Source organism: Maridesulfovibrio spiralis (SeqCode) (genome assembly GCF_048571135.1).
Taxonomy (GTDB): Bacteria; Desulfobacterota; Desulfovibrionia; order Desulfovibrionales; family Desulfovibrionaceae; genus Maridesulfovibrio; species Maridesulfovibrio spiralis.
The window spans coordinates 2,252,501-2,367,843 of the sequence record NZ_CP182344.1 but is presented as its reverse complement, the minus strand read 5'-3'; the positions used below and the strand labels follow the sequence as shown (position 1 = coordinate 2,367,843).

99 protein-coding genes, 1 tRNA gene and 2 rRNA genes (2 of these 102 running past the window's edge) are annotated in these 115,343 nt (G+C 47.1%); 48 read left to right on the top strand and 54 right to left on the bottom strand.

The genetic code is table 11. The features are described 5' to 3' along the window. Window positions 1–799, top strand: partial view of an AraC family transcriptional regulator gene (locus ACNI29_RS10585; protein WP_419778346.1) — the 3' portion only. Its footprint begins 17 nt before the window's first position; 799 of the gene's 816 nt are visible here — the last part of the coding sequence; its start codon lies off the left edge, out of view; it ends in the stop codon at window positions 797–799. Here the strand turns inward: ACNI29_RS10585 and ACNI29_RS10580 are convergent. After that, complete coding sequence (locus tag ACNI29_RS10580; RefSeq protein ID WP_419778345.1) at window positions 796–1,188, bottom strand: bacteriohemerythrin; 393 nt, start codon at window positions 1,186–1,188, stop codon at window positions 796–798. The genes ACNI29_RS10585 and ACNI29_RS10580 overlap by 4 nt on opposite strands. Window positions 1,189–1,349: 161 nt before the next feature. Here ACNI29_RS10580 and ACNI29_RS10575 point away from each other — a divergent pair, with 161 nt between their 5' ends. The 3 genes from ACNI29_RS10575 to ACNI29_RS10565 all read left to right on the top strand — a co-directional run bounded on the left by ACNI29_RS10575 (window position 1,350) and on the right by ACNI29_RS10565 (window position 5,871). Further along, complete coding sequence (locus ACNI29_RS10575) at window positions 1,350–2,288, top strand: DMT family transporter (RefSeq protein ID WP_419778344.1); 939 nt, start codon at window positions 1,350–1,352, stop codon at window positions 2,286–2,288. Between the two features lie 219 nt (window positions 2,289–2,507). Next, complete coding sequence (locus ACNI29_RS10570) at window positions 2,508–3,488, top strand: BMP family lipoprotein (protein WP_419778343.1); 981 nt, start codon at window positions 2,508–2,510, stop codon at window positions 3,486–3,488. Between the two features lie 58 nt (window positions 3,489–3,546). Next, a complete protein-coding gene (locus tag ACNI29_RS10565) occupies window positions 3,547–5,871 on the top strand; it encodes an ATP-binding protein (protein ID WP_419778342.1) in 2,325 nt (774 codons plus the stop codon). 417 nt (window positions 5,872–6,288) lie between these two features. Here the strand turns inward: ACNI29_RS10565 and ACNI29_RS10560 are convergent, their stop codons facing one another. Next, window positions 6,289–6,621, bottom strand: a complete 333-nt coding sequence (locus ACNI29_RS10560; RefSeq protein WP_419778341.1) for a NirD/YgiW/YdeI family stress tolerance protein — start codon at window positions 6,619–6,621, stop codon at window positions 6,289–6,291. Window positions 6,622–7,222: 601 nt separating this feature from the next. Between ACNI29_RS10560 and ACNI29_RS10555 the strand changes: the two genes are divergently transcribed. Next, complete coding sequence (locus ACNI29_RS10555) at window positions 7,223–7,867, top strand: RluA family pseudouridine synthase (RefSeq protein WP_419778340.1); 645 nt, start codon at window positions 7,223–7,225, stop codon at window positions 7,865–7,867. A gap of 342 nt (window positions 7,868–8,209) precedes the next feature. Here ACNI29_RS10555 and ACNI29_RS10550 read toward each other — a convergent pair whose 3' ends face one another. The 3 genes from ACNI29_RS10550 to ACNI29_RS10540 are packed head-to-tail and all read right to left on the bottom strand — an operon-like array spanning window position 8,210 to window position 13,301. Then, the gene (locus ACNI29_RS10550) at window positions 8,210–10,537 is read right to left on the bottom strand and encodes an FAD-dependent oxidoreductase (RefSeq protein ID WP_419778339.1); all 2,328 of its coding nucleotides are present in this window, start codon (window positions 10,535–10,537) and stop codon (window positions 8,210–8,212) included. A 29-nt stretch (window positions 10,538–10,566) separates the two neighbouring features. Further along, window positions 10,567–12,201 (bottom strand): glutamate synthase-related protein, encoded by a 1,635-nt coding sequence (locus ACNI29_RS10545; protein WP_419778338.1) that lies wholly within the window; start codon window positions 12,199–12,201, stop codon window positions 10,567–10,569. Next, complete coding sequence (locus ACNI29_RS10540) at window positions 12,165–13,301, bottom strand: class II glutamine amidotransferase domain-containing protein (RefSeq protein WP_419778337.1); 1,137 nt, start codon at window positions 13,299–13,301, stop codon at window positions 12,165–12,167. Before ACNI29_RS10540 ends, ACNI29_RS10545 begins: the two co-directional genes overlap by 37 nt. An 884-nt stretch (window positions 13,302–14,185) precedes the next feature. On the opposite strand from ACNI29_RS10540, the gene ACNI29_RS10535 reads away from it, so the two are divergent. After that, window positions 14,186–14,485: a hypothetical protein gene (locus ACNI29_RS10535; protein ID WP_419778336.1), complete on the top strand. Its 300-nt coding sequence runs from the start codon at window positions 14,186–14,188 to the stop codon at window positions 14,483–14,485. Window positions 14,486–14,494: 9 nt separating this feature from the next. Here ACNI29_RS10535 and ACNI29_RS10530 read toward each other — a convergent pair whose 3' ends face one another. The 3 genes from ACNI29_RS10530 to ACNI29_RS10520 all read right to left on the bottom strand — a co-directional run bounded on the left by ACNI29_RS10530 (window position 14,495) and on the right by ACNI29_RS10520 (window position 17,122). After that, window positions 14,495–15,115, bottom strand: a complete 621-nt coding sequence (locus ACNI29_RS10530) for a TetR/AcrR family transcriptional regulator (RefSeq protein WP_419778335.1) — start codon at window positions 15,113–15,115, stop codon at window positions 14,495–14,497. Window positions 15,116–15,208: 93 nt separating this feature from the next. Beyond that, a complete protein-coding gene (locus ACNI29_RS10525; protein WP_419778334.1) occupies window positions 15,209–15,778 on the bottom strand; it encodes a class I SAM-dependent methyltransferase in 570 nt (189 codons plus the stop codon). Window positions 15,779–15,931: 153 nt separating this feature from the next. Further along, complete coding sequence (locus ACNI29_RS10520; protein ID WP_419778333.1) at window positions 15,932–17,122, bottom strand: HD-GYP domain-containing protein; 1,191 nt, start codon at window positions 17,120–17,122, stop codon at window positions 15,932–15,934. Window positions 17,123–17,520: 398 nt separating this feature from the next. Here ACNI29_RS10520 and greA point away from each other — a divergent pair, with 398 nt between their 5' ends. From greA to ACNI29_RS10495, 5 genes are all read left to right on the top strand, one after another. Beyond that, window positions 17,521–18,006, top strand: a complete 486-nt coding sequence (greA, locus tag ACNI29_RS10515; protein ID WP_419778332.1) for a transcription elongation factor GreA — start codon at window positions 17,521–17,523, stop codon at window positions 18,004–18,006. A 115-nt stretch (window positions 18,007–18,121) separates the two neighbouring features. Continuing rightward, window positions 18,122–18,880 carry a hypothetical protein gene (locus ACNI29_RS10510; protein WP_419782104.1) on the top strand — a complete coding sequence of 253 codons (759 nt, stop codon included), beginning with the start codon at window positions 18,122–18,124 and terminating at the stop codon, window positions 18,878–18,880. 78 nt (window positions 18,881–18,958) lie between these two features. Further along, window positions 18,959–19,393 carry an META domain-containing protein gene (locus ACNI29_RS10505; protein ID WP_419778331.1) on the top strand — a complete coding sequence of 145 codons (435 nt, stop codon included), beginning with the start codon at window positions 18,959–18,961 and terminating at the stop codon, window positions 19,391–19,393. 20 nt (window positions 19,394–19,413) lie between these two features. Then, window positions 19,414–20,601 (top strand): sensor histidine kinase, encoded by a 1,188-nt coding sequence (locus ACNI29_RS10500; protein WP_419778330.1) that lies wholly within the window; start codon window positions 19,414–19,416, stop codon window positions 20,599–20,601. Beyond that, a complete protein-coding gene (locus tag ACNI29_RS10495; RefSeq protein ID WP_419778329.1) occupies window positions 20,598–21,248 on the top strand; it encodes a phosphatase PAP2 family protein in 651 nt (216 codons plus the stop codon). The genes ACNI29_RS10500 and ACNI29_RS10495 overlap by 4 nt, the downstream gene beginning before the upstream one ends. Window positions 21,249–21,319: 71 nt before the next feature. Here the strand turns inward: ACNI29_RS10495 and ACNI29_RS10490 are convergent, their stop codons facing one another. The 8 genes from ACNI29_RS10490 to queF all read right to left on the bottom strand — a co-directional run bounded on the left by ACNI29_RS10490 (window position 21,320) and on the right by queF (window position 30,428). Next, a complete protein-coding gene (locus ACNI29_RS10490) occupies window positions 21,320–24,457 on the bottom strand; it encodes an efflux RND transporter permease subunit (protein WP_419778328.1) in 3,138 nt (1,045 codons plus the stop codon). A 59-nt stretch (window positions 24,458–24,516) separates the two neighbouring features. Beyond that, window positions 24,517–25,695 carry an efflux RND transporter periplasmic adaptor subunit gene (locus ACNI29_RS10485; protein ID WP_419778327.1) on the bottom strand — a complete coding sequence of 393 codons (1,179 nt, stop codon included), beginning with the start codon at window positions 25,693–25,695 and terminating at the stop codon, window positions 24,517–24,519. A 149-nt stretch (window positions 25,696–25,844) separates the two neighbouring features. Next, a complete protein-coding gene (locus ACNI29_RS10480; RefSeq protein ID WP_419778326.1) occupies window positions 25,845–26,147 on the bottom strand; it encodes a late competence development ComFB family protein in 303 nt (100 codons plus the stop codon). Window positions 26,148–26,325: 178 nt separating this feature from the next. Next, a complete protein-coding gene (locus ACNI29_RS10475) occupies window positions 26,326–27,564 on the bottom strand; it encodes a GGDEF domain-containing response regulator (RefSeq protein ID WP_419778325.1) in 1,239 nt (412 codons plus the stop codon). A 121-nt stretch (window positions 27,565–27,685) separates the two neighbouring features. Continuing rightward, a complete protein-coding gene (locus ACNI29_RS10470; protein ID WP_419778324.1) occupies window positions 27,686–28,102 on the bottom strand; it encodes a putative zinc-binding protein in 417 nt (138 codons plus the stop codon). A gap of 133 nt (window positions 28,103–28,235) precedes the next feature. Further along, on the bottom strand, window positions 28,236–29,372 hold the full coding sequence (locus tag ACNI29_RS10465) for a permease (RefSeq protein ID WP_419778323.1): 1,137 nt from the start codon (window positions 29,370–29,372) through the stop codon (window positions 28,236–28,238). An 88-nt stretch (window positions 29,373–29,460) separates the two neighbouring features. Next, entirely contained in the window at window positions 29,461–29,790 is a 330-nt protein-coding gene (locus ACNI29_RS10460) for an ArsR/SmtB family transcription factor (RefSeq protein WP_419778322.1), read from the bottom strand. Window positions 29,791–29,924: 134 nt separating this feature from the next. Beyond that, window positions 29,925–30,428 carry a preQ(1) synthase gene (gene queF / locus ACNI29_RS10455; protein WP_419778321.1) on the bottom strand — a complete coding sequence of 168 codons (504 nt, stop codon included), beginning with the start codon at window positions 30,426–30,428 and terminating at the stop codon, window positions 29,925–29,927. Window positions 30,429–30,684: 256 nt separating this feature from the next. On the opposite strand from queF, the gene ACNI29_RS10450 reads away from it, so the two are divergent. The 3 genes from ACNI29_RS10450 to ACNI29_RS10440 all read left to right on the top strand — a co-directional run bounded on the left by ACNI29_RS10450 (window position 30,685) and on the right by ACNI29_RS10440 (window position 35,196). Continuing rightward, window positions 30,685–31,323, top strand: coding sequence for a queuosine precursor transporter (locus ACNI29_RS10450; protein WP_419778320.1), 639 nt, complete (start codon window positions 30,685–30,687; stop codon window positions 31,321–31,323). 79 nt (window positions 31,324–31,402) lie between these two features. Beyond that, window positions 31,403–32,515: a substrate-binding domain-containing protein gene (locus ACNI29_RS10445; RefSeq protein ID WP_419778319.1), complete on the top strand. Its 1,113-nt coding sequence runs from the start codon at window positions 31,403–31,405 to the stop codon at window positions 32,513–32,515. Then, window positions 32,515–35,196, top strand: coding sequence for a LuxQ periplasmic sensor domain-containing protein (locus tag ACNI29_RS10440; protein ID WP_419778318.1), 2,682 nt, complete (start codon window positions 32,515–32,517; stop codon window positions 35,194–35,196). The genes ACNI29_RS10445 and ACNI29_RS10440 overlap by 1 nt, the downstream gene beginning before the upstream one ends. Here the strand turns inward: ACNI29_RS10440 and ACNI29_RS10435 are convergent. Further along, window positions 35,193–36,104 carry a diguanylate cyclase gene (locus ACNI29_RS10435; protein ID WP_419778317.1) on the bottom strand — a complete coding sequence of 304 codons (912 nt, stop codon included), beginning with the start codon at window positions 36,102–36,104 and terminating at the stop codon, window positions 35,193–35,195. The two genes, ACNI29_RS10440 and ACNI29_RS10435, sit on opposite strands and share 4 nt — an antisense overlap. A gap of 5 nt (window positions 36,105–36,109) precedes the next feature. Next, the gene (locus tag ACNI29_RS10430) at window positions 36,110–40,552 is read right to left on the bottom strand and encodes a response regulator (RefSeq protein WP_419778316.1); all 4,443 of its coding nucleotides are present in this window, start codon (window positions 40,550–40,552) and stop codon (window positions 36,110–36,112) included. Window positions 40,553–40,931: 379 nt separating this feature from the next. Between ACNI29_RS10430 and ACNI29_RS10425 the strand changes: the two genes are divergently transcribed. The 4 genes from ACNI29_RS10425 (at window position 40,932) to alr (ending at window position 47,068) form a co-directional block, all read left to right on the top strand. Further along, window positions 40,932–42,557, top strand: a complete 1,626-nt coding sequence (locus ACNI29_RS10425; RefSeq protein WP_419778315.1) for a sigma-54 interaction domain-containing protein — start codon at window positions 40,932–40,934, stop codon at window positions 42,555–42,557. A gap of 481 nt (window positions 42,558–43,038) precedes the next feature. After that, window positions 43,039–44,160, top strand: a complete 1,122-nt coding sequence (gene ald, locus ACNI29_RS10420) for an alanine dehydrogenase (protein ID WP_419778314.1) — start codon at window positions 43,039–43,041, stop codon at window positions 44,158–44,160. Between the two features lie 239 nt (window positions 44,161–44,399). Next, the gene (locus tag ACNI29_RS10415) at window positions 44,400–45,788 is read left to right on the top strand and encodes an alanine/glycine:cation symporter family protein (protein WP_419778313.1); all 1,389 of its coding nucleotides are present in this window, start codon (window positions 44,400–44,402) and stop codon (window positions 45,786–45,788) included. Between the two features lie 134 nt (window positions 45,789–45,922). Further along, window positions 45,923–47,068 carry an alanine racemase gene (gene alr / locus ACNI29_RS10410; protein ID WP_419778312.1) on the top strand — a complete coding sequence of 382 codons (1,146 nt, stop codon included), beginning with the start codon at window positions 45,923–45,925 and terminating at the stop codon, window positions 47,066–47,068. A 552-nt stretch (window positions 47,069–47,620) separates the two neighbouring features. Here the strand turns inward: alr and ACNI29_RS10405 are convergent. From ACNI29_RS10405 to ACNI29_RS10375, 7 genes are all read right to left on the bottom strand, one after another. Next, window positions 47,621–48,475: an ABC transporter permease gene (locus ACNI29_RS10405; RefSeq protein WP_419778311.1), complete on the bottom strand. Its 855-nt coding sequence runs from the start codon at window positions 48,473–48,475 to the stop codon at window positions 47,621–47,623. After that, window positions 48,472–49,326, bottom strand: coding sequence for an ABC transporter permease (locus ACNI29_RS10400; protein WP_419778310.1), 855 nt, complete (start codon window positions 49,324–49,326; stop codon window positions 48,472–48,474). Before ACNI29_RS10400 ends, ACNI29_RS10405 begins: the two co-directional genes overlap by 4 nt. Window position 49,327: 1 nt before the next feature. After that, the gene (locus tag ACNI29_RS10395; RefSeq protein WP_419778309.1) at window positions 49,328–50,410 is read right to left on the bottom strand and encodes an ABC transporter ATP-binding protein; all 1,083 of its coding nucleotides are present in this window, start codon (window positions 50,408–50,410) and stop codon (window positions 49,328–49,330) included. A gap of 82 nt (window positions 50,411–50,492) precedes the next feature. After that, a complete protein-coding gene (locus tag ACNI29_RS10390; protein ID WP_419778308.1) occupies window positions 50,493–51,551 on the bottom strand; it encodes an extracellular solute-binding protein in 1,059 nt (352 codons plus the stop codon). A gap of 255 nt (window positions 51,552–51,806) precedes the next feature. Next, window positions 51,807–51,902, bottom strand: a complete 96-nt coding sequence (locus tag ACNI29_RS10385; RefSeq protein WP_419778307.1) for a MetS family NSS transporter small subunit — start codon at window positions 51,900–51,902, stop codon at window positions 51,807–51,809. A 2-nt stretch (window positions 51,903–51,904) separates the two neighbouring features. Beyond that, entirely contained in the window at window positions 51,905–53,413 is a 1,509-nt protein-coding gene (locus ACNI29_RS10380) for a sodium-dependent transporter (RefSeq protein ID WP_419778306.1), read from the bottom strand. Window positions 53,414–53,773: 360 nt separating this feature from the next. After that, the gene (locus ACNI29_RS10375; protein ID WP_419778305.1) at window positions 53,774–54,016 is read right to left on the bottom strand and encodes a hypothetical protein; all 243 of its coding nucleotides are present in this window, start codon (window positions 54,014–54,016) and stop codon (window positions 53,774–53,776) included. A 602-nt stretch (window positions 54,017–54,618) separates the two neighbouring features. Between ACNI29_RS10375 and ACNI29_RS10370 the strand changes: the two genes are divergently transcribed. From ACNI29_RS10370 to ACNI29_RS10310, 13 genes are all read left to right on the top strand, one after another. Then, window positions 54,619–56,016 carry a sigma 54-interacting transcriptional regulator gene (locus ACNI29_RS10370; RefSeq protein ID WP_419778304.1) on the top strand — a complete coding sequence of 466 codons (1,398 nt, stop codon included), beginning with the start codon at window positions 54,619–54,621 and terminating at the stop codon, window positions 56,014–56,016. A 301-nt stretch (window positions 56,017–56,317) separates the two neighbouring features. Next, the gene (locus tag ACNI29_RS10365) at window positions 56,318–56,557 is read left to right on the top strand and encodes a hypothetical protein (RefSeq protein WP_419778303.1); all 240 of its coding nucleotides are present in this window, start codon (window positions 56,318–56,320) and stop codon (window positions 56,555–56,557) included. Between the two features lie 91 nt (window positions 56,558–56,648). Beyond that, window positions 56,649–57,197 (top strand): GNAT family N-acetyltransferase, encoded by a 549-nt coding sequence (locus tag ACNI29_RS10360; RefSeq protein ID WP_419778302.1) that lies wholly within the window; start codon window positions 56,649–56,651, stop codon window positions 57,195–57,197. A 17-nt stretch (window positions 57,198–57,214) separates the two neighbouring features. After that, the gene (locus ACNI29_RS10355) at window positions 57,215–57,487 is read left to right on the top strand and encodes a hypothetical protein (RefSeq protein WP_419778301.1); all 273 of its coding nucleotides are present in this window, start codon (window positions 57,215–57,217) and stop codon (window positions 57,485–57,487) included. Between the two features lie 110 nt (window positions 57,488–57,597). Continuing rightward, a complete protein-coding gene (locus ACNI29_RS10350; protein WP_419778300.1) occupies window positions 57,598–58,077 on the top strand; it encodes an ATP-dependent zinc protease family protein in 480 nt (159 codons plus the stop codon). After that, window positions 58,074–58,979, top strand: coding sequence for a 30S ribosomal protein S6--L-glutamate ligase (gene rimK / locus ACNI29_RS10345; protein WP_419778299.1), 906 nt, complete (start codon window positions 58,074–58,076; stop codon window positions 58,977–58,979). The genes ACNI29_RS10350 and rimK overlap by 4 nt, the downstream gene beginning before the upstream one ends. 148 nt (window positions 58,980–59,127) lie before the next feature. Beyond that, entirely contained in the window at window positions 59,128–60,615 is a 1,488-nt protein-coding gene (locus ACNI29_RS10340) for a GNAT family N-acetyltransferase (protein WP_419778298.1), read from the top strand. A gap of 17 nt (window positions 60,616–60,632) precedes the next feature. After that, window positions 60,633–61,757, top strand: coding sequence for a spermidine/putrescine ABC transporter ATP-binding protein PotA (gene potA / locus ACNI29_RS10335; protein WP_419782103.1), 1,125 nt, complete (start codon window positions 60,633–60,635; stop codon window positions 61,755–61,757). Continuing rightward, window positions 61,747–62,601, top strand: a complete 855-nt coding sequence (gene potB / locus ACNI29_RS10330; protein ID WP_419778297.1) for a spermidine/putrescine ABC transporter permease PotB — start codon at window positions 61,747–61,749, stop codon at window positions 62,599–62,601. The genes potA and potB overlap by 11 nt, the downstream gene beginning before the upstream one ends. Further along, window positions 62,598–63,365, top strand: a complete 768-nt coding sequence (gene potC, locus ACNI29_RS10325; RefSeq protein WP_419778296.1) for a spermidine/putrescine ABC transporter permease PotC — start codon at window positions 62,598–62,600, stop codon at window positions 63,363–63,365. Before potB ends, potC begins: the two co-directional genes overlap by 4 nt. Next, window positions 63,365–64,393 (top strand): extracellular solute-binding protein, encoded by a 1,029-nt coding sequence (locus ACNI29_RS10320; protein WP_419778295.1) that lies wholly within the window; start codon window positions 63,365–63,367, stop codon window positions 64,391–64,393. Before potC ends, ACNI29_RS10320 begins: the two co-directional genes overlap by 1 nt. A 245-nt stretch (window positions 64,394–64,638) precedes the next feature. Beyond that, the gene (locus ACNI29_RS10315) at window positions 64,639–64,851 is read left to right on the top strand and encodes a hypothetical protein (RefSeq protein WP_419778294.1); all 213 of its coding nucleotides are present in this window, start codon (window positions 64,639–64,641) and stop codon (window positions 64,849–64,851) included. A gap of 7 nt (window positions 64,852–64,858) precedes the next feature. After that, window positions 64,859–66,040 (top strand): lipopolysaccharide assembly protein LapA domain-containing protein, encoded by a 1,182-nt coding sequence (locus ACNI29_RS10310; protein WP_419778293.1) that lies wholly within the window; start codon window positions 64,859–64,861, stop codon window positions 66,038–66,040. Window positions 66,041–66,366: 326 nt separating this feature from the next. Here ACNI29_RS10310 and ablB read toward each other — a convergent pair whose 3' ends face one another. The 7 genes from ablB to ACNI29_RS10275 all read right to left on the bottom strand — a co-directional run bounded on the left by ablB (window position 66,367) and on the right by ACNI29_RS10275 (window position 73,345). After that, the gene (gene ablB, locus ACNI29_RS10305) at window positions 66,367–67,161 is read right to left on the bottom strand and encodes a putative beta-lysine N-acetyltransferase (RefSeq protein ID WP_419778292.1); all 795 of its coding nucleotides are present in this window, start codon (window positions 67,159–67,161) and stop codon (window positions 66,367–66,369) included. 34 nt (window positions 67,162–67,195) lie between these two features. Continuing rightward, on the bottom strand, window positions 67,196–68,509 hold the full coding sequence (gene kamA, locus ACNI29_RS10300; protein ID WP_419778291.1) for a lysine 2,3-aminomutase: 1,314 nt from the start codon (window positions 68,507–68,509) through the stop codon (window positions 67,196–67,198). Between the two features lie 16 nt (window positions 68,510–68,525). Continuing rightward, entirely contained in the window at window positions 68,526–69,257 is a 732-nt protein-coding gene (locus tag ACNI29_RS10295; protein ID WP_419778290.1) for an amino acid ABC transporter ATP-binding protein, read from the bottom strand. A 9-nt stretch (window positions 69,258–69,266) separates the two neighbouring features. Beyond that, complete coding sequence (locus tag ACNI29_RS10290) at window positions 69,267–69,923, bottom strand: amino acid ABC transporter permease (protein ID WP_419778289.1); 657 nt, start codon at window positions 69,921–69,923, stop codon at window positions 69,267–69,269. 53 nt (window positions 69,924–69,976) lie between these two features. Then, entirely contained in the window at window positions 69,977–70,762 is a 786-nt protein-coding gene (locus tag ACNI29_RS10285; RefSeq protein WP_419778288.1) for an ABC transporter substrate-binding protein, read from the bottom strand. 323 nt (window positions 70,763–71,085) lie between these two features. Continuing rightward, complete coding sequence (locus tag ACNI29_RS10280; protein ID WP_419778287.1) at window positions 71,086–72,303, bottom strand: LuxR C-terminal-related transcriptional regulator; 1,218 nt, start codon at window positions 72,301–72,303, stop codon at window positions 71,086–71,088. A 145-nt stretch (window positions 72,304–72,448) separates the two neighbouring features. Then, entirely contained in the window at window positions 72,449–73,345 is an 897-nt protein-coding gene (locus ACNI29_RS10275) for a YitT family protein (protein ID WP_419778286.1), read from the bottom strand. Window positions 73,346–73,855: 510 nt separating this feature from the next. Between ACNI29_RS10275 and ACNI29_RS10270 the strand changes: the two genes are divergently transcribed. Together ACNI29_RS10270 and ACNI29_RS10265 are read left to right on the top strand one after the other, a co-directional pair. Continuing rightward, on the top strand, window positions 73,856–74,221 hold the full coding sequence (locus ACNI29_RS10270; RefSeq protein ID WP_419778285.1) for a hypothetical protein: 366 nt from the start codon (window positions 73,856–73,858) through the stop codon (window positions 74,219–74,221). A 3-nt stretch (window positions 74,222–74,224) separates the two neighbouring features. After that, on the top strand, window positions 74,225–74,929 hold the full coding sequence (locus ACNI29_RS10265) for a KamA family radical SAM protein (RefSeq protein ID WP_419778284.1): 705 nt from the start codon (window positions 74,225–74,227) through the stop codon (window positions 74,927–74,929). Window positions 74,930–75,238: 309 nt separating this feature from the next. On the opposite strand, the gene ACNI29_RS10260 is transcribed toward ACNI29_RS10265, so the two are convergent. Beyond that, window positions 75,239–75,634: a DUF2391 family protein gene (locus ACNI29_RS10260; protein ID WP_419778283.1), complete on the bottom strand. Its 396-nt coding sequence runs from the start codon at window positions 75,632–75,634 to the stop codon at window positions 75,239–75,241. A gap of 166 nt (window positions 75,635–75,800) precedes the next feature. Further along, the gene (locus ACNI29_RS10255; protein ID WP_419782102.1) at window positions 75,801–76,055 is read right to left on the bottom strand and encodes a Fic family protein; all 255 of its coding nucleotides are present in this window, start codon (window positions 76,053–76,055) and stop codon (window positions 75,801–75,803) included. 384 nt (window positions 76,056–76,439) lie between these two features. Between ACNI29_RS10255 and ACNI29_RS10250 the strand changes: the two genes are divergently transcribed. Then, window positions 76,440–77,258: a tetratricopeptide repeat protein gene (locus ACNI29_RS10250; RefSeq protein ID WP_419778282.1), complete on the top strand. Its 819-nt coding sequence runs from the start codon at window positions 76,440–76,442 to the stop codon at window positions 77,256–77,258. A gap of 23 nt (window positions 77,259–77,281) precedes the next feature. Here the strand turns inward: ACNI29_RS10250 and ACNI29_RS10245 are convergent, their stop codons facing one another. Then, window positions 77,282–77,482, bottom strand: coding sequence for a hypothetical protein (locus ACNI29_RS10245; RefSeq protein WP_419778281.1), 201 nt, complete (start codon window positions 77,480–77,482; stop codon window positions 77,282–77,284). A gap of 373 nt (window positions 77,483–77,855) precedes the next feature. Here ACNI29_RS10245 and ACNI29_RS10240 point away from each other — a divergent pair, with 373 nt between their 5' ends. From ACNI29_RS10240 to ACNI29_RS10230, 3 genes are read left to right on the top strand one after another with little or no spacing between them, the layout of a single operon-like run. After that, entirely contained in the window at window positions 77,856–79,043 is a 1,188-nt protein-coding gene (locus tag ACNI29_RS10240; RefSeq protein WP_419778280.1) for a tyrosine-type recombinase/integrase, read from the top strand. A 58-nt stretch (window positions 79,044–79,101) separates the two neighbouring features. Further along, on the top strand, window positions 79,102–79,380 hold the full coding sequence (locus ACNI29_RS10235; RefSeq protein WP_136675751.1) for a type II toxin-antitoxin system RelE/ParE family toxin: 279 nt from the start codon (window positions 79,102–79,104) through the stop codon (window positions 79,378–79,380). Further along, window positions 79,380–79,676, top strand: coding sequence for a HigA family addiction module antitoxin (locus ACNI29_RS10230; RefSeq protein WP_419778279.1), 297 nt, complete (start codon window positions 79,380–79,382; stop codon window positions 79,674–79,676). The genes ACNI29_RS10235 and ACNI29_RS10230 overlap by 1 nt, the downstream gene beginning before the upstream one ends. Here the strand turns inward: ACNI29_RS10230 and ACNI29_RS10225 are convergent. From ACNI29_RS10225 to ACNI29_RS10185, 9 genes are all read right to left on the bottom strand, one after another. Beyond that, window positions 79,625–81,481 (bottom strand): hypothetical protein, encoded by a 1,857-nt coding sequence (locus tag ACNI29_RS10225; RefSeq protein WP_419778278.1) that lies wholly within the window; start codon window positions 81,479–81,481, stop codon window positions 79,625–79,627. The genes ACNI29_RS10230 and ACNI29_RS10225 overlap by 52 nt on opposite strands. 5 nt (window positions 81,482–81,486) lie before the next feature. Then, complete coding sequence (locus tag ACNI29_RS10220; protein ID WP_419778277.1) at window positions 81,487–83,976, bottom strand: DUF8727 domain-containing protein; 2,490 nt, start codon at window positions 83,974–83,976, stop codon at window positions 81,487–81,489. A 167-nt stretch (window positions 83,977–84,143) separates the two neighbouring features. After that, window positions 84,144–85,601: a relaxase/mobilization nuclease domain-containing protein gene (locus ACNI29_RS10215; RefSeq protein WP_419778276.1), complete on the bottom strand. Its 1,458-nt coding sequence runs from the start codon at window positions 85,599–85,601 to the stop codon at window positions 84,144–84,146. After that, window positions 85,592–85,891 carry a plasmid mobilization protein gene (locus ACNI29_RS10210; protein WP_419778275.1) on the bottom strand — a complete coding sequence of 100 codons (300 nt, stop codon included), beginning with the start codon at window positions 85,889–85,891 and terminating at the stop codon, window positions 85,592–85,594. Before ACNI29_RS10210 ends, ACNI29_RS10215 begins: the two co-directional genes overlap by 10 nt. Before the next feature lie 266 nt (window positions 85,892–86,157). Then, window positions 86,158–88,203 carry a bifunctional DNA primase/polymerase gene (locus ACNI29_RS10205; RefSeq protein WP_419778274.1) on the bottom strand — a complete coding sequence of 682 codons (2,046 nt, stop codon included), beginning with the start codon at window positions 88,201–88,203 and terminating at the stop codon, window positions 86,158–86,160. A gap of 5 nt (window positions 88,204–88,208) precedes the next feature. After that, window positions 88,209–88,448, bottom strand: coding sequence for a helix-turn-helix transcriptional regulator (locus ACNI29_RS10200; protein ID WP_136675768.1), 240 nt, complete (start codon window positions 88,446–88,448; stop codon window positions 88,209–88,211). 102 nt (window positions 88,449–88,550) lie between these two features. Then, entirely contained in the window at window positions 88,551–89,357 is an 807-nt protein-coding gene (locus ACNI29_RS10195; protein ID WP_419778273.1) for a hypothetical protein, read from the bottom strand. A gap of 9 nt (window positions 89,358–89,366) precedes the next feature. Continuing rightward, the gene (locus tag ACNI29_RS10190) at window positions 89,367–91,973 is read right to left on the bottom strand and encodes an AAA family ATPase (protein ID WP_419778272.1); all 2,607 of its coding nucleotides are present in this window, start codon (window positions 91,971–91,973) and stop codon (window positions 89,367–89,369) included. A gap of 224 nt (window positions 91,974–92,197) precedes the next feature. Then, a tRNA-Leu gene (locus ACNI29_RS10185) sits at window positions 92,198–92,284 on the bottom strand. Window positions 92,285–92,477: 193 nt separating this feature from the next. Here ACNI29_RS10185 and ACNI29_RS10180 point away from each other — a divergent pair. From ACNI29_RS10180 to ACNI29_RS10155, 6 genes are all read left to right on the top strand, one after another. After that, window positions 92,478–93,167 carry a DUF554 domain-containing protein gene (locus ACNI29_RS10180; protein WP_419778271.1) on the top strand — a complete coding sequence of 230 codons (690 nt, stop codon included), beginning with the start codon at window positions 92,478–92,480 and terminating at the stop codon, window positions 93,165–93,167. A gap of 69 nt (window positions 93,168–93,236) precedes the next feature. Beyond that, window positions 93,237–95,438 carry a SpoIIE family protein phosphatase gene (locus ACNI29_RS10175; protein ID WP_419778270.1) on the top strand — a complete coding sequence of 734 codons (2,202 nt, stop codon included), beginning with the start codon at window positions 93,237–93,239 and terminating at the stop codon, window positions 95,436–95,438. After that, the gene (locus ACNI29_RS10170) at window positions 95,435–96,289 is read left to right on the top strand and encodes a hypothetical protein (RefSeq protein ID WP_419778269.1); all 855 of its coding nucleotides are present in this window, start codon (window positions 95,435–95,437) and stop codon (window positions 96,287–96,289) included. Before ACNI29_RS10175 ends, ACNI29_RS10170 begins: the two co-directional genes overlap by 4 nt. Before the next feature lie 33 nt (window positions 96,290–96,322). After that, window positions 96,323–96,922: an LOG family protein gene (locus ACNI29_RS10165; RefSeq protein ID WP_419778268.1), complete on the top strand. Its 600-nt coding sequence runs from the start codon at window positions 96,323–96,325 to the stop codon at window positions 96,920–96,922. Window positions 96,923–97,105: 183 nt separating this feature from the next. Next, window positions 97,106–98,305 carry an ornithine--oxo-acid transaminase gene (rocD, locus tag ACNI29_RS10160; RefSeq protein WP_419778267.1) on the top strand — a complete coding sequence of 400 codons (1,200 nt, stop codon included), beginning with the start codon at window positions 97,106–97,108 and terminating at the stop codon, window positions 98,303–98,305. A gap of 4 nt (window positions 98,306–98,309) precedes the next feature. Then, on the top strand, window positions 98,310–98,816 hold the full coding sequence (locus ACNI29_RS10155; RefSeq protein ID WP_419778266.1) for a hypothetical protein: 507 nt from the start codon (window positions 98,310–98,312) through the stop codon (window positions 98,814–98,816). A gap of 37 nt (window positions 98,817–98,853) precedes the next feature. On the opposite strand, the gene ACNI29_RS10150 is transcribed toward ACNI29_RS10155, so the two are convergent. Beyond that, window positions 98,854–99,270, bottom strand: coding sequence for a secondary thiamine-phosphate synthase enzyme YjbQ (locus ACNI29_RS10150; RefSeq protein ID WP_419778265.1), 417 nt, complete (start codon window positions 99,268–99,270; stop codon window positions 98,854–98,856). 136 nt (window positions 99,271–99,406) lie between these two features. On the opposite strand from ACNI29_RS10150, the gene ACNI29_RS10145 reads away from it, so the two are divergent. After that, window positions 99,407–99,820, top strand: a complete 414-nt coding sequence (locus tag ACNI29_RS10145; protein ID WP_419778264.1) for a hypothetical protein — start codon at window positions 99,407–99,409, stop codon at window positions 99,818–99,820. 41 nt (window positions 99,821–99,861) lie between these two features. On the opposite strand, the gene ACNI29_RS10140 is transcribed toward ACNI29_RS10145, so the two are convergent. Beyond that, a complete protein-coding gene (locus ACNI29_RS10140) occupies window positions 99,862–102,039 on the bottom strand; it encodes a PAS domain S-box protein (protein WP_419778263.1) in 2,178 nt (725 codons plus the stop codon). Between the two features lie 103 nt (window positions 102,040–102,142). Continuing rightward, window positions 102,143–103,180: a DUF1786 domain-containing protein gene (locus ACNI29_RS10135; RefSeq protein ID WP_419778262.1), complete on the bottom strand. Its 1,038-nt coding sequence runs from the start codon at window positions 103,178–103,180 to the stop codon at window positions 102,143–102,145. A 98-nt stretch (window positions 103,181–103,278) separates the two neighbouring features. Between ACNI29_RS10135 and ACNI29_RS10130 the strand changes: the two genes are divergently transcribed. After that, the gene (locus tag ACNI29_RS10130) at window positions 103,279–104,106 is read left to right on the top strand and encodes an esterase/lipase family protein (protein WP_419778261.1); all 828 of its coding nucleotides are present in this window, start codon (window positions 103,279–103,281) and stop codon (window positions 104,104–104,106) included. A gap of 54 nt (window positions 104,107–104,160) precedes the next feature. On the opposite strand, the gene ACNI29_RS10125 is transcribed toward ACNI29_RS10130, so the two are convergent. Further along, complete coding sequence (locus ACNI29_RS10125; RefSeq protein ID WP_419778260.1) at window positions 104,161–105,750, bottom strand: HEAT repeat domain-containing protein; 1,590 nt, start codon at window positions 105,748–105,750, stop codon at window positions 104,161–104,163. Between the two features lie 27 nt (window positions 105,751–105,777). After that, window positions 105,778–106,236 carry a chemotaxis protein CheX gene (locus tag ACNI29_RS10120; RefSeq protein ID WP_419778259.1) on the bottom strand — a complete coding sequence of 153 codons (459 nt, stop codon included), beginning with the start codon at window positions 106,234–106,236 and terminating at the stop codon, window positions 105,778–105,780. Window positions 106,237–106,463: 227 nt separating this feature from the next. Here ACNI29_RS10120 and ACNI29_RS10115 point away from each other — a divergent pair, with 227 nt between their 5' ends. Both ACNI29_RS10115 and ACNI29_RS10110 read left to right on the top strand, forming a co-directional pair. Continuing rightward, window positions 106,464–107,705, top strand: a complete 1,242-nt coding sequence (locus tag ACNI29_RS10115; RefSeq protein ID WP_419778258.1) for a NupC/NupG family nucleoside CNT transporter — start codon at window positions 106,464–106,466, stop codon at window positions 107,703–107,705. A 19-nt stretch (window positions 107,706–107,724) separates the two neighbouring features. Next, the gene (locus ACNI29_RS10110; protein ID WP_419778257.1) at window positions 107,725–109,473 is read left to right on the top strand and encodes a chloride channel protein; all 1,749 of its coding nucleotides are present in this window, start codon (window positions 107,725–107,727) and stop codon (window positions 109,471–109,473) included. Window positions 109,474–109,489: 16 nt separating this feature from the next. Here the strand turns inward: ACNI29_RS10110 and ACNI29_RS10105 are convergent, their stop codons facing one another. Further along, window positions 109,490–109,669, bottom strand: coding sequence for a hypothetical protein (locus ACNI29_RS10105; RefSeq protein ID WP_419778256.1), 180 nt, complete (start codon window positions 109,667–109,669; stop codon window positions 109,490–109,492). 198 nt (window positions 109,670–109,867) lie between these two features. Here ACNI29_RS10105 and ACNI29_RS10100 point away from each other — a divergent pair, with 198 nt between their 5' ends. After that, window positions 109,868–110,932 (top strand): HD-GYP domain-containing protein, encoded by a 1,065-nt coding sequence (locus ACNI29_RS10100; RefSeq protein ID WP_419778255.1) that lies wholly within the window; start codon window positions 109,868–109,870, stop codon window positions 110,930–110,932. Window positions 110,933–110,982: 50 nt separating this feature from the next. Here the strand turns inward: ACNI29_RS10100 and ACNI29_RS10095 are convergent, their stop codons facing one another. The 4 genes from ACNI29_RS10095 to ACNI29_RS10080 all read right to left on the bottom strand — a co-directional run. Next, complete coding sequence (locus ACNI29_RS10095; protein WP_419778254.1) at window positions 110,983–111,942, bottom strand: AEC family transporter; 960 nt, start codon at window positions 111,940–111,942, stop codon at window positions 110,983–110,985. Window positions 111,943–111,982: 40 nt separating this feature from the next. After that, window positions 111,983–112,561 (bottom strand): pentapeptide repeat-containing protein, encoded by a 579-nt coding sequence (locus ACNI29_RS10090; protein WP_419778253.1) that lies wholly within the window; start codon window positions 112,559–112,561, stop codon window positions 111,983–111,985. Between the two features lie 182 nt (window positions 112,562–112,743). After that, window positions 112,744–112,858: ribosomal RNA gene (rrf, locus tag ACNI29_RS10085) — 5S ribosomal RNA — on the bottom strand. A gap of 99 nt (window positions 112,859–112,957) precedes the next feature. Continuing rightward, window positions 112,958–115,343 (bottom strand): 23S ribosomal RNA (locus ACNI29_RS10080); it runs 548 nt beyond the window's last position.

The window sequence follows — 115,343 nt, the reverse complement described above, 5'->3', positions numbered from 1 at the left end:
CAGATATCTGCGCCCCCCTGCAATAGAGGGGCTTGAGATTCAGGAAGTCATTGATTCCAACCATTCCTTCCCCAACCATACTCACGGATTTCATTCTGTCGGCGTTATGGAGGCAGGCGGCTGCTATTGCCGCCAGCCCGGTTCGGGAAGTTCTTTTGTGCGCGGAGGAGAAATCGCCCTATTCAATCCCGGGCTGGTTCACTCAGGAGTCATAACTGATTCAGACACCCGCATCACCTACAGGGTCTTCAGCTTTGACAATCAACTGTTTGAAAAAGCCCTTCGTGACTTGAATGAAAATGATGGACTGCCTGAATTCAGGTCCGTGGTGACGAAAGATAAATTAACCAGCGGAACCCTGACTGAACTGAACTACGCAGCATCCGGCCTTAAAAGCAGGCTGGCTGTTGATACCGCGCTGGCCCGTGCTGCGGCAGCTCTTTTGACCCGACACTGCGAAACGCAGTCGAAGGTCCCGAAAACAAAAGAACCTTTAGCCGTAAAAAAAGCCCGCGACTATCTCGGGGCAAATCTTTCTGAAAAAGTATCACTGGAAGAACTGGCGCAGGCGACCGGACTTTCCCGCTACCACCTGCTGCGTGTTTTCAGGGAAGCTACCGGACTCCCTCCACACAGCTACCATCTGCAACTGCGAATAGAGCACGCCAAAAAACTGCTCCGCTCCGGGATGCCTTTCGCTGAAACTGCCCTGCAAAGCGGTTTTTCCGACCAGAGCCACTTTACCAACACTTTCCGCCGCTACACAGGGGCAACTCCAACCCAATACACCAATATCTAAAGACTGCGGATATAATCCATGTACTTCTGGTCACTGGTAATAATGTGACCGACCAGCCAGTTATTCAAGAACTCCAGCATATCCTGAAACGGTACGTATTTGTTGAACACCGCATCCTGATACTCAACAACTTTATTGATAAATTCAGTATGCTCAGCAATATGCTTAGCCAGATCCGGGTAACCTTTCTCGCGCATGAGAGCTTCTTCCGCCCGAAAATGCTCCCGTGCATAGTTCCCCATGCGGCTGAGACAGGTATAGGCCGCCTCAGCGGCATCTTCCGCCTCGGCCTCAGCTAAATCATTAAGCATTGCAATCAGTGACTTATGTTGCTCATCAATCAACTCATCGCCAAGACTATAGCTGTCTTTCCATACAGCGAATGGCATATCTAAACTCCTTTTCCATTACCTCATCAAACAGTCATATCTTTGGCCTAACATTATAGGCAACAACACTCCAAGAACATTTTAGCCGAAAAATGAGAACAGCAATATTCTCCAAGACCATCAAAGTGCAAGCAGATACTTTCAAAACAAAGGAGATACCCATGAACCAGAATAATTCATCAAATTTTTTACCCGTACTGGCAATACTCGGTGCAGTGCTGCTTTGGGGCAGCTCTTTCGCTGCCATGAAACATCTTGTCGGTACTTTGAATCCGTGGGCCGTAATGTGGATGCGCGTCGGCTTTGCAACCCTGATCCTGACCCCGTTCATGCCCAAACTGGCCCGTCCGGTAAAAAACGGAAAAGACCGCGTGGCACTGGCAATTATGGCTCTGTTCATGCCCTGCCTGTATTTTCTTTTTGAATCATACGCCCTGACCTACACAACCGCCACGCAAGCCGGACTGATTTCAGCATCACTGCCGCTTATGGTTTCAGCCGGGGCAGGATTCTTTTTCAAGGAAAAAACGACTCCAGCCGGGTGGGCCGGACTGGCCCTGTCCATGGCCGGAGTTGCGGCCCTGACCATGAGTGGAAATCCTTCCGTAAACGCTGCCAACCCTGCCTTCGGAAACCTGCTGGAACTCTTCGCCATGATCTGCGCCGCAGGATATATGCTGTTGGTCAAAAGGCTTTCCGCCCACTACGGTCCTTGGACACTGACTGCGATCCAGAATGGAGCCGGGTGCATATTCTTTATTCCCGGTCTATATCTGATTCTCCGGGACGGACTCGGAACAAGCCCGCATGAAACGCTGCTGATGGCCGGCTACCTCGGAGTATTCGTAACACTTGGAGCTTTTGTGCTCTACAATCTGGGAATCAGCAGACTCCCGGCAGGCAAGGCCTCAGCCTTCATTAACCTTGTCCCGGCAATTGCGGCATTCTTCGGTTGGTTCCTGCTTGGCGAGACACTCAACCCTGTGCAGCTGACGGCCTCAGCGGTCATCTTTGCTGGAGTCGGGCTCGCCCAGTACGGCGGGAAACTCAACTTAAAAAAATCACCTCTGCTCAGAATAGCCCCGGACCAGAACAGTTAATCCGGCTAAATACAGCAGAATACACACCTATAAAAACAACGATCCCGGTTAAGCTAATGCTTTGCCGGGATTTTCGTATTGAAACCTTAAGGTTAAATTTGCCCCAAGAACCTTTAACAAAATGCGCTTTTATAGTAAGTTCATCTACATACTCAATAACTGGATAATATTCGGCGATTTTCTTTAAAAAATAAGATTTTTCATCAATTCGGGGAACACATGAAAAAATTAATCACCATAATTTTATTTCTGACTTTTACACTGGGAACTGCTTTTGCAGACCAGCCTGTTGTCGGTTTCGTAACCGGAGCGTCAGGCCTGGGAGACCTGTCATTCAATGACATGTCATACGGCGGAATCCGCAAGGCGCAGCAGGAATTCAATTTTAAACTGATTATCCTCGAGCCCGAACCAGATGGCGAATCGACAATTAAAGATTTCACAAACCTGATCCGGCAATCGGATGTTCTGATTTTGGTCGGAGCCCAACATGCGCAACTGGTTAAACAGACAGCACCCCATTTCCCTGACAAAAAATTCATCATCAGCGAAGTGCCTATCACTGGCATAGACAATGTATCCTCTGTTTTCTTCGAGCAGGGCGAAGGCTCTTTTCTGGCAGGTGCACTTGCGGCATTGACCAGTAAAACCGGGATAGTCGGTTTCATCGGCGGGACCCCTGTTCCACCGGTAATGAAATTCGAGCAGGGCTATACGGCCGGAGCTGAATATGCTGTGCCTAATATCAAGGTTAAAAAGGCCTACCTGAGCCCTTTAGGTGACTTCTCCGGATTCAACGCACCGGCCAAAGGCTACAACATTGCCATGAGCCAGTTCGGTAGCGGAGCGGATGTAATTTTTACTGTTGCCGGCTTGAGTGGTAATGGAGTAATCGAGGCAGCCCGCCGCAGCGATAAATTCGCAATCGGAGTAGATTCAGATCAGGATTCACTGGCTAAAGGCTTTGTTCTTACAAGCATGATAAAAAAGCTTGATGTAGCGGCGTACAACGAATTAAAAGCAGTTATGCAAAACAAGTTCACACCCGGACCAACAAGCTACGGGCTTAAGGAAAACGGGGTAGGACTTAGTAAAATGAAATATACCCGCGACAAAATTCCTGCTGAAATTCTGAAAAAAGTAAACGAAATCAGAGAAAAAATTATCCGCGGTGAAATTAAAGTAGAATACAAAGAATAATTATCTGAGATTAATACAGATTTGAGAAATTACCGAAAAGTTATGGTTAGCGACGAACATGAAAGACAGCTTACGGTTTAAAATTTCCATAGGCACCGGGCTGATCCTGCTGCTGTTTTTTTTCCTGCTGGGATATTACATTGTCGATTCCCAAAAAAGAATGCTGGAAAACAACCTGCATGAACACGGCAACCGAGTCGCATCCCTTGCTGCGCGCTCCTGTGCGGAGTATCTGCCCAGATTCAGTTTCTTCCTGATTGAAGACCTTGCCCTTTCTATTGAGCAGTCACAGCAGGTTGCTTTCTGCGAGATATACAACCGCGAAGGCAACCCGATTCTGCAATCCGGTAATATTGTATCCAAGGCACACACTTCCAAGAACAAACCCTCATACGGTGACGATGTCCTCATCGTTTCGCGTCCGATCATCAGCGGCAATGAAAATATCGGCCGGGTTGAAATCGGTATGCGGCTCGATAAAGTCCGCAAGGAAATCCACGAAAACACATACAGCCTGATTCTTCTTTTCAGCGCATGCATGCTCTGCACTATCATTGCTCTGGATGCCTTTTTCCAACGCATTATCATATCTCCGCTGGGCATACTGGCTAACAATACCAGAAAGATCGCCCGCCGAAAATTTGTTACCGTGGACGTGGGAACGCGCATGGATGAAATAGGAATTTTAGCCCTTAATTTCAACCACATGAGCCGCAACTTAGAGAGCCTCTATAAAAACCTTGAGGTCAATGTACAGGAACGAACCCATGAGCTGGAAACAGCTAACCGCAAACTGGTCAGGGCGATTGCAAAATCAGAAGCCATGGCAGTTGAAGCTGCGAAAGGAACAGTAGCAAAATCCCAATTTCTGGCCGCCATGAGCCATGAGATCCGAACCCCCATGAATGCTATCCTCGGTATGGCTGAAATTCTGGGGGAATCATCTCTGGACGACGAACAGCGAAGGTTTGTGGAAATCCTGCAGGAATCAGGAGAATCGCTGCTGCACCTGATCAATGAAATTCTCGACCTGAGTAAAATTGAAGCAGGTGAAATTCCATTTGAAAGCAAAACCCTCAACCTCGACAGACTGGTCGGTAAAGCATTTAAAGTCACTGCCCATGCCGGGCACGGAAAAGGACTGGAACTGGCATACAACATCAAAAGGGATGTCCCCGAGCACCTGATGGGTGATCCTACAAGGTTGCAACAGATTTTCGTTAACCTGATCGGTAACGCCATAAAATTTACAGAACGCGGCTTTGTTGTCGTTGAAGCTTCACTTAACCCGGTCCTGAATCAGGACGGCAACGGCAACACCCTGAATATCCATTTTGAAGTGAAAGACAGCGGCATTGGTATTGAAGAAGATAAATTGGAATCAATCTTTGACCGCTTCACTCAGGCCGACTCTTCCACCACCCGCAAATACGGCGGAACAGGACTCGGCCTTTCGATCTGCAAATCACTTTGCGAAGCTATGGGCGGGAAAATATGGCTCGAAAGCCGCAAAGGTTTCGGCACGACAGTACATCTGGACCTTCCCTTTGAACGGGACCCCCGCAGCTCGGTGGAAAGCTCTCCTCTGCGTGGTAAATCCGTCCTGATTATCAACGACCAGGACTACTCGCGACAGGCTCTGGCCATTCGCATGAGCACACGGACCAAACGCATCAGCAAAGCGCAAAGCATAGAAGAAGGCCGCAGTTTCATTGAAAGCAGCCTGAAATCGAACACTCCTTACGATCTTGTTCTCGTTCGCGGAGACATACACGGCTGGAGACGTCAAAAAACCCTTAATGAATTGCGCTCCATGAAGGTCGATGAAGATAAAATTATTATGATCACCACCGTGGGACAAGATCATATTGAAAACTTTACCGGTTGCGTTCTGCTTGCCCCTGTGGACATGCTTTCACTTGAGAATACGGCTAAAAAAGTACTGAACAGTACCCCGGAGCTACATCAGCCCCCGGTTCAGCCCTGCGGCAGAATCAGGCCTCTTGATATTCTTCTGGTTGAAGATAACAAAGCCAACTGCATGCTGGTCCAGCTGTTTTTCAAAGACCTGCCCCATACCCTCAAGGTAGCCCACAACGGTAAAGAAGGCTTGGAACAAAGTCAGGCAAACAAATTCGACCTGATCTTCATGGACATTGAGATGCCCATAATGGACGGTTACGAGTGCACCCGCAGGATTCGGTCATGGGAATCCCAAACCGAGATCAGACCAAGCATTATCGTTGCGCTGACCGCCCATGCACTGACTGAAGCGCGGGAGAAAATCCTTGAAGCAGGTTGCGACTCTTTCCTGACCAAGCCCATATCCAAAGACAAGATAATCAGCACCATTAATGAGCTGTGCAATCCATATTTCACTTAGCAGGACACCGTAAACGCCAACCAGCCACTCTCATTCTCCACCTGTATTTCCAGTAGAAGTATATCAACAGCCAGTATTCAAACAAAAGATGAACGCAAATGGCCTGTTCCTGAACGCGCAATCTTTTCATGTACGCCATTGCCAGAATTTTAGCATCTGCAGTTCCATACAAATAAAAACTGCAGCAGCGCCCTGCAGCCAAAGACAACAGATTCACCTGCAGAACAAACCCAACCCCAACGAAAAACAAAACCCCCGCAACCAAGCGTAAGCTTAGCTCCGGGGGCCTAAAAAACAGAAAGGCCGCGTCTTCAGACGCGGCTTTGAAAACTGCTGACAATTCAGATTCAAGAGAGTCGGATTAGCGACCTTTCTGGTTCGGAATATGTATTCCTGTGAGGTCCGTTCTAGCTGAAACTAGTTGATAACGGATATTTTCTGGGCTTCGATTCCGGCGAAGACGAGGTCCTGCTCGACCCTGCCTTCAATCTCTACTTCAGCATTTGCGTCAACGGGGAGGGATCCCGCTTTCGGGCTGAGGTCGATGATGATTTCACCGGTCTTGTCCTGAAATACGTATTTATTGTCGTTGATCTTTCTTACGATGTGGCCTTTTACTTTAGCCTTGGTATCAGCACCGGATACACGAGCTTCAGCAACGGTGGTTACGTCCTTGGATTTGAAGTCAAGGGTTTCAGAAGTTGCTGCAGCAGCCACAATCACCAGAAGTAAAAGAAAAAGTACGCTCATTTTTTTCATCTCTTATTACCCGTCCCACCCGAGGTGGAAGTTAAAGATTTGAAACCATATTTATGAAAATTATATTTTAACCTTTATGAAAACGTCCGGCTCTTTTTGTCCGGCCATTTTTTCTAGGAGGACCTGTTCTTGATCCGTTGATCAAGTAATAGACCCCTCTGTTTGATTATGCAATCAAAAAAATAAGCATATTGTGAAATTTTGTACAAAACACACCTTAACCCTTCATATTGTTTATAGATATTTTTTTCACAACCACCTTTTGGGCATATGGATAACAATTTACCATTCGTGCTACCTAGGATTAGCGTTCAATTGACACTGAATCTAGGTTCAATCGGACCATAATCATACCTTAAGAGTATAGAATAACATTATTCAACTGATAGGAGCGCACAACCATCTAATTTCATGTTATTTTTTAATCAAAAAGCAAGAACAGCACTAATTTTCAGCTAAAATTCATGTTGCAGCTCTGAAACTTCAGAAATGTTCACTTATGAAAACAATCGATATTTCCCGTAAAAACAAATTAATACCATCAGGAAATTTGATAGTTGATTTTTTGGCTTAAAAAAACGATTAAGTAGCCATGAGCAACTCAGAACTTCTTGATATCGTCTATGCGGACCGAAAAATAGTTGTGGTGAACAAACCCAGCGGATTGCTTTCCGTACCGGGACGCGGACCTGAAAACCAGGACTGCGTGGTCACAAGGGTGCAGAAGATGTTTCCCGAATGCCGCAAGTTCCCCACTGTGCATAGGCTGGATATGGACACGTCCGGCCTGTTGGTGCTGGGCCTCACTGCAAGGGCTGTGCGAGAGTTGGTGGAGCAATTCCAGAAGAGACTGGTAAAAAAACGCTACATCGCCCTGCTGGACGGCATAGTAAAAGGGGACAGCGGTGTTATTGAGATGGCTTTCCGTCTTGATCCGTATAACCGCCCCTATCAGGTCTACGATCCCATACACGGCAAGTTGGGTATCACCCACTGGCGCAAGCTGGGCATTGAAGACGGTAAGACACGGGTCGAATTCACCCCGCTTACCGGACGTACCCATCAATTACGAGTACATTCAGCACATCCGCAGGGACTAGGCTGTCCCATCGTCGGGGACCGCCTCTACGGATCAGGAACAGCACCCGGACAGCTTAAGCTTCACGCCGGATATCTCTGCTTCGAACACCCCAAGACCAAAGAAAAAATGGAATTCGAAATCGAACCTTTATTTTAAGAAATGCCTCCGGCGGCTGGGGAAGGGAAAACTTTTGCAAAAGTTTCCCCTTCCCCAGACCCCATCCCTTTCAAAACCTTTCAGTTTGCTTCGCTGCATAGGTTCAAATGACGTTCTTCGAATACAACTTTGGCGAAGCCCAATAAAAAGTTTTGGGATTCTCAAACCCTTTTCCCAAAAGGGTTTGAGGCCCCCGGCAGGGACCGCCGGTAGGCTTCCCCAGCCGCCGGAGACCAACAAAAACAATAAAAGCCCTGCTGAATTTCTTCAGCAGGGCTTTCATCTTAGAATCCATACAGGATCACCGGACCGCCCGGATCACCTATTCTTTAAGACTTTATATTATCCCATGGGGCTGTTTTCCACGAGATTCCAGATGCCGCAGGGGCAGACGTTAGCGCAGAATCCGCAGCCAATGCATTTATCAGCATCGCAGACCATTTCAAAATCCTTGCCCTCGCCTCCTTTGCGGGAGATAGCTGCCTGCGGGCAGACAGTTTCGCAAAGACCGCAATCACGACAGGAACCGCAGGAAGAACATTCCTGTGCACATTCCTGAACATCCTTGAAATTGGTGATACGCGGATCAAAATACTCAAGGGTCATACGCTTGTAATCGATGACATCCTTGGGTTCTGCGTGCGGACGCTTGCCGGTAAAGACTTCGTCGAGAGTCTCGGCTGTAGCGCGACCGTGACCAATTGCGTGGGTCAACAGGCCGGGACGAACAGCATCACCGATGGCGTAAACACCGGGTTCGGTGGTCTGGTAATCTTCGTTAACCACAATGTGACCGCGATCAAGGGCGATCGTATCGGGCAGGAACTCGATATCAGGGGTATCACCGATGGACATGATTACTGTGTCAGCCGGGATAACTTCGCCGGACTTGAGCACAACACCTTCTTCGGTAACTTCCTGAGTAAAGCAGGGGTAGCGGAATTTTGCGCCTACATGCTCAGCTTCTTCACGCTCCTTACCGAAAGCAGCAGGCTTCTGAATATCGATAAGCAGGATATCTTTTGCACCGAGACGGGCACATTCGGTAGCAACGTCGCAACCAACGTTACCAGCACCGATGATGACCACTTTCTCACCGACTTCAGCCTTGCCCTTCATGGCTTCCTTGAGGAAATCAAGAGCCGGGTTGATACGCTCATGACCGGGAATGGGAATGATGCGCGGCTTCTGAGCACCGATGGCGAGAACTACGGCATCGTTATTCTGCCTGAGTTCAGTAAAATCATCGGCGGTGAGCTTCTTCTGCATATGTACATGGGGAATAACCTTAGCAACACGCTCAAGCTCGGAATCCAGCACTTCCTTGGGAATACGGCTGGAAGGAATGGCGGAGGTGATTTTACCGCCGAGCTTATCAGACATGTCGTATACAACGGCTTCGTGACCCTTGCGGCGGATCTGCCATGCAACGGAGATGCCTGCGGGTCCACCACCGATAACCGCAACTTTCTTACCAGAAAGCGGAGGAAGTTCGGGAGCCGGGCTGTTCACACCCTCACGGCCGAGTTTAACAATATCAATTGACTGCAGGTCCCTTGCGCTTCGGGTACAACCTTCCATACAGAGGTTGGGACAGAGGTAACCGCAGACAGTAGCGGGGAAAGGAGTATATGCAAGGGCGAGGTCCACAGCTTCATCAACGAGGCCGTCACGGACCAGCTGCCAACGTTTCTGCACCGGCATTCCGGTAGGACATGCTGACTGGCAGGGAGCCTGATATTTGCGGTTTTCCCAGACCGGAACGAATCTACGCAGTTCACCGTGGGTGATCAGCGGAATGGGAGAACGGTCGAGGTCGGTCAGATCACCGATAAGGCCGCCCTGCCCCAGTTCACCGTCCCATACTTCGGAACGGAACTCGGACATGGAACGACGCTTGCGTCCGGTCTTCTCAAAAGGAGATTTGGCGCGGATGAGCTGCCATTCCTTGCGTTCGGTCAGGGAATCATAAACTTCTTCGCGGCCGATCTTGGCGAGGTTCTCTTTCAGGTTGCTGGTCAGCCATTCCCAATCCGCATCTGTGATGGGTTCGAGGATAGCATCTGCAGTGGAGAATTCACCGTGGGGTCCGCGTACGAAAATGCGTCCACCAACCATACCTACACAGGGACGGAAGGCGAGTACGTTTTCGGGGTTCTGTGCTTCGTGACCACAGACGACAGCAGTACCGCCGGCCATAAATTCAGCGAAGTAGTCACCAACGCCGCCGAGGATCCAGAGTTCAGGAGGATCGAAACGGGGGTTGGTTTTGGTCATGGTCATACCACGGGCACCGATGTCACCGTTAATGATAACTTTACCCTGTGCCATGGCGTTACATGCGCCGTTTGAAGCATTGCCGTGAACGATGATTTCAGCACCGGCGTTGAGCCAACCCACGTCATCGGAAACCGAACCGTAAACATTGATCACTGTGCCGGGAAAACCCTTTGAGCCGAGACGCTGTCCGGATGTGCCGATAACGTCGATATCGATGGGTTCTTCCTTGGAAATCCAGAGTCGTCCGCCAATACCATGCTGGCCCATGGCGTCTATTTCAAGCTTGCGGGCTCCGTCGGCGACCGCTTTCTGAATCCGCTCTTCAAGGATGCGGGATTCAATACGGGCGCCTTCTTCAAGACCGCTGATGCATATTTTTTCTGTTGCCATTTTAAATCTCCGTAAATCGTGAGCTGTTGTTAAACCACGTATTTGATGCCGAGTCTGTCAGCAGCATCACGGTCACTGATACCAAGCGCATCCGACATACCGATAGGCAGTGATGTGGAGCGGCCCAGAGGGGCGATAATCTTTTTGATTTCAGTGTCAAAGCTCAGATAGAAGTCAACAACCCTTTCGGCGACCTTTTCAGGATCAAGGCGACGGTAAAGTCTGGGGTCCTGAGAGGTGATACCCTTGGGACATACGCCGATGTTACAGACGTTGCAGCGGTCTTTTTCGGAACCGAGACAGCCTGCACCGGCCTGCATTACGTATTTACCGACCTGTACGGCACTTGCGCCGAGCATGATCAGTGCAGCTGCGTTGGCCGCGAGGTTGCCGGACTTACCGATACCGCCACCGGCGATGAGGGGCAGTTCGTTCTGCTTACCGGTAACAACCAGAGCGTTGTAGCAGTCGCGCAGGTTACTGGCGATGGGGTGTCCCATATGGTTCATGGAAACGTTGTATGCTGCACCGGTACCGCCGTCTTCACCGTCAATGGCCAGACCTGCGGCATAGGGGTTACGGGTCAGGTTGTTAAGAACCGCCAGTGAAGTGGAAGAGGCGGAAATCTTAGGATAAACCGGGACCCTGAATCCCCAGGCCATACTCATGGACTGGATCATCTTCGCTACAGACTCTTCAATGGAGTACTGAGTCTGGTGGGTCGGGGGGCTGGGCAGGCTGACGCGCTCGGGAACACCGCGAATTGCAGCGATGAGCTTGTTAACCTTGTACCACATCAGCAGGCCGCCATCACCGGGCTTTGCACCCTGACCGTATTTGATCTCGATGGCGCAGGGGTCGACCTTCATTTCAGGTATAGCGTGGATAATTTCATCCCAGCCGAAGTAACCGGACGCGATCTGGAGAATTACATATTTAAGAAAACGGGAGCGAAGCAGTCTGGGAGGACAGCCGCCTTCCCCGGTGCTGATACGCACAGGCATGTTCAGCTCTTCGTTCAGGTAGGCAACACCCATCTGTAAACCTTCCCACATGTTGGGAGACATAGCCCCGAAGGACATGCCGCCGATAACCAGCGGATAGATTTCGCGTACCGGGGGTTTCCAGCCGTGTTCCTGATAAGTCTTCAGACTTTCTTCCGGGGACTGCACGCGGCCAAGCAGGGTATTCAGCCTGAACTCATGACGTCCGGCATCAAGTGCGGGGTCGGTGAGCATGGAAATACGCATGAACTTGATCTGGTCCAGAAGGGATTCGCCGGAATTGCGGCGTCCACCACGGGTGCGGGGGTTACCGCCGCGATCATTGTGGAATTTCTGGGTGGTGGAACCTTCTTCGCGCTTAGGACCGATTGCATTGTTAGGACAGACCATGTTGCACATGGAGCAGCCAATGCAGGCGTAGGCCGGGTCGGTTTTCTGGCGGATGCCGTAAAAAACAGTATATTCGTTCTCGGCTTTTTTCAGCAGGCTGGCGGGAGTTTTGATCTCGCGCTTGCGGAATACACCGAGTTCAATAGCGTTGACCGGACAGACAGATGTGCAGCGACCGCACTGGGTACAGAGATTCTTGTCCCACTCGATCTGCCAGTTCAGGTCTTTTACGCCTAAAGTTGACGGGGTAATTGGTCTTTCTGTGAGCATGTCTCTATCTCCTTGCAGTCGGGTCCGACGATTACTGTATCGAGGTGCATGGGCTGGAAGTCTTTGGACTTGTCGCGGTCGGGAATGACAGCGTCGATTCCACAGACTTCGGACGAGAAGGCATAAATGCCGTCTTTACCGCCCACAATGCCGGGACGAAGCTTCTTGCGGTCCTGAACCATAAACATGGAACCGTCATCGAGGGTTCCGATAACGCAGTTGGGACCGTCGATGATCATCTTGCGGCAGGAACGCTTTATAGTCGCGAGGAATTCACGGTCCGGATGGTCGGCCATTTCATGATCCATGAGCGGGGTAATTATGTGCTTGTAGGCACGGATATCCAGCCCCAGACGCTTGGTGGTGTAATGGGCGATGTGGGTGAAAACTTCGGAATCGGACTGGTATCCCGAGTATCCGGTAACGTTTCTGGACTGCAAATATTCTTTAATGGGAATAAACGCGGTGTTCTCCCCGTTGGTCATGGAGGCTACGCCTTCTATAAAGAAGGGGTGGCAGGCGTAAAGGTTGATCGCGTAGTTGGTATTCTGCCTGCCCTGCGCCAGAATGCGGCGGGCATAGAGATTGCGGTTGGAGCCAAGCTGCAGCCATTCGCCGATCTCAAGGGGATCACCGACCTCTTTTACAATGATGGTGTCGGGCCAGAAAGAGAAAACCATGATATCGCCGTCTTCTTCACCCATCTTGCGCAGCTGGAGGCGCATTTCAACCAGCTTCTGCCCCTGCTGTGCAGGGGTAAGCTCATCCCAGCCTCTGGGAACTTTGTAAGCAATCGCTGCGTATGTACCGCGAACGGGGGTACCTTCCGGCGGTTCGGTCTCTGGCGTGTAAAGAATGCTGTACTGGGACTTGAAACCATGATCCATGGTGTATTGTTCCAGTTTGCGTAGGCCCGCTTCTGTAAAAATTCCGGAAAGGATGGGGCAACCCTGCAGTTCTTCTTCAAAACGACCGCCCAGACCCCTGAGACAGAGACCAACGCCGGAGCCGTCATGACCTTCTTTCATTGTATTAAGGGCATTGATGGCCAGCATGGGTGAAATCGGATCGCGACTTGTAAGCGCAAATAAACGGCACATATTGTCTGCTCACTCCATGATTATAAGGTTCAACAGATTCAGTTATCCGAGAGACTAATGTCCGGACTGCCCAGATTAAATTGAATTTTCGCCCGGACAGTTGACCTGTTTTTAGAAAAATATATCAGCCAATACGGCTCTAATCTAATTATATTTCGAAATAAGTAATGAGTGCCGGGGCAGACTTTTACATTTTGAGTTTTTCCACCTCTCAAAATTGGCACATCTTAATTTTCAGGACTCTGAAATTGAATCGAAATCAGGATAAAAAAGTTCGTTTTTTGAAGACTAGAGCGATTCAGGAATTTGACAATGGCAGAAAAAAACAATTTTGGCAAACAAAAATACGAAAATGAAGTTTTTAAATCATAATTGTCGTTCTACACGCGTCTCAACCACCCAAAAAAGAGCTAGAACAACGCTTCAAACTTGAAAACGCCAGCCAACAAAACATCTATAAACAGCTATGATAAATGAATATATGCCCACAGAGACAATCTTAACGCACACAATTATACTAAAGTGGAAATTCAAGACTAAAACATATTCACCTTTTGGCAAAAACCGACATTACCGTCTCAAAAGCATCCCTCTAAGCATTATTCTTTGCGTAATTATTAAGCTCTAAATCCAGAATAGAGAGATTTACACTAAATCATAGCATCGAAAATTATTTAGAAGCGACCAACACAACCTAGAAAATTTACAATTTTGACAAACAGCAGACACAGAACATGTATCAAGCTACAAATATGTAGCCGATAGCAAGCTCCAGTAGACCTGTTTTTCAAATGCCTGGAAAATACTTCCAACCGTCCACCTTGCCCTTTTTCAAACAAAAAAGTTATAACTAAAACGCAATCCATTAAATAAGGAGCATGCAGATGAACCGTGAAGACATAGAAAAAATATTTGAAGCCTACTTTGAGAAATACAAGAAAACCGAGGGAGATCGCACAGCATGGTCGGCGGTATGGCTGGAGACAACCAGTAAAGGTGTCCTGGAATTGAACATGACAAAATGCCCCAAGGGGACCACGTTCAAGATTTTCGTGAACAAAAGAAAAGAAGCACAGCTTTCAGGCTGGAATGCGTTTTTCGCAACCATGCCGGAAATAGCGGCAAAATATCCGGGTCTCTACGATGAACAGAAAATTTTCAGCGAGATGGAATTTGTAATCTAAAAGAGAAAACTATGAGGACCCAAACAGATACCCTTCAAGCATAATCACCATCTGGCAGACCAGACGGTCTTCACCAACATCTGAATCAAAAATTACGGCCTGATGAGAGACTTCTTCCACCACAAGATGAACAAGCTCGGCAGAGGCATCAAAATCGTCAACCTTGAGGTATTCTTTATGTGACAACAGAAATTCAAGCAGTTTTGCGCGAATTCTGCGGTCCCGCTCCCTTCCGATAGCCGAAATTTCTTCGTCAGTAGCCTCAAGGGCCATGACTTCACGGAAAAACATACGGTGACTTCGATGAGATTCAACCGAATAGACTCCAAGCAGGCGCAAAGCATCGCGCAAACTATTCCCTTCTTCCAGCTCCTTCCTGGCCTTCTCGAAAATATCGAAACTCATCCGGCCCTGAAGCATATTCATAACCTCGATGAAAATCACTTTTTTATTCTTGAAGTAGCGGTAAACAGAACCGGTAGCTACACCGGCGGCGGCAGCGATGTTTTTGGTATTGGCCCCCGCGTATCCCTTTTCGGAAAACACTGTCAGGGCCGCTTCCAAAATATCATTTCTGGTCACATCGGCGCGCTCCTGCACTGGCTCGAAGTTTCCATGCTTGCGAATCATCTTAGTCCCTTAGCAATTATGTTGCGCTTCGCGCTATTGAGAATGAAAAATCCCCTACACCTTTTAATGGTTATTAGAAATTTTTCCGTAATACTATTTATACAGATAAGCCCTGCGGGCCATGAATGACATTGGGAGAACCTCAACCGCAAAACCGATTTCACCTGCGACCATAAGCTCTTCCTCAAACAGTTCAGCCCTTACATGATTGCGCGGTTCAGTAAAGAAAAAACCTCCCCCCGAAACCAGCAACTCATAGATTTCCTGCAAAGTTTTGCGGCAGTCCGGGGTCTCGTGGATAACATTCCCGGCTACCACGAAATCAACTTTACCCGCATATCCGATACCATGCGTAGAGCATTGATGCGGCTTGATAATATCAGCCACCCCAGCTTTTCCGGCCCGTTTGACCGCAATATCAAGCATCTTCTGTTGTAAGTCTACAGCCACCACTTCTCCGCTCTCGCCTACCAGCTTGGCCGCCCCGATTGAATAATGTCCTAACCCGCAACCGAAATCCAAAACCTTCATCCCCGGTCGGACCCATTTTTCCAGTGCTTTATCGGCCGGGTCAATCATCCTGCGTAGCTTATTGTCAAACGTATACGCCACCCACCATGGGCAGACATGCATCCCTTCACTTTTTTGCTCTGCTGTTGTCATACTCTTGCTCCTGTGTTTTTAAAAAAATGAACCAAAGTTCAACTTAGGTCAACAATAAATTGAACTTTAGTTCATTTTATCAACAAAACAAAAAAAGCCGAAATCAGATCACTCTGATTCCGGCCCTAAAACAATGCAAGATAACACTCAAATCTAGACTAAAAACCTTGCCAACTGCTGCATATCTACCCCTAAAGAACGAGGGTCAGGCTGGCGCATGACCTTAAGGTCCTTCCCATCCTCATTATAGCTGGCAAGATCAACACATTCTGCAACTATGGGCTGCATTTTATCATTGAAAAGAATTTTAACCTTGGGATGCCTCGGCTTATCTTCATTAGTCTCCAGCACAATGGCGAACCTCATATCATCAAGCTGAACCAATGTGCCGGGGGGATAAACCCCCATAACCCTCACAAAACGATTCAAATACGCTGGATCGAAGTCAGTACCCTTCCATTTGTACATCTGACTCAAAGTCTTGGCCGGAGTTACCGCTTTCTTATAAACCCGCACACTGGTCAGCGCATCATAGACATCACTGATAGCGATGATACGCCCGAAGGGATGAATATCATTACCTTTGACGCCATACGGGTATCCACTTCCGTCAAAACGCTCATGGTGCTCAACAACCCCACGCAGCACAGACTTATCAAGTCCTTTTACATCACGAAGAACCTCAAGCCCCTTCAGCGAGTGACTTTTCATGGTCTCATACTCATCATCGGTGAGCTTGCCAGGCTTATTGAGAACTTCATTGGGAACACGCCCTTTGCCAACATCATGAAAGATAGCCGCGATCCCCAGAAGCTCAAGCTCCTTACGCTTTAGCCCCAGCGCTTTTCCCAAAAGCAGGGAATAAAGGTTTACGTTGATGCTGTGAGTGTATGTGTACTCGTCATATTTTTTAAGGAAGGCAAGAGTCAGTGCTGCAGGCTCATTACTGGTCAGGCTGTCAATCACTTCACCGACAATAGGTGCTGCTTCTTCGACCTCAACAGTCTTACCCTTTCTAACATCTTCGATAAATTTATGAGCATAATTCAAGGCTTCTTCATGCACACGACGCGCTTCGGGTAAAGCGTCAGCCATATTTCGAGCAGCTTCTTCAGCGTTTTTCGCTTTTTTGCCCCCGGAAGGAGCCATTTCGGGCAAAGCTTCTTCGGTCAGAATCTCAACGCGTTCCGTGTCCTCAGGAATATATTTGGCTATATCTTCTGCGGACTTCATATGTTTGCCTAACCCGACATGTGGATCGTTAAATGTCCCACATCCATAAGCGTGAACATACATTCCCGGCTTCACGTCTTTTTTACTTATGACTTTTACTTGTTTTGACACCTCAAAATCCCTCAAAAAATAAAATCTATTCTATGGAAGCCGAGCTTAGCCACAGAAAACAAATTTAAAAAGTACTAATTAAAATTTATTTTTTTTCAATAATGTTAGCTTTAAACCACGACAATTATAATCAACAACAAAGAACATTCTCTGACACATGATTTTAACGGCACTCTTTTTTAAGCTATTAACCAGCTGAAAATAAACAAAATAAATTTAATCTGCGAATCATAGCCCAAAAGCGACTTGACCTGATCACTAGGATGTTCTACCCAGAACTTTCAGCAAATGACTGGTTGCCATGCAACCTGCACCCTAAGCAGCTTCACTTCCGGATTGCATTTTCGGTAGTGGCTGCATTTTTATTGACAACGACGGAATTATTAGAGGTTTATGAAATGAGCAGTATCCCCATTTCAAAAGAAGGATTTGCAAAAATCAAAGAAGAGTTGGCTTCCCTTAAAAAGGAACGCCCCGAAGTAATCAAAGCAATTGCAGAAGCCCGCGAAGAAGGCGACCTGAAAGAAAACGGCGGCTACCACGCAGCACGTGAAAGACAGGGAATGCTTGAAGCTAAAATCAACTACATTGAATCCCGCATCCCGCAGTTCAATGTCGTAGACATGCAAACCCTCGGCGGTGAAAAAATCACCTTCGGCGCCACTGTCGAACTGGAAGACATTGAGACCGGCGACGAGAAAAAATACACCATCATGGGTCCGGATGAGAGTGACTTCAAAAAAGGAATCATCTCTATTGAATCCCCTGTTGGTCAAGCTCTACTCGGTAAAGAGGAAGGCGACGAGGTAGTTGTTAACGCCCCCAAAGGCAAGATCGAATACGGCATTGTCTCTGTAACTTTTAACGGACCTATTTCCCAGTAAAGCAGGTTTTCCGTCAGCCGGTAAAACAGGGCCACAGGTTCTGGATATAAATGTAATTTAGCGGGGATGTGCCGAGGCACATCCCCGTTTTTATAATCATCAGTGAGTGATCACAATGCACGGCAGGGAAATATTCCCAGAGAACATCTCCTGCTCCGGTTTTTGTGCCGGATGCGGAACTATGCACACCCTTGGACCAGGCAATACCCTGTTCCACTGCCGTATTTTGATGGAACAGCTGGATGATGCCGGACGAGCGGATTTCGATGTACCGGAATACGAATCCAACCCCGATTTTTCCACCGACTATCTTTTCGGGAAAGCAAGGGGCCAGATGTTCGGAATCATGACTTATCTCGACACTGACGGACAGGAGAAAACAGCCAAGGCCTTCTCAGGACAATATAACGGGTATTGGGAAATCCCCGGCTGGGTCCCTCCTGTAATCAACGCGGATGAATTCTACACCCTGACTACCGACACAGAGCAGGAAATAAAACAACTAGGCAGAGAGCTTGCAAAACATCCCAGCAAATCACCATTACACGTAGAACTCTCCACTAAGCGCAAGAAACTTTCCCAAAGCTTGATGCGTGAAATCCATTCAATCTACACCGTCCACAACTTTCGCGGCGAATCCAGCCCAATGCCTGACATTATCTACGGTTCAAAAGGCATTCCTACCGGGACCGGTGACTGCTGCGCCCCCAAACTACTCAACTTTGCCGCCCGTAAAGGCTATACTCCACTGGGGATCGCAGAATTTTTCTATGGCCTTGAAAACCGATCTGCCACCCGAAGCCATAAAATATTCTATCGTTCCTGCACTGATAAATGCGGTCTTATTCTCGGTTATATGCTTTGCGGCCTGTAGATTTTCAACACATTCAGGTAAATTAGCCTATCCTTGAGAGCAGGATACAAGTATACTGACGAAATGGAGGAATAGTTTATGAAATTCAATACGCTGAAACAGTTCTTATTGTTGGCTGTAATTGCCTGCGCAATACTCATCTCCACAGGTTGCGCACCCAAACAAAACCAATATCCTACTTACCCAAATCCCACTGAAACAAAATGGATTGCCGAAGATATCGACGGCACACCGATAGAGGGATTCGCCCATATCTGGATGCGGCTGGATAGTAATGGTAAAATATACGGCTCCGGCGGTTGCAACAGCTTCCGTGGGAACTATTCATACAGTAATGGGATTTTCAAAACCGGACCTCTGGCGATGACCCGCAAAAGCTGCTCCAAGGGGCTGAGTCTTCAGGAGTTCAAGTTTATGCAGGCGCTGGACAGGGTCAACTCCATGCAAAACAAGGATGGAATGCTTTACATGGAAGGACAAGGTAGTTCCCTGCTCTTCTATAAAGGGCGCTAAACGGAGAATCGGAAAACGGCATGACCGAAACATCATACTGTCACCAACCGCAAGTGGGCGATGAGCCTCTTTGCAGCCCGGCCATCATAGCTCAGCACGATAAAATCAAAGAAGAAGTTTCTTCCGGGTTGATTAATTCTGCTCCAAATCCGGCCATCATTCTCAACAAGGAGAGACGGATTGTCTTTTATAATAAAGCTCTGGAAAAGGCCGTTGGTGAGGACCGGGAGAGCATGATTCTGGGGCGTCGTCCCGGAGAGCTGCTGCATTGTTGCAATTCACGAAACAACTGGTGCGGGGATGCTCCCCCCTGTTCCCAATGCGGTGCTTTGATGGCCATTAAGTCTGCCATTGACGGAAAAGACTCACAGGAAGAATGTATGCTTCTGGCCGACATAGATGGCAAGGTCAAAGCATATACTTTCATGGTTAACGCCTCACCAATATCAATTAAAGAAGAGAAATATTATATTATCCACCTTACCGACATCTCCGGCCTTAAGCATAAAGAGATGATGGAGAAGGTCTTCCTGCATGATCTGTTGAATTCGGTTAACGGAATTGCCAACGCGGGAACCCTGATCAGGGAAGATGCAACCCCAAAAGAACAACAGGAACTGGCTGCCATGATAGTAGATCGTGCCCACTATCTTGCCAGCGAGATCAATGCACACCGCTTATTTATCTCTGCCGAGACAAAGCAGCTGGAAGTGCATAATGAGCCAGTGGCAATAGTCCAGCTTATTAATTCTATCTGCTTCTTCTATAAAGACAGCCTGCTTGCTAAAGAGAATAACATTTCCATCAAATGGGAAATAGACGAATTCAAACTGAATACTGACAAAAGAATTCTCCACCGGATTATTGAGAATCTGGTCAAGAACGCTTTTGAAGCTTCCCCGAAAAATGGAGAGGTAAAAGTTCTGGCCAACGAAGAAAACGGAAATGCTCTCATCACGGTCTCAAACATGGGTACCATTTCCATGACCGTGGCCCACCAGATTTTCAAAAGATCTTTCTCAACCAAAGGACCGGGCCGTGGACTTGGGACATACAGTGTAAAGATGTTCACCGAGAACTATCTCCGCGGAAGGGTCTGGTTTGACTCTTCACAGGAAGACGGGACCAATTTTTACATTGAATTACCCCTCTCCCCTAAAGGCGAGAGTCTTGCTACAGCCCCCTGCCCCAGAGGTCTACAAGCATGACAACATTTGACATCACAAACATGAACCGGAAACAGCTGGTTGCATACACAGTGGTAGGAGGCTTAGCAGCACTGTTCTTGATAATCCTGTTTTACCATTCACTGGACCTGCCTGTTGCTAAGTCCGCCCATACCCTGAAAGACTCATTTGCTGTTACCGCAGGTAAGCTGATCAGCGATATCGCCTCCAAACATGTCATTCAGACAATTTCTTTTTTTACCCTCATCCTTGGGATGATTGACTATCTGCTCAACGGTCTCCAGAACAGGACCCGGACCATGCTTCTGATTGCTTTTTCGACCATCACCGCAATGCTTATCGGCGACGAGCTGAAATGGTTTTTCGGACGCTGCCGCCCGCCTCTCTTTTTCGAATCAGAAACATACGGTTTCACATGGTTTTCAGGCAAATATCTCCAGAATTCATTCCCATCCGGGCATACCCTGCGTATTTTTTCCCTCGCCACAGCCATCTCCATAATCCTGCCCTGTAAAAAATACCTGCCGTTTATTGTTGCCCTGCTGGTCGGATGCAGCAGGGTTATCGTAAACAAGCATTATCCATCAGATGTAATCTTCGGCTGCTATATCGGTATGACCTGCGCCCTCTGGAGCTACTATTTTCTATACCGCAAGAACAACGAATAATATTTGACCCAAAAAAGAAAGCCCCCACCGGGAATTCCGGCGGGGGCTTTCTTGTGCATTTGAATTACGGCCTATTCTTCGTTCGATTCTGATTGCTCCGACACTTTATTTCTGTCCTTCAGCTTAACAAGAGCCACATAGAACAGCGGAACAAATAGTACGCCGAGAATTGTCGCGGCAATCATTCCGGAAAACACCGAAGTACCAAGGGCATGACGGCTGGCTGAACCAGCTCCCTTTGCGATTACCAGCGGAACAACTCCGAGAATAAATGCAAACGAAGTCATCAGGATCGGACGGAAACGCAGCTTTGCCGCCTGCACTGCTGCGTCCACAACAGAGGCTCCCTGCTCATATTTGGCCTTGGCAAATTCCACGATCAGGATAGCGTTTTTCGCTGCAAGACCGACAAGCATAATCAGGCCGATCTGGGCATAGACGTTGTTATCCAGCCCGCGCAGAAACTGACCGGAGATTGCCCCGAACACACCCAGCGGGACTGCAAAAACAATCGCCAACGGGATAATCCAACTTTCATACTGTGCGGCAAGCACGAGGAAAACCATCATTACCGCCAGCGCGAAGATTACAATAATTTCCCCGCCTGATTTTTTCTCCTGATAGGCAATGTTGGTCCAATCAAACCCATACCCCCTTGGCAGTGTGTCACGGGCAATCTGCTCCATGATCGCCATAGCCTGACCGGTACTGTATCCCGGCGCATTGGCAGCGGTAATTTCAATGGTTCTGAACAGGTTGTAACGCTGGATATACTCCGGCCCGAAAACCTTCTTCTGGGTCAGCAATGTGGAAAGGGGAATCATCTTCCCGGTATCCCCACGAACATAGAATTTCGAAACATCTTCGGGGCTGGTTCGGAACTGGGAGTCTGCCTGGGCCATAACCCGGTATGTTCGACCATACTTGTTGAAATCGTTAATATAATAACCGCCAAGAAAAGTCTGCATTGCAGTGAATATCTCATTAAGCGGGATGCCCAGCTTGCGAACCTTATCGCGGTCCACATCAACAAAAAGCTGGGGCACATTGGCGCTGAATGTGGAGAATATCCCGGTCAGTTCAGGCCTTTTGCGCAGCTCTGCCATGTAATCCTGAGCCGCCTGTGCCAGTTCATCAACTGTTCCTCCGGACCTGTCCTGCAATTCAAACTGCAGACCGCCAGTGGAACCGATTCCGTTAATGGGCGGCGGGTTAAAGCAGATAATCATCGCTTCTTGAATGCCTAATACTTTCCGCTGCACATCACCCAGAATCGCATTTACATGCAGCTTCGGATCAGTTCTCTCATCCCACGGGTCAAGGGAGGCAAAAAGTGTAGAGGTGTAAGAGGAGTATGCCCCGGTAATCAGGTTAAAACCGCCCAAAGCAAAGTATGTTTTCACACCGGGCTGATTTTTAAGAATATCTTCAACCTGCTTAACCACAGCGTCCGAACGCTCAAGGGAAGCACCTTCAGGCAACTGAACGTTGATCATGAAGTAACCCTGATCTTCGTTGGGAACGAATCCCGTGGGAACACTCTGAAACAAGGAGTATGTCCCGAGCATCAGAACCCCGAAGACACCGAGAGCGACAACCGACTTGCGGATGATAGCCCGGACACCGGAAGTATACCCGTCAGTAACCTTGCCGAAATACTTATTGAACTTTTTAAAAAACCAGCCCAGCGGCCCGCGCATTTCCTGTTGCGGACGCAGTAGCAGGGCCGACATAGCCGGAGAGAAAGTAAGTGCGTTAACAGACGAAATCGCCACCGATACCGCCAGAGTCAGCGCAAACTGTTTATAGAGCTGTCCGGTAATCCCACCCATGAAGGCCACGGGCACAAATACGGCGATAAGTACGACCGTGGTCGCCAGAATCGGCCCGGAAACCTCTTTCATGGCCTCCTTGGTAGCCGTCTTGGCATCCATTCCATCTTCATCAATCTTCGACTGTACCGCTTCGACGACAACAATAGCATCATCAACAACAATACCGATAGCCAGAACCATACCGAAGAGAGTCAGGGTGTTGATGGAGAATCCAAGCACCTGAAAGAATGCGAACGTACCGACCAGAGAAACCGGAACCGCGATCATGGGTACAATGGTCGCCCGCAGATTCTGGAGAAAAATAAATACAACAATAAACACCAGAGCCATTGCTTCATAAAGTGTCTGCAGAACCTCATCAATAGATGCGGAGACAAACAGGGTGGTATCGTATGGAATATCGTATTTCATCCCCGACGGGAAATCGAGAGAAAGGTTGTCCATGGTTTTGCGGACATTCTCCACAATATCAAGAGCATTCGCACCGGGGAGCTGGTAAACCAGCAGCATTGCGGAATCAATCTCATCCTGTCTGCCGAATGCGGAGTAAGATTTGGACCCCATTTCCACACGGGCGACATCGCGGATATGTACGGTACTGCCGTCCGGATTGGCTTTTACGATGATGTTACCGAATTCTGCAGGCTCACTGAGGCGTCCTTTAACCCGGACAGTGAGCTGAAACTGCTGACCGGAGGTAGCCGGAGGCTGGCCGACCTGCCCAGCCGGGGCCTGAAGGTTCTGCTCCTGCACTGCGGCGACGATGTCATCGGCAGTAATTGCCAGCCGGGCCATCTTATCCGGGTCCAGCCAGATACGCATGCCGTAATCCTGATCACCGAAAAGAGAAACACTACCGACACCGGGAATACGGGAAACCGCATCGAACAGGTTGATTTTAGCGTAGTTATTCAAGAAAAGCGCATCATAAGTTCCTTCCGGGGAAATCAGACTGATTACGCAGATCATGCTTGATGACTGTTTTTTTACACTGACACCGGACTTGGTAACTTCTGCAGGCAGCTGCGGAGTAGCAAGGCTGACCCTGTTCTGAACATCAACAGTTGCCAGTTCAAGATCGCGCCCCAGATCAAAGGTAACGTTGAGTACCATGCGTCCGTCATTGGAGCTGATGGAACTCATATAAAGCATATCCTGAGCACCGTTGACTTGCTCTTCAATTGGGGCCGCGACGGTTTCTTCCACAACGTCGGCACTTGCACCGTTGTACTGTGCCGCGATCTGGACCGTAGGCGGAGCGATTTCAGGATACTGGGCGATGGGCAGGGTAAAAATACTCAGCAAGCCCACAAGAGTAATAATGATAGAGATAACGGACGAGAAAATGGGTCTGTCGATAAAGAAATTGACCATGGTTGCTTCCTGCGAAAAATTATCTCCCCGCACAGGCGGGGAGATTTACTTTTAAGGTATTACTGTTTAGCTGTTTCGGGTTTGTCCTGAACGACCTGAGGATCGACCGGAGTTCCGGGACGGATCTTGTTCACACCGTCCGCAATAATCAGGACGCCGGGTTCGATTCCGCTTTTAACTACAGTATTCCGGTCATCCGAGTAATCAACAAGAATAGGCTTCTCAACCACGGTAGCATTAACGACAGTCAGCAGGGATTTGCGTCCCTGAACATCAAGCAAAGCCCTGGTCGGAACGACCAGCGCGTTTGGATATTGCTTAAGCACAACTACAACTTTGGCATACTGCCCGTCACGCAGGATTCTGTCAGGGTTGGGAAATTCAGCCCTGATACCCAGAGTACCGGTAGAAGAATCCACGGCCCGGTCGGCCATGCTGAATGTTCCAGTGTGTTCGTAAAAAGCGCCGTCAGCAAGGATAATCCGCAAGTTGCTGGGCTTGTCCGGCTTACCCTCTTTTTTAAGTGCCTCAATTTCGCGGATAGCGACAAGATACTCTTTTTCGGGGATGCTGAAATTCACATAAATAGGATCAACAGTTGAAACAGTAGCCAGTACAGAGGATTCTGCAGCAACCAGAGTTCCCGGCTCCACCTGTGTACGGCCGATGATTCCGTTCATTGGCGAAACAATTCTAGAGAATCCCAAATCAAGGGTAGCCTGCTCCACCTGCGCCTGCGCATTAGTCATATTAGCTTCAAGAACCTGTTTGTCGGTAATCTTGGAATCAAACTCCTCGCGGCTGACCGCCCCCTGATCAAAAAGGGCTTTAAAACGCTTATAATCCTTGCTGGCCTTGGCAAGGCTTGCCTTTGTGCTGGCCAGTTCGGCATTGGCCTTTTTCAAGGCCTCCTGATAAGGGCGAGGGTCAATAATAAAAAGGAGCTGACCCTCTTTTACAGCCTGACCTTCTGCAAAGGCTCTTTCTTTAATGTGCCCCTGCACACGGGCCTTAATATCTACTGTTTTCAAAGCCTGAATCTGAGCTACATACTCACCCATTACAGGGAAAGACTGCTCGGAAATCTTTATTACTTTAATTGGCATAGCCTGCTGGGCAGCCTTCTCTTTTTCATCGTCCCCCAAACATCCGCCCAACAAAAAAGAAATGGACAGCAAAACCAATAACAAAGCAACGGGAACCATCTTCCCGACACCTTTATGAAAAAGGAATTTCACGAACTTCTCCCTGAAAAAAATATTAACATGTTATGGAGCACTGAAAAAACAGCACTCCACACCCTATCCTTTATATTAATTAGCAATGTGACACTAACCGATTACCATTTCAAACAAAAGAATATTATTGCAGTTTTCATCCACAAACATCAGTGATGCAACCGCCCCTTGATGCGCTCAATGGCCTGCGGTATTTCAGCGGCTGCAAGTAACTTCAGCTTATCATACTCGGCCTTGAATTCTTTGCTGGGATAGGTTCGATCGGCAATGCTTGATGAATACAGGCTTGGAATGTTGTTTAAAACAACACAAGCAATATCAAACAGACATTTATCACACTGACAGAATTCAATTTCAGCTCTATCAATTAAAGCCACCAGTTCTTCATACACAACCTGCTCAGCAAGATTCACTATTTCACCGTTTTTGAAAAAATCATTCTTGGACAGCATATTTTCCCCCTGCGTTACAGCACAACGGCATTTATAAATACTCAAGTTTAGTATACCCCAGCAATAGAGTTATTCAAAGGCTATTTTAAAAAGAAAAAACCCGGCTGAAAGTAGCCGGGCAAAAGCACATCAATATGTTGAAACAAAAATTTAGCACGGGAACCGGACCGGGCAAACACTACTCAGCACAGAGTACCCTGTTACGCCCGGAAGTTTTAGCCGCATAAAGCTGCTCATCAGCGAGATTAAGCATCCCGGAAAGAGATTCACCCATATCCGTTGTGAAACCGATGGAGGCAGTAAATCTTATAACCTGCCCATGATACTCAATTACCAATTCTTCTACCTGCCTGCGGAAACCTTCAAGAAAATCGTGGAGATCCTCTGGAGCTAGTCCGTCAAAAACAACAGCAAACTCCTCTCCGCCGAAACGGGCCGCAAGTCCACGCTCGCCAACATAATCCGCAAGCATCTTAGCAAAAACCTTCAGGACTTCATCTCCGGCATCATGCCCGTATGTGTCGTTAACCTTTTTAAAATGGTCAATATCAATCATCGCTATGGAAAGCCCACGCCCCAGCTCGGCGAAACTTCCATACAGGGGCTCGGAATGTTCAAAGAAATATCGTCTGTTCCACAACCCGGTCAGAAAATCCTTATTGGCCCTGTCACGAGACTCGGCTATGAGCTCCAATGTCTCAAGGTTGGCGTTAACCCGGCAAAGGATCTCCTCAACACTGGCACTTTTATGGATGAAGTCGTTGGCTCCCGTCTTCAGAAAAAAAGGGGCTGTTCGGGATTTTGAATCGGAAGAAAGAACGATAATGCTGAGCTCATCCATAGGACGCAGTGTGCGCAGGTGCGCCGTAAGTTGAACACCGTCCATCTCAGGCATGGCATAATCAGTGAGCACAAGCTTAACATCAGTATTGCTGTAGAAAACTTTGCTAGCTTCCTGACCATCTGAGGCCTGCAGTACAGTGAGTCCCTGCTTTTCCAGAATACTGGAAAGCCATGAACGGACAGCCTTTGAATCATCAACCACCATGACTTTTAAATTCCGGTTCTTGAAAACACGGCGTACAATACGGACAATGTAGTCAATATGCTCACTTTTCTTGATCACATAATCCACAATATTCTTCTTGGACAACTCATCCAGAACAGTCTCATTAAGGGTCGAAGTTACTGCTATCGCGGGGATATTATTTTCAATCAACAGATCAACCCCCTTCCCTGCAGGCACTCCCTCAAGCACGATACTGCTCAATCCAACAAAATAATCCTGCTCAGCGATAAACTTTTCCGCTTCATCATACGAATGGGCCAGATCGCAGGAAAAACCTGCTTTTTCCAAGTGTCGTTGCAGAAACGAGGCCGTGACTTTACTGGAATCCAAAATCAAGACTTTATTCACACCAAACTCCGAACAAAATTGTAGGATAGACAAAGATAGATAAAAAAATGGGCAAGATACATCTTGCCCTTAGAATGAACCGAACACAACGCTTAATCTATTATTATTAACACAAATAACATTATTCACGCACGCATGTATCGCAGCCGCAGACTGCATACTTGGAGTTGGCCCGCTGCTGGCCGAAAAGCAGCTTGATCTTCTTGCGCAGTTCATCAAGCATTTCTGGATCAACATCTGTAACCGGGCATTCTACACCCATTTGGGTCAGGCAGAAATTATGCACCGGGTCAATGCCCATCTTCCGCAGCACTATCTGCGAACAGCCCTTTTCACAACCGTCAATGACGATCAGGTCACGGACCTTACCCGCTTCATCAAGGCATTTATCCAGCCCTGCGCCAACCCCGGCAAGACAAACCATCTTTGCAAATCCGCTTCTATTCAATTCCACCGCGAGAGAGTTGGCCGCCTGCCCGGAACCCGAACCGCCTGAACAGCTGACAACCATAAAACCGGTTTCATATTCTTCACTCATTCAGCAGAACCTCCTGAGATAAACGTTCACTTCAACAATAGCATAATTACGACTTTAGAAAAACGGCAAAATAAGAAAAGCAGCCTCATCTCCTACCGGAGGTGAGGCTGCCTGAATTGTGTACTGTTTTATTTTAGATGATCATGTTGAAAAGATAACCGACTATCAGGATACCGCAGGCGACCACCCCGACAAATACGGCAATGAGTTTAGGCTTGAGTACTTTACGCAGGATAACCATTTCAGGGAATGAAAGGGCAATAACACTCATCATGAAAGCCAATACGGTACCGAGAGCTGCTCCCTTGCCCAGCAGTGCGTCAACAATGGGAATAACTCCGGCTGCGTTGGTGTACATGGGAATTCCCAGCAGAACAGAAGCAGGAACAGCCCACCAAACGCCTTTACCCATAATCGAAACCATCATGTCTTCTGGAACATAGCCGTGGATGGCAGCCCCAGCTCCGATACCGAGCACAACGTACAGCCAGACCTTGCCGACGATGTCTTTAACCGAATCAACACCGAAAACTACGCGATCTTCCATGGTCATGTCGGACTGAGGGCCGTTATTCTGGGCACTGGCCAGCTTGACCCAGCCTTCAACATGCTTTTCCATGCCCAGCCGGCCGATAATCCAGCCGGCCACAATAGCGATGGAAATACCGGTAATAAAATAGAGGGCCGCAACCTTCCACCCCATCAAACCGTAAAGCAGAACCAACGCAACTTCATTGACCATGGGGGCTGAAATCAAAAAGGAAAAGGTAACCCCAAGCGGAACTTCTCCGGCAACAAAGCCGATGAAAAGCGGTACAGCTGAGCAGGAACAAAAAGGAGTCACTACGCCGAGAAGAGCAGCAAGCACGTTACCGTAAGACTCACGTTTACCGGCCAGAACCTTGCGGGTCCACTCCACAGTGACATAGGAACGGACGATACCGATGCCGAAAACAACCAGAACCAGCAGCATCAAAACCTTGGGGGTATCGTAAATGAAGAACTGTATCGCTTCCCCAAAATGACTGCCCGGAGTCAGCCCGAACAACTCAAAAGCCGCATACTTGGAAAAAGGCAGCAGCTGTGAATAAATTGCATACCACAGCACAAGTCCGACTCCCATTACCGCCCACAAAGCATTTCCAGTTATGGGCAAAGAGGGTTCCTTCGGTCCCTCTACCGCTGCTTCGGGTTCCGGGGTCATACCCATAGGCTCTAGAGGTTTAGGTTTCTCTGAACAAGCACATGGTTTAATGTTTAATTCTTCCATCGTCTCTCTCCGTTCTTTATATTTTGCCAAATACGAAAACTTAAACTCAAAAAAGAACAGCTACAACAAAGCCGCAGCTGCTCTCACCTTACAATTTTTTAATAGAGCTTGCGGCGTAGGCTTTAGCCTGTTCCTCAAACTTAACAGCGAAAAAATTCTCCAGACAACGCAAAAATCCGGGTACACAATCCATATTCAGACTGTAGTATACATTAGTGCCCCGCTTGTTGTCTTTGAGCACCCCGGCATCCTTGAGCAGGGACAAATGCTTGGAAACGGTTGAAATATCCCTTCCAACAATGGGCACAATATCGCAGACACAAAGCTCACCTTCGCAAAGGGCCTCGACAATGGCCAGCCTGCTGGGATGACCCAGAGCCTTAAATACCTTTGATTTTGTCTCGATAGTTGCTGCCATTCTTTACGCCTCCAAACTTTGCTGTTTGGCAAAATATAAAAATTTATCCAAGCCTGTCAAGTTGCTGCTGCTATTTTTTTGTCAATCTGTTATCGATAAGCTCATTAACAAACTGTTATTGCACGTAAATAAAACTAGGCAGAATGTCTACCGGATTCCATCTTCCAGTCGCGGACAATTTCGCGAACCTCTTCATACTTAGTGCTTTCTTTCTTGTAATGCTCGGCAAAAACATGCAGTGCAGTTCCGCCACGGGGTGAAAAAATACCCTTCACCCTCATCCAAAGCGGGGAAAGACGTCCCGTGAAGTGATCAAGAATATTGTTGGTGATGGTTTCCATGAAAGATTGATGGTTGCGATAAGAGCCCATATAAAGCTTGAAACTCTTGGATTCCACACAGAGTTCATCCGGGATGTACTCCACTATAATGTTAGCAAAATCCGGCTGCCCGGTTACAGGGCAAAGCGAAGTATACTCTGGAAATTCAATACTGATGATGTAGGGTCTGCCGGGGAAATTATTGGGAAAAGTCTCAAGAATTTCAGGGTTAGGACTATCATAATTGTATTCAGTAGCCCCTGCCTGACCGAGTGAGACAAGGGATTCGGTCTTGTCCTGACTTTTGGTTGTTTTCATTTTTTAATCTTCTCCATAGATAAACAGTCTAATCTGAAAAGTTCCTCAAACGGTCCACAGCACTTAACAGCTTGCCCGGCAAAAGCAAGCCTGCCATTCCACCATTTCGGTTTTGACTTTTAGGCCGATTACTGGCAACCCTCCATCTTGAACTTTTGCCCCGGAGCGGAACTGCCGAGGCGCGGGACTTTCTCCCTTTTGCCCGTTCCGGGTGGATTCCGCTTCAGAGAATAAACATCCAACACAAGGGAATCCAATGCTCTCTTCAACCTTTGAACGCAAAGCGTTCACTCTTCTCACGAGCCTTTTCATCGGCTCGCTGGTCATGGCCGCGGTTGTATCTTCCAAGATTATCAACATCTTCGGCTTTTACGCCCCCGCAGGGGTTCTTGCGTACTCCGTTACCTTTATTGTCTCCGATATCATCAGTGAGATATGGGGAAAGGAACGGGCCAATGAAGTTATTCATTGCGGATTCATCGCCCTGCTCACCGCCATCGCCCTTTCGTGGGCTGCGCTCTACTGGACCCCGGCCCCGTTCTGGCATGGTCAGGAAGGATTTGCCAGCGTACTGGCAAGCACTCCACGCATTGTTATGGCTTCTTTGCTGGCCTATCTTGTCAGCCAGACCAATGACGTGCGGATCTTCCACCTGCTGCGCAGGATGACCGGAGGCAAACACCTCTGGCTGCGCAACAACCTCTCAACAATCGTATCCCAGCTGATTGACTCCACTATTTTCGTAACTGTAGCATTTTACGGAGTAATGCCTGTCACCGAAATCATTATCGGGCAATGGGTTGCCAAGGTTGCCATCGCCTTTCTCGATACCCCGCTGGTTTACGCTGGAGTATCCCTGCTCAGGCAGCGAACACCGCTTAGCGCAACATCATAATCCATAAGTTACATTTAGCTGCGATTCTGATATGCTGTCTCCATATTTCCTTTGTAAAAACTGAAATATGGAGACAGTTATGAAAATACAATCAATCCTGCATCTGATAGCCGTCCTTGCCGTCCTTTTCTGTGCCCAGCCAGCTTCTGCCGAAAAATACTACACTCTTGATGAATACATAGAAAACCATCCGGAAGAAAAAATCCGGGAAGACAGCTTCAAAAAAATAGTCCGCCGGAACACTGTCAAACAGTACCACAACCTGACCCAACCCAAAATAGCCTTCATCTATCCGGGCGGTCAGATTTCAGATTACTGGCGGCGGAGCAGAGAATCGTTCAAGAACAGACTTCTCCAATACGGTGTTAAGCCTGAGATCATAAATTTCCCCATTCCACCCTCCGCATCAACAGCCGAACATGCTGTAATCTTCCGCAAAGCAGTAAAAACAGAACCGGATTTCCTGATCTTTACTTTTGATACCAGACGCCACCAGCGAATGATTGAGCCAGTACTGATAAGCGGAAAACCTAAAATAATCCTCCAGAACATCACTACTCCCTTGAAAGCATGGGATAACAAACAGCCCTTTATGTACGTCGGCTTCGACCACGCTACCGGGGCCAAAACCCTTGCCCGCTATTTCGCCGACAAAACCGGAAAACAAGGCAACTATGCAGTTCTTCTTCCCGAACCGGGTTATCTCAATGATGTCCGTGGCAAAACATTTATTTCATACATGGACAACAACACTTCACTGGACCTTACTTCACTGTTCCAGACCGGTATCAACAAAGAGAAAGCACGTAAGGCAACCATAAGTATCACTGAAAAACACCCTGATATTAAATTTATTTACGCCTGCTCCACCGACATAGCCCTCGGTGCCAGCGAAGCCCTGAAATCAGCCGGGTTACAAGGGAAAATCCTACTCAACGGCTGGGGAGGCGGATCGCCTGAAATCGAAGCAATAAAAAACGGAGAACTGGATGTAACGATAATGCGCATAAATGACGATAACGGAGTAGCCATGGCAGACGCTATCGTTCTTGATATGCTTGGAAAAAAATCACAACTCCCACTTGTCTTTTCCGGCAGGTTTGAAATACTGGTAAAAGGAATCTCGGAAAAAAGGTTGCAGAAACTGCAACAGGAGAGTTTCCGTTATTCCGGTAAACCAAAGGACAACTGATGAAACGACTTTTCAAGGAACCACCGGGACTCACAACACAATTATTCACCCCAATGCTGGCATTGGTGGTGGTCATGGGGATATTCATATTCGCGTGGTCTTTCTACCTGTCCAAAACAACCCTTGAAAACGAACTTTCCATCGACAATGAAAAGACAGAAAGTATTGTTTCTCTTGCGCTGAACAACACTCTTGAAGACATTAAAGACGACCTCATCGAGATGACCCTTGATTCAAATTTCAAGGAGGCGATCTCTAATAATGACGGCAGTCATCTTGACCAGAAAATGTATGAGTTCATGAACTCCAAACAGGGCTACCTGCTGGACGTTATGACCGTTTACCGTGAAGGCCAAAAATGGGTCGAAGCTGGGATTATTGAACTGCCCATCGTACAACTACGCAATAAATTCAAAAATACCATGAGCACATCCCCGGCATGGGGATACCTTTCATTTCGTTCCCTGAAGAACATCAGAACCATGCTGGTTTGCGCCGTCCCCATCTTCAATCAACAGACAGGGGAAGTTTCCGGAATTCTCTATGGCGGTATAGACCTCAACTCCAATGTCTCATTCATAGATCGCTTAAAAAGCGCATCATCAGCCATCAACGGCGCTTTGATCAGCAGACACCGGCTTATCATCAGCACATCCAATCCCGCCAAGCCTGAAATGAAAAAGCTAATTGACTGGACCATCAATATCAAACCGGGAGAATTCAAAATTGATGAAGAGCTGATATATTCAACCATTCAGCTGCTCCCTGAACAGGCGGACAGCCCCTTATTATTCAGTTTTTCAAGGCTAAATCCTGCTTTTCAATCTCTGAAGAAAAACTACATGCAGAATCTGGGTATCCTGCTCTCGCTGGCTGCCTTGCTGGCAATCATCACCGCATGGGGACTACAGAAAAAGATTCTCAAGGCGTTGAACATGCTTACCGACTATGCCCAGAATGTCACCTCTGGAGAGCGAAACACTAAATTTGTGCCCGGACAGGTAAAGGAATTCAACCAGCTTGGCCTGATGATGGAAGAAATGGTTTCAATGCTGGCAGAAAACAGTGCATATATTTCCAAACTTTTTTCCTCGGCCAAAGCTCCGATCCTAAACTGCGACATCAACGGGAACATCATGGACATGAACCCTGCCGCAGCGAATCTGACCGGGCAGACAGAAGGCTTGGGAGCAAATAAATCACTGACCTCCCTGTTCCACAATGATTACCACATAAAGATTACCGAGGCCCTGCAACAGGCGATACAGGGAGACCTTACTCCGGTTCTGGAACTTCCAGTTCATTCCGGAGAGGATAGAATCAAATTCTTCATCTGGACTTTCTCCCCGGTAAGAATGAACCCGGACCGCGAGCCTGACTTCATCCTTCTGCAAGGGCTTGATGTCACGGAAAACAGAGAGGCTGTAAAAAAAGCCAACGAAAGCGAAGAAAGACTGCGCCAGATAATTGATCTTCTGCCGCAGGAAATTTTTGCCAATGATCTTGAAGGTAAATTCCTGCTGGTCAACAGCATAAAAGCAAAAAAAATGGGTGTGCCTGCCGAGGACATTACCGGCAAATTCCTACCTGAAATAATTAAGAATCCGGTAGAGGTCACCCGGATCATGGAAGATGACCGTCTGGTGATCGAGCGGAACGAGAAACTGCTGACCGAAGAAAGCTTCCGGGATGAAAACCGCGACACCCATTGGGTTGAAACCACCCGTGTTCCCTACATTTCCACGGACAATAACAATCCGGCCATCCTGACCATCTCCACGGATATTTCCCACATCAAAACAGTTGAACAGGAAATGAAATCCTTGAACCGGGAACTGGTGGAAAGGGTGACCATGCGGACAACGGAGCTTGAAAACGCCAACTCCGCCCTGCTCAAATCCATGGATGAACTGCGCCAGACCCAAGACAAGCTGGTGGAAACAGAAAAGATGGCATCTCTCGGGGAGCTGGTAGCCGGAGTTGCCCATGAAATCAACACCCCGCTGGGAATAAGTGTCACCAGCGCGTCGTATATGAAAGAAATGACCGAGAACCTACAGGAAAGTTTTGAATCAGGGACCATGAAAAGGTCGGATCTTGAAAAATTCCTAAACACCAGTGGAGAAGCATTCGAGAACATTATGAAAAACCTAGAGCGTTCAGCATCCCTGATCAGCAACTTCAAACAACTTGCAGTGGATCAGGAATCCGGCGATGTCCGCCAGGTAAATCTATATGAATACATAAACGGAATATTACTCTCACTAAAACCAAGATTCAAAGAATACAGGCATGAACTGAACGTGGACTGCCCCAAGGGTATGGAAGTCAACATCTCCCCGGGTTCATTGATGCAAGTCATAACCAACATAGTGAGCAATTCGCTGATACATGCTTTCCCGGACACCGAGAAAGGACAGATTACCATCACCGCAAGGCCCCAAAACAACGGTGTTGCCCTAACGTTTTCCGACAATGGCATCGGCATGGGATCAGAACAGGCCATGAAGGTCTTTGAGCCTTTCTACACCACAGCCAGAAGTTCCGGTAACACAGGACTGGGAATGCATCTGGTCTACAATCTGGTGACCCGGGCTCTGGGCGGTAACATAGAATGCAACAGCACTCCCGGTGAAGGAACTTCCTATAAAATATGGTTCCCGGAAGGGAAACAGGATTAAGTCAAATCGGTCCAGAGAACCATGTTCCGGCCCCTGCGCTTGGCCTCGTAAAGCATTGAATCTGCACCAACGGTAAGATCCTGCGCCTTTGAAAAAGTAGAAGGAATCACGGTAACACCGCCGAGACTGACAGTAAGCACGTTACTTACCGATGAAAACCCATGCTCGATCTCCAAATCTGCAATAATAAACCTGATCCGTTCAGCCAGATACCTGCCCCCGTCCGAATCGGTTTCGGGCAGTAAAAGGACAAATTCCTCTCCACCATAACGGGCCGCAACATCTGCGGGACGCTGCACCTCTGACTGTAAAACTCCGGCAACCTTTCGCAGAACTTCATCGCCAGCAGTATGACCGTAGTTGTCGTTGTACTGCTTGAAACAGTCTACATCGAGCATCGCCAGAGATATATTGTCCCCCGAACGGCTACAACGACGCCATTCCCTTTCAAGGGCCAGTTCAAAACTTCTGCGGTTGGGCATTTCGGTCAGACCGTCGAGGTTGGCCAATCCTTCCAGAAGAATTCGCTGGCGGGAAAGCGTAAGATGGTTCTTAACTCTCGCTTTGACTATGGGCGGGTGAAACGGTTTTCGGATATAATCCACAGCACCCATTTCCAACCCACGGGCTTCATCATGTTCGGAATCAAGGGCGGTAATGAAAATTACCGGAATAGACTTGGTTTCATCGTTGGATTTGATCTTGCGCAACACCTCATAGCCATCCATTTCCGGCATGAGAACATCCAGCAAAACAAGATCCGGAGGACTGTCTGAATTAATCCGGTCCAGAGCCTGATTACCATTTTTAGCCAGGACAACCTTATAATCCTGGCGCAACAGGTCCGAAAGGACATTGAGATTCAAACGTTCATCATCAACAATCAGGATCTTTGCTCTTTCTTCCATTTTTCCTACCTGTGTTCCAACGTAATACCCAGTTGCTCCGCAATCATCTCCAATACCGAGCGTCCGTCATCAAAATCGAAATTATCAATGTGTCGGGTCAATTCATCCAGTTGCTTTTCATATCTTTCAAGATTGAAATGAACCCGTAACTCATCCAACACATCTCCGCATTCAGCATCACCTTCACCGAGCATCATATACAATTTGCCAATGAGATTAAAACTTTTTTCTTTATTAAACACATACTCACGGCTTTGCTGATCCTTAACGGACTCAATCCCCTCCAGTCCTTCGAGGATCATTTCCAGTTCAACCACTAGGGCTTCCAACTCCCCGGCGGAGTTATCACCTCCTTCGCCGCGCAACTCTCCTTCAAGAGAACGGCAAAGTTCATAAAGTCTAGTCGCCCCTATATTTCCGGCAATCCCTTTAAGGGAATGAACTTTAATCAGAGCCTGCTCCGGGCCAGAAACTGATAAAACTTTTCCAAGTTCAGCCGGGAACCCAATAAATCCGTCCCTGAAACCCAGCAGAACTTTTAAGTAGCCCTCCCTATTTCCGCCGATATTACGCAGCCCGCGGGCAGTATTGATACCGGGCAAATCCACAGGCAGGAAATCATCATCTTCGTCGGTTTCCTGCTCCGGGGTGTAGACGAAAAGTTCTGTGTCCAGATATTTAGTCAGTGCTTTTCTTAACTCCTGCGTATTAATGGGCTTAGTCAAATGACCGTTCATCCCCGCTTCGAGACTCTTTCTCTTATCATCCGGCATAGCGTGGGCGGTCATGGCAAGGATAGGAATATTCCCGTAACGTCCATCCGAACGGATAATCTTTGTGGCTGTAAGTCCGTCCATCTCCGGCATCTGAATATCCATCAAAACCAGATTATAAACCTCGGTAGCCAAAGCATCCAAGGCTCTGCGCCCGTTCCCGACAACATCAACCTCCATGCCCATTCCTTCCAGTATACGGCGGGCAACCTGCTGATTCAATTCATTGTCTTCTACGACCAGAAGTCTGGGTGGTTTGCCTTTAAAATCCAGCTCACATTCTGTTCTTTCCAATTCATCAAGAGCTACAGAAACTCCCGGATAATTAAATTCATTACACAGGGCCTTATACATCGACAGCCGGGTCAACGGCCGGGAGACAAAGCCGTCCGCCCCCATAAAAGCGGCCTCACTACGAAATTCTTCATCCACATCCACAGGAACCATCAAAATAAGCGGCACATTTTCCATTCCAGCAGTTGTCTTGATCCGCCCAACAACATCAAGCACGGGCAGGTCATACAGTTTGGCAGACATAAAAATAAAATCGATCCCATCCAGTCCATTCGGCGCAGCCACCCTTTGAATCACACCGGCAGCTGAACTGTCCACAGCCACCCTGAAGCCCGCATTTTCCAATGTCGAACGCACAAACCCCCGGGCAAGCCTATTGCTCTCAACCACAAGGATTCCCACACCGTCCTTGACTCTGGGAAGATATGATCCGCTACCTTCATCAGCCTTCTTCAAGGGGACAGTAAAATAGAAAGAGCTTCCAACTCCGGGCTGACTTTCAACATTTACAGCTCCACCCATCAGCTCCACAAGTGAACGGGCAATAGCCAGCCCAAGCCCGGTTCCACCGTATTTACGGGTAGTAGATGCATCTGCCTGAGTAAAAGAATTGAATAATTGGGATATTTCAGAAGCACTTAACCCAATACCACTATCCTTGACCGTAAACCTGATCTGAGAATCATCTTTGCAACCGTTCTCACAACTAACAATCAGACTGACTCCGCCTGTTTCGGTAAATTTGACGGCGTTATTCACAAGATTGGTCAATACCTGTTCCAGCCGCAAGGGATCGCCATAAAGAGAGAAAGGAACATCCGGGTCAACGGAAAGGACATAATCAATCCCTTTAAGCTCTGCTTTAACTGCAACCATGTTGCAGATTTTCTCCAGCACCGTGTCCAGCTTAAACTCTACATTTTCAAGTATGAATTTTCCGGCCTCAATTTTGGAAAAGTCTAGGATATCACCGATAATGGAAAGCAGGGAATCGGCAGAAGACATTATCTTATCAAGGTTCTCCCGCTGGGCAGGTTCAAGATCGCCATTCTGCATCAGAGAACCGAACCCAAGGATACTGTTCATGGGGGTACGTATTTCATGACTCATGTTAGCCAAAAATTCTGATTTAGCACGGGTGGCCGCTTCGGCAGCAAGCCTCGCCCGGTTAAGCTCTTTTTCAACCTGCCTGCGCTCTGTAACATTACGCATACACTCAACAGCACCGACAATTTTACCGGCACGGTTGCGCAACGGCCCGGCTACACCCCAAAAATAAGCACCTTCCCCGTCAAAAGCCCTTGGGGTATATACCTCTCCATAAAGCACATTCCCACGGCGTTCCAATGATTCATACCTGTCGGTAAGCGGGTCCAGATCATCTCTCAGTGCAAAATCAATGAGAATAGGCCTGCGCTCGCCGTAAAAAGGTATCGCATATTCATAGTCACCTTTCCCGAGCATATCCTTCTTGCTCACCCCGGTGACATCTTCAACAGCCTTATTCCAGGCCTGAATAATTCCGGCACTATCGATAACAATAGTCGGGTCTGGCAGAAAATCAACAATATCATTCAGCCGCTGGTTGGTGTCCTCCAGCTCCTTCTTGGTCCTCCGGTTCTCGGTAACGTCGCTTAATGTGGCCTGCAAAAGAGGAATTCCGTCGATCTCCATCTTGCGGGCACGCACGCTTGCGAAAAAATTTTCACCATCCCTGCGCCTGCAAACAATATCAAAATCCATTCCTCCATCTTCTAAAGTCGTGCGTATCCAACTACTTAAAAGTGTGTCTACCGAAACTCCGGCAGGCTGATCCGGTGAAATAAGATGACTGGGATTTGTAGCCAGCAACTCCTCTTCGGATGAACAGCGAAACATTGAGACCGCTTCCGGGTTGGCACTGATCAAACGGTGATCAAGATCCATCAGCAGAATGGCATCACTGGCATTATCAAAAACAGCCCGGTATTTAATCTCCCTTTCCTTAAGGGCAAGAGTCTGCTCACGGCCTTTTTCCACAAGTGACAAACGCTCCAGCGCCAGCCCCACATAAGAAGAAAGAAACAGCAGAACCTCAAAATCCTTTTCATCAAGAATCCGCTTGGAATCATAGGACTGAACAACCATGACACCGACAACATCCCCCCACAGCTTAAGGGGAACTCCCAACCAGATTTCACATCCGGGTCCAATTAATTCATACTCACCCTCATCGCGCAACCCCAGACGGGTCCCCCTGTCGCCGAACAAAGGCTCCCCGGTTCGGATCACATAATCAGTCAGCCCGACCCCCATTTTCCTCGTAGATGGAGCAGATTCTTTCTCGTCCGAAAAGTACGGAAAGCTGATCATATCTGTTTCCCGGTCATACGCCGCAATATAGAAATTACGGGCATGCATGAGCTTATTAACCTGGCCCTGCACAATAGAGTAAAATTCATCAATACCTGAAACACGGGACACCGAAAGAGCTATTTCATAGAGGATATTGTGAACCTTCTCCATTCTGCGACGACGCGACACTTCCTTGTTCAATGATTCATTCAGCTTAAACAACTTGCGGTTCCAAAAAATAATCGTAGCCAACGCTAATAGAAGAACAGCAACGAGGAAAAGGACCTCTCTATAATCAGTAACCTGCTCATAACGAACGTCAAACCACTTATGACGTATCTCACGGTGTGCTTCATCATCAATGGCCGCCAGCGCTTTATTGATGATGGACACAACCTGCGGATATTCTGGAGAAACACCTATGCGATGCTCAAATTCATATTTAGTGGTTCCGGCAATTTTCAGATTCTTCAGCCCCAACCTGTTCATATTATCAACGACAACCGCCAGATGGCCCACAAAAGCATCAACCTTCCCCTTGGTCAGCAGCAACAGGCCTTCCTCCACATCCACACTTCCCACGAGCTCAATCCCGGGATAATTTTCCTCGAGATAATGATAACTGGTGTATGCTTGCCCTGCTGCAACCCTCTTATCTTTAAACTGCGAAAGATCACTTACAGATGCCTGACCACCAGCAGTAACTATAACTAATGGAAATGAGACATAAACATCTGAAAACAGAATATCCCGCCCGACCATTTCTTCAAGACTAAGTGCCGGGATAAGATCCAACTCATGCCGGGTATATTTATTCAGGACTTCAGCCCATGAGCGGCTGTTGATAAACTTGAATTTAAGACCGGACAGCTCGCTGATCATCGCCATATAGTCCGCAATAATTCCCCGAAAATGACCATCTTCATCAATAATGGATAGCGGCTCCCAGTCCACCTCACTGATGCGCAGAACAACCCCCTTACGGAGAAATTCCTTTTCATCATCAGTAAGCCCCAACCCGGGCAGCCCATCCTTTTGAACAGACATGGAAGGTTTTATAAATTCCTCGGCGCGGGAGTCAGGGGAACCTAAAAACAACAGAACGAACAAAACAAATAACAGGACGACCTTCTGCCGAAAAGAAGACTCAGACACCCTAACTGTATCGGAATATGAAATCACAGGTTCCCCATGAGGTACAGGTTACTACGTAAGCATGAGATTATCAGCTGCATGCCTAATGAACAAGGGGGCCCTCACTGCCCAAGAAACTCATGGTAACTGTACAAACCACTGGAACAAAAAAATCAGACCGATTCACCCGCAATTTCATCTATTTGCACAGTATGGTTCAAAAAGTTTCCATTTTTTATTTATTTTGAATAAAAAAGTGATTACTCTCATTCCAAACATAAGAGGAAGCCGTATGCCTGAAAACAAAAAGTATAAACTGCTGTTCAAGGACCGGATCGGGATTGTCTTTGATATCACCAAGCTGATGCTTGAACACAAGTTGAACATCATCAGCATGGAAGTGGAGCAAAAAGACGGTTTCGCCCGCATATCACTGGAGATAGAAGAAGGACACTCATATGAAACATCAGAAATACTCAACCTTTTCTCCTCACTTCCTGGAATAGACAGCCACTGCGAACTGAAAAGACTGCCTCAGGAGAAAAGGGAGAAATGGTTCCGTACTTTATTTGACGGCATGAGCGAGGGCATTGTCTCTGTCAACTCCAAAGGGATCATCAATACAGCCAACAGTGTCGCCTGCCATATTTTGAACACTCCCTACGAGAGTCTCGTGAACACCTATGTCGGTGAAATAACGCCAAAAAACAATCTACTCATGGAGTGCATGCAAAAACGCATTCCCGTAAACAGAAGAAAATCTGCGGTCACCAGCACCGGACGGGTTGATTTTTACGGATCAGCCAAACCGATTCATGATTCTCAGGGGGATTTTGTCGGCGCGGTTCTGCTCATGAAAGATCTGCAGGAAGTTAAGGCAATGGTCGACGCAGTGATGACTCCCATCGACTTCAAGTTCGATGACTTCATCGGCGAAAGCCCGGCCATCCAGAATCTGATAACCTTTGCCAAACGCATCGCAGAGCTGGATACAATTGTCTCCATCACCGGAGAAAGCGGCACAGGTAAAGAACTTTTCGCCCGGGCCATCCATTTTGAAAGCGGCCGCCCCGGCCCGTTTATCCCCATTAACTGTGCGGCCCTGCCCGAACAGCTTATCGAAAGCGAACTCTTTGGCTATATTGACGGAGCCTTCACCGGAGCCAAAAAAAAAGGCAAGCCCGGTTTATTTGAAGCAGCCCATAATGGGACTATTTTCCTTGATGAAATCGGCGATATGCCTCCCGGACCACAAGCCAAAATCCTGCGCGTTCTGCAGGAAGGCTGTGTGCGCCGCATCGGTGGGGTTGAAGAAATACCGGTGAATGCAAGAGTAATCACTGCAACCAACAAAAATCTTACCGACATGGTTGCTGCCGGGGATTTTCGCGAAGACCTTTTCTACCGCATCAATGTCCTTAACATCCAGATTCCACCCTTACGAGAAAGACACACCGACATCACGCTTATGGCTGGGATCTTCCTGAACCGCTTCAACCGCAAATTGGAAAAAAAAGAACAAACTATCAGCACCAGCGGACAACAAAAGCTACTCGCTTACAGCTGGCCGGGCAATGTGCGCGAACTGCAGAACGTTATCGAACGCGCCTCAATTTTCAGTAATTCCAATGAAATTTCAGCCGAATCAATACACATAAATGCCGACCAGCAAACGACCTGCGGCCAACAATGCAGAACGATTCCGTTTACAATCCAGCAAGGCACTTCGCTGAAAGATATGATCGGTAAATATGAAATGAAAATATTGCTCGATACCCTGAACACAACTCCGAGCATCCGCAAGGCTGCCGGTAAACTAGGAATATCACACACAGCCCTGCTCAAAAAGATTCAAAAACATCAGCTACGTAATAAAAACAAATCAGTTCCATGGGAACCAACAGATGCTGTCGTATAATCTTTTTTAGTCCAACAAATTCTTGTCCCCGCATCCATCCAAATGGATGTGGGGATTTTCTTTTTGGAATCTTTTATTACCACCTTTCATCCGTTTATTTTCGCCAACCAGCCTCCAATCCGGTACATTTTCACCCTATGGTAACTTATCATACCATTAACAACAAAACCACACAATTTCTGCCGCTTATCTCTTATTCAACCGCCTGAACGGAAACTTATCGGACCACCGCTCACAACACCAAAACTAACCCACATTGTTGAATTATTTTGTGAATATCTGCACAATCTTTAATTATTTTCTCTAAACATTCGTTTTTACGCGATTTAACATTGCGATAAATACGAAATTACGAAATTCCACCAACTTTGGCACACGGATTGCGATAGGGAAAACCAGCCAAGAGAGTTCAGACTCTTTTTTCAAAAAATACGCCCCGTTGTGATTGCGGGGGAAAACAAACAAATCAGGAGAGTTGGAAATGAAAGTTGGTATCTTGAAAGAAATCAAAGCTGAAGAGAACAGAGTTTCCATGACACCTTCCGGTGTTGAAGTCATGATTGCAAACGGTCACGAACTTTGGGTTGAAAAATCCGCCGGTATCGGCAGCGGTTTTTCCGACGAAGACTACATTGCAGCCGGTGCTAAGCTCATCGACACTCCCGCAGAAATCTATGCGGAATGCGAAATGGTCATGCACGTTAAAGAACCCCAGGCTTCTGAATACGACATGGTTCGTGAAGGCCAGATCGTTTTCACCTATTTCCACTTTGCTCCTGACGAGCCCCTGACCCGCGCATTCGTCAAAAACAAATCCATCGCTATTGCTTACGAAACAGTTGAAGGCGACAAAGGCGACCTGCCCCTCTTGACCCCCATGTCTGAAGTTGCCGGACGTATGTCCATTCAGGAAGGTGCTAAATACCTCGAACGCTACTTCGGTGGACGCGGCATGCTCATGGGTGGTGTAACCGGCGTTGCTCCTGCAAGCGTAGTCGTTATTGGCGGCGGTGTTGTAGGTACCAACGCAGCACTCATGGCCTGCGGTCTGGGCGCAAAAGTAACTATCCTCGACATGAACCTCGAAAGACTGAGCTACCTTTCCGACATCATGCCCAAGAACTGCTTCCCCATGATGAGCAGCCCCGCTCTGCTGCGTGAACTGGTTCAGGAAGCTGACGTTGTTGTCGGTGCAGTTCTGGTTGCCGGTGCAAAAGCACCTAAACTGGTTACCCGTGAAATGCTCAAATCCATGAAAAACGGTTCCGTAATCGTCGACGTCGCCATTGACCAGGGCGGTTGCTTCGAAACTTCCAAGCCCACCACCCACGGTGATCCCGTTTACGACGTAGAAGGTGTTATCCACTACTGCGTAGCAAACATGCCCGGTGCAGTGCCCATGACTTCCACCATGGCCCTGACAAACGCAACCCTGCCCTACGCTCTTGAAATCGCCAACAAAGGCTGGAAGAAAGCAGCTCAGGAAAGCAACGCAATCAAGACCGGTATCAACATGGTCGGCGGACAGGTTACCTACAAGGGCGTAGCTGACGCATTCAATCTCGAATACACCCCCGTTGAAGGCGTTCTGTACGACAACTAATAGTAAGAAAAATCTGCTGACAATTCAGATCAATAAGTAAAACCAGGAAGACTGCCTGAAGTGAAATAAGACAATCACATAAAAGCACTGGAGCCTTGCGCAGACGCTCTGCGCAAGCTTCAGTGCCTTCCTAAACCCCACAGGGAAATAGGTCCGGTCTGCTCACCGGAAACCTTACACCACAGCTGGAGTTTTTTTCGGCAGTCTGGGAGTAACCTGTAAACTTACAAGGGGATGATATGGAATTCTTGACCTTACTGGACGGACTGGTTGGAAAAGTAGGAGCCTTCGCATGGGGACCGCCCATGCTTGTCCTGCTCGTCGGAACAGGAATATGGCTGACTTTCTCTCTGCGCGGACTGCAGTTCAGAAAACTGTGGTACGCCCTCTACCTCGCCCTTATTAAACGCAAAGAAGACACTGACGAACCCGGCGACATCACTCACTTTCAGGCCCTGATGACCGCCCTCTCCGCAACAGTCGGTACCGGTAACATCGCAGGTGTAGCCACAGCTATCGCTGTCGGTGGCCCCGGCGCACTGTTCTGGATGTGGATCACCGGCCTCGTGGGCATGGCCACCAAATACGCGGAAGCAGTACTGGCTGTTAAATACCGCGTTGTCGACGAAAACGGCGAAATGAGCGGTGGTCCCATGTACTACATCTCCAAGGGCCTCAACATGCCTTGGCTCGGTACTCTCTTTGCTATCTTCGCTTCCATCGCATGTTTCGGCATCGGTAACATGGTTCAGTCCAACTCCGTTGCCGACGCTGTTGAAGCAACCTACGGCGTTTCCCCCTACATCACAGGCGGCCTGCTGATGGTCCTGACAGCTGCAGTTATCCTTGGCGGCATCAAAAAGATCGGTAAAGTTACCGGACTGCTCGTCCCCGTCATGATCGTTTTCTACATGGCCGGCGCAGCTTACATCATCATAGCTAATATATCTGCAGTTCCCGCAGCATTCGGCCTCATTTTCGAACAGGCTTTCAACCCCACTTCCGCAGTCGGCGGTTTTGCAGGCGCGACTGTAATGCTGGCCATCCGCATGGGTGTTGCCCGCGGGGTATTCTCCAACGAATCCGGTCTCGGTAGTGCTCCTATCGCAGCTGCTGCTGCACAGACCAAAGAGCCAGTAACCCAGGCTCTGGTTTCCATGACCCAGACCTTCATCGATACCCTGATCGTCTGCACCATGACCGGTCTCGTGCTGATCATTACCGGAGCATGGTCCAGCGGCGCCACCGGCGCGGAACTGACCACCGTAGCCTTTGCTGCAGGTATGACCGGCGGTGCACACATTGTTACCATCGGCCTGATCCTCTTCGCCTACTCCACCATCCTCGGCTGGTGTTACTACGGTGAAAAATCCATGGAATACCTGTTCGGTGTTAAGGCTATCCTGCCCTTCCGCCTCGTGTTCATCTGCTTCGTTGGTATCGGCGCCATCGCCAAGCTCAGCTTTGTATGGAACATCTCCGATACTTTCAACGGTCTCATGGCCATCCCCAACCTTATCGGTCTGCTTATGCTGACCCCGGTTGTTGTGGCAGAAACCAAGAAGTATTTTGAAAAACAACGCTCCACTAACGCAACTCCCTCCGCTGCTACTGAAACTAAAAAATAGTTTCATAGAAGCAAAAGAAATACGGACCCCACATAGACCTTCCTTCCGGGTGCTTACCACCACCCGGAAGGGGTCTGAATAATGTTTAACCTTCAAGCCGACTATTTCTGGCCGGCAGAAGAATGAGGTTGCCCATGCATAATCCAGCATCATTCGCCCCGGTCTGGGCTGAAGTAGACCTGAAGGCGATCGAACATAATTTCGGCGAGGTGCAACGGCTGCTCAAAGGTCAATCCAAAATCATGGCTGTAGTCAAAGCAGATGCTTACGGACACGGCCTCAGCAAAGTAGCGGCCTTGCTGGATGACGCCGGCGCGGAGTATTTCGCTGTAGCACGTCTTGATGAAGCAATCTGCATACGGAAGCAAGGCATTGAAAAACCGATTCTGATCCTTGGGTACACTCCCCCGGAGGCAGCGACCGAGTTATTTCGCCACAACATAACGCAGACTGTATTTTCAACGGACTACGCACTGCGGATCAATGAACAAGCTCGAGGCTGCGGAAAAATAAAAGTCCATATAAAAGTAGACACCGGAATGGGTCGTCTCGGACTGGTACATGAAACCATGGACGGCATGCTGCCGGAAAACATAGCAGTAATTCACCAGCTTCCCCATCTGGAAACAGAAGGTATTTTCACACATTTCGCGGCCAGCGATGAAGCGGACAAGACAAGCGCACTCAGCCAGTTGCGGCATTTTAAAAACATCATTGCAAATCTTGAACAAAAGGGCATCCACATCCCTATAAAACATGCGGCCAACAGCGCGGCGATCATAGATCTCCCGGAAACATATCTGGATATGGTCCGCCCCGGAATAATGCTTTACGGGCTGTACCCCTCGAACGGAGTGCACCAGCAGAACGCGGAACTGAGACCGGCCATGCAGGTCAAAGCGCGTATAGCGCAGGTAAAAGATGTCCCTGCAGGATTCAGGGTCAGCTACGGCCACACCTACACAACCCCCGTAGCCACAAAGCTGGCCACCATACCGCTAGGCTATGCTGACGGCTACAGGCGTCAGCTGTCATCAGCCGGAAAGGTGCTTGTTCATGGACAACAGGCCCATATTGTAGGCCGGGTATGCATGGATCAGAGTGTAATAGACGTCGGCACAATTAAAAATGTTGCTGCCGGTGATGAGGTGGTCATAATCGGACATCAGGGACAAGCGGAGCTTTCAGCGGAAAGACTGGCCTGTGAACTTGGAACCATCAATTATGAAATAGTTTCCACTCTCATGGCCAGAGTGACCAGAGTCTATAACGACATATAAATTTACAAAATTTCCGGAAGCATCCCTTAACTGCGCATTCCCTCACACTCAGTGCGCATTGTCCCGGTTACCACGCGGGACAAAGGTCTGACCGGAAAAAGCTATCCGGGTCCGGGAACTGATTCCAATCCGCATAACGGAACAGATCACGGACAACGGAAGCCCTTGGAAGTCCATTAAATTGGACATTGCCCGACGCAGAAATCAAACCCCGGTTTCTGCCGGACAACGACCTGTGACACCGCCGAAAACCAAGACTGACCCCAAAGCATGGCAACGGCGAATGGAGGTATTTATCAAGGCAGAAGTGTATATTACACCAGAACATTCCGGACGGTTCCATGGCTAGACGGAACCGCAACACCGGAATACAGCCGTTCAACTCTGGCGGCAAACGGGTTCTTAAGCTGAAAGATAAAACAGAGTAAATGGATTCTTACCCAAACAGAACTGTTTGGTATCATGGCTAAGGCGTGTATTAGTAAAGCCCGGTAACGGATTATCCGCTACCGGGCTATTTCATATACAGCAGTGCAGAAAATCTTACCTCCCCTACTCCTCTCGTTTAGAAAAGTAGAGATTACAAAGCGCCATCAAAGACGTTCCCACAATAAGCAATAAGGAAACGGCATTGATCACCGGGGTACTTCCGTCCCGGACCTGCAGGTAAAGATTAATGGGCAGTGTCGGCTCCGAACCGACTAGAAACAGGGTGGTGTTAAAGTTCTCAAAACTCATCAAAAAAGCTACCGCCCCGGCGCCGATGATAGCCGGACGCAGAAACTTCAAAGTAATATACCAGATAACCTCCAACTGGGTTGCGCCAAGATTCAGGGCCGCTTCTTCGAGAGAATGGTCGAACTTGCGCAACCTTGCCGAAACAACGAGGGTTACAAAAGTAGTAATGAATGAAAACTGTCCCAGTACTACCAGCCAGAAGCTGGGCCGAAACACTTCGAAATCCAACCCGAATGCCTCATCAAAATAGGTTCCGACAGTATTCGATGCCAGCAGCAGCGAGATACCGAGGATAACGCCGGGAATGACCAGCGGGGCCAGCATGAGAAAATAAAGCAATCCCTTGAAACGGAATTCTTCTTTTTCAAAGAGGAAGCTGGCGCAGGTTCCAACGATCACGCTCAGGATTGAAACGAAGAACGCAGTCTGGAAACTGGTCACAATGGACCGAAGATTCTGGTCATCATGAAAAATACCGATTCGCTCCGGTCCACTGGAAATAAACCAGTCCATCGTGAAGCCCTTCCACGGCAGGGAAGGAAAATTTGAATTATTAAAGGCCAACACGCAGGTCACAACCAGCGGGGCAAACAAAAACACAAAGTACAAAATAATGAAACAATTGAAAGACCAGTTGTAGGTCTTACTACGCGGCAGGGAACGGATCATGATGCCACCTCCCCTAATTTCTGGCGGGTCAGTTTAAGTCCGGCCCAGATAATCAAAGAGCTAAGGATCAGCAACAGAAAGCCGAAGGCCGAGCCCTGATTCCAGTTGAAGCTGGCAATAAACTGATTGTAAATCTGCTCTGTGAACCAGAGGGAATTCTTGCCGCCCATGAGGTTCGGAGTCAGGTAGTTCCCGAGCACAAGCATGAAAACCACAATGGAACCGGAGGTGATCCCCGGTTTGCAGTGCGGGATAATGATCGTTCGCCAGATAGTCCACTGCCCGGCCCCCAGATCATGGGCCGCTTCGATAAGGCTGTCGTCAAGGCTCTCCATCACCGAAACCAAAGGCACAACCATGAACAGCATAGAAGTATAAACCAGCCCCATAATCATGGTCGCATCGTTGTAAAGCATCTCAATTGGCTTATCGACAACACCCAGACTAAGCATAAAAAAGTTCAACACACCGGACTCGCGTAATAGAATCATCCAGCCGTAAATACGCACCAGCTCACTGACCCAGAATGGCAGCAGGAGCATAATCATAAGCGCTCCCTGCACACGCGCACGGGCCAGCTTGGCGATGTAAAAAGAGACCGGCATTGAGAGCAGGAACACAATGAAAGTGGTTACAATAGCATAGAGGCAGGTACGCACAAAGGTCAGCCAGTAGATAGGCTCATCAAAGAAATTAAAATAGTTTTGCAGAGTCCAGACCATGTCGCCATAATCGTTCTCGCCCCTGAAGCTCATGGTCAGCAGGTCGCAAAGCGGCAACACGATCAAAAGAAACAACCACAGGATTACCGGAGCGAAAAATATCCAGAAAACCATTCGTGAACGGGCCATATTACTCCTCCGCTCCAAAACAGATTCCGGAATCAGGATGCCAGCCCACAGCAATTTCATTACCCGGCTCGATGTGATCAAAACGGCGGTTCTGGGGCAGGCTGACGATCAGTTCATGGTCTTCCTTGGTCACAGTTAGCAAACGACTGTTGGCTCCGTCGAAGAGAATACTTTTTACAGTCACCTCAAAGACATTGAGTCCGCTGCGATCCTTGGGTTCAATCAGCATGGCTTCCGGGCGCAGGAAGAGATCTGCCCGTCCGTCACATGTACAATTACCGTGAGGCTTGGTCTGGAATGTGTAGCCTTCGTCGGTGACAATGCGGACTTTTTCGGCGTCACTTTCAACAACCTTTCCGCTCCATTTATTATTATCGCCTACAAACTGGGCCACAAAGGGAGTCGCGGGCTTGCCGTATAGTTCCTGAGGACTGCCCACCTGCTCGAAGCGGCCTTTATTCATCACCGCCACCCGGTCGGACATTACCAAAGCTTCGGACTGGTCATGAGTTATATATATAAATGTTGTCCCGACCTTGGCCTGCAATTTCTTAAGCTCCACCTTCATCTGTTCGCGCAGCTTCAGGTCCAGCGCACCAAGAGGTTCATCAAGCAGCAGAACCGAAGGTTCCAGCACCAGACAGCGGGCAATGGCTACACGCTGTTTCTGACCACCGGAAAGCTGGTTGATCTGTTTGCTTCCGTATCCGGGCAAACCGACCCGCTCAAGAATGGTTTCGATTTTCTTTTTAATCTCAACCTCTCCCACACCGTGCCTTTTAAGCCCGAAGGCGATATTCTCAGCAACATTCATCATGGGAAACAGGGCCAGATGCTGGAAAACCAGATTAACCGGACGCTTGTTGGGTGGAACTCCGAGCATGCTTCCACCCCGGATTTCAATATCCCCGGAAGTAGGCTCCTCAAACCCGGCAATCATGCGCAGCAGTGTAGTCTTGCCACAACCGGAAGGTCCGAGGATTGAAAAAAACGATCCGGCGGGAACATCAAAGGAAACACCATCCACGGCGGTGAAATCGCCGAACCTCTTCACCATATCGGAAACAGAAAGGTCATTAATCATGGAACATCGTCCGGGGTAGAAAATTTAGGAAAGGCGGAAGGTCCGAAGACCCTCCGCCGAGAGAATGTTTTTAACAAAAAGCTTAGTTGGCAGCCTTGATTTTATCGAGAGTCTTGCCTTCCATACTTTCAAGCTTGGCAGGAACCGGGGGATACCACTTGATGTTGTCGATAACTTCCTGAGGAAAAGAACGAGCAAAATTATCTGCCACAGCTTTATCGGTGAACTTCAAAGCATCTTTGGATGCGGTGGCGTATTTTTCTTTGGAAGAGAAATAGCCTGCGTTTTCAGGCTTCATGATAAAGTTGATCCACTTGTAAGCGGCATCAACGTTTTTAGCTTTAGCGGGGATTGCGAAGGTATCGATCCAACCGAGTGCTCCTTCTTTGGGAGCTTTGAAATCAATAGCTTTGTTGTCGGCATGGAGTTTCCATCCGCCGGCATCCCAAGCCATGGCAACAAAGACTTCACCGGAACGCATGGATTCGAGCAGGGAATCTCCGTTGGCCCAATAGTTCTTTACGATGGGTTTGGACTTGATCAGCGTATCAGCAATTTTATCAAGCATTGCTTTATAGGCCTTGGGATCATCATAGAGAGCGAAAGGATCATAGCCGAGGGCAAAACCCATGGCGATAAGAGTAGGTCTTTTCAAGCGGTAGCTGACGCGGCCTTTGTATTTGGGGTCGATCAATGCCTTGAAGGAATCTGCCTCGGGAGCCTTGTCGCTGTTGACGATCAGGCCGGAAGTTCCCCAGCAGAAAGGAGCAGCGTAGGACTTATCCTTAACAAGGGTATTGGCCTTAACGGCTGTGAGCATGGAAGGAATGAACAGACTGGAATCAAGCTTGGAATAATCCATGGCCTGATACAGCTTGAACTTAGCCTGAACAGAGGAAATACGGTCCTGAGAAGGCTGGGCAAGGTCAAATCCTGCACCACGGGTGGCCCGCAGCTTAGCGATCATTTCTTCGTTGTTGGAGAAAGTCACCTCAACCTTGATCCCGGTTTCCTTTTCAAAAGTATCAATCAGTTTCTGGGGGGCGTATCCTTTCCAGGTTAACAGTTTCAGGGTCTCCGCCTGAGCGGTTCCGGCCAGCGCAAATACAGTCAACAAAACAAATACGAGAATCCTTTTCATGACACACTCCATGTTTATGTAACAAACAAGCTATAAATTATGCACGTTGTTACAGGCACATACAAACTCTAACACCACCACTTCGTCACAAAACAGCAACGTTCACGTTACAGTTATTAATAGATTCAAATCAAGATTTTTAATTTTTTACGCATAGTGAAAACGATTTGCGCGATTCCGAAAAGTATCTCACCAAAAGAAAAGCCCTCCCGCATAAACGCAGGAGGGCTTAATCATTCTAATTACAGCCGATGCTTACTGGTTTTTGAAAGCAATACGGAAGCAGAGAGAAGCTCCGCCCCAGGTAATGCCCAGTCCGAAAAGCATCATAACAAATGCTCCGAATTCCATAACTAGCTCCTTTTCATGAAACTTCTGTTGATACCGCTTATGTTGGCAAATCCCTGTCCGCTTCGTGCGCAGACAAGGCCGAAAATCAGGCAGATCACAAGTGTAGACCAGCCGAAAGCAACGGTTGCAGTAGTTGAATAGCCGCCGTAGTTGTTGGAAAGGTCGCCAATGAAGTTGGAAACCAGCATAAAACCGAGCATGGCGGGAACTACGAAGCGCAGGCTGTTCAGCCAGAGTGCACCGACTTTGATTTCAGAGGTCATGTTCACATGGTTGCGCAGATCATCAAGACGACAGAACCAGGCGATGAAAATGATTTCAATGAAACCACCCATGAGGATACCGAAGTTGTTGATAAAGTGGTCCACAATATCAAGCAGGAGCAAGCCGCCACCGGTGGTGAATGCGATGCTGACCAGAAAGCCGAGCGCGCAGAAAATGGTAGCTGCCACTTTACGGGAAAGGGCCATCTTGTCGATAAGTGCTGAAACAACGACCTCTGCCAGAGAGATCATGGAAGAAAGTCCCGCAACAGTCAGTGCGAGGAAGAACAGGGTTCCGAAAAATGCCGGAGCAGGCATCAGGTTGATGGCTGTGGGCAGGGTGATAAAGGCCAGTCCAACACCGGACCCGGCAACTTCGCTGACCGGAACTCCCTGCTGATGGGCCATGTAGCCGAGCACGCTGAAGATCATGATCCCGGAAATGATACTGAATCCGCAGTTGATGAATACGGTCATGCAGGCGTTGTTATTGATGTCGGAATCTTTCGGCAGGTAGCTGGCATAGGAGAGCATGATCGCAAATCCGATGGACAGGCTGTAAAAAATCTGCCCGAAAGCATCCGCCCATACCTTGCCGTCGCTGAGAGCATTAAAATCAGGCTTGAAAAGCCAATCCAAACCGTCAATAGCACCGGGCAGCATCAGTCCGCGACCAATGAAAATGAAGACCAGCAGGAAGAGCAGGGGCATGAAAATCTTGCTGACCCGCTCAATACCACTTTTAACCCCGGTAAATACAGCTGCGAAAGTCATCAACCATGCAGCCCCGGTTGCGGCCAGAATTGAAGTCTGAACCCCGCCCATGTTCATGGGGGAATCGGTCAGACCGAGAAATTCACCGAAAAAGAAGTCCTTAGGCGCGTCTGTCCAGCCCTGATTGAAAGCCAACAGGAAATAATTGATGGCCCAAGCCACAACAACCACGTAGTAGGTGGTAATTATGAAGGAAACCATGACCTGCCACCAACCGAGCCATTCCCATTTCTTGGAAATGGAGGAAAATACTTTCGGTGCGGAACCTTTGAATTTCTGCCCCAGACCGAACTCAAGAATCATGAACGGCACACCGGCAGCCAGCATGGCCACAAAATAAGGGATTAGAAACGCGCCGCCGCCATTCTCATAAACCATGTACGGAAAACGCCAGATGTTTCCCAATCCGATTGCGGAACCAACCGCAGCCATGATGAACCCGGTACGCGAGCCCCATGTTTCTCTTTTTTGCATGTGCTGTAACTCCTTAAAGCCGATTCCACGACAGCAAGCGAAACCGGCATAAATAAATGAATACGAATCTCCCCGGCGGGCAATCCTTCCTGCATAATAAGGGCTGCAAAAATAATAAGATAAGCTTTCAGCCTGACCTCCCGGACAGAAGATACTGCGGCACAGACGTTTCGACGTTTTTAACGGGGAAAAGGAATGTTTTGGACAGACTGAGGAGAGCTGAGCGCCCTTTGGGAGCTTTTGATAGTCCAGTTAGCAGATATGGTCAATAAAAAGACCATAATTTACGTATTCGAGAAAATTGACGACTTTTAACTTGTTTCTTATTAAATTTTATACATGTTGCGTCATGAATGGTTTTTACTTTTTTTTCAAATCCATATTCATTTCTAAATCAATAAAAAAATCAGCGTCACACAATTTAGCTGCACCACAGAGAACACCAAGAACCAGCCAGACTGAACCCAACGTATAACACTCAGCCTTGAATGCAGAATAGATGCCCACCGCGCCAATTCCCCACACAGGTGAAGAAAGCACCAGATAGGTAAGTATTGCGATTGATTTAATTTGCGTTTTTGTTCTTTTTGATGACTCTTTCAATTACCCACCTCCAACAATCAAATTTAATTATACAATCCATACAAATCATTCTGCTTATGATTTGACAATAGCGGCTGACAGACAAAAAGCGAGGGATGCATCATAATGCAACAACCCTCGCTCCTAAATATTTACTTCAGGAAGTGAAAACACCCCAAGCTGACATTTAATAATTTAATTAAATAACATCCACAGGGATAAATCCCTTACCGCCCAGCAAATTACCTGAATATCTATACCCTCCCAATGCATCTTATCCACGCAACACCATCAATGGTATGCACATTTGCGGACTGATGCCATGATTCGGGCGAGTGAGTTTACTTATATTTCTTATGGGAAGATGAAAAAACATGCTCCAATGAAGCTACGTGGATCTAATTTTTGAATTAGAGAAGTCTAGCTAAATTTCGTACCGACATATGTTCAAGTTTAATCTCCTTGATTTTGCATTATTTTTCGAGGAGATGAAAAATTATTTTTTATTTTAATTAATTATCCGCTTCTTTACATAAGCAAATCTTGCTATCGTTAATTCCCTCAACTTTCTGATTGTGCTCAACCCAACATAGCCTTAAATACTCCACAAGGAGTTGTAACCTATGAGAAAGATGCTAGTGATAACCCGTGATGGGAACAGGTCGGAAGAAATCGGAGATCAAATCGACCAGATTGAAGAAATCCTGACCGAAACGTCCACTGAATCATCCAGCCCGGAAAATGACCGGGAAGTGGATACTCTTTTCGTAGACGTTGAGTCGCTGCAAAATAAAAGCAAATCCATGACCAAGGCCCTTGATGACCTTTGGAAACATTACCCTTCCGCTTCCATCGTCGTCATGGCAAATGAAGAGCAGACAAAAGAAGCTGTTGATGCGGTAAAAGCCGGAGCTTTCGACTACCTGACCCATCCCATTGAGAAAGAAGAACTTGGGTTGGTCATGGAAAAAGTCCGCGAATCCGATGTGCTCCAATCTGAGTTGGATTATCTCAGGGGACAGTTCTGGAATGAAGATTCGCTGGAGTACGTGGATACCCGCAGTAAATCCATGCGCGATGTCTTCGCCAAAATCAGGCAGGTAGCAGGAACCCGCACAACGGTTTTACTGACAGGTGAAACCGGAACCGGAAAAAGCCTCATTGCCAAGCTCATCCACGCCCACAGCAATCGCAAGGAGATGCCCTTCATCAGCGTTCACTGCGGGGCGATCCCTGACACACTAGTGGAAAGCGAACTATTCGGTCATGAAAAAGGGGCATTTACCGGGGCCATCCGCCGTAAGCTGGGTAAATTCGAACTGGCCCATGAAGGCACAATTTTTCTTGATGAAATCGGTACTGTCAGCCAGTCGGTACAAGTCAAGCTTCTCAACGCTATTCAAGAACGCATCATCCAGCGTGTCGGCGGCGAGAATGACCTTTGCGTTGACGTACGCATCATTGCCGCGACCAATGAAGATATGGGCCAGCTTTGCGAAGAAGGTAAATTCCGGCGCGACCTCTTTTACAGGCTGAATGTTTTCCCCATTCGAATTCCACCATTGAGAGAACGGCGCGAAGATATCCCCCGGCTCTCCGAAGGCTTCATCAGACAGTTTAACGGGCTGCTGAACACCGAAATTAAGGGCATCCACCCGCAAGTGCTGGATACCCTGCTCGAATATGACTGGCCCGGAAACGTGCGCGAACTGGAAAACGTCATTGAGCGGGCCTGTATTCTGGAAACCGGCGACATCCTCCAGCCGGAAAGTTTTCCGCCTGACCTGATGGATGTACAGGGCGAAGTAGTCACGTCTCCGGTTAAAACCAGTCTTCCTCTCAAGGAAGCCCGCCAGATAACCATAGACAAGTTTGAGAAACAATACCTTTCCAGCCTGCTTGAGCAGTGCAACGGTGTGATCAAAACCACTGCGGAAAAGGCAGGTATAACGACCCGTCAACTAAGCAAACTGATGAATCGCCACGGCCTCAAAAGGACCGACTTTAAAAACAGGAAGTAATAATTCTCACACCACATTCAATCGGAACTAAAAGTTCTTATTTATTTTTAAGCACCTAGAATAAAAAACAAAAATATCAAAAAAATAAAACCCAGTCTTGTTCAATCAAGGCTGGGTTTTGGCTTTTAAGTTCACTTAAAAGCACAATAAGAACCAACAGTTCCTATCACACTCACTTCTATCACAGTTAAAACGAATAATTTTAAGCCTTTACAAACTTGGCATCCCTCGTGCTTTAGCGCTTCCACTAAAAATGGCGCGAGGATTCATGAAAAATTCATCAACATCAGAACAAGACATCATGACCACCGTTAGAGGAATGGTCCTGCCCGCACAATGGAATGACCGTTTTGAAGTGACCGGTATTCTAGTTGCGTGCCGTGATGAGAGGGAGCTGCGTGTGGAGAATTTGGAATGTTTCCCGGCTTTGCGAACCCTTTCTCAGCAGGAAGCCGTATTCACTGGCTTGATTCAAGAGAAGGATGGCGTGGAATCCATTCTACTGAAAAGTTTCACACCAATTGTAAAGGTCGAGGAGTGACGGGAGAATCACGCCACCGGAAGCATGCAGCAACTGTCTGACGCGCTCGCCCCCTCATGCAGGTTAAAACCGACAACAAAGGAACAGAGAGATGACTTCACAGGAAGACCCATCTGTCAAAACACAAGAGGTTAAAATCTCTTCGTGGATCACACCGGACGATGTTGAAATAATTTTAAACATGATTGCGGCAAGCGGACTCTTTTCATCTTCAGAAATGGATTCCGCTGAATCTCTGGCTTGGGACAGCGCATACGGAAACGGAAGTGAACCTGATATTTTTCTCAAAGCAACCATAGAAGATGCCGGGCGGGAAGCAATAATCGGCTTCCTCTGTTTCGGCCCCATTCCTTATTGGCCGGGGAACTATGAATTGTATGCTCTTGCCGTGGAACCCGAATTCCAGCGACTTGGAATTGGCTCCGCCTTACTGACTGAAATGAATAAGCTGATCGCAAACCAAAGCGGCAGCAGCATCTTTCTGGAAACCAAGACAGACAGATCCTATGAAACAGCACGTCTTTTCTGCGAAGCAAACAATTTCAGTCCTGAACTTCGTTTCATCAAACAATTTATCCCGGAAAACGGGGGAATCGTTTACCGCTGCGACCTGAGTTCAGATGTTGAAGCTTTCTACTAAAAACTGCTGAGGGAAAAATGGGATCAGATATTTATCAGGATACTTTATACGGCCAGCTTGTGCCTTCAGGATGGGACAATGAAACAGTATCCGAACTAGTGCTACTTGTGGACGGCGAAGAAGAATTCTGCATTGAAAAAGACGAATTCAGTAAACTTCTTACCAATTACATCGACAGATGGATCACAGTACAGGCTGTGGTGACTGAAACGGACGATGACATGAGCATAAAAATACTTGGCTACAACCTTGAAAACGAGATGCAATACGGAACCGACGATGCTTGGTAACAAATACATCGCTCAACATTTGATATACGATTTTACCACTGAAAGAAGCCATTCTTTCAGGTCTACCTGTTTTTCAGGATATTCTTCAGATACGACCTAAGGATTTGGAAATGACAACTCATAAGCAACCTAAAATGATCATCGGGTGGCGGGAATGGGTCTCGCTACCCGATTTTTGCGTTCCGGGAATAAAAGTGAAGGTCGACAGCGGTGCTGCAACCTCGGCCATTCACGCTTTCGATATTGAGCCCTTTGATAAAGACGGGGTTCCTTTCGTCAGATTCAACATTCATCCCCTTCAGGGCAGACACGACATCTCCATGCCCTGTGAAGCAAAACTGGTTGACCGCCGCATGGTGAAAAACTCCGGCGGCAAATCGCAGAACAGATATGTCATCGAAACCACCCTGAGTCTTGCGGGGTGTAAGTGGACAATCGACCTGACTCTGACCAACCGGGACCAGATGAAATTCCGCATGTTGCTGGGCAGATCAGCCATGCGCGGCAGGCTAATTGTAGACCCGCAACTTTCATATCAGGCAGGCAAACACAACTCTTCAACCTTCTATCCCCCTTTGTTTATAAAATGAAAATAGCAATTCTATCTCGAAAAGCCTCCTTGTACTCCACCAACAGCTTAGTGGAAGCAGGCAAAGCGGCAGGACACGAAATATGCGTAATAAATCCTTTACGCTGTTACATGAACATCGCTTCCCACAACCCGACCATCCACTATAAAGGGGAAGATCTTTCTGGCGTTGATGCGGTCATTCCGCGTATCGGTGCATCCATCACCTTTTACGGCACAGCCGTAGTCCGCCAGTTCGAAATGATGGGAACATACTGCCTCAACGAATCCGTTGCTATCACTCGTTCACGGGACAAACTGCGCTCCATGCAGCTCCTCTCCCGCAAAGGAATCGGCCTTCCGGTAACGGGTTTTGCCAACTCCACCAAATTCACTGACGACCTGATTGAAATGGTCGGCGGTGCTCCGCTGGTTGTTAAACTTCTGGAGGGAACGCAGGGCATCGGCGTTGTTCTGGCTGAGAACAATCAGGCAGCCAAAAGTGTTATCGAAGCTTTTCAGGGAGTTAAAGCAGACATTCTGGTTCAGGAATATATCAAGGATGCAAAAGGCAGCGACATTCGTTGCTTCGTCATTGGAGGCAAAGTTGTGGCTTCCATGCAGCGGCAGGCTCCTGCAGGAGAATTCCGTTCCAACCTGCACCGGGGCGGAAGCGCTTCCACTGTAAAAATTACTCCTGAAGAGCGCTCTACAGCAGTCAGGGCAGCTAAAATCATGGGCCTCAACGTCTGCGGCGTAGACCTGCTCAGGACTAACCACGGTCCGGTAGTCATGGAAGTAAACTCATCTCCCGGATTGGAAGGAATTGAGCAGGTAACAGGAAAAAATATTGCCGGGAAGGTCATAGAATTTATCGAGAAGAACGCTAAACCGGGCAGCAACAAGACCCGCGGGAAGGGATAGGAGCACGTTGTCCTGGTAGGCGGAATTGTTTGTGTCAAATATGGTAAACAATTATGCTGTTAACGCATCAAGATGCACGCGCTGCATGCGCCAATTGATACTCAGCACTTTTTGAAAAATCCATAATGATCAATCACAGGCAGAAAACATGAAAAAAACAGAGCAACTTACCCTGCAGTTACCCGCTAACCCGGAGTACATTCCAATTGCCACTTTCAGTGCCAAAAGATGTGCCGAAAGCGTAGGATTTCCTGACGGAGATATCGGCAGAATCAGCCTTGCTATGGAAGAGGCTTTCGCCCATGCGCTTGAATTCGGGTACGGCGGTGACGCAGAAACATTACAAATCAGCATCTTCCGCACCGCTTTGGGTATAAGTCTGGCAATTAAATTTCATGGCCTTCCCTTGAAGATTGATCAATTGCCAAAATATGATCCCTCACGGGCCATGGCGCATGGTGATGTGACAGGCATAAGTCTCATGCTCATCGAAAAAATGCTGGACAGGACTTCTTTTTCCACCGATTCCGGCGGATATAGAAAAGTTTCAATGGAAAAATTTCTGCCTGCAAAGATTGTCGAAGAAACAAACATCCCCCAAAGGTCCAAAACAAGCAGCAGCTTGGAATGCACGCTCCGCCTTGCTAGGCCGGAAGATGCTGAACCCATTTCCCGTCTCGCGTTTCAATCCCACGGTAATGTCTTGTTCAGTGAACATATCTATTACCCGGAACGCGTTTGTGAAATGATTTCCGAAGAAGAAATGGTCTCAGTCGTTTTTGAAACCAACGACACGCATGAAGTGGTTGCCCATGGAGCATTACTCAAAAGCGCACCCGGAGCACAAGTTGAAGAGCTGACTTTTGGAATAGTCAGTCCGAAATTCAGGTCGCAGGGCGGGGCAACAGCCATGGCTGATTTTTTGGAAAAGAATGCCGTGGATCGTGGGGTCTACGCTATCGAAGTATTCGCCGTCACCAGCCATGTCCATTCGCAACGCTCGGTTCTCAGCAACAATTTTATGGAAAGCGGACTGCTTGTGGATACCAGTCCGGCATCCCATTCATGGGGAGATCATAAAGATGACAAGATGCGGATCGGCAATGTCATTTACACAAAACGTCTTAAGGAATTCGAAGTAAAAGAGCTGCATATTCCTGAGCAGCATAAACAAATTGTTGAGCGCATATATGCGGCACACAGCCTTAAGATAAAAATCGACTATACCCCAGACAAAGAACCGGAACTTGAAGAGGTTACAAAGCTCTGGAGTACGACGGACTTTGTGGAAGGCTGGTCCATGATAGGCATTGAATCATACGGAAAAGACGTATTGGCCCAAGTCTCAGACAGGCTCCGACATGCCTGTTCTCAGGGAATCAGCGCGATCCAAATGGCTCTTCCACTGGAAGACCCTGCAACCCCGATGATGGCAGGCAGATTTGAAGAGATGGGCTTTTTCTTTGCCGGGGTATGCCCTGTCCATGATTGCCATGAGAACCTTATTCTCCAATACATAAACGAACCATTTACCGACTACGAATCGATACACGTACACTCTGATCTTGCGCATGAGATAAAACAATATGTCATGGCCTGCGATCCACGAAGTAGCGACCAAGGCCCGCCCAAGTAACCACTAGCCCTAAAAAGATTGTGAAAACAAAACCTGTAATATCTATATCTAGTGCCAGCAAATCGTTTGATGGCGATGTTGCGCTCAAGAATTTCAACCTTTCCATCAGCGATGGTGAATTCTTGACCCTGCTTGGTCCTTCAGGCTGCGGCAAGACAACTATGCTGCGCCTTCTGGGCGGCTTTGAAGAGTGCGATAGCGGTGAAATTCTTTTGGACGGCAAGTCCATGACCGGAGTTGAGCCTGAAAACCGTCCGGTTAATACCGTATTTCAGAGCTACGCCCTGTTTCCGCACATGAGTGTTTACGACAATATTTCCTTCGGCCTTAAAATCGCAGGGCTGAACACCGCAGACATTGATCGCGAAGTAGCAAAAGCCCTTAAACTGGTTCGTCTGGAAAACATGGGCCAGCGTATGCCCGGAGAACTTTCCGGGGGCCAGCAGCAGCGCATTGCCATTGCCCGCGCTATTGTCAATAAACCCCGCGTTCTACTTCTGGATGAACCCATGTCGGCCCTTGATTACCGTCTGCGCAAGGAGATGCAGAAGGAACTCAAGGAACTGCAGCGCACCCTCGGCATTACCTTTATTCTGGTCACCCATGATCAGGAAGAAGCATTCACCATGTCTGACCGGGTAGTGGTCATGAACAAGGGCAGCATCGAACAGATAGGCACTCCCCGCGAGATATACGAAGATCCCGCCAATCTTTACGTTGCCCGTTTTGTGGGAGAAATCAACGTGCTTGATGGAGTAATAACCGGACAAAAGGAGAACAGCTTCAATGCCGAAGTTGAGGGAGTCCCGGTCATCGTCAAATCAAAACGTGATTTCTCCGAGGGAGACAAAGTCCACGTTCTGCTCAGGCCGGAAGATTTCCGGATTGAGGTCATGCGTGAGGTAAAAGATGACCCTGAACTGGCTGAAAAATTCTCAAAAGCCCTGCTCAAAGGCAGGGTGGAACATACCTACTACAAAGGCGCTACCTACGATCTGGACATCACCCTGGATGACGGCAAAAAGATTCTGGTTTCGGAATTCTTCGATGAAGATGCCGAAACCCTTTATTTTCATGCCGGAGACCGCGTTGCCGTAGGCTGGTTTGAAGGTTGGGAGGTGGTCCTGCCCCATGAAGGATAGACGCTTGTTCAAACGTTTTATCATCGGGGGAGTGCTGGGCTGGATCACTATGTTCGGTCTTGTGCCCACTGTAATGCTTCTGGCCGTGAGCTTCATGACCCGTCATACTGACGAGCTTATTGATCCGACCTTTTCACTGCAAAGCTATTTCCGCCTTTTCGAGCCTGCACTGGGAACCATGCTGGCAGAGTCCTTGCTTATGGCGGGAACAGCAACCTTGCTATGTTTGCTCATCGGCTATCCCTTTGCATACATCGCGGCACGGGCCAAAAAAGAAACTTCCCGGCTCATGCTCATGCTGGTCATGATTCCGTTCTGGACCAACACCCTGATCAGAACCTACGCCATGGTTGCAGTGCTCAAAGCTGACGGCATCCTGAATAAGACTCTCATGGCCCTCGGCTTGATCGATGCACCCATCAAGATCATGTACACCCAGTCCGCAGTATTTATCGGGCTGGTCTACACATTGCTGCCGTTCATGATTCTGCCGCTTTACGCCGCCATTGAGAAACTGGACCATCGTCTGCTGGAATCCGCCAGAGACCTCGGAGCCGGAAAATGGCTGACCTTTCGCAAGATAACTATCCCGCTGACCATGCCGGGAATTGTCTCCGGCTGCATGCTGGTATTTCTTCCCGCACTAGGAATGTTCTACATCCCTGACGTTCTCGGTGGAGCGCGGACAATGCTGCTGGGCAACTACATCCGCGACCAGTTCCTCACCGCAAGGGACCTGCCCATGGGCTCTGCCGCATCCATTGCCATGACCCTGATAATGGGGCTTATGCTGGCTTTATACTACCGCAGCATGCGCCGTTCCGGCAGGAGACTCAAGATATGAATAAATTCATCAAGTCCCTGTATGTAGGGTTGGTATACATTTTCCTATACCTTCCTCTGGCAGTCATGGCGGTATACTCGTTTAATGCTTCCAAATATTCCCTTTCATGGAAGGGCTTCACTCTCAAATGGTATGGAAAGCTGCTCGCCAACAGCACTTTGATTGATGCGGCACTGCGCTCCATGACCATCGCCGTGATTTCGGCTTCAATCGCCTGCCTGATTGGAACCCTTGCCGCCTTCATGCTCCATCAATACCGCTTTAAAGGGCGGGGTGCTGTATTCGGCAGCGTGTTCGTTATGATGATGTCCCCGGATATCGTCATCGGCATTTCCCTGCTGGTGCTGTTCATGGGAGCAGGTTTCACCCTTGGTTTCTGGACCCTGCTCATGGGACACGTAACCCTCTGCGTGCCTTTTGTAACAGCCACGGTTTACTCACGCTTCAAGGGATTCGACAGAACTGTGGTCGAAGCCGCCCGAGATCTGGGGGCCAGCGAATATCAGGTTTTCAAAAAGATTGTCATCCCATTGGCTCTACCCGGCCTCATGGCCGGATGGCTGCTGAGCTTCACCCTGTCGCTGGACGACGTAATTATCAGCTTTTTTACCACAGGTCCGACCTATGAAGTGTTGCCCCTGCGGATATATTCTATGGTCCGTTTAGGAATTAAACCTGACGTCAACGCACTAAGTGTGGTGATGATCGCTATAACTGTGCTTGCCGTGCTTTTATCCCGGCGGCTGCTTAAGGAGAGAAGATAATGAAAAAAACACTGCTGGCTCTCGCCATCGTTCTTTTTTGCTGCACTCAAGCCTTCGCCGGAAGCGGAGAACTCTACCTCTACATATGGTCCGAATACATTCCGGATGAAGTAGTGGAAAACTTCACCAAAGAAACCGGTATCAAGGTCCATATATCCAACTACGACAGCAACGAAGCTATGTACACCAAGGTGAAACTTGCCGGACAGGGGTATGACCTGATCGTTCCCTCTTCTGACTATGTAAGCCTGATGCGCCGTCAGGGTCTGTTGCTACCGCTGGATAAAAGCAAGCTGAGCAACTTTGAGTACCTTGCTCCCAAGTTTACCAACCAGTCTTTTGACCCGGAAAACATATACTCCATCCCGTATATGTGGGGTTCAACCTCCATCGCCGTAAACAGCGCAATGCTGGACGAAAACACAGTAACATCCATTGCCGACCTCTGGAAACCGGAACTGAAAGGTAAACTACTTCTGCCCAACGAACCACGCGAGGTATTTGCTCTTGCCTTGAAGCTGCTCGGTTACCCCCTGAACGAAACCGATCCCGCACACATTGAAGAAGCCCACCAGAAGCTGAAAAGCCTGATCCCCAGCGTTCGCGTCTTTGATTCAGATTCCCCCAAACAGGCTTTACTCGCTGGAGAAGTTGCCGTGGGCGTGGTCTTTAACGGAGAGGCATTCATCGCCAATCAGGAAAATCCCGATATCAAGTATATTTATCCACCGGAAGGATACAACCTCTGGGTGGACTCCCTGTGCATTCCCAAAGGGGCTAAAAACATCGAAGAGGCACACGCTTTCCTCGACTACCTGCTGCGCCCAGATGTGGCCACCATAATCTCCACCGAGATGGGTTACTCTACACCCAATGCCGCAGCAATGAAACTCATCCCCGAAGAGGTACGCAACAATCCCATCGTTTACCCCTCCAAGGAAATAATCGAGCGCGGGGAGTTTCAGGACTACCTAGGCGAATCCATGAAGCTGTATGATGAGTACTGGGTGAAATTGAAAACCGACTAATTCCCTTAACCTCCGGACACCATCGTCTTCGGCATGCGGGGCGGTGGTGTCCAATTAGTCATAGATCAATTTAGAAACTCTTTTATTAGGCATTAAAATGAAACAAACTTCGTAGGGCGGGATCAGGACTGAGCATTATTTTTTGCATGCCGGTTGACCTAAGATTATAGAAGTCATAAGATTAAAGGGAGAATCAAAAAAACGCACAACTTTACCGACAGCGAGACTTTTAAGGAGGTCATTCAATGGATAAATCATGTGAAAATTGTCGTTATTACCTTCCAAGCCAAATGGACTACAAGGAAGACGGAATATGCAGGTTCTCGCCTCCAACAGTTTCTCCAACCTCAAATAACGCCATGGGAGTTTGGCCACGAGTAGAAAAAACAGACTGGTGTGGCAAATATTCTCCTAAAAAAAACCAGCCTCCTAATCTAGAAAAAATGGATATCTCCTGAGGTATTGATGATGAAACTTTTAACAAAAATCAGAGAAAATTCATGCTTAGCTGTCATCATATTGATAATCCTTTTTTTTGTATTGTTCATCATCCAAAATACTGAGCAGATTCAGATCGCATTCTTATTTTGGTCTATTCCAATCTCACGCGCATTAGTGCTTCTGGGATCCTTACTACTTGGCATTTTAATTGGAACAATTGCGACTATAATGAGAGGTATACGGGACAAAACAGCAACCTCAACAAGCGATATGGAAAAAACCAAACTCCAGGATACGATCTTGGAGCAGGATGATGTGATCACAGAAATGCAGTCTGAGCGTCACATATTCAAACTAAATCTGGAAAAACTTGATACGAAATCTCAAAATGACATAGATAGGATTGATGGTTATGAGAAAAAACAACGTATCACAGATGCCGAATTAACAATAAGTATTGCTGATTTGGATGATGCAAATCAATCTATATCTGTACTAAAAACCGAAATAGAACGTTTACATGAAGAAATCGAGGCGAGAGAATTAATAGAGAAAATGATCCACCACGATCTCAGAAGTGCTTTGATAGCATCGGCATCATTGCCAGAATCGGTTCTTTCTGATCCCAACTTAACTGACAAGCAAAAGATCATTGTGCGACTGATCCGGGACAGTGGGGAAAGAATGCTTGAGATACTTGAGTCAAGTTTAACACTTTATCGTATTGAAGAAGGAACTTATAAAAAAGATTTTAAAACTGTAAACCTATTCAAAATAATCTCAACTGTTGTTGAGCGTATCGCTAATTCCCATTCAAATTACGAACATGAAATTTCAATCACCTGCATGAACGACGATGACACTCAAAGCGACAACTTCCCCGTAACTGGCGATAAATTTCTTCTCTACAGCATTTTCATGAACTTACTTACAAATGCATTAGAAGCTTCTCCTCAAGGAAAACCCATTTCAGTTATCCTCAGTAAAAACCAATATTGTTCCATCGCTATCAGTAACTACGGAGAAGTCCCAGAAAGCATAAGGGACACTTTCTTCAACAAAATGGTTACGTCGGGCAAAGAATTCGGAACTGGACTGGGAACATACCTAGCCATGTTGATGGTCAAAGCTCAAAAAGGCAATATTGAATTAAACTGTTCTACCCCCGAAATGACAACCATATATGTCCACCTGCCAAAGGCCTAACGGCATCACAAGCGAAGCAGTTAACAATTTCTATGTGACTGAATTTGCTTGACAATATTCATAGCAAACAGAAAACAGCTTCCCTGTGCTCCGTCTTTGAGCAGGGAAAGTAACCGTTAAAAATTCTCTTTATCACGGGAGAAGGATCTCACGTGTTTGAGCATGTCTTCTGCGTTTAGGGTTAGGTGGATTGGGCTTTTGTGGCGGTTGTATTAATGAAATTGAGACGAGGTGATCATTTTTTGAACATGTAGATTTGCAGAAAAAAGCGGCCTGAAACGGATCTCTTTCACAACCAAAGAGTCATTAATTCAAGACATTAAAAACTAAACTTCAACAAACTTATGCCAAACATTCATAGACTCAAGCTTCCCGCTGATATTTGTATTATTGCGTAACCGCCCAGAGAACTCATAGTCTCCCTTGGAAAACAAAGAGTTGATCCCATAAGAACAAGCTCTGGCAATGGTAAACAAGCATTTTATACCAGATTCAGAACAATCCTTTTCAAGAGCACGTAACAAAGCTCCAGCAATTCCCATCTTACGGCAACCGGGATCAACGGCGAAATCAGTCATCTCCGCACTGTATCCATCAGAACTGATTTCGGCAGATGCAGCACCGACTAATCTTGCATCTTCATATACCCCCATAAACCGCACTCCCGCTTCCATCTCCTGACAAAGAAACTCAGGATTAGTAATCGGGAATGGGTAAGTTTGGAAAGTCCGGCCGTAAAGATGCGCAAGCGAGTGCGCATCTTCCGGCATAAGTCTACGCATACGCAGACTACTTGGCAGGGTTGAAACATTCCCCTTACCCTTTTTGCTTTCAGCAACAGAAAGAACATGATCAAGTCCAGCCCTGTCACTTTGTTCCTTACGCCAAAGATAGCGATAGAAGCTCAAAAACAGACCATCTTCACCATCAAACATGTCCGGAACCACAGCCTCTTTCTCAAAACCGGAGGACAAAAAAGGTAAGCTCTTTGAAGCTGGAACCTTGGCAAAGATCTTGGACAGATCCTCAGCCACAGCCATATTGATAAGTTCATCCACAATTTCAGGTCCATCTTCAGCAGCCAATGACATCAAATAAATACGGTCATTGTAACCACCCATCTGGATGGTGCTTTTACTTACAGTCAGGATGGAATCATGCGACATTTGAATTACGCTCCGCCCTTTCGTTATCTTCAGGAGTCAAGCTGAGTGTGTCGTCCCAGTCGGAAATCAGTTTTTCAATGCCTATAGCCTTCTCCTCGGCACCTTCCTCTTTAAGTTGGAGATTACATTCAGTGCAATTGCGGTCGCAGGCATTGCGTTCGTATGAATCCGGCTCGGTGTACGTAGTGATGACACCTTCGTAATTTCGCAGGACAACCTTGTTGGTGGCCCATGAAACAATGTAATTGGGCATAACCGGTATCTTGCCGCCTCCGCCCGGAGCGTCCACGACATATGTCGGTACGGCAAATCCGCTGGTATGTCCGCGCAGACTTTCAAGGATCTCAATGCCCTTGCCCACAGGAGTTCGAAAATGGCTCAAACCTTCGGAAAGATCACACTGGTATAAATAGTATGGGCGGACCCGATTCTTGACCAGCTTCTGATTCAGGGTCTTGATTAAACGCGGGCAATCATTGATCCCAGCCAGCAACACACTCTGGTTACCAAGTGGAATACCGGCGTCGGCCAGCTTGGCAAGAGCCCCGCGTGATGAATCGGTAACTTCCCTTGGATGGTTGAAATGGGTGTTGATCCAGAGCGGATGATGCTTCTTAAGCATATTCACCAAATTGTCGGTAATACGGTAAGGCAACACAACCGGCATACGGGTTCCGATACGGATAACTTCAACATGCTCAATCTCACCGAGCTTGGTCAGAATCCAATCCAGCTTCTCATCTGAAAGCATGAACGGATCACCGCCTGAAAGAAGAACATCGCGAACCTGCGGAGTGTTGCGGATATATTCAAGCCCCTTTTCCAGTTGACTGCGGGAGGGGATGGAATCCTGATCCCCCACCTTGCGCTTGCGGGTGCAATGCCTGCAATACATGGAGCAAAGATTGCTGATATGAAAAAGCACCCGATCCGGGTAACGGTGGGTGAGACCGGGAACCGGGCTGTCTTCATCCTCATGCAGCGGATCGGTCATATCACAGCGTTCAATCTTCAATTCCTCAGGGCTGGGAAAAGATTGCAGGAACACCGGATCATTTTCATAATCCTCCACATCAATCAGGGAAAGATAATAAGGAGTAATGCCCAGCGGAAACTTGCGCAGGGTCATTTCATGTTTTTTGCGTTCAGTATCGCTGAATCTGATGCCGAGTATTTTTTCAAAGCCGGAGACAGTTCTGATTGTATTGCGAATGTGCCATTTCCAGTCAGTCCAATCAGACCTTGAAGAATCGTCATCAATCACACAAGCCAATGCTTCCTGTCGTTCTGTATAAACAGTCATGTTATCCTATATATTTTTATAAAATTTGAGAGAGGAATTCCTGAGTCCGCTGTTCCGCCGGAGCAGAAAACAAACGGGAGGGGTTGTCCTGTTCCAGAATCACGCCCTGATCCATAAAAGCCACGGAATCCGCCACCTCATTTGCAAAATTCATTTCATGGGTCACGACCATCATGGTCATGCCGTCGTCAGCAAGGTCACGCATTACAGTAAGCACCTCGCCAACCAGCTCAGGATCAAGGGCAGACGTAGGTTCATCAAACAGCATTACTTCCGGCTCCATAGCCAAAGCACGGGCAATGGCCACCCTCTGTTTCTGACCTCCGGACAATGTTTCCGGGTAGGCATCCGCTTTTTCAGCCATGCCCACTTTATTCAGAAAAGACATGCCCAGATCCACAGCTTCCTTTTTGGGCATCTTCCTGACCTGAGTCGGCCCCTCGGTGACATTACCCAACACACTCATATGCGGAAAAAGATTGAAATGCTGAAAAACCATACCCACACGGCTTCGCATAGAGTTAATTTCCTTTTCATCACTGGGAACCATGTCCCCGTTGATGCTGATTTCGCCCTCGGTATATGTTTCAAGACGATTCACACAGCGCAGCAGCGTAGACTTGCCGGAACCGCTGGCCCCGATAACCACAACCACATCGGAGTTGCCAACATTCAGATCAACACCTTTAAGTACATGGTTGGTGTCAAACCATTTATGAACACCTTCTATACTAATAGTATCCTGCATAGTTTCTCCTTAAGCCCTGCTAGTATCGAGCTTTCTTTCGATTGCATGAAAAAGGAATGTAAACGCACCGGTATAAATAAGGTAAAAAACTCCGGCTATGGTCAGCATTTCCATCATCATGAAATTAGAAGAGGCCAATTGCTGAGATTTGAGCAGCAACTCATTAATGGTGATCGTACTGGCAAGGGAAGAATCCTTCAGGGCAATAATAAACTGATTTCCCAAAGCAGGAATCGCACGTTTAAAAGCCTGTGGGAGAACAATTCTGACCATCGCCCGAGGATAGCTCATCCCGATACTGCGGGCAGCTTCCATCTGCCCGGCGGAAATGGACGCAATAGCGCCCCTGAAAATCTCGGCAATGTAAGCCCCGTTATGAATTCCCAAAGCCAGTACAGCAGCCGGGAGAGCGGAAAGCCCTACAAGACTGCGCATTCCGAAATATATAAACAACAACTGCAACAGGAGCGGAGTACCACGGACTATATAGATATATGCATGAGCCGGGAGATTGAATATCCGCCTATGGGAAATACGCATGAATACGGTAATGAGACCGAGGACAAGCCCGAGAAGAATGCCTAGCACGGTAATCTCAAGGGTCATCCATGCCGCCGGGAGAAAATACGGAAGATACTCCGGCAGACTTGCAAAATCGAAATACATTGTCTTTCCTTTATTCAAAAAAGAAAGGAGGCTTTTCGCCCCCTTATACCTCTCTATTTATTGGTAATATCTACCTTAAGCCACTTCTTACTCAACTTGGTAAGGGTTCCGTCTTCATGCATCTGTTTAAGAATCTTATTCACCTCATCCGTAAGGGTTTTATCTTCCTTGCGAAATGCAACGGCGATGTCTTCTTTACGCAACGGTGAGCCAAGGGGCTTAATCTTAAACTTACCGCTGTTCATGGCATTAACCCCCACAACACGGTCCGTAATAACGCCGTCAATTACGCCGCTGGAAAGTTCAGTCAGGGTATGGGTGTCGTCCTTGTAGAGGCGAATGTCGGAGACTCCGAGATTCTTAGCGTCCTGCTCAAAGGTGGTGCCTGTAACCAGCCCTACGGCTTTAGCTTTCAGTTCATCCGCAGATTTATACGGAGAATCCGCGCGGACAAACATTTGTGCGCCGGAGTAGTAATAGGGAGTAGAGAAGTCTACGACCTTCCTGCGCTGCTCGGTTGCAGCCATACTGCCGAGAATGCCGTTGTAAATACCGGAACGCAGTCCTTCAATAATACCGCTCCACTCAGTGGTGACAGGCTTCAGCTTCACGCCGAGACGTTTTGCTACCTCTTTGGCCACATCAACATCGAAACCGACCAGCTCATTCTGCTTGTTAAAATAGTTGAAAGGAGGATAACCGCCACTCATGGCAAAGCTTATTTCCCCGCTCTCTTTGACCTTCTCAAGACCTTTTTTTTCCTTCTGGGCGCAACCGGTTAAGACCACAGCGATCAACAACGTGAACACCGCAAGGTATAAGGCAGTAAAACGTCTCATGTTTTCTCCTGAATATGTGAACTAATTTTGAAGATACGCACTCTTATATATCATTACATAAGGTGCTGAAGTAGATTTTTGAATCTCACTACGATGCACATATGAAAATCCAAGAAACAAAAACAATGCAACGAATGAGAACACAATAGTTACAATTGCGTTTCGTAGGTTGTCATTTGCTATGTCTTCAGGTTTCATTTGTGTGCAGATAGGTAAAAAATAAATTAGATAAGCCTGTCGCTGTTCGGAACAATACAGACTTATAATCTACCCACAAGGCGATCTATCGGGTACTGATTGGGTATAGCGCATACCCAAAAACTTTAAGAATTGACGTGGTGTTTAAGATAAGAAATAAGCGACACACTCTTACCTTTCAGGCCAAGCTTGCGACGAATGTTTTTGCGATGGGTGCGAACGGTATCAGCAGTAATTGAAAGGAGTTCACCTATACGCTCGGTACTTTTGCCGGACTCAATATAGCGGCAAACTTCCACCTCACGGGGGGTAAGTTTCAGCAGCAATTCTTCAAACTGATCCCCGGTCTCCCCGGCGAGAGCGGAAAGTCGTTCCTTGATAAATCGTCCGAAGCTTATACGCATTTGCGGAACCGGTTCTTTAATCATCCGGTCAAGTGCCGGCAGTATCTGTTCCCGGACCTGCAAGGCAAAATCCTCATGCATATCCTTCTTCTCTTCTTCAACAGACTCAATAACTGTCCGCAGGGCCACGTTCATGCCGTCAACCTGCTCACGAGTCTCTTCCAACCCAGTTTCAAGCCGCTGAATATCAGTCATATCCCTAAGTCCGACATGAAATACTGTGCCCGATTGAAGCCGAACTTTATGCATAGTCAGCTCAACGGTAATTTCTTTTCCAGAACTATTTCTCGTGAGCAGCAATTCATCAAATGGAACCGGAATATCGGTGGTGCAAGTCTCAAAATGGTCCCGGACAACTCTGGATGATTCCGCACTGAAAAGACTCAGGCAACTATTACCGGAACGAGCAGAACTGGCCCCGAAAAGTCTTTCTGCAGCGGGGTTGGACGTAAGTATTCTAAAAGAGGAGTCCGCCAGAAAAGTAGGGTCCTGTGCAGCTTCAAATAAAGCATTAAAAAGAGCGACACTATCATCAAGAGCAGCAATATTATCCTCGATGCGCTCCTCATAAGACTCATGCAATTCCACAAAAGGGGCGTTATTGGTCACCACAGCAACATAACCTTCAGAGCAATACGGTCCCGCAAGGGGGATCAAACGCAGGGAGTAGCTCCCACCACTCTCCCCGTATGGGATTTCATGCACCCCGGACACAGGATAGGCTTTAATAAACTCATCAATGCCGGAAGCCTCCACGCCCAGAATATCCCAAAGGAACTGCCCGCTCAATGGGCAGGCAAAGAATTCCATCACCCGCGCACTGGCCGAGCAGATACGCCCGCCGCCGTCAGTAAAAAGAATATAGTCGGAAAAAGATTCAAAGACTTCGGAAATGGGTTCTGGGAGACGTTCAAAATTGTCGTCTGTACTTGAGCTCACGAGAGAGTTCCTGTGTTGGCAATTGATTTAAGACTAACCTCTAACAAGCAGTTCAGGTTAATTCAAATAATGAAAAATAGTTTAAAAATACTTGGCAACCTGAAATCTAGATACAATTCGAAAGTCAGAATCAGAATTCGCTAAATTAGTAGACTTTACGTTTAGAAAAGCTGGAACCGATAACTGAAAATGTATTTTCAACAATGAACAACACTCTTTCATCATGCCTGAAGGCTATCTCTTCAAGTTTTTTCAACTGGATGTTGTTAACAACTGTCATCAAAATATCTTTATCCTCACGTAAATATGCACCCTGCCCCTTGATAAAAGTAGCACTCTGCTTCATTTCATGCAGAATATCATGGCTGATCATTTCAATATTGTCGGAAATGATCAGTACAACTTTGCGCTGGTTGAACATAGATAGTGTCTGCTCCACAACCGCAGATGATATAAAAACAAGAATAAGGGATGCTATGATAATATCAAGAGATAATTCAAGTGTACTGAGAGAAAAAAGAGCGGCATTAAAAGTAAGATAAACTTTACCTATCCCGATATTAAATCGCTGAAACAAATACACAGCAAAAACATCAAGTCCGCCGTTGGACCCCAAAGACCGAAGCACAGTTCCTGCCCCAAATCCCATCAAGGCTCCGCAGGCCACTGCGGCATATATCTGGTTATGCACAGGCAAAGGGATATTGATCAGTTCGTAGGCAGCAGTTGTAGCCACGGTTGCATACAAACTATACCAAAAAAAACGTCTACTTACTTTCACCCAAGCAAAAACAAACAGCGGAATATTCAAGACAAGGAAAACCCAGCCGGGCGAGAGAATTCCTGATTTATAGTAAATAAGAGAAGCTAGACCAAAAATTCCCCCAGCAAGGAATTCATGCGGTACGGCAAGGCTTTTTACTGCAATGGCACAGATTGCCGACCCGGCTGTAATCAAAAATACATTCCACCAAAGAGAATAAGTAAAATCAAAACGAACTGACGATCCTTTACCAAGAACGGAATTAATTGGTTCTAGCATTTTTCCTTGTTATAATTTTTAAATGTGAATCCCCCACTCCACCAGTGATATTAACCACACTCAACCTATTCAAAAAAATCCGCTACCCGACATTGGCCGAGCAGATACTGCCGCCGCCGTCAGTAAAAAGAATATGATTCAAAGACTTCGGAAACGGGTTCTGAGAGACGTTCAAAGCTGTCGTCTGTACTTGAGCCCACGAGGGATTTTCTATGGCTAATGATTAATCCAATAAAGAATATACATTAGCAGGCATTTCAAATGAATTCAAATCTGCGGCCAGCAACAAAGACCTCATGGCACAAATAGGTACATCGCCTACCCTGTGCATACCCAATAGATCGCCTTGTGGTGGAGCAGCAGACCTGTTTTGTTTCCCAGCAGTCAAATTCCGGCAATTTAAATCTTATCTAGCTGAACCGAACCAAACTTAAAACCAACCTGTAAATCAACACCTTTCAATTTAAATATCCCTCTAGAACTGGTGTTCAATAAATACATGGAGAATTCATGGAAGACTGGAAAAAGCAGATGCAAAACATGGTCGATTCCCTTGACCATCTCAAGCAGTACATTAACGTTACTCCTGACGAAGAAGAAGCAATAAACACTTTGAATACCAAATGGGGAACAACCCCACATATGGCTTCACTGATGGACAAAGACGACCCTAATTGTCCAATCCGCATGCAGGCTATTCCCTCGCTCAAGGAAACAGAGAACAAATACGGGCTGGATAACTATCTGGTCTGGAAAGAAAACCGCGACACCGAAGAAAAAAGACCTGACTGCATTGCCCGCCAGTACGTGGATCGCATTGCCTTTACTGTCACCGATATTTGCGCCAATTACTGCCGGCACTGCTTCCGTAAGTAGCTGGTGGTAGATAGGAATCTGGAATTGCGCTTTGATTTGGAGGAAGGAATAAACTGGATACGGGAACATGAAGAAATCCGCGATGTATTAGTCACCGGTGGAGATCCGCTGCTGCTTTCCGATGATCGCATTGAATTTCTGCTGAAAAGCCTGCGCTCCATCGAACATGTAGAAATGATTCGCTTCGGGAGCCGCGTACCCATTGCCATGCCGCAACGCATCACTCCTGAACTGGTTGAAATTCTGGGTGGAGACCACGATGTCCCTGTCTGGCTCAATACCCAGTGCAACCACCCAAAAGAGCTAACACCTAGAACTCGTAAGGCAGTCTATGATCTCGTAACTTGCGGCGTGAACGTCGGCAATCAGATGGTCCTGCTCAAGGGAATTAATGACGATCTGGAAACTTTCCGCCACCTACACCAAAAGCTTTTGCAATACCGCATCCGCCCCTATTACGTATTTTACTGTGAACCAGCACCCGGAATCGACCATTTCCGCACCCCCATAGAAAAAGGTGCAGAACTCATCCGTGATGGGCTGCGCGGGCATACCACGGGCCTTGCCCAACCTATGTATGTCTGCGCAACCAATATTGGCAAGATCCCACTAATGCCGGATTACTATTGCGTGGACAAAAACGACAAGGAATACACTTTCCGCAACCATCGTGGGCAGACAACGACTATGCCGGTCATAGCCGAGTAATAATTTTTGAATTTCGGTTGATTCACCGAAAAAAACCGTAGCACTTCACTCAAAATGGAAGGGCTTAAGATTATATGGCTTAAATATATATCTGCCAGATTGGTAAAGGCAACAACCGGGGAAGACGTCACTAACTGCAACAGACGAAGACTTTCATTTAATTAACAACTTACACTTAGGCTGCAACTACAAACAAATACAGAATTATATTCTAGTGCTGTTACTACATAAGTCTAGCTGATTTACCAGGTAAGCTTATAAAATATGACCAACAATGAAGAAAAGCACACACTATCAGGGTAGGCACCTTTATTCCTTATCAAAGCTGTCTACAACAATCGCCCCCATAGAAGCTGGCATAGTTATGACAATCAGGCGCTTGATTGCGACTTCAGGAGCTAAAATTAATGGAAACTTATCCAAGGCAAAAAGGAGGAGAGCAACCACTAAGCTTGCAATAGCATAAGCAACAAGAAGACGGAAAAAGAAAGCTCCAACCCTATGCTTCACGTCCCCGCTAAACACGCTTTCATAGGTGAAAAAAGCTAAGAATAAAACCGACAAAGTAAAAATCAAAAGCAAGTTCAACAACGGCAAAGACGGGCCTATCTCCCAAGCTTCCTCGGAAAAAGAAATAGGGACCGCCAATGCAAACGCCCCTACAAAAGTCTGGCTCAGATCTTCAAAATTAAAATGTGCTTTCATCTCAATTACTCCGTCGGCTCGATGGATAATTTGTTATTTCAAGATCTTTTAATAACATTTTTTTCTACACAAAATCCAGACAATCTAGGCCCGTGTTCTAGGCAAAGTTCGACAATAGGCACACCATTATCAATCTGCTTCAAAATACTCGAAAAAGACCCTACCACTATACAGCCAGTTGCCCTTTCTCAGTCAAGCGATACTTCTGATTCATACTATTGGGCTTGTCGTGAATAGTCATTTCCACGAGCCCTTCTTCAAGTGCAGGTTTGAGGTAAAGTTCCCTGAATGACTTGCGGTCTTTAAGGCCCAAAGCCGTTTGCAGCTCATCACGGCTCATTTCGCCAGAGATGGCTTCAATCAATGCTTTAACTTGGGGGGTGACTTGGGGGCCAACTTGGGGGGGGGCTACCGTGCACAGCTAATGTCGAAAGTTATCGAAACCTCGGACCTTGAGCAGCGAGTACAGGCATTGGAGGAAAACAGTGATGGCTCTTAAACACCGCCTGAAAAAAATGGAAGATAAGACCATGCCCAAACGTGGGCGGGAACATCAAATCATTTTACATTCAGACGGGTAACTTTGGACAATGGAAGGTTCAACCCTCACACAAGAAGAATATGACGCCTTGGACCCGGAGCAGATTATCAACGTGACCTTTATCCATCACGAAGACGCCTTGAAACATCTGGATTAGAATCACGGCGAACATGAGCAGCGGCCCTCTTGCTAAATGTGGCGGGAGGGCTTTTTTTATTTTGAGAATTAGACTAGCGTTAAAATTCAAAAACGAGAGGGGATGTCATGAAGAAAATATCTATATTGCTGGTTGGGTTAATTCTTGCCTGTTCCGCAGGGCCATGCCTTGCGAAAATTAATTCTGACCTGATGGGAAAAGCCAAGCAAGGAGACGCCCAAGCACAGCACAATTTAGCTACATTATATGAACAGGGTAAAGGTGTCACACAAGATGAAGAAAAAGCGTTCCACTGGTTTTACAAGTCCGCCATGCAAGGGCTTTGGACTTCTCAGGCAAACATTTCTTACATGTATTCTGACGGCAGGGGTGTCCCCAAAAATAACGTAATGGCCTATGCTTGGATGTCGATAGCAGATGCAAGCGGGAACATGGCCACTGGGACGGAACGGCTTAAAGCATTGAAAAAAGAAATGACTCCTGCACAAATAGCTGAAGGGCAACAACAATTCGCTGAGATTTGGAGATATATACAACTACATCCTTCACAACCTCAGCTTTCGGAAGACCAAATTATAAAGCTTGGTAAAGAGGCTGTAAGCTTGTTTCAGTGTGCCACTATCGCTAGTATCGCTGAGGACCAAAATGAACACTCCAGACTGTTCTATAAAGGATATTTCAAAATAATCAAATACTTAGACTACACAAGATATGAAAACTATACAAAAAAGGTGGCTGAAAAATCTCCTTTATATTTGACCTTAAATAGGAGAGGGCCTTCTTCAGACTTTTGTGCCGGGTCGATATATTCACAGATTGTGTCGGCAGTATACGAAGACAAAGAATTGGAAGGCTACAGAGGGGAAGCACGAAAGCAGGCTGCTAATAATTTATACCGAAAGCGTAACTGCGAACTCCTTGAGTAGATAGACGGTGATTTAGTGAATAATTAAACAATAAAAACAAAGGGGCAGCGGTCCCACTCACTTTCAATAAACTGCTTTGATTGCGCTACTTGCTCCGAAAACGTCAGATTCAAAAAATCAGCTTCCAAATCCAAACCAGCAGCTTGATACCCAGCTTTAAGCACCTCTTCCCCTATTCCAGCAAGCCAGTCCTTACCCTTGCCGGGGAAAATAAGTGCGTCCATGCTTGCCCCCTGAATAAAAACGCTCAATCCTTCTTAAGGCGGACACCTTGATTTAAAGCATTTTTCATCCCCTTTCACCTTCAAATGGGGGACAAAACACCAGACGCAAAAAAAGGACTTACAACTATAAAGCTGTAAGTCCTTGTAATATCTGGTACCGGGAGCGAGACTCGAACTCGCAAGGGCGTGAACCCGGCGGATTTTGAGTCCGTTTTTTGGTGTTTCACAACAAATCACACAATTTCATTTAAACTAACTTAATAGTTGTTTTAATTAAACTTTTAGTCAATTAAGTTTCACAAATTTTCACTTAGGATCATTGTCCATACTCAAATAAAGTTGTACAGGAGTTGTACAGGAATTGGAGGAAAAGATGGCAACGAGACCTAAGTGGAACAAAACGAAATACCCCGGAGTACGTTACCGGGAACACGAAACCCGCAAGCACGGCATTCAACCGGACAAGTACTTTACCATCACCTACAAGTATAAAGGGAAGACCAAAACCGAGTCCATAGGCTGGGCCAGTCAGGGCGTTAAAGCCCAAAATGCTGCAAACGTTCTCAGTGAGCTTAAGGTCAACCAGACTCAGGGCAATTTCCCCCAGACGCTTAAGCAGAAAAAGGAAATGGCTGCCGCTGCACTCGAAGAGCAGGAAGCACGCGCGAGAGCCGAGAAAGACAAGGGGATCACCTTTGATGAAATCTGGGCTCAATTCTATCGACCGCAAGCGGAAGCCAACAAAGCTGCCAAATCATGGAAACGGGAAGAAAGCCTACATCGAATCTGGATTTCACCGACAATTGGCGACTGCCCTTTTGCCAGCGTGTCAGCGACCGACCTTGAAAAGATCAAAACCAATATGTCTGAAAAGGGACGCAGTCCCCGCTCCATACAGTATGCTCTTGCGACCGTGCGCCAAGTATACAATGTCGCCAAGAATCTGGATATTTTCAAAGGCGACAATCCGGTCAAGAAAATCAAGATGCCCAAGATGGACAACCGAAGGACACGCTTTCTGTCAGAAGATGAAGCAGACCAGCTCCTTGATGTGCTGCTGGAAAGAAATCCGCTGCTGCATAGTGTTTCCTTAGTTTCTCTGTATTGCGGCCTTAGAGCTGGCGAGATCATCGAGCTTGAATGGAAGGATCTGAACTTCGCAGACGACATGATCCTGATACGTGACGCCAAGAATGGATTCTCACGTCACGCTTTCATGACCAAACAGGTAAAGAAAGAACTCCGAGAACTGCGCAAGCAAGTTGATCCTGACCAAAAGCCAGTCTTTAGTGCACAACGCGGTAAAAAGCTTAATGAGGTTTCCAGACTTTTCAATGAGGCTGTTGACGAGCTTGGATTAAATGTAGGTATCGACGACCGCAGACAAAAGGTTGTCTTCCATACCCTACGCCACACTTTCGCAAGCTGGTTAGTTCAACGAGGAACTCCACTTTACACCGTGGCAAAGCTCATGGGCCACTCCACTCTGGCTATGACTGAACGATATGCCCACCTTGCGCCGGACAATTTAAAAGCTGCGGTTGCTGTTTTAGAAAACTAGTATCCTCAACACTTCTTGACAAAACGTTGCGCAGTGCGCAACATACTAATGAAGAACAATGATCAAAACATTTAAGCACAAAGGTCTGGAAAAATTTTATCGATCCGGTTCAACAGCTGGGATACAGGCCAAGCATTCCAAGCGGCTCAGAATCCAGCTTTCAGTCATTGATACGGCTCAGGAAGCGGAAGACATTAACCTTCCCGGATTCAGGCTGCATAAGCTCAAAGGAAGCCGTGCGGACCTCTGGTCCATAACCGTTAACGGTAATTGGCGGCTGACCTTTGAGTTCCGCGACGGGAATGCCTACATTTTAAATTACGAGGATTACCACTAATGACTATGTATAATCCCCCACATCCCGGCGAGCTTATCAGCTCCGTGTACATGGAAGAATACAATCTCAGCTGCCGCAAGCTAGCAATGATGCTCGGCGTGGCTCCGTCCACCCTCGCGCGTGTCCTGAACGCCAAGAGCGCGGTATCCCCAGAAATGTCCCTGCGCCTCTCAAAGGTTCTCGGACGTACCCCCGAAAGCTGGCTGGCTATGCAGGCCAACTATGACCTTGGCAAGGTTCGGAGTCAGGTTGATTTGTCTGGAGTTACTCCTGTGGGACGTGGATGTTCGGCGTAGTCACTATAATGACAATCAATCTGCTCAACAGCAAGATTTATAGCCCTAGTTACAAATAATTTAAAATCGAAACGCTCCCGAGGAGAAACTTCTACTGCGCCCAAGCATGGGAACTGCGGATGTTTACTGAATAAATCATAATTACTATCTGCATAATGCAATGCCCCTCTATCGTTACTAGCAGCATCATCAGAACCTGCAAAAAGAATGTAGAAGATCACAACAGGAGAATACCCCCCCTTTGCATCTGCAATCCCATGAACATATTTCATGACACATTCAGGAAGATACTGACGCAAAGCAAGTTTATAGCTAGTGTATTTAGCATCAAAAACTACTAGTTGTTTACGACTCGCATTTCTTCTTGAACTTACTACTAAGGTAAAATCTGGGACCCTTTTAGAAAAAGCATGATTAGGATTTCTATGTCGGACCGCTGTATTCCACCTTTCTATACAATAAAATTCATCACACTCATCATAGTCGCGTGAACGAAATTCACGTTCATGATACAATTCTATAAAGCAATCATCATTTTCAAAACACGAATACTTAGTAGTTTCAATTTCACACTCTGCGATATTTTCAACACGATTAAAGCCAATACTTACTAACACTTCTTCTATTTTAAAAAAACAAAAGTTTTCATAAATCTGATCGATTGATTTTATCCCTGCAAAAGATTGCAAACTTTCCCAGTTAGGTGTCCCCAAAGTATGCCATGCAGCAATACGCTCAAAAGCAGATCGGTAAAAAATATTCGATCGAACTTTCGCTGTGAACATTGGATCAGCAAAAATAGCTTCTGATACCCCAATACAATCTTCAAACAAACTAATTGAACTTTGATACTCTACAATCAACTGATCCACTCTACTTATATACGTGGAAAATAACTTAATATTTTCACGCTTTAGTATTAGAAAAAGAGGAAGACGCCCATAGGTTTCAAGTTCTTTTTCATAAGATCTGTCATCTTGAAACTTTTCCCTAAACTCCAACAAAAACGATATAACACATCGCATATATGCATATATCATTTTATTTTCATAGATATTAGTATCTTCGTGTAACTCCTCAATCTCAATTTCTCGAGGCGTGTAGTATCTCCAATTAAGACTCAAACTGGTTGGTGATGGCTGATCAGGCTCTAGAACCTCCAAATTTGATAACAGCCAATCAATACTAGACAAACCATAAAAGAGATTATGGCCAGCTGAAGCTAATTGTCGATGTGGAGCAAGTTTTGTAAGCGGCTTTGAAACAATGTATGGCAATACATTTTTCAAGACTTCACTACCCAACTGAGCTTCGCGGAAAAATTCCAAACAATTTTGAGAAGATTTTTCATATGATGACTCTAAACGCGTCGCAGACCTAGGAGACCATATACACCTAGGCGAACGACTCGATATATACTTTATCATCATTTCGACATGATCCCCAGACAACTTACTACCAACTATGTTAATGGGGCAATAATTACACTCAACAAGTTTAGAATCAAAACTGTAGACTAACTTAAGCTGACATTCTCCATATATATTTTGGAAAAATCCATTTTTATCCACAGATGTCCAAGAGCAACTTTGAACATTATCACTAAGTAGAGAAAACCTATTGGGCTCCAAAGGAATATCTGTGATAAACAACAATACATCTTCAGCACCGATCGGCAAGTCAACTTTGAATATGATACTATCACTCTCGTTAAGTACTAGCGAAAAACCTTCTTCACCAGCCACAGGTATAGTAGCGATAATCGACTTACTTTGACTATCTATGACATCAAGAGACGTATGCATAGCTTCTACACAAAAAAGGAATAGGAGTGATGAGCACGCTTTCCACGGTCAATAATATCCTGCAACAGAGCTTTAGTCTTGGGATAATGATCAACAGTGGCATACAACTCCTCTAGTCTTTTCCCATAGTCTTCCCCGAACCCTTCTATTGCAGGCAAGATCATCTGCGAAAGAGCGAAATCTAAAGCAGCTTGCTCTTTCAGTACGTCACGTGCGACAGCACAATAACGCCTCATATTATTAATTTTACGTGGACTTATTATCATTCGAGGGCTTCCATCCTTTTTGCCCATTATCTTTGCAACCTTATCCAACATTCCTTTTTCAACATCAGAGAAATCAGCTTCATCATCAGCACAAAACATAGTTTCCATAGAGTTATACGAATATGGTTTACGTAATGGTTTATCTTCTGCTGATATAGCTGAGAGTGAAACACTTCCAACCTCCTGTTCGGGCAATGAGACGATAGGAGCGCGATCGATTAATCGCGGCGAAAGTCTTTCTGTAGTATTGTCATTATTAATGGTTGCAATAAATCTTAAATGCCTTGGAACTATAAGACTATCTTCGTCACGATAAGACCCAATATCGATAGTTCTTGAGGTCTCTTCATCGCACATGGTTAAAAAATCAGCCCAGTAATGCTCAATTGGTGACAAGTTTGCTTCATCCATAAGAATTAAACTTAACAAAGGATCTGAATTATCAACGCAGCTTACATTCCGTAAAAAATTATACATACCAGTTTTTGCTGACTGGAAATGTGAACTAATAGGATTAAAATAACCTAAAATATCTCGATGAGATGTCCATCCACGGGCAACAGACACAGGAAGGAAAGCACTATTTTGTATACCAAGTGCTTCTGCAAGAAGATAGGCTGTTGAAGTTTTGCCTGCTCCAGGAGGGCCTGCTAAGATCGTTAAAAAATTATTTTGTAACAAGATGAGAACATTAGCTAATTCATCATAATCAATGGTCCTATTACAATAGTCTTCAAAATAGCTCTGTACATCTTGCACATAATCGCTTGCTGTCGTGCTGAGGTCATTAACATCAATTTCAATACCCCCCCTCGACATCTTACGTTTTAACTGCTCCTCAGTGACATGAACACCTTGTAAAACATCTAGTTGTGTCTTAATTTTTGCTAATGCTTTAGGCAGATCTCTATCTTCAAGAGTCTCAATCTTTGCCTTAATTCTATCTCTAGTAGTCTCCTGATACTTAACTTCATCCTTTAAACTTTCAATATCATTAACTAACTCTAAAGCTTCAACTCGTTTTGCTACATCAGCTTCAAGAATACGGCGCTTACTATCAAGCTCTTCTATACTTTTAGACAATTCATTTTCTGTTTCTATAAGCTCTTCACGCAACCTTTCAGACTTACCTTCTTCTAGTTGAACCTTCTCCTCAGTTTTCTGCTTGATTTCTGCTTCAAGCAAATCTCTTTCAGACTTGAGCTTTACCACTGAATTATAGATCTCTTTTGCTTGATCCTTAGCATCTCTTTCAGCCTTCTTCTTCAAATCTTCTTTCATGCCTCCAAGCAAGGCATCTTCATTTCTTTTTATATAATCATCGATGAGCCCTGAATTCTCGGCAAGTACTTTCCGAATTTGATCAGTCCAATCTTCATTTACACTCTCTATCTTTTCAAGCAAAGCAAGAAGCCTAACCCGCCTATCTTCATACTCATCTGATAAGTTCTTTATTTTGGAAAGAGAGTTTTTCCAAACGGCAAGCATTTTTCTTGTAGGCCGCTTGCTAACTTCAGAAACCAACTCTTTAGCAGCCCCCCAACTGATAAGCTTCTCATCTGAGATAAAATCTATCTTATCAAAACTTGAAACATATGAGGCATCAAAAATATTCTTAACATATTGAACATCAACTCCATTTACAGGCAAGACAACGACAATTCCTCGTTGCTTTGCGACATCTTCGGGAATTCTAAAAACGTGATGTGACGGCAATCCACCTAAATTTGATTTTTCTGTAGCACTAACCTTGCAGCAACCACTTCCATCATCTGACACTTCAAATGGCCCAACAATATCACTCCCGTCAAAAAGAAAAACGTAACCATTTTCTATGAGTGAAACAACATATGGATTAGAAGGATTAGGGATATTGTCTACTTCAATCAGCGGGCATAATTCAAAATTTCTAAAACGTTCGACATTACTTTTTTCAAAGTGCTTCGCGTCAGCTCTATACTTAGCTGTTGAAGGTGAATCATCATATATTTCAACTTCAAAATAGTGTGTAAGCTTAAACAATTCATTTTCATCAAACACTTCATGAATATATTCAGTATAACCGCTACGAATAAATATATCGCCTGCATTTGGGAAATCAGATGAGTTTACAGGGGTATAACTCCCATCTGTGTCAATATATGCAATAGGAGTAATCAACCCAGCATCTGGATTCTGTTTGCGTTCTTTTTTTACAACAACGAGATCTCGAATTCCATCGTCAAACATAACTTCCACCCCGAAAAATTAGTATCTTAAAATTAACATTTCACCCTTATAAACAAACTACGAATTCTATTACAATTCAGTTATATTTTCTGCAAGTCAATTCATGGCTATTGCCATCAACCTATCCATAAAACAGCATAAAAAGCATGATTTGCTTATGGACGGGCCTAAGGACCTCGCTTAATGACATTTCCCCTCACTTTCACCGCCCGCCGCGAAAACACCCGGACAATTCCTCCAACTCGCTCAAAACACCTTCCAATCCGCTCAGCAAATCCCGGCAGCCTTGAACCTCCTGTTCCAGCTCGGAAATCCTTTGCCCTTGCTCTGCTATCTTGCGGTCTTGATCTTTCAGCCTTTGCATCTGTTCTTCGCTTAAGCGGCTCAGTGTCTCCGATAAGCTCCGACTTAACTCGTTCATGATCTACCTCGTTAGTAAAACGGCTGGCTGGCCGTTGTTTGTCTGGGCTATTTCCAACTTTATCCCTTTGGGGAAGACCAGATATTTCTGATTGCCGTTCTGGTAGGCATTGATGCCCCATTTCGTAAATTTGCTTTCTTGCTTCTTCTGGGTTGCTATTTGCGCGTTGATGTTTGTTAACACCTGATGCTTTTCTTTGATTCTCCAACCGTAAAATCCGGTCACACAAACTGATATTATGACCAACAACAGTGCGGACACGAAGTTTACCAAAATGTTTTGCTTCCAATAATGAGCCGAGATCTTGGATTGCTTTTTCTTGAGTTCCTGAAGGCGGTCCTCCATATCTTTGGATATGGTATTCAGCTCGGACGCTACGTACTTCCTCAAGCTCTCGCTCAAGTCTTGAAATACGCTCTGCACGACTTGCTCCATCTCCTTGGATTGAGAGTCCACCTGCTCCTTCAATTTGTTGGTCAGCTCGCCAAGATGCTGCATATATCCCTCCCTTCATCCTTATGCGTTGGCCGTCCTGTGGTGATTCCAGCGTGATGTAATTTTTCCCTTTGCGCGGAATAGCAAAGCCTGCGGATTCTAATGCTTGAACCAAATCATTTCTGTCCTGATAAATGCCTTTAGCAATACCTTGGGCCAGATGATTTGTAATCTGATCCTTAAGTTCAGCCTTGCTCTTGTTACTGAACAGGATTGCCTTTCCGGGCTGAGAGATTCGCGCCCGTTTAGGGTCATCCGGTCTTGCCCACTCCATTCGCTCATTCCAGAGATCCCGCCACACATCATATTGCTTTTGCCATCCCGGTGGGCATGGATTCATGGCCTTGTCTTGGTGAAGCTCAGTGCGCGGAATGATGAAATGCAACTCATGATGTCCGGCATGGCTATGCCGAACCCAAAGGATGGAATATTGATCCGACTCCATTCCTGCAAAAGCAGTCTTTTCAAAGTCATCCATGACCTTGCGCTCAACTTCAGGGCTGACTTTGTCTTCAGGAGCCCAGGAAAGAACACCGGATGTGTATTTCCATTTACGATCTGTAGAGCCAATTACCTGTTGAACCATTTCAGGATCACCACGCAGGACTTCCGGCGGAGACTCCTCACGACCTTTACGTTTAGGATCAATCACGTACCCCACGGCCTGAGCCCCATTGCCCTGACCATGAGCGAAGACTTTCATATACATTTCAGATCCTGCTCAATGGAAGTCAGCTCGGCAAGAATTAGGAGTGCGTCCGCGCTGCTCTTGTGCGTATTTGCCCAGCGTGCAATCTGGTTCAAATTGTTTCCGATGCGCGCCAAGTGGAGCAGCTTCTCTCTTTCAATTTTGCTGCGGCGAACTCTGGTCTGTCCGAGACGCACGCGCACAAAATCAGCCATGCTCATTCCACTTTCAGCGGCCATGGCGAGAATTAACTCTTTGTCCTTTGGACTCACTCGCATGGATAATTTTTCAGTCTTTTTGGCGTCAGTCATGTCTTTCAAAATCCAGAGGGTTTGAAGGGAGGCGGAGCAACTCCCTCACCAGCCCCAATGTTTTTGCGGAGCAAAAGTCCGACATTGGGTAGGCTGGCTTAACAGAATAAGCACACTCCACCAGCGAAGCCCTTTCAGTAGGTGCGACATCCACTTTTTTTATTTTATATTGCGAATTTCGCGAACTTTGCGAATTTACTAATTCAATATGAAGTGTGCGAATTTTGCGAACTTACTCGCAACGCACTTTGAGTAAATTCGCAAAATTAGCTTTTTTCGCATAAATAAAATATTTTTCGTGGTCGCCCTCCTCCTTGCGGCTTCACTTCTTCGATTCGAATATTTTTGCTGGCAAGGAGGTTGTTCAGGGCCACGGTCATCTTCCGCTTTGAGATATGATTCCCGAAAAATTTATACAAACCGGAAGTGTCCAACTTTCCACCGGACTCCTCCAAAGCTTCCATAATCTTCTGACAAGTCGAATCACTTTCCAGTCCGGCAAAGATGAACCGCGCTGACTGTTCGCAATAATCCCAAAGAGCAAGGGCCGCTTTCAAATGAGGGAGCCGAACGCAGTCACTGCCATCAAGCAAGGCATAAATCAGTGCAATGCGCCGGACATAAGCTTCGGAGCGGTTAAGCACCGAACCAAGCAGATCTGCACGTTCTTTCGCCAGCAATGGATATATGTTTCCCCATTCCTTTTTGGCTTCAGGATCAAAATCCATCTGAGAACATGCTTTCGATGACTCCAGCAATGAGTGAAGCTTCTTTTGAAACGCCCTCACCTGTTGGCTGTCCAAAGGTTCAGGAAACGGAATAAGTTTTGTTCTACGGACGCAGAGCCAAAGAAAACGGTTTGCAAAGCCGTTGAAGATCTCAACCCGATCAAGTCGGGCGTGCAGCTCCTGCAAAGTAATGTGGGTAGTAATGGCGACATGCGGATTTGTTGCCACCAGCTTGCTTGTTTTGGTCAGCGGCTCGATGGTTCCGCCATCAAACAGGGTACGGACAATGGTCGAAAGCGTGTTGCCTTCCCGCTTTGTACAAGTCAGAGCCCCGGCAAATTCCTGATCAAGAATAAAAAGACGTTTGTCTTCAACTCCAGGGTCCATCGTAATCTGTTCGCCAACTCCGGTGCTTTTATCCACGTGATATTTCAGTTCCGGGTCACGTATGGCATGGATTAGCCCCTCACCGCTGGAAAGCGGTCCTTGGGATGTCTGCGCCGGAATCCATTCCTTTTCATTGAAGGCGAACAGTTCCCTAATAGGAATGGAAGATGTCCCTTTACGTGCTTTTGAACTCTGCCCAACCAGCACGGCATTTATCCGGCTGTACTGCTTTTCTCCGGCAAACATGTGCGGAGACGGCCCGACTTCAACACCAAACCGACATAAAAAAGTCGCGAGAACAGCAATTGGATCGGCTTCAGACTTCTCCACCGCAAATTCTGCAAATTCACCTGCAAAGCCGTAAAAGACCGCTTTGTCCGGGATCGGCCACGCCGAGGTGTTTAGCCCTGAATACGGATTGCTTTCTTCAACAACTTTCTTTCCGGCCTGCACTCCGCTCTGGATAGTACGCTGAACTTCCTGTGGTCCCAAACCTGTTTGCAAAGCTGCTTTAGCAATAGCTTCAACATTCCCACTATCCGCCTTCCCTGAAGCAATGTCCTTCCCGACCTGAAAAGCGACCTTGTTTAGCGAATCGTTCCGAGTCCCTTTCTCAGCCTTCAGCAGGGATTGAACATATGTAGGAGATTGGCTTGTCTGTGCGCTGGACGCTGCCCCATTAATGATCATCTCAACCAGCCAAGCAGGAGCTTCAGCGGGGGAGCATTCGTTTATCCATTGGTAAAAATTACCCGAAGCATGAACCGATGGCGGTAGGATAATGTAACCGCCAGTTCCACGGATATCGAGCCCCTTGCCGATCTTACTTGCAGAATTGCGGATCTCGATTTCGGCAGGCTGTATGAAGAATAGATGCCGTCCACCACTCCCCGTTCGCTGGGTCAGAGTTTCGGGTAGTGGCGAGTCCTGGCTTTCAAGTAAAGCAAGCGACTCTTCGCCATGTGGTGGATCTATATCCAATACAAAGCTGTTCGCTCCGGTCGGGCTGCCTATGTTTGCCTGAGGGAATTGCTGCCACCATTGGGAGATTTGATTCAGGTTGGTGGTCGCGCTCTTGAATCCACCGGACACGCAAGGCCTTTTCCCTGCGCATGGGAAGACGGGAAGACCCTGCGTTGCATAGAACAAAGCAGCATCGGCAAGCGTCATAGTTGATACGGATGAAAGGGAGACCATTCAGCCTACCCCTGCAACCAGTTTTCAAGCCATGAAATCAGATCTTCACGAAGGTACGCGACCCGTCTGCCGCTTTTGATGCTTTTCGGACCTCGCCCTTGGGAATCCAGATTAGCAAGGTAGCCGCTTGAGATCAGCCCACCGAGGTAAAGCTTCACATCCTTGCGGGCAATGATCGGGGGAAGGGTTTTGTGCAGGATCGTCAGATCAGCACCGGAAGACTCATTTGATTCTTTAATTGGCATAAGTGTTAACCTCCAAACATTTGTTAAGATGAGTGAAGGTTAGCACTGGCGGGATGGCTGTGCGGAAAATTGGGAGAGTTTTTTACCCTGCGCTAAATGCCGTTAATCAACGCTATTCACGCCGTTGGGATTATTTGGGAGATTTTTCTTATATCTGGATAGGTAATTTTCAAATGATTTATACACTATCCTTACGGCCCCCTCATGGTCCAAATACTCACGCCAAAGTCTGGGAGTCAGAGGAACACCGGAATAGAAAATTTTCTCATCATGGAGGACTACCTGAAACTCATCAAAGCATATTGGTTTTTCAGGTGCAGACATTTTCTTAATTTTGTTCCAAAGGCTACGGGCAGACATTTTGCGTTCAGCTCCGAGAGAGTCGCAAAGCATAGCGAACCACTCAATGTTCTTCTCGACCGTTTTTACAGGAGCCTCGTCCTCAGCCTCTCCCTCAAAACGGGGAAAAGTTTCAACCGCCCAGTTGTAAAAGTCATCAACAGTGACTGACAATTCATGCAGGGATGATCTTAAAATCCTTTTGTCTTCGTTGAGGTCGTCCAGTAGATCGTTCGAGATGGCTATGATTTTAAGAAGTTGTTGGATTGGTGAATAATTTTCATCTTCTTTAAGAATGCCCGGAGATGGGACAGAGACATGGCTTAAATCGATATCAGCAAGATTTGTATAAGCAACGATTGGAGAAGCTTTAAGCATCTGCTCAACAATCTTCATAGGAAACAGGAAAAGGCTTCCGTGTGCTCTGTCTTCGAGCAGGGACAGCGATAATTTCAAATGCCTATTTTCACGCGAGAAGGATCTCACGTGTTTGAGCATGTCTTCTGCGTAGATTGTTAGGTGGGTTGGCCTTTTGTACCAGTGGTATTCTGGGGCATAGATTTTATCCATTCGGTGTCCTTACGGAAGAACTGAATCAAGGGCATCAACCATGCTAACAATCATAGCTACAGTACCACGGTCAAACTCTGCGCGATTAGATTCTTCATGTGTACCTTTATTTAAATATCTCCATTCACGGGAGTTGCCACTCATCCCAAGCAAAGTTTCAAGAGGTGTTAGTACTTTTAACTTATTACTATCCCCGAAGTTGCCGTTAGCAATTTTAGATCTAAGCTGTTCAGTGAGATTACGAAGTTCGATTGGAGATGTTGCGGATCGCATTTTTATAGACAAATTTCCATCGCCATAATCATTCACATATTTCCAGATCTTATACTTGGTAAGCGATTCAAGGGCCTGCCTTGATTTAGCTAAAGCATTGCGTATTTCTCCCCGATCAAGGCTATCAATCGCTGCAACTACGTAATTACGCGGCCTACAGTGAAAATCAACTCGAATATGCTGTTCTCCAAGTCTAGGTAAAAAAGAAAATAGTTTTGCCTGAGAAACAGTTTTCCGTGGGAGTAGATTCTGAATGTCTTTAAAAAATTCATCGCCATGACATGCTAAAATAATTTGTTTTTCACTAAAAAAATCATCTTCAAAAAGTGTTCTTCTAATTGCATCTTTATGATCGTCATCAATGGCATTTACTGGATCATCAAAAATTAGGAGAGGGCAATTTTCTTTTAAATTCTTAGCCATTAAAATGGCAAGTCCTAGGCACCGAATATGTCCTTCACTTAAAACATGTAAGGCATCAAAATTTGTAAGAGGATCATTCTCAAATGAAATTTCTAAGCGTTGATTTTGAGCCAGCGGCAAATGCACTTCTTCCAATCGTTCATTGGCTGCATCATTGCGGTTGAACGCATTATACAATGCAACGACTGAGACACCTAAATCAGCAACTAAACGAATTGGCAGATCATTCTTATACGCATTCAATCTAGCCACAAAATCAGCATAACAATTTGCAATAGATATATTCCTTTGAACAGCCACATGTTCATTTTTTACATCCGATATTAGTTGTGCATTATCGACATTAAAGTTTTCTATTGTTTTTTTTGATTCCGCAATGGCTTTACTAGCAATATTACGTTCCGTGTTAATCTTAACAATTTGATGATTGAAACTACGTAGTCTTTTTAATTGCAACTGCTTGTCAGATCGATCTTGAAGAATTAGGCCTATTTCTTTGTCAGTTGTTTCAATTTTTCCAACCTGCCACTCTAAATGCTGCCATGGACTATAACCATCGCTAAGAGTTTGATTTAATGAATCCCACCATTGGTATGTCACTTGAGAGTTAGGACCTAACCGATAATTATAAACCACATTTTCAGAGAAAAATGCACAACAAGTGCTTATGATATGTGAAACACCGTTCAAAGAAGCATTTAAGTCATGCCTTAATTTTTCTACGAGGGCTTGCTCTTGCGCTAAATGCTGCAGTTTCTCAAGTTCGCTACTTGCATGCGTATACGGGTTAACAACAGTATGAGTAAGTGGTGTCTTGCACGCTGGACAGACACCTGCGTTACTCTGTTGGATTTGTTGCACAGCTTCATATAAATTTTTAAAAGAGACCTGTTCGCTTGCAGCTTGAAGTATTTGTTGCTTTGAAGCCAAATCAGAAAAATTGGCTCGAATCGAATTTCCCAAACTTTGCAGTGTTGCTTGAGATAATCCCATTTGGGGGTTAACTGGTTGAGCCAATTCATTCTCTAAGAGGCTTATTGCTCCAAGAGTTTCTCCGTTACCATTGATTTCGATTTCCATCTGGGTAAAATTTAAGCCTTCCCGAAATTTATTGGCTAAACTTTGTTCTTCTCCTGCAAGTCTCTTCAACGTTTCTTCGGCTTCTTTCTTTTGTGCTATCGCCCCCGCTAAAGACTGCTGCTTCGTGGTCAACTCTTTTGACTTTGATCCTTCGACATCAATATGGTTATTACCCATCTCTACGCTAAAATTCCGGACAAAAGAATTGAAGGCATCCATCCCAAATAAAGTAGAAATCAATTCTCCTTGTTTTGCCGGAGCCTGAGCCGCAATGCGTGAAAAATTATCTATTCGGTTCTTTTCAACAAAACAAAAACGATACAAAAGTTCATTGGCTACAATTTTAGCATCGTTGTCCCCAATAATTTCCGGGACAGCAAAACTATTGGTATAAGCATTTTTTAAGTATTTATTTTGATCACGGAATCTCTTGTTATCAGCTTCAGCTACATTCCCTAAAAGTCCATATTCAAGTGCTTCGCAGAAGCTAGATTTTCCTGTTCCGTTTGGCCCATACATGAGGACAATTTTATCCGAAAGATCAAATTCTTCAGTTTGGGCAAATCCACGAAATGGACCTACAGAAATTTTCTTTAGTGCACATGCGGAGCTGTTCTGTGTTTTAGATTGAACAGGGCTTATATGAATTTGGCTGCTAAGTCCGTCCCAATTCAACTGTGCCAGCTCAACAATTTTTTTTACGCGCTGCCCACGAGCCGTCGAGAGAGGAATCAAAGTCTCTAAATTTGACAGTACGAGGTTAGCTATTTTGCGAACTTCCTCAGAAACAGAATTATCGGTAAGGGTTTGCATGAATCGTTGATATTCAGCACGGATCATATAAAATTCCTTCGTTAGCTCATTAAGCGACACATTTATTCAACACATAAATATGTAACTCCCAATCAAGCTCGCTTGTCAAGATAAGCTCTCCCTATTTCCCCTAAGCAAAATAATGATGATTTATACCCTCCACACCCCAAAAAAGTTGTACAGGAGTTGTACAAAACACCAGACACAAAAAAAGGACTCACAGCCATAAAGCTGTAAGTCCTTGTATTATCTGGTACCGGGAGCGAGACTCGAACTCGCAAGGGCGTGAACCCGGCGGATTTTGAGTCCGCTGCGTCTACCAATTCCGCCATCCCGGCATGCGTGAGGGATTGTTAATATTAGATGACGTTACCGCTGTCAAGCCTATTTAGGAACATATCCAGATTTCTCCGCCTCCAAAACATAAGTAACTTGTAATTAATGAATAGATACGACTTTACTCTATTGTAAACTGGGTAACTCAATGCTACTTTCGTGCTCCCCCCCCAATAATTTAAAAAAGAGATTCCCATGATTCCCATAGGTTCACTTGTTAACGGTGCAGCCATCATAGGCGGCTCCATCATCGGTATTCTTCTGCACAGCAAATTTCCTGAACGCATCCGCGAAATAATCTTTCAGGCTCTGGGCCTCGGCGTCATGCTGATCGGCATCCAGATGTCTCTAAAAGTTCAGGATATTCTTGTACTCATGTTCAGTCTGCTTATCGGGGGAATCCTCGGGGAGCTGCTGCGACTGGATACCATGTTCGAGCACGGGGCTTCATGGCTCAAGAAAAAAGTAGGCTCAAACGATACCGGATTCGTCGACGGAATAATCACCGCATCCCTCATCTTCTGCATCGGGGCCATGGCTATTATCGGTTCCTTTGAAGAAGGCATCAACGGCGATACAACTATCCTTTACACCAAATCCATTCTCGACGGATTCGCTTCCATTGCCCTCGCCTCTTCATACGGTGTGGGTGTTCTTTTCTCATTTATCCCGGTAATTCTCTATCAGGGAGCACTGACTCTCTTCGCCAGCTCTTTTCAGGAATGGTTCTCCCCGCTCATAATCGATCAGCTTACAGCCTGCGGAGGGTTGCTCATTATCGGCATCAGCCTGACACTGCTTGAAATCAAGAGAATCAACCTATCAAACCTGCTGCCTTCTTTGGGGATGGTCATTGCACTCACCGTCCTTTTCAGCCAGCAATAATATAAATAAGCATACGTTTTAAACGTTTTCTTCATTGAATAATGACTGAGTATAGGTTTAAATAAGGCCATGAAACTCCGCTGGAAAATACTCATCATCCTGCTGACCTTTTCTCTGGTCCCCTTATTTGTGCTTAAAACCCACGGCCTGAATTCATTGAAGGAACTGGGCTCGGACCTGCAGATGCAGACCAGAGTAACCCTGCTTGAAAGGGCCACGCAAAACCTTGCAGAGCAGGCACACTCAGCAGCGGTCACAATCAATCTGGAAGACCGACTCTTCCGTACCACCCTGAAAAGCATTCAGGGTGAAGCTGAACTGCGCCTTAACGACAATGACGTTTCCCTCCTAAACAAGGATCAGTTCATAACCAGTCCCAGCGGCGGCTACAACAAACCGGAACTTCAAATTGACCCGGATTATAAAAAAATAGCCCTGAAAAACAATGGGGATCGCCGCAGGGACAAACAACATCCCACTACCGACGGCATAAAGCGGGGAGATCTGGTAGACCTCCTTATTTCACGGAACCATATATCCTTCTGGATGCCGGAAGGACTCTCACTCCAGCAGGCAAAACCGGAAATAGCCCGCCTTGCTCCATTGCTGGATGACTTTAAATCCTGTGCCGAATCCCTGAAAGAACTGGCTCTCTGGCAGGAAATAATACTTGAAAGCGGCCTGACTGTTACCTATCCGGCCCACGATTCTTTTCCCCGCCGATACGACCCCAGGAGACATAAATGGTATAAGGACGCCCGCAAAAACGATTTAGCAACCTGGACCCTACCCTCCACAGATGCAGCAACTAAAACACTCTGCAACAGGTTAACGATCCCCCTTTACGGCAATAAGGGGCAATTTATAGGTGCAGCCTCCTTGGTAATTCCAATCGGTGAAAGCCTTAACGAGGCGTTTGCATCGACAGAGGCGGAAACAGATAAGGTTATCATGGTCTCCACTCTCCGGCGGGACGAAACACATCAGAACTCTCTGCTTGTAATCGGAAAGATCGACGGAGAACAACAGAACGAATCCATCCGCACCGCACAAGGACGGCTTTGGCAGGCTCCCCCGAAAGCGGAATGGATGCATGAAGACAACCCTGAATTCAAGACACTGATAGCCGATGTGGAGGCCGGAAATACCGGAGTACTACAAATGGACTCCAAGGGAATTCCTTCTCTTTGGACCTACAGCCCGATCCATAAAGCAGTAGCCATCCTGATCATCACCCCTATCCATGAGTTCACTGCCGAAGCTGACGAAGCCGAACAGTATGTCCGTGAGAGCATAGCCAACCAGTATGAAGGGACTTCGCTGATCGCAATTGCGGTAATCTTATCCATTGCCATTGTGGCTTATTTTGTATCACAAAGCCTCTCCACTCCCATCCGTAAGCTTTCCGAAGCCATGATTAAAGTGGGTGAAGGGGACTGGAATGCCAGAGCCGATTTTCACTCCAAGGACGAGCTTGGCGACCTTGCCCAGAACTTTAACTATATGGTTCCACAGTTACGGGAACATTCCAAAATACGTCAGGCCCTAAGTCTGGCAGATGAAGCACAGCGGTCACTCTTCCCGCAAGCTCCCCCTGAAGTAAAAGGTGTCGATATCGGCGCACGCTGCATTTTTTCCGAGCAGACCGGAGGCGACTACTATGACTTCGTGGGTTGCGCCACCTGCGGACCGAACACATTCGCCACAGCTATAGGCGATGTATCAGGGCACGGCATAAGCGCGGCCCTGCTCATGACCAGTGCGCGGGCTTACATACGCGCCCTTTCAGGCCGGGGGAGGACTCTGGTTGAAGCAGCCATGGACATTAACCGGCTCATCACCATGGACTGTGCCCAGACCGGACATTTCATGACCATGTTTATGGCCATCTGCAACGCACAGAACAGAACCGTAAACTGGATCAGGGCCGGACATGATCCCGGTCTGATCTATTCGCCTGAAACGGACAGCTTTGACCAGTTGCTCGGAGAAGGGCTGGCATTGGGAGTTGATGAAGAATACCGCTATCGCGAATACATAACCCAGATGACACAGGGCCAGATACTGACTCTTTACACCGACGGGATCTGGGAAGCGCACGACCCTTCCGGAAAACAATTCGGCAAGGACCGCCTGAAGCAACTTATCAGAGACACCTGTCACAAGCAGGCTCAGGAGATATCAGATACAATACTTGAAGAAGTATCATCATACCGCAGCGGATTTCCCCTTGAAGACGACTGCACGGTTATTGTGGTAAAATTTTTATGAAATACTCAATTTATGAATTAGCGACTTACGCCTTCGATCCGCTACATGCCTTTTGGAAAAATGAGCGGACTGAACGGGCTGTTGCCGGACTTTTGATCGCCTGCTTCCTTGCCGCACTGCTCGGTATAGAGCTGGGCAGGCAGGGCTGGCTCCCCGAAGCCATTGCCGCCAAAACACCTACCAGCCATTACGCAGCAGTCGGAATTGCCTTCACCCTTGTCCTGGTGCTGGAGGTAATCAGCTTTATTTTCGTACTTCCATGCTCCCTGTCCAAATCAGTGGGCAAACAGCTGGAAATCCTCTGCCTGATCCTCATCCGCAACTCATTCAAGGAGTTGGTCGACTTCCCGGAGCCGATCACCTTTACCGGGAATATGACGCCGATCTACCAGATCCTTTCAGACGGTGCCGGAGCCTTTGTAGTCTTTGTTCTGCTGGGAATCTATTACCATATCCAAAAACCGCTCCCCACTTTAAAACCGTCCTTTAAATTCCGGTATGTGGCTTCCAAAAAACTGGTTTCGTTGCTGCTGCTCGGCCTATTCATGGGCCTCGGCGCATACCTGCTCTTTTGTTCTGCCACAGGCAGACCGACCTTTGACTTTTTCAGCACTTTTTACACCATCCTGATTTTCAGCGATATCCTGCTGGTACTCATTTCCCAGCGTTTTTTACCCTCTTTCCATGCTGTATTCAGGAACTCCGGTTTTGCTCTGGTAACCCTGCTGATCAGACTTGCACTTGCGGCCCCGCCCTTCTACAATGCCGCCCTCGGGGTTGCTTCGGCCGGATTCGCGGTGCTGTTGACCCTCGCCTATAATTCATTTTACCGGGAAGAAAAGAAAGAATGATCTTGGTTTTCCGGCATCAAGGAGATAAATTTCATGAAAAGTATCTGCGTTTTCCTCGGAGCAAATCCGGGAAATGACCCCAAATACGCACAAGCGGCCCGCAACATGGGCCGGGAACTGGCTCAGCGCGGGCTGACTACTGTCTACGGCGGTTCCAGAACCGGACTAATGGGCACGCTGGCCCAAAGCGCACTGGACGCCGGAGGCAAGGTTATCGGGGTTATCCCGGAAAGCCTCTATAAAATAGAGATTGCCCATACCGGGCTGACCGAACTTCATGTTTCCGACTCCATGCATGAACGCAAAGCACTCATGGCCGAGCTTTCCGACGGCTTCGTCGCAATGCCCGGCGGAATCGGAACCATGGATGAGATTTTCGAGATTTTCACTTGGGCGCAACTGGGATTCCACTCCAAACCATGCGGTCTGCTCAACGTAGACGGCTACTACGACAAGCTGCTCTCATTTCTGAACAGCGTTGTCGAGGAAGGTTTTCTGAAAGACATGCACCGGGAAAAGCTGATCACCGCCGAGACCCCGGACCTGCTCATTGAGTCTTTCGCCAGCTACGAACCTCCCACCGGCTCCAAATGGGTGGAAAAAGTAGAAGTGGGCAAGAGCAAAACCCAGTAAATTTAAATTCTTATTACACAGACACCACATGCCGCATGATTAATAATCATGCGGCTTTTTTTATGCAGAAAAACAACTCAACACGATTAATATATTGGAGAAAAACATCGTACTCCGCTGGATAAAACATACTTATTATTGTAAATATGTATTCAAACCAATTACCCAACGGAGATTCAAGCTATGAAACAGTCCGAATACATTGAACTTGAAGACAAATTTGGTGCCCACAACTACAAACCCCTCGATGTTGTCATTGAAAAGGGAGAAGGGGTCTGGGTCTGGGATGTTGAGGGGAATAAATACATGGACTGCCTTTCAGCATATTCCGCTGTGAATCAGGGCCACTGCCATCCGCGCATCAAACAAGCCATGCAGAATCAGCTGGATAAACTGACCCTGACCTCGCGGGCTTTCCGCAACGACCAGCTCGGCCTTTTCTATGAGGAAATATGTAAGCTGACCAATTCCCACAAAGTCCTGCCCATGAACAGCGGCGCGGAAGCTGTGGAAACCGCCATCAAAGCGGTCCGCAAATGGGGCTACATGGTCAAGGGAGTGCCGGAAGACAAAGCCGAAATCATTGTCTGCGGTGACAACTTCCACGGCCGGACCATCACTATCGTAAGTTTTTCCACCGACCTCGGTTCACGCAAGGGATTCGGTCCTTTCACGCCGGGATTCAAGATAATCCCCTTCGGTAATGCTGATGCCCTTGAAGCCACTATTACTCCCAACACAGTAGCTTTCATGGTCGAACCCATTCAGGGCGAGGCCGGGGTTATCATTCCCCCTGACGGTTATCTGAAGCAGGTGCGCGAGATATGCACCAAGCACAATATCAGCCTGATCTTTGATGAAATTCAGACCGGACTGGGCCGGACCGGAAAAATGCTCGCCGAGGAACATGAGGGGGTTGAAGCAGACATCACCCTGATAGGCAAAGCCCTTTCCGGCGGTTTTTATCCGGTCTCGGCGGTGCTTTCCAACACCGAGGTTCTCGGTGTGCTCAAACCGGGTGAACATGGCTCCACATTCGGCGGCAACCCGCTGGCCTGCGCTGTGGCCCGTGAAGCCCTCAAAGTCCTGACTGATGAACAATTAATTGAAAATGCTGAAAAAATGGGTGCGAAATTCCTCGACGGACTGAACTCCATCCAAAACAGCAAAATAAAAGAAGCACGCGGACGCGGCCTGCTGCTGGCTGTGGAATTCAAGAAAGAAGCCGGAGGAGCGCGCCAGTACTGCGAAAAGCTTAAGGAAAACGGGCTGCTCTGCAAGGAAACCCATGACAACATCATCCGTTTCGCACCGCCGCTGGTAATCACGGAAGAACAAGTCGACTGGGCACTGGAACAGATCAAACCTATCTTATCAATGTAAGCTTATGAGTAAACTCACTACCCGCCAAACCAAGTGGATACGTGCCCTGCATATGCTCAGTGCCTGCCTTTGGGGCGGCGGGGCACTCTCGCTGGTTTTGCTGCACTGCTTGTTCAGCCCAGCTTCAGGCGAGGCCCTTTATGGTCGGGATATCTGTTTGAAAATTGTGGACCAGTACGTGGTCACAGCCGGTGCAGTGGGCTGCCTGTGTACCGGATTTATCTTCGCGTGGAAAAGTGCGTGGGGATTTTTCAAATTCAAATGGATAATCACCAAGTGGATGCTCAATATCGGCTTCATCCTCTTCGGATTCATCTTCTACATGCCCTGGCTGGATCACATGAGCCGTCTTTCCGGCAATACCGGAGCACTGGCATTACAAACCCCGGAATACCTACGCAGCCAACTCTTCAATGAAATATCAGCTTTTGCTGTCTTCGGCTGCCTGCTCTTTCTGGTCTGGGTTTCGGTCTTCAAACCGTGGGGCAAGACCTCGCTGCATACAGAATAAGAAAAAACGCCGGGAGCATTCTCCCGGCGTTTTAAAATTACTCACCGATAATCTTTACCAGCACCCTTTTGCGCCTTCCGCCGTCAAATTCGCCGTAAAAAATCTGTTCCCATGTTCCGAAGTCGAGTTGGCCGTCAGTGATGGCAACCACAACTTCGCGGCCCATTACCTGCCTTTTCATGTGGGCGTCGGCATTATCTTCATAGCCGTTATGGCGATACTGGCTCACCGGCTCATGCGGGGCCAACTTTTCCAGCCAGACCTCGTAATCGTGATGCAAACCGGATTCATCGTCATTGATGAACACACTGGCTGTGATATGCATGGCATTAACCAGACAAAGACCTTCCTTGACCCCTGACTCCGCGAGGCATTTATCCACTTCCGGGGTAATGTTAATAAAAGCCCTTCTGCCCGGAACTTCGAACCATAACTCTTTTCTGTAAGATTTCATCTGCAGGAACCCTCCGTATGAGCTTGACATTCGCATGCTGCAAATGCTTGATTCTTTTTTGCCCTGCAAAGAGTGCAGGGATATTCATCATAAACGAACAGCCTGAAGGCTAACTAATATTTCAGGGAGAAACAACATGGACAAAGGTTACGCGGAAACTATCGCATCCGACATCATGCAGATGCTGGAATCAGCCAAAGGCAGCGATCTGGACCTTAACGGCGGCTTCCAGAATGACGCTTTTACTGCCGAAAATTTTTCCTTCGGCTATTTGTTTTACCCCCGCGACATGCTGCTCGCCATTCCCCAGCTTCCGCAAGCTGTAAGGAAAAAAATAAAAAAATCAAATATTCTGGGGACCGTGGATCTTGAGGGGAGAAAAATAGGCATCCACCTTATCTGTTCCACCAACAAAGGTTTCGATGAGATTGAATCCGCTCAGGATATCATTGACGGAATCAATAAAAAAGAACTGATGGACTTCAAAGAACAGATCGCCGGAATACTGCACAAAGACCTTGTGGGAAATATTGAAGAAAAAGAACAGTAGAAATATGTGAAAAGCCCGTATTCAGCTGAATACGGGCTTTTTTATGCTTTATGCGGGATGAGCTTCTCAATTATCTTGACCAACTCATCAATTTTAACCGGTTTCGATGAATAAGCATCCATGCCGCTACTCAGGAATTTTTCACGGTCTCCTTCCATTGCGTAGGCTGTCAAGGCAATAATGGGGATATCATTCCCCTGCTCCCTGATTTTTCTGGTCGCTTCAAGACCGTCCATTTCCGGCATCTGAACATCCATGAGAATGACATCGAATTGAGTTCCACTATTGAGCAGCTCCAAAGCTTCCAGACCGTTTTCGGCTGTCTCTACCTCAAAACCGTGTTCATTAAGAAAATGGGCAATGTAAAGCTGATTGGTAGCATTATCCTCAGCCAGCAGAATACGGGCCGGAACCTTTTTTCCGGACTCAGGTGCTTCCAGAATAGTAACGGGAGTTTCCAGACACTCCCCTTCGCTGGACTTGAGTTTAACTGTAAATTTGAATTCCGTTCCCCAGCCTTCCTTGCTGGTAAAAGTAATCTGGCCACCCATCATTTCAACCAACTGCCGAGAAATGGCCAATCCCAGTCCGCTGCCCGGATGCCGCTTGGAATATCCGGCATTGAGCTGCACGAAACTTTCAAAAAGCTTTTCAGCCTTGTCCTCGGAAATACCTATCCCTGTATCCTTGACCCTGAACTCAAGGGTCGCCCCCTCATCAAAACTGCCTACGTGATCGACAGAAACCTCAACATATCCCTTGGCGGTAAATTTAATGGCATTACCCACAAGGTTTATGATGATCTGTCCAAGCCGATATTCGTCACCATAGTAGCAGCGGGAAACATCGTCACTGACATTGGCCCGCAATTCAATGCCCTTTTCCTCGGCCTGTACCTTGAGCACTGAAAGCTGCTTTTCAAGCATTTCAAAAAGGTTGAAATCTTCGGGACGCAATTCCATTTTGCGAGCTTCAATCTTTGAAATATCGAGGATATCATTAATGATATGCAGCAATGATTCTGCTGCTTTTTTCACGGTTCCCAGATAGCCCTGCTGTTCCTCGGTGAGATTTGTATTCAGGGTCATTTCACTCATACCGATGATCGCACTGATCGGAGTACGGATTTCATGACTCATGTTGGCAAGAAATTCACTCTTGGCCCGGCTGGCTTCTTCCGCAGCGTCCCTTGCTTCACAAAGCTCCGCCTCACTTCGCTTGCGCTCTGTGATATCCTGTCCCACAGCAAGCACACCCAATGCCCCGCCCTTGGCATCAAGCAAGCGGGAAAGCGACCATTGGATCATGCGCTCAGTTCCCCCACGCGCAATGACATAGCTTTCAAGCAAGCGTAAAGGATTTCCGGAAAGAACAGTGGCAAACTGCCGGTTATGATCAGGCCAGAGCCTCTCGGGGACAAAAAGCTCATAATAGTCCCGGCCCAAGACTTCATGTCTGGTCCTACCGAAAAGCTGCTCCGCCATACGGTTGAATTCCAGAATCTTTTTTTCCGGTGAAAGCAAAATAATCACGCTTTCCGCGGTCTTGACCAGCGACCGGAAACGGTATGCACTTTCTTTAAGTGCTTCCTCTACTTTCTTTCTGGTAGTGATGTCCTCAACAGTAGCCACAACTTTTTTAATATTTCCGTCGTCGGCGAAAATAGGTGAAGCGTTTATGGAAAGGAGCACCTTACGCCCATCCATCCAATGGATAGAGTGCCGGATGTCCAGCACAGCGTTGCGAATTTTCATAACCCGGTTAAAAGCCAGCCGCTCCTCCGGGAAAGGGGAACCGTCATGGGAGGATATTTTCCAAACCGGGTCATTATACTGCTTGCCGAGAATCTCCTCGCGGGCAACGCCATGAACCCTTGCGGCCTGATCATTGGCAAAAGTAATTTTGCCATCTTTATCCATCACCAGAATGCCCATGGGACTGGTTTCCATGATACTGCCCATGAGGTCACGTTCGCGCTGCAGCTCCGCTTCGACCCGTTTTCTCTTATCGATGTTCAGGTAAAGAAAGCCGATAAAAACCAATAAAATGCTGATTACAATACCTGCACCAATAATAAGAATCCTGTCCAGATTACCTGAGCCAAGCTCAGTCAATTCGGCAGAAAGCCAGCCCTCATCGAATATTTCTGAACAGCCCGGCAAAAAAATCAGCAGTGAAAACAATACGAAGCGCAGCATAGCTTTTAGTCTTATTCTCATTTTATATTGTAGACGATACAGTGGTGTACTTAACAAAACATTGCTTCACCAATATCGTCATTACCCATTCTGAGCAAGACTATAAGTAATTTTATTCGTTACCCTACAGGATTCCCTTCATTTCCATTCCTTTTATGAGGCCGAAACATCCAGCCAGCATCATGTCTCCACCGGGGGCGGGGAATTCTACGGGGTGCGCCTGCATCAATGCCCTGCGGGGCCCGAGAACATAGGTCGGCCCAAATCCTTTTGCTTCTTCAGGTAGATCAAGAGTCAGGCAACCATGTCCCCAATCATCAAATACATCCTGAAAACTTATTTTGCCCTGCCTGAAACGCTGAGAGTCTTCCCATAGCTTTTCGGGAGTCATGTTTCCGGTATGGTGTTCATAAACACCGTAGACAGCCCCCTTGTAGAGCAGAAAGGAAACTGTGTGGCTGTTGCCCACGTTGATTAGACATACTCCCTCACGGTGGCTGTGTTCCATAATCCCATCCACAAAGAGTGCTCCCAGCACCGCAGCAGCCCCGGTATCACTCACCGCTCCGCCGCCGATACTGTCCTGCAACTCTGCCATGCGGGTGAATTCTTCAGGCACGGTTTCGAAGACAAGACTTTCCGGGCGTCCATTATTCTCAAGCAGAAGATGTTTCCAAAGGTTGAACCGCCCGATCCGGTTACTCTTGCCCGGATGATATCCGTGGTCCTGAACTGAAGCAGTAATGTATTCAGGATAATCAAGACCTGCTGCCGCGAAAAAAGCTTTCCACCAGACGGAATCAAAATCGGCGAGGGGAACTTCCACACAACCTTCCGGTTTTTCATCGGCAAGGATGATCCCGTTCTTCTCCAGTCTTTTCAAATCATCACCGAGAGCCAGAGCAGCGCGCGGATGGGCGTAAACTTTATGTCCGGCCTCCATGTGTGGATAAACAGAACGGCCGAATCCACCTCCCATATTCCGTCCGGAAAGATATATATCACGTCCCAGTTCGGTTAATTCTGCAATCTTAGCTCCCACTACACGGGCAGGCGAAGGCAGGACGAATTTGAAACAATTCTCAATCTCCACGCCTTTCATATAATAAAGAACATCCTGAGTTCCGCTTCCGATATCAAGGCTCAAAATAGTATTTTTCACTTCAACTCTCCATTTGTACCGATAAAGATTGATAATTATGTTGCAGGCGGAAAAAATTTGGGTCAATTGAAAACAGAATAAGTTAACCTGAACCACCAATGACCATGATTAAAATCCTTATTTCCATTGCCCTGCTGCTGGTATTGCTGCCACTGCCTTTATTTCTCCTTGCCGCCCTTACCAATATGGAAGAAGTACGCAACAGAGGAATACAAAGGGCAGCCAAAGAACTGAGCCGAGCTACCATCTCAGCCGGCATTAGCCTTGTAATTGCGATCTTCACCCGGCCTTTCACCTTTCTCTGCAACCTGCCGCTATTCAGTAAAAACGGTGAAAGTACTCCCGTACTCATGGTCCATGGGCTATACCACAATAAGACCGCATGGCTGCTCATGCGTTACCGTTTGAATCTGGCGGGATTCAGTAATCTGCACACATGGCAATACAACAGCTTTACTACATCCTATCCTGAGCTGGTGCTGGAACTAGCTCATATAATTTCGAAACTGCACAAAAAAACAGGACAAAAAATAGTACTCGTAGGTCACAGTCTGGGCGGTCTTCTTTCCTGCGGCGCGGCCAGCGACCCGGAAATTAAAAAACTTTGCGCCGGGATAATCACACTCGGAACTCCATACAAGGGAAGTAATCTTGCTGCCATCGCCTTCGGCAGGCTAGGACGCAGCCTCCACCCGCAAAGCGGACTCTTCAACGGCGGAAATAAGATCAAGTATCCGCCCAACATCCCCAAAACAGCCATCATATCACCTACAGATGAGATGGTACTGCCGTGGAAGAATCTCGAACCGGATTCCGGAACATGGGAGATCATCCATTGCCGGGCCATGGGACATGTCGCCATGCTTTACAGCGGTGAGACGAGCACAATGGTAGCCCGGACAATCCGCAAAATTCAAAATGCATAAAAAAAGAGAGGACCGTAACAGCCCTCTCTATGAATTATATTTATCCTTAAAAATCTAAGATACGTATTCAGCAATCTTGGCTTTAAGCTGATCGGCAGTAAACGGTTTGGTAATAAAGTCGTTCACCCCGGTTTTGCGGGCCAGTTCCTGCTGTGAGTATTCGGACTCGGTGGTAACCATGATCACCGGAATGTCGGCATAGCCTTCTGTCTGGCGAAGCTTGGATACGAATTCCATACCATCCATCACCGGCATGTTCATGTCGGTAACGATCACATCAAACTCTTCATTAAGCTCGATGTGAGTGTAGGCATCCTGTCCGTTTTCAGCCACTGTTGGCTCATAGCCAGCATTTGTCAAAATACTGCGATACAGGGCAAGCATGGATTTGGAGTCATCAACAGCCAGTGCTCTCTTACCACCCGCGTCAACGGCTTCAGGCAGTCTCGCCATGTCTGCTTCGGCTATTTCGCCGCCAATCTCGGCAAGTTTGGCCCGGAATGCTTCGTGAACCTCGGAATCCTTTGATGCTGCAACAGCATTCATCAGGAAACGGCCAATCTTTTCTTCACCGTAAAGTCCCTGAAAAATATTCACAGCCTTGGCAGTAACAATTGCGCGCAGGATCTTACCCGCCTTGCTTCCACCGCCACCGATGATTTCCACCAGCTTCTTGATCACGCCGGCATTAACCAGCCCGTCAAGACCGGTCAAAACAGCCACGTGAATCAATTCATCGTCATCCTCAAGACCGTCGATAAGGCTGATCACGGCTTTGAGGGTTCCGATTCTGCCGATGGCTTCATAAATTGCATATTTTACACTGGAGTCAGATGAATACTGTTTTTCAATAGCATCCATGAGCACATCCAGCCCGTCTTTATTACCAATAAAACCAAGGACGTTAGCAGCAAGAATCAAGTCATCCTTGTCGGAATCAGGGCTGATAACCTTGGCGAGGTAAGGAACTGCCGCTCCTCCGAGACTGGCCAGAGAATCTGTAACAACGCGGCGTACGGTTGGGTTGCGGTGGTGCAGGTTAGCGACAATGAAGTCGAGGGCTTCATCGGAACCGATAACGGTCAGACACTCAACAGCCTTCCAGGTAGTGAGGTCACAAACTTCGTAGTAGGCATCTTCGTTATTACGCTCTACAAATTTCTTGAGAGCCGGAATGGATTCTTCGTCTTTGAGTTCGCCAATCATTGCAATGGCCATGACCACAATCAAATCATCGTCATTGTGGATCTGGGCACGGAAGAGATCCAGCGCCTCCGGCCCCCCTATCTTGGAGAGAGAGGTCAGGACTTCAAAAAGAAGATCAGAATCAGCTGAAGCTTCGGCCATTTCGAGCAACGCTGGAACTGCGCTCTTAAAACGAAATTCACCGCAAACCCTGATACACAGGGTGCGCAGCTTGCTGTCATCCTGACTAAGCAAGGCAACAGTCTTTTGCTCATCAACAGAAAGTACACCGTTAAGGGCTGTTACAACCATGTAATCAACAGATGTATCCCCGATCGGGTTCTGGAAAAGATCAAGCAACCCTTCCATCTCTGAAGGATCTTTTGCTGTAGCGACTTCATTAAGGACACTAATCTTGTCCAAGAAAGATTTATCCCTGAATCCGGTCAATATAGACATATTCCAATCTCACTTTTTCAATAATAATTATTCAAAACAGAATTCGATGGTGAACTCCCCGGCATCGGTCGTAAAGGGGATAGCCATGATGGGAGTGGTTGCAATATGGGTAATGGTATGGTTATCACCCATAATCACAGAAGGAGTGGCCCCGGAAAACTGTAAACCCTGCTCAGCAAGACCGGCTCGGGCCTGCCCGGAAACCATATTTGTGATCTCACCCACTGCATCCTGCACATCCTGTAAAATATCCTGAATATCGTCACCCAGCATATTCTTAACGATAGTCACAGCGCAGTTCTTGGTGAAGGTAATAGAAATAGTCCCATTCATATCACCGGTAATGCCGACCAGCCCGGTAACGTCACCGACAGCGGTCTTGGTCTTTTTCACATAAGGTTTTCCCGGTGTGGGGGTAATCATCGCCATCATTGACAGAACATCAACAGCAGCCTTGATAAACGGTTTGGCAAGCTCAACATTCATAAAAGTATTCCCTACATCAGAAGTTATTTTAGCAGCAAAAGCAGCTTCGTCTAATGGACAATTCCCACTTGGATCACAATTTGAAAGATACTAACTGTAAATGCGGAAAGGTTCAAGAAACATGATTAAAAACCGGAACAGAACCTTCATCAAGTTGCAGGGCTGAAGATGATCATGTAATTACGTACAAAATTTCCAAACTCTGATTTATATTAAGGATAGTAAAAATGGTTCAAAGCTTAGCCGGAATTCTGGGGTTGATATTCATCGCATGGGTTTTCAGTGAAAATAAAAAAGGGATGAGCATTAAAAATATTGGCAGTGGATTATTGTTACAATTCGCGGTCGCCTTGCTGATGCTGAAGGTACCGTTTTTCAGCGATATGATCATGTACTTAAACCACGCGGTGAACGCATTGCAGAACGCGACCCAAGCCGGAACAAGCTTTGTATTCGGATATCTGGGTGGAGGGCCGCTGCCTTTTACCGAAAACTCTCCGGGGGCAAGCTGGACTCTGGCTTTCCGCGCCTTGCCGCTTATTCTGGTGGTCAGTGCCTTATCCGCTCTACTCTTCTATTGGAAAGTAATTCCGGTGGTTGTCCGCGGCTTTTCGCTTGCATTGCAAAAGACAATGGACATTGGTGGAGCCTTGGGACTAGGCGTAGCTTCCAATATTTTTGTTGGTATGGTCGAAGCCCCGATCATCATTGCCCCGTATGTAAACAGCATGAGCCGCAGTGAACTCATGGCCCTGATGATCAGCGGAATGGCTACCATTTCCGGCACTGTTCTGGTCCTTTACGCTTCGATCCTCAATCCGGTTCTTCCCGGTGCCATCGGGCATATCCTGACCGCATCCATCATCAGTGCCCCGGCTGCCATCCTCATTTCAAGAGTAATGGTACCGGAACAGAAAGGACATCAAGGTGAAGATGGCCTGACCATCAAAAGCACTGCCTCCAGCTCCATGGACGCCATAGTCAAAGGCACTTCCGACGGTGTCAGCCTGCTTATCAATGTTGTAGCCATGCTGCTGGTTCTGGTTGCGCTGGTTTCACTGACCAACCAGATTCTTTCCTACCTGCCTGAAATGGGCGGAGAGCAGCTGACCCTGCAACGCATCCTCGGTATTATCATGTGGCCGGTAGTATGGCTGATGGGCATCCCGGCCAGCGAAGCTTATACGGCGTCATCGCTCATGGGAACCAAGACCATCCTCAATGAATTTCTCGCCTACCTGCAATTGGCAGGACTGCCTGAAGGAGCACTCTCTCCGCGCTCACAAATCATCATGACCTATGCCATGTGCGGCTTTGCCAACCTCGGCAGTCTCGGTATCCTGATCGGCGGTCTGGTAAGTATCGCCCCTTCGCGCAAAGCTGAAATTGTTTCTCTGGGTACAAAATCCGTCATCGGCGGAATACTGGCTACCTGTATGACCGGTGCTGTGGTAGGGTTGCTTTACTAAGCGCACAGGAGCATGGACCATGTTTAAATCAGGCAACGGAATCAGCCCGGCTGAATTGAAATCATTTCTGCATAAAAGGGCACCATCCCGCAATGCAGCTCTGATTCTGGCGGCTATCGCCATCGGTGCGTGCTCCGCACTTGCCGCTGTCAGCCTGAATAAGGCCCTAGAATTCATGACCATGCTCCGCAAAAGCAACTCCGGGCAATGGTGGATATTCCTTCTCCCTGCGCTAGGGGCGGCAACAGCTGTAATTCTCAGCCGCAAAGTATTCAAAGAGTCCGGCGGGCATGGAGTGGGGGAAGTTATCGCCAAGGTAGGTCTCAAGCAGGGCATCCTCCGTCCGATAAAAATCATCAGCTCACTTTTGACCAGCCTGCTGACCATTGCCAGCGGCGGGTCGGCCGGACCGGAAGCCCCTGTGGTTGTCAGTGGAGCGGCCATGGGATCGAACCTGTCACGGATCTGCAAGATGAGCGGACAATCGCGGATGACCCTTATCGGCTGTGGAGCCGCCGGGTCGATTTCTGCTATTTTCAATGCTCCGGTAACCGGGATGATCTTTGCGGTGGAAATTATCCTCGGGGAATGGACCCCCTACCATCTGATCCCCATTGCCATTTCATCTGTTGTAGCCACGCAGACATCGCGCATCCTTGAAGGTAACGTCATTCCCTTCAGCGAACAATTCGCACCTATGGGAATTACCGATCTGGGGACATCGATCCTGCTGGCCCTGTTATCTGCACTGGTCTCGGTCTTTTTTGTCCGCTCCATTCGTCAGGTGGGGTCAATCTGCTCAAGTTTTACCAACAAACCCTGGATAAAAGCTGCCGCCGGAGGGCTGGCTGTAGGCCTCATCGGTATTTTCCACCCGCTGGCTCTAGGAGAAGGATACGCTTCAATCAAGATGGCTATCCACGGTGCTCTGCCTGCTGGAGTAGCCGTAATCGCACTTATGGCCCTGCTGCGTGTTGCAACAACGTCCCTAACGTTGGGCAGCGGAGGACTGGGTGGTATTTTTGCGCCCTGTCTGGTTATCGGTTCGCTCTTCGGGGCGCTCTACTACAGGGTGATATCACAACTGATCCCCCAGCATATGCTCACCGGGGAAGGATCTTATGCTTTGCTTGGCATGGCCGGAGTGGTCAGCGGTGTGATGCAGGCTCCTTTGACCAGTGTATTTCTAGTACTGGAAATTACACACGGATATCAGGATGTTATGCATATCATGGCAGTAACCTTTATCTCATCCATGCTTACCCACGCATTTGAGCCATCATCTTTCTACTTCAAGGATCTGGTGGAAAAAGGGCAGCTACTGCGCCCGAAGACTGACGCAAAAATCCTGGCAGACATAGACACCGAAGAACTTGTTCACCAGAACCTGACCCATGCCAGCCCGCAAATGACGGTAAGTGAATTTCTAAAAGTACTGAGTAATACGGCACAAACACATGTTCCGATCATAAACAGTGAAAATAACGAATTTCTGGGAATGGTCGATGTTGTCTCTGCAAGGTCCGCAATCCTTGACCCCGAACAGCAGCAAAGCAATATCAGTGAAGTAGCCATCGACCGAAATGCACCGGCTGTTGAGAAGGGAATGGGAGCGGCTGAAATTCTGGAAATTATGAACCGTAGCGGTAAAGCCACGCTACCTGTGATGTGTGACGGAAATTTTGCAGGATTCATCAGCAAGGAAGATATTCTCGCGGCCTACAGAGGCGAAATGAAATCATACTCAAACAGCGACAACCTTTTTTAATCATCCTGTTTTTCCACTACACTTTCTTCTTTTTTCCTTCCTCTATTTCGGGTTGAGCATCGTCAATATATTTATCTTTGACGATCGTATCCGCAACTTTCCCCATCACCTGCTGCAACTTTCTTCTCAAATCCGGTTGCTCTTCTAATACTTTTTTTGAAACACTCATAAATTTATCTGGAATTTTATCTGCCATAATTCCTCCTAGCAAAACATGCACTCCTCTATCTTCACTACAGCACATAATAATACAACTACTTTTAAGACTCTTGAAACCAATTCACAATAGCTTAATAGAATATTAAGATGTATATTTACATTTTAATCCCACTGTAATAATGTTTAAATTCATTTAACCCCTTAAAATTATTCCGCGCAGAAAGGAAATTTCGTTATGAATGATGATGCCAGCCAAAATCCAGGAACGGAAGAATTCCTGCAGATTAGCTTCAATATATTGAACACATTCGGTAATAAACTGCCAGTATCTCTATGTATTCATGACGATGACTTTGAAAGAGTCATCCCACTTTTTGATAGAGGCACAAGACTATCTGATAAAAAGCAGGAACAGGTAAACAACTATTGTAGAGATGGGAACCTCTTCATCTCAAAAGAAGACTACGCATCTCTCGCAGGGCACATCAGCAAAAATCTGGGCGCACTACTTACCGAACATTTTCTTGATGAAGCTGCCGCGGCTGAAATCTTTTATGAAGGTGTGCTGGAAAAAGTTCGCGCCTTTTATACCAACCCCATTGGGGAAACTCTGGACGAACTCGGAATCGTACTGGCAATTTTCTGCGAATATGTCTGGGTTGACCCGAACAGGTGGACCTACTTTTTCAATACCCTGAAACGCGAGAAAGATATTTGTTACCATGTGGTCAATACATTGTTCGTAGGAACCGCCATTTATTTAAAACTTATTTATAAGCCCGGCGAAAAGATGGACCTCAAACCTCTCGCCTTGGGTCTTGTTCTACATGATCTGGGCATGACACAGCTCCCCACTACAATTACTGATAAACCCGCAAAACTACTATATAAAGAAAGAATGCGCATGCAAGAGCATGTGGATATAGCGGAAAAAATGCTTAACCGCCTTGAAATTCGTGATGAAATTATTAAATCCTGCGTGCTGGACCATCACGAACGCATGGACGGTCACGGCTACCCCAAGGGGCGCCGTGGCGATGCTATTCCCCTTGAAGCAAGAGTCTGCGGCATATCAGATGCTTTCTGTGGTATGATCGCTGAGAGAAGCCATAGACCCGGACTCAACCCAATCCTCGCTGCCATCATTCTCACTGAAAGCAAAGCCAAATATGACTCTTCACTGACGACTTCACTCATATCTTTTATCATAGCCAATAATCCTGATATGAAAGCATTGCTTCAGGACAAAGCCAAAATGCAACAGCTTCGCGCCATAGCGCTTCAAAAAGCAGCTCAATAAAAAAAGTCCGGAATGAATCAAATCATCCCGGACTTTTTTTAAAGCTAAAACTAGTTCAGAGGAAGCCCACACATATCAGTGAGCAACAGAGTCAGGTACAGCATCGGAATGTACATGATCATGGAAAAAAGGAATGTGGCTGAGGTTTCAGCCTCAAGAGTTTTATTGGACTCCGCCAACACACATGAAATTGCAGCCACAGGCATACCGGTCAATAAAATACCCATCAACAGCATTTGTCCCCTGACCCCGGCAGCAAACAGACACACGGCTGTCAGCAATGGGTGAACAACAAGCTTCAACAGATTCACGATGCCTATATTGGCGACATCCATTTCCATCTTATTCCTAGCCAGAAGAATCCCTACTGAAAATAATGCGCACGGAACCGAAGCCATGCCGAAGTTATGCAATCCAGCTTCCATAAAGTCCGGAAGCTGAAAATCCATAAAGGAATAGACCGCTCCTAAAAACGAAGCACCAATAAGAGGGGCCTTCACCATTGAAACGACTATATTCCAGACCACACGTACGCGAGACATGGACTTATCCGCATTATACAAGGCGAAACTGGAAACAATCAGGATAACAATCACAATCGGCAGGATGATACCAAGGGTAGTTGCCAGCAGAGCCTGTTTAGAACCATCAAAAAGATACATCATGATGGGCAAGCCGAGATAACCTGAGTTTGGAAAACTAGCTGCACAGGCGCGCATACTATCGTCGGCAAAATCTCCTTTCAGCACAAATTTTGAAACCCAAAATGCTAAAAAATAGATTCCGATCAACGAGGTCAGATAACCGAAGATAAAACGTGTCTGCGCGATCTCATCAAAAGGGGTAGTCGCCAAAGAATTGAACAAGAGAGCAGGCAGGGTAAAATAATAAACAAACCCATTAAGTACTTCGGCCGAATTTTCCGGGAGAATGCAACGCCGATACGAGAAATATCCGGCCAATATCATCAAGAGCAAAGGAGTCAGTGCAGAAAGCGCTATTATGAGCATAGTTAACAACCGGAAAGTATATATTATTTCTTGGGGGGGCTTACTTCAATTCAATACCAAGATTAGCAAGCAAAGAAACAGCTTCGGGTAGAGAAAATTTAGCTTTGTTGATTTTGTTGGTTTCCGCACTAATGAAATAGTTTCGAGAGGTGCTGAAGTCAGCAGACGATAGATTGGTCTGGTGAAACTGGCAACCAGAGAAATCACAATCATCAAATTTAACACGAGATAAATTTGAATCTGAAAAAGAGGCGTCTTGTAACGAGCAGGAAGAAAATATTACCTTCATTAAATTTTGCCCGCTAAAGGCAGACCTATCCATCAAGCAATTTAAAAATTTAGCCACAATTACCGGACCAAGATTTCCCCAGTTGATCCCGAGTAACTTTGAGTCTTTAAATTCTGTATCAATAATCTTTGAATTTGCGAGCAGGACGAGAGATAAATTACACCCTTCAAATGAACATTCTTGAAACTCACAATCAATAAATTGCGCATACTGAAAAGATGATGCAACAAAAGTGCAGCGATAAAAACTTGTCTCCTGCAATACTTGGTTATCAAAGTCTAAACTTTCAAAATAACCATTCTCATATGAATCGTAATCATTTATCTGCATCGATTTGACCCTTAAAAAAATATCATTTTAGGGCATTGATACTCCTCAATATGATTGCAGGCAAGCCTTCCTCTTAAGCCGCCGGAGGCCCTCACGCCCCACTTAACAATCCGGCCCCCCATCCTGAGTATGTGCGGAACAAAAAAAAGCCCCTGAACCTAAGTTCAGGGGCTTGAAATAAAAGCTTGCGACGACCTACTTTCCCACTGGCTACCCAGCAGTATCATCGGCGATGGAGAGCTTAACTTCCGAGTTCGGAATGGGGTCGGGTGTGACCTCTCCTCAATGGTCGCAAGCAAATATGGCTTGCTTCGATGAGCAAAAATATATGGTTTAATAGAGAAGAATTTTACCCTTTGCTTCAACCTTTTGGGGTTAAAGTTAAGGGAAGAGAAGAAAAATAAGTCGCACGATTTATTAGTACCGGTCAGCTGAATGTGTCGCCACACTTACACCTCCGGCCTATCAACCAGGTGGTCTCCCTGGAATCTTTAGATGCAAAAGCATAGGGATAACTAATCTTGAGGCAGGCTTCCCGCTTAGATGCTTTCAGCGGTTATCCCTTCCGAACTTAGCTACCCTGCAATGCCGCTGGCGCGACAACAGGAACACCATAGGTTCGTCCACCCCGGTCCTCTCGTACTAGGGGCAGACCCTCTTCAATTATCCTACGCCCACGGTAGATAGGGACCAAACTGTCTCACGACGTTTTAAACCCAGCTCGCGTACCACTTTAATCGGCGAACAGCCGAACCCTTGGGACCTGCTTCAGCCCCAGGATGTGATGAGCCGACATCGAGGTGCCAAACCGCGCCGTCGATGTGAACTCTTGGGCGCGATCAGCCTGTTATCCCCGGCGTACCTTTTATCCTATGAGCGATGGCCCTTCCATGCGGAACCACCGGATCACTAAGACCAACTTTCGTTCCTGCTCGACATGTCTGTCTTACAGTCAAGCTCCCTTATGCCTTTGCACTCAACGGCTGGTTTCCAATCAGCCTGAGGGAACCTTTGCAAGCCTCCGTTACTTTTTGGGAGGCGACCGCCCCAGTCAAACTACCCACCAGACACTGTCTCCAAGCCGGATGACGGCGTTGGATTAGAATTCAAGACTATCAAGGGTGGTATTTCAAGGTTGGCTCCACCGACACTAGCGTGCCGACTTCAAAGCCTCCCACCTATCCTACACATGATAGCCCTAAACCCAATGTCAAGCTATAGTAAAGGTGCACAGGGTCTTTCCGTCTTACCGCGGGTAACCGGCATTTTCACCGGTAATTCAATTTCACTGAGTCTCTGGTTGAGACAGTGGGGAGATCGTTACGCCATTCGTGCAGGTCGGAACTTACCCGACAAGGAATTTCGCTACCTTAGGACCGTTATAGTTACGGCCGCCGTTTACTGGGGCTTCAATTCGGAGCTTCGCCGAAGCTAACACCTCCTTTTAACCTTCCAGCACCGGGCAGGCGTCAGTCCCTATACATCGTCTTACGACTTAGCAGAGACCTATGTTTTTAGTAAACAGTCGCCCCCCCCGATTCTCTGCGGCTCCAAACAGCTCGGAGAGTATATAACTTCACCGTCTGGAGCATCCCTTATCGCTAACTTACGGGATCATTTTGCCGAGTTCCTTAACCAGAGTTCTCTCAAGCGCCTTGGTCTACTCGACCCGACTACCTGTGTTGGTTTGCGGTACGGTCAACAAATGCTAAACTTAGAAGATTTTCTAGGCAGTCTGGAATTACTCACTTCAAACGTAAAGTTACGGCATCGTGTCTCGGCCTTAAAGAGGAACGGATTTGCCTATTCCTCAAGCCTACGCACTTACACCGGCATATCCAACAGCCGGCTGAGCTATCCTACTGCGTCCCTCCATCGCACACATTTGCTGGTACGGGAATATTAACCCGTTTTCCATCGACTACGCCTTTCGGCCTCGCCTTAGGGACCGACTAACCCTGGGAAGATTAGCTTTACCCAGGAAACCTTAGTCTTACGGCGAACAAGTTTCTCACTTGTTTTATCGTTACTCATGCCAGCATAATCACTTCTCATTAGTCCAGCAAACCTTCCGATTCACCTTCATCCCATCTGAGAACGCTCTCCTACCGATGCGTCAAAGACGCATCCCGTAGCTTCGGTACCATACTTAGCCCCGTTACATTTTCGGCGCAGAATCGTTAGACCAGTGAGCTATTACGCTTTCTTTAAAGGATGGCTGCTTCTAAGCCAACCTCCTGGCTGTCTATACAACTCCACCACCTTTTCCACTGAGTATGGATTTGGGGACCTTAGCTGACGGTCTGGGCTGTTTCCCTTTCGACTACGGACCTTCGCACCCGCAGTCTGACTCCCAGGATATATCTTACGGCATTCGGAGTTTGATAAGGTTTGGTAATCTGGTGGGACCCCTAGCCTTGTCAGTGCTCTACCTCCGCAAGAAAACTCCTGAGGCTATACCTCAATATATTTCGGAGAGAACCAGCTATCACCAAGTTTGATTGGCCTTTCACCCCTATCCACAGGTCATCCGAGTAATTTTCAACTTACAACGGTTCGGCCCTCCACTTGATTTTACTCAAGCTTCAGCCTGCCCATGGATAGATCACCTGGTTTCGGGTCTAATCCGCAATACTTGTCGCCCTATTCAGACTCGCTTTCGCTGCGGCTACACATCACTGCTTAACCTTGCATTACAGATTAACTCACTGGCCCATTATGCAAAAGGCAAGTGGTCACAGATCAAGTCTGCTCCCACAGCTTGTAGGCAACTGGTTTCAGG

What these genes read in the sequence shown, in the direction of transcription:
- ACNI29_RS10580 (WP_419778345.1), bottom strand. Translation starts at nt 1,188, where the DNA reads ATGCCATTCGCTGTATGGAAAGACAGCTATAGTCTTGGCGATGAGTTG.
- ACNI29_RS10575 (WP_419778344.1), top strand. Translation starts at nt 1,350, where the DNA reads ATGAACCAGAATAATTCATCAAATTTTTTACCCGTACTGGCAATACTC.
- ACNI29_RS10570 (WP_419778343.1), top strand. Translation starts at nt 2,508, where the DNA reads ATGAAAAAATTAATCACCATAATTTTATTTCTGACTTTTACACTGGGA.
- ACNI29_RS10565 (WP_419778342.1), top strand. Translation starts at nt 3,547, where the DNA reads ATGAAAGACAGCTTACGGTTTAAAATTTCCATAGGCACCGGGCTGATC.
- ACNI29_RS10560 (WP_419778341.1), bottom strand. Translation starts at nt 6,621, where the DNA reads ATGAGCGTACTTTTTCTTTTACTTCTGGTGATTGTGGCTGCTGCAGCA.
- ACNI29_RS10555 (WP_419778340.1), top strand. Translation starts at nt 7,223, where the DNA reads ATGAGCAACTCAGAACTTCTTGATATCGTCTATGCGGACCGAAAAATA.
- ACNI29_RS10550 (WP_419778339.1), bottom strand. Translation starts at nt 10,537, where the DNA reads ATGGCAACAGAAAAAATATGCATCAGCGGTCTTGAAGAAGGCGCCCGT.
- ACNI29_RS10545 (WP_419778338.1), bottom strand. Translation starts at nt 12,201, where the DNA reads ATGCTCACAGAAAGACCAATTACCCCGTCAACTTTAGGCGTAAAAGAC.
- ACNI29_RS10540 (WP_419778337.1), bottom strand. Translation starts at nt 13,301, where the DNA reads ATGTGCCGTTTATTTGCGCTTACAAGTCGCGATCCGATTTCACCCATG.
- ACNI29_RS10535 (WP_419778336.1), top strand. Translation starts at nt 14,186, where the DNA reads ATGAACCGTGAAGACATAGAAAAAATATTTGAAGCCTACTTTGAGAAA.
- ACNI29_RS10530 (WP_419778335.1), bottom strand. Translation starts at nt 15,115, where the DNA reads ATGATTCGCAAGCATGGAAACTTCGAGCCAGTGCAGGAGCGCGCCGAT.
- ACNI29_RS10525 (WP_419778334.1), bottom strand. Translation starts at nt 15,778, where the DNA reads ATGACAACAGCAGAGCAAAAAAGTGAAGGGATGCATGTCTGCCCATGG.
- greA (WP_419778332.1), top strand. Translation starts at nt 17,521, where the DNA reads ATGAGCAGTATCCCCATTTCAAAAGAAGGATTTGCAAAAATCAAAGAA.
- ACNI29_RS10510 (WP_419782104.1), top strand. Translation starts at nt 18,122, where the DNA reads ATGCACGGCAGGGAAATATTCCCAGAGAACATCTCCTGCTCCGGTTTT.
- ACNI29_RS10505 (WP_419778331.1), top strand. Translation starts at nt 18,959, where the DNA reads ATGAAATTCAATACGCTGAAACAGTTCTTATTGTTGGCTGTAATTGCC.
- ACNI29_RS10500 (WP_419778330.1), top strand. Translation starts at nt 19,414, where the DNA reads ATGACCGAAACATCATACTGTCACCAACCGCAAGTGGGCGATGAGCCT.
- ACNI29_RS10495 (WP_419778329.1), top strand. Translation starts at nt 20,598, where the DNA reads ATGACAACATTTGACATCACAAACATGAACCGGAAACAGCTGGTTGCA.
- ACNI29_RS10490 (WP_419778328.1), bottom strand. Translation starts at nt 24,457, where the DNA reads ATGGTCAATTTCTTTATCGACAGACCCATTTTCTCGTCCGTTATCTCT.
- ACNI29_RS10480 (WP_419778326.1), bottom strand. Translation starts at nt 26,147, where the DNA reads ATGCTGTCCAAGAATGATTTTTTCAAAAACGGTGAAATAGTGAATCTT.
- ACNI29_RS10470 (WP_419778324.1), bottom strand. Translation starts at nt 28,102, where the DNA reads ATGAGTGAAGAATATGAAACCGGTTTTATGGTTGTCAGCTGTTCAGGC.
- ACNI29_RS10465 (WP_419778323.1), bottom strand. Translation starts at nt 29,372, where the DNA reads ATGGAAGAATTAAACATTAAACCATGTGCTTGTTCAGAGAAACCTAAA.
- ACNI29_RS10460 (WP_419778322.1), bottom strand. Translation starts at nt 29,790, where the DNA reads ATGGCAGCAACTATCGAGACAAAATCAAAGGTATTTAAGGCTCTGGGT.
- queF (WP_419778321.1), bottom strand. Translation starts at nt 30,428, where the DNA reads ATGAAAACAACCAAAAGTCAGGACAAGACCGAATCCCTTGTCTCACTC.
- ACNI29_RS10450 (WP_419778320.1), top strand. Translation starts at nt 30,685, where the DNA reads ATGCTCTCTTCAACCTTTGAACGCAAAGCGTTCACTCTTCTCACGAGC.
- ACNI29_RS10445 (WP_419778319.1), top strand. Translation starts at nt 31,403, where the DNA reads ATGAAAATACAATCAATCCTGCATCTGATAGCCGTCCTTGCCGTCCTT.
- ACNI29_RS10440 (WP_419778318.1), top strand. Translation starts at nt 32,515, where the DNA reads ATGAAACGACTTTTCAAGGAACCACCGGGACTCACAACACAATTATTC.
- ACNI29_RS10435 (WP_419778317.1), bottom strand. Translation starts at nt 36,104, where the DNA reads ATGGAAGAAAGAGCAAAGATCCTGATTGTTGATGATGAACGTTTGAAT.
- ACNI29_RS10430 (WP_419778316.1), bottom strand. Translation starts at nt 40,552, where the DNA reads ATGTCTGTTCAAAAGGATGGGCTGCCCGGGTTGGGGCTTACTGATGAT.
- ACNI29_RS10425 (WP_419778315.1), top strand. Translation starts at nt 40,932, where the DNA reads ATGCCTGAAAACAAAAAGTATAAACTGCTGTTCAAGGACCGGATCGGG.
- ald (WP_419778314.1), top strand. Translation starts at nt 43,039, where the DNA reads ATGAAAGTTGGTATCTTGAAAGAAATCAAAGCTGAAGAGAACAGAGTT.
- ACNI29_RS10415 (WP_419778313.1), top strand. Translation starts at nt 44,400, where the DNA reads ATGGAATTCTTGACCTTACTGGACGGACTGGTTGGAAAAGTAGGAGCC.
- alr (WP_419778312.1), top strand. Translation starts at nt 45,923, where the DNA reads ATGCATAATCCAGCATCATTCGCCCCGGTCTGGGCTGAAGTAGACCTG.
- ACNI29_RS10405 (WP_419778311.1), bottom strand. Translation starts at nt 48,475, where the DNA reads ATGATCCGTTCCCTGCCGCGTAGTAAGACCTACAACTGGTCTTTCAAT.
- ACNI29_RS10400 (WP_419778310.1), bottom strand. Translation starts at nt 49,326, where the DNA reads ATGGCCCGTTCACGAATGGTTTTCTGGATATTTTTCGCTCCGGTAATC.
- ACNI29_RS10395 (WP_419778309.1), bottom strand. Translation starts at nt 50,410, where the DNA reads ATGATTAATGACCTTTCTGTTTCCGATATGGTGAAGAGGTTCGGCGAT.
- ACNI29_RS10390 (WP_419778308.1), bottom strand. Translation starts at nt 51,551, where the DNA reads ATGAAAAGGATTCTCGTATTTGTTTTGTTGACTGTATTTGCGCTGGCC.
- ACNI29_RS10385 (WP_419778307.1), bottom strand. Translation starts at nt 51,902, where the DNA reads ATGGAATTCGGAGCATTTGTTATGATGCTTTTCGGACTGGGCATTACC.
- ACNI29_RS10380 (WP_419778306.1), bottom strand. Translation starts at nt 53,413, where the DNA reads ATGCAAAAAAGAGAAACATGGGGCTCGCGTACCGGGTTCATCATGGCT.
- ACNI29_RS10370 (WP_419778304.1), top strand. Translation starts at nt 54,619, where the DNA reads ATGAGAAAGATGCTAGTGATAACCCGTGATGGGAACAGGTCGGAAGAA.
- ACNI29_RS10365 (WP_419778303.1), top strand. Translation starts at nt 56,318, where the DNA reads ATGACCACCGTTAGAGGAATGGTCCTGCCCGCACAATGGAATGACCGT.
- ACNI29_RS10360 (WP_419778302.1), top strand. Translation starts at nt 56,649, where the DNA reads ATGACTTCACAGGAAGACCCATCTGTCAAAACACAAGAGGTTAAAATC.
- ACNI29_RS10355 (WP_419778301.1), top strand. Translation starts at nt 57,215, where the DNA reads ATGGGATCAGATATTTATCAGGATACTTTATACGGCCAGCTTGTGCCT.
- ACNI29_RS10350 (WP_419778300.1), top strand. Translation starts at nt 57,598, where the DNA reads ATGACAACTCATAAGCAACCTAAAATGATCATCGGGTGGCGGGAATGG.
- rimK (WP_419778299.1), top strand. Translation starts at nt 58,074, where the DNA reads ATGAAAATAGCAATTCTATCTCGAAAAGCCTCCTTGTACTCCACCAAC.
- ACNI29_RS10340 (WP_419778298.1), top strand. Translation starts at nt 59,128, where the DNA reads ATGAAAAAAACAGAGCAACTTACCCTGCAGTTACCCGCTAACCCGGAG.
- potB (WP_419778297.1), top strand. Translation starts at nt 61,747, where the DNA reads ATGAAGGATAGACGCTTGTTCAAACGTTTTATCATCGGGGGAGTGCTG.
- potC (WP_419778296.1), top strand. Translation starts at nt 62,598, where the DNA reads ATGAATAAATTCATCAAGTCCCTGTATGTAGGGTTGGTATACATTTTC.
- ACNI29_RS10320 (WP_419778295.1), top strand. Translation starts at nt 63,365, where the DNA reads ATGAAAAAAACACTGCTGGCTCTCGCCATCGTTCTTTTTTGCTGCACT.
- ACNI29_RS10315 (WP_419778294.1), top strand. Translation starts at nt 64,639, where the DNA reads ATGGATAAATCATGTGAAAATTGTCGTTATTACCTTCCAAGCCAAATG.
- ACNI29_RS10310 (WP_419778293.1), top strand. Translation starts at nt 64,859, where the DNA reads ATGATGAAACTTTTAACAAAAATCAGAGAAAATTCATGCTTAGCTGTC.
- ablB (WP_419778292.1), bottom strand. Translation starts at nt 67,161, where the DNA reads ATGGGTGGTTACAATGACCGTATTTATTTGATGTCATTGGCTGCTGAA.
- kamA (WP_419778291.1), bottom strand. Translation starts at nt 68,509, where the DNA reads ATGACTGTTTATACAGAACGACAGGAAGCATTGGCTTGTGTGATTGAT.
- ACNI29_RS10295 (WP_419778290.1), bottom strand. Translation starts at nt 69,257, where the DNA reads ATGCAGGATACTATTAGTATAGAAGGTGTTCATAAATGGTTTGACACC.
- ACNI29_RS10290 (WP_419778289.1), bottom strand. Translation starts at nt 69,923, where the DNA reads ATGTATTTCGATTTTGCAAGTCTGCCGGAGTATCTTCCGTATTTTCTC.
- ACNI29_RS10285 (WP_419778288.1), bottom strand. Translation starts at nt 70,762, where the DNA reads ATGAGACGTTTTACTGCCTTATACCTTGCGGTGTTCACGTTGTTGATC.
- ACNI29_RS10275 (WP_419778286.1), bottom strand. Translation starts at nt 73,345, where the DNA reads ATGCTAGAACCAATTAATTCCGTTCTTGGTAAAGGATCGTCAGTTCGT.
- ACNI29_RS10270 (WP_419778285.1), top strand. Translation starts at nt 73,856, where the DNA reads ATGGAAGACTGGAAAAAGCAGATGCAAAACATGGTCGATTCCCTTGAC.
- ACNI29_RS10260 (WP_419778283.1), bottom strand. Translation starts at nt 75,634, where the DNA reads ATGAAAGCACATTTTAATTTTGAAGATCTGAGCCAGACTTTTGTAGGG.
- ACNI29_RS10250 (WP_419778282.1), top strand. Translation starts at nt 76,440, where the DNA reads ATGAAGAAAATATCTATATTGCTGGTTGGGTTAATTCTTGCCTGTTCC.
- ACNI29_RS10245 (WP_419778281.1), bottom strand. Translation starts at nt 77,482, where the DNA reads ATGGACGCACTTATTTTCCCCGGCAAGGGTAAGGACTGGCTTGCTGGA.
- ACNI29_RS10240 (WP_419778280.1), top strand. Translation starts at nt 77,856, where the DNA reads ATGGCAACGAGACCTAAGTGGAACAAAACGAAATACCCCGGAGTACGT.
- ACNI29_RS10235 (WP_136675751.1), top strand. Translation starts at nt 79,102, where the DNA reads ATGATCAAAACATTTAAGCACAAAGGTCTGGAAAAATTTTATCGATCC.
- ACNI29_RS10230 (WP_419778279.1), top strand. Translation starts at nt 79,380, where the DNA reads ATGACTATGTATAATCCCCCACATCCCGGCGAGCTTATCAGCTCCGTG.
- ACNI29_RS10225 (WP_419778278.1), bottom strand. Translation starts at nt 81,481, where the DNA reads ATGCATACGTCTCTTGATGTCATAGATAGTCAAAGTAAGTCGATTATC.
- ACNI29_RS10220 (WP_419778277.1), bottom strand. Translation starts at nt 83,976, where the DNA reads ATGTTTGACGATGGAATTCGAGATCTCGTTGTTGTAAAAAAAGAACGC.
- ACNI29_RS10215 (WP_419778276.1), bottom strand. Translation starts at nt 85,601, where the DNA reads ATGTATATGAAAGTCTTCGCTCATGGTCAGGGCAATGGGGCTCAGGCC.
- ACNI29_RS10210 (WP_419778275.1), bottom strand. Translation starts at nt 85,891, where the DNA reads ATGACTGACGCCAAAAAGACTGAAAAATTATCCATGCGAGTGAGTCCA.
- ACNI29_RS10205 (WP_419778274.1), bottom strand. Translation starts at nt 88,203, where the DNA reads ATGGTCTCCCTTTCATCCGTATCAACTATGACGCTTGCCGATGCTGCT.
- ACNI29_RS10200 (WP_136675768.1), bottom strand. Translation starts at nt 88,448, where the DNA reads ATGCCAATTAAAGAATCAAATGAGTCTTCCGGTGCTGATCTGACGATC.
- ACNI29_RS10195 (WP_419778273.1), bottom strand. Translation starts at nt 89,357, where the DNA reads ATGGATAAAATCTATGCCCCAGAATACCACTGGTACAAAAGGCCAACC.
- ACNI29_RS10190 (WP_419778272.1), bottom strand. Translation starts at nt 91,973, where the DNA reads ATGATCCGTGCTGAATATCAACGATTCATGCAAACCCTTACCGATAAT.
- ACNI29_RS10180 (WP_419778271.1), top strand. Translation starts at nt 92,478, where the DNA reads ATGATTCCCATAGGTTCACTTGTTAACGGTGCAGCCATCATAGGCGGC.
- ACNI29_RS10175 (WP_419778270.1), top strand. Translation starts at nt 93,237, where the DNA reads ATGAAACTCCGCTGGAAAATACTCATCATCCTGCTGACCTTTTCTCTG.
- ACNI29_RS10170 (WP_419778269.1), top strand. Translation starts at nt 95,435, where the DNA reads ATGAAATACTCAATTTATGAATTAGCGACTTACGCCTTCGATCCGCTA.
- ACNI29_RS10165 (WP_419778268.1), top strand. Translation starts at nt 96,323, where the DNA reads ATGAAAAGTATCTGCGTTTTCCTCGGAGCAAATCCGGGAAATGACCCC.
- rocD (WP_419778267.1), top strand. Translation starts at nt 97,106, where the DNA reads ATGAAACAGTCCGAATACATTGAACTTGAAGACAAATTTGGTGCCCAC.
- ACNI29_RS10155 (WP_419778266.1), top strand. Translation starts at nt 98,310, where the DNA reads ATGAGTAAACTCACTACCCGCCAAACCAAGTGGATACGTGCCCTGCAT.
- ACNI29_RS10150 (WP_419778265.1), bottom strand. Translation starts at nt 99,270, where the DNA reads ATGAAATCTTACAGAAAAGAGTTATGGTTCGAAGTTCCGGGCAGAAGG.
- ACNI29_RS10145 (WP_419778264.1), top strand. Translation starts at nt 99,407, where the DNA reads ATGGACAAAGGTTACGCGGAAACTATCGCATCCGACATCATGCAGATG.
- ACNI29_RS10140 (WP_419778263.1), bottom strand. Translation starts at nt 102,039, where the DNA reads ATGAGAATAAGACTAAAAGCTATGCTGCGCTTCGTATTGTTTTCACTG.
- ACNI29_RS10130 (WP_419778261.1), top strand. Translation starts at nt 103,279, where the DNA reads ATGACCATGATTAAAATCCTTATTTCCATTGCCCTGCTGCTGGTATTG.
- ACNI29_RS10125 (WP_419778260.1), bottom strand. Translation starts at nt 105,750, where the DNA reads ATGTCTATATTGACCGGATTCAGGGATAAATCTTTCTTGGACAAGATT.
- ACNI29_RS10120 (WP_419778259.1), bottom strand. Translation starts at nt 106,236, where the DNA reads ATGAATGTTGAGCTTGCCAAACCGTTTATCAAGGCTGCTGTTGATGTT.
- ACNI29_RS10115 (WP_419778258.1), top strand. Translation starts at nt 106,464, where the DNA reads ATGGTTCAAAGCTTAGCCGGAATTCTGGGGTTGATATTCATCGCATGG.
- ACNI29_RS10110 (WP_419778257.1), top strand. Translation starts at nt 107,725, where the DNA reads ATGTTTAAATCAGGCAACGGAATCAGCCCGGCTGAATTGAAATCATTT.
- ACNI29_RS10105 (WP_419778256.1), bottom strand. Translation starts at nt 109,669, where the DNA reads ATGGCAGATAAAATTCCAGATAAATTTATGAGTGTTTCAAAAAAAGTA.
- ACNI29_RS10100 (WP_419778255.1), top strand. Translation starts at nt 109,868, where the DNA reads ATGAATGATGATGCCAGCCAAAATCCAGGAACGGAAGAATTCCTGCAG.
- ACNI29_RS10095 (WP_419778254.1), bottom strand. Translation starts at nt 111,942, where the DNA reads ATGCTCATAATAGCGCTTTCTGCACTGACTCCTTTGCTCTTGATGATA.
- ACNI29_RS10090 (WP_419778253.1), bottom strand. Translation starts at nt 112,561, where the DNA reads ATGCAGATAAATGATTACGATTCATATGAGAATGGTTATTTTGAAAGT.